This window comes from Frigidibacter sp. MR17.24, assembly GCF_037095655.1.
In the GTDB taxonomy this organism is placed as follows: domain Bacteria; phylum Pseudomonadota; class Alphaproteobacteria; order Rhodobacterales; family Rhodobacteraceae; genus Frigidibacter.
On the sequence record NZ_JBAWKE010000005.1, the window covers coordinates 12,137 to 125,934 of the forward strand.

Annotated in this window: 97 protein-coding genes (1 of these 97 cut by a window edge); 57 read left to right on the plus strand and 40 right to left on the minus strand. The window is 72.3% G+C overall.

What is annotated here, in order from left to right:
• Positions 1-58: 58 nt before the first annotated feature.
• The 3 genes from V8J39_RS15920 to dctP are packed head-to-tail and all read right to left on the minus strand — an operon-like array spanning position 59 to position 2,901.
• Positions 59-1,381: a TRAP transporter large permease gene (locus tag V8J39_RS15920; protein WP_336461928.1), complete on the minus strand. Its 1,323-nt coding sequence runs from the start codon at positions 1,379-1,381 to the stop codon at positions 59-61.
• A gap of 6 nt (positions 1,382-1,387) precedes the next feature.
• Entirely contained in the window at positions 1,388-1,927 is a 540-nt protein-coding gene (locus V8J39_RS15925; RefSeq protein ID WP_336461929.1) for a TRAP transporter small permease, read from the minus strand.
• Complete coding sequence (gene dctP, locus V8J39_RS15930; RefSeq protein WP_336461930.1) at positions 1,924-2,901, minus strand: TRAP transporter substrate-binding protein DctP; 978 nt, start codon at positions 2,899-2,901, stop codon at positions 1,924-1,926. Before dctP ends, V8J39_RS15925 begins: the two co-directional genes overlap by 4 nt.
• A 172-nt stretch (positions 2,902-3,073) precedes the next feature.
• Here dctP and V8J39_RS15935 point away from each other — a divergent pair, with 172 nt between their 5' ends.
• The 8 genes from V8J39_RS15935 (at position 3,074) to V8J39_RS15970 (ending at position 10,382) form a co-directional block, all read left to right on the plus strand.
• Entirely contained in the window at positions 3,074-4,330 is a 1,257-nt protein-coding gene (locus V8J39_RS15935) for an acetyl-CoA hydrolase/transferase family protein (protein WP_336461931.1), read from the plus strand.
• 191 nt (positions 4,331-4,521) lie between these two features.
• Positions 4,522-5,709 carry a M20 metallopeptidase family protein gene (locus tag V8J39_RS15940; RefSeq protein ID WP_336461932.1) on the plus strand — a complete coding sequence of 396 codons (1,188 nt, stop codon included), beginning with the start codon at positions 4,522-4,524 and terminating at the stop codon, positions 5,707-5,709.
• Between the two features lie 43 nt (positions 5,710-5,752).
• Positions 5,753-6,604, plus strand: coding sequence for a transporter substrate-binding domain-containing protein (locus tag V8J39_RS15945; protein ID WP_336461933.1), 852 nt, complete (start codon positions 5,753-5,755; stop codon positions 6,602-6,604).
• 4 nt (positions 6,605-6,608) lie between these two features.
• Positions 6,609-7,331, plus strand: coding sequence for an ABC transporter permease (locus V8J39_RS15950; RefSeq protein WP_336461934.1), 723 nt, complete (start codon positions 6,609-6,611; stop codon positions 7,329-7,331).
• 3 nt (positions 7,332-7,334) lie between these two features.
• Entirely contained in the window at positions 7,335-8,024 is a 690-nt protein-coding gene (locus V8J39_RS15955) for an ABC transporter permease (protein WP_336461935.1), read from the plus strand.
• On the plus strand, positions 8,021-8,797 hold the full coding sequence (locus tag V8J39_RS15960) for an ABC transporter ATP-binding protein (protein WP_336461936.1): 777 nt from the start codon (positions 8,021-8,023) through the stop codon (positions 8,795-8,797). The genes V8J39_RS15955 and V8J39_RS15960 overlap by 4 nt, the downstream gene beginning before the upstream one ends.
• Before the next feature lie 8 nt (positions 8,798-8,805).
• A complete protein-coding gene (locus V8J39_RS15965) occupies positions 8,806-9,477 on the plus strand; it encodes a GntR family transcriptional regulator (RefSeq protein ID WP_336461937.1) in 672 nt (223 codons plus the stop codon).
• Positions 9,474-10,382: a homocysteine S-methyltransferase family protein gene (locus tag V8J39_RS15970; RefSeq protein ID WP_336461938.1), complete on the plus strand. Its 909-nt coding sequence runs from the start codon at positions 9,474-9,476 to the stop codon at positions 10,380-10,382. The genes V8J39_RS15965 and V8J39_RS15970 overlap by 4 nt, the downstream gene beginning before the upstream one ends.
• Here the strand turns inward: V8J39_RS15970 and V8J39_RS15975 are convergent.
• The gene (locus V8J39_RS15975) at positions 10,364-11,587 is read right to left on the minus strand and encodes a trans-sulfuration enzyme family protein (protein WP_336461939.1); all 1,224 of its coding nucleotides are present in this window, start codon (positions 11,585-11,587) and stop codon (positions 10,364-10,366) included. The two genes, V8J39_RS15970 and V8J39_RS15975, sit on opposite strands and share 19 nt — an antisense overlap.
• A gap of 128 nt (positions 11,588-11,715) precedes the next feature.
• Positions 11,716-12,177, minus strand: coding sequence for an Lrp/AsnC family transcriptional regulator (locus tag V8J39_RS15980; RefSeq protein WP_336461940.1), 462 nt, complete (start codon positions 12,175-12,177; stop codon positions 11,716-11,718).
• Between the two features lie 222 nt (positions 12,178-12,399).
• Here V8J39_RS15980 and V8J39_RS15985 point away from each other — a divergent pair, with 222 nt between their 5' ends.
• The 6 genes from V8J39_RS15985 to V8J39_RS16010 are packed head-to-tail and all read left to right on the plus strand — an operon-like array spanning position 12,400 to position 18,231.
• A complete protein-coding gene (locus V8J39_RS15985; RefSeq protein WP_336461941.1) occupies positions 12,400-13,383 on the plus strand; it encodes an ABC transporter substrate-binding protein in 984 nt (327 codons plus the stop codon).
• Complete coding sequence (locus V8J39_RS15990) at positions 13,380-15,086, plus strand: ABC transporter permease (RefSeq protein WP_336461942.1); 1,707 nt, start codon at positions 13,380-13,382, stop codon at positions 15,084-15,086. The genes V8J39_RS15985 and V8J39_RS15990 overlap by 4 nt, the downstream gene beginning before the upstream one ends.
• Positions 15,074-16,156 (plus strand): ABC transporter ATP-binding protein, encoded by a 1,083-nt coding sequence (locus V8J39_RS15995; RefSeq protein ID WP_336461943.1) that lies wholly within the window; start codon positions 15,074-15,076, stop codon positions 16,154-16,156. The genes V8J39_RS15990 and V8J39_RS15995 overlap by 13 nt, the downstream gene beginning before the upstream one ends.
• Entirely contained in the window at positions 16,149-17,231 is a 1,083-nt protein-coding gene (locus V8J39_RS16000) for an MBL fold metallo-hydrolase (RefSeq protein WP_336461944.1), read from the plus strand. The genes V8J39_RS15995 and V8J39_RS16000 overlap by 8 nt, the downstream gene beginning before the upstream one ends.
• Positions 17,228-17,797, plus strand: a complete 570-nt coding sequence (locus tag V8J39_RS16005) for a histidine phosphatase family protein (protein ID WP_336461945.1) — start codon at positions 17,228-17,230, stop codon at positions 17,795-17,797. Before V8J39_RS16000 ends, V8J39_RS16005 begins: the two co-directional genes overlap by 4 nt.
• Complete coding sequence (locus tag V8J39_RS16010) at positions 17,785-18,231, plus strand: phosphatase domain-containing protein (protein ID WP_336461946.1); 447 nt, start codon at positions 17,785-17,787, stop codon at positions 18,229-18,231. Before V8J39_RS16005 ends, V8J39_RS16010 begins: the two co-directional genes overlap by 13 nt.
• A gap of 141 nt (positions 18,232-18,372) precedes the next feature.
• On the opposite strand, the gene V8J39_RS16015 is transcribed toward V8J39_RS16010, so the two are convergent.
• The 5 genes from V8J39_RS16015 to V8J39_RS16035 form a co-directional block, all read right to left on the minus strand.
• Positions 18,373-19,296 carry a dihydrodipicolinate synthase family protein gene (locus V8J39_RS16015; RefSeq protein ID WP_336461947.1) on the minus strand — a complete coding sequence of 308 codons (924 nt, stop codon included), beginning with the start codon at positions 19,294-19,296 and terminating at the stop codon, positions 18,373-18,375.
• A 114-nt stretch (positions 19,297-19,410) separates the two neighbouring features.
• Complete coding sequence (locus tag V8J39_RS16020; protein WP_336461948.1) at positions 19,411-21,042, minus strand: ABC transporter ATP-binding protein; 1,632 nt, start codon at positions 21,040-21,042, stop codon at positions 19,411-19,413.
• The gene (locus V8J39_RS16025) at positions 21,039-21,980 is read right to left on the minus strand and encodes an ABC transporter permease (protein ID WP_336461949.1); all 942 of its coding nucleotides are present in this window, start codon (positions 21,978-21,980) and stop codon (positions 21,039-21,041) included. Before V8J39_RS16025 ends, V8J39_RS16020 begins: the two co-directional genes overlap by 4 nt.
• A 1-nt stretch (position 21,981) precedes the next feature.
• Complete coding sequence (locus tag V8J39_RS16030) at positions 21,982-22,905, minus strand: ABC transporter permease (protein ID WP_336461950.1); 924 nt, start codon at positions 22,903-22,905, stop codon at positions 21,982-21,984.
• A gap of 88 nt (positions 22,906-22,993) precedes the next feature.
• On the minus strand, positions 22,994-24,502 hold the full coding sequence (locus tag V8J39_RS16035) for an ABC transporter substrate-binding protein (RefSeq protein WP_336461951.1): 1,509 nt from the start codon (positions 24,500-24,502) through the stop codon (positions 22,994-22,996).
• A gap of 174 nt (positions 24,503-24,676) precedes the next feature.
• On the opposite strand from V8J39_RS16035, the gene V8J39_RS16040 reads away from it, so the two are divergent.
• Complete coding sequence (locus V8J39_RS16040; protein WP_336461952.1) at positions 24,677-25,387, plus strand: GntR family transcriptional regulator; 711 nt, start codon at positions 24,677-24,679, stop codon at positions 25,385-25,387.
• A gap of 10 nt (positions 25,388-25,397) precedes the next feature.
• On the opposite strand, the gene V8J39_RS16045 is transcribed toward V8J39_RS16040, so the two are convergent.
• The 7 genes from V8J39_RS16045 to V8J39_RS16075 form a co-directional block, all read right to left on the minus strand.
• A complete protein-coding gene (locus V8J39_RS16045) occupies positions 25,398-26,345 on the minus strand; it encodes a glycosyltransferase family 2 protein (RefSeq protein ID WP_336461953.1) in 948 nt (315 codons plus the stop codon).
• A 10-nt stretch (positions 26,346-26,355) separates the two neighbouring features.
• Entirely contained in the window at positions 26,356-27,570 is a 1,215-nt protein-coding gene (locus V8J39_RS16050) for a hypothetical protein (RefSeq protein WP_336461954.1), read from the minus strand.
• A gap of 106 nt (positions 27,571-27,676) precedes the next feature.
• Positions 27,677-29,518, minus strand: a complete 1,842-nt coding sequence (locus V8J39_RS16055; RefSeq protein ID WP_336461955.1) for an ABC transporter ATP-binding protein — start codon at positions 29,516-29,518, stop codon at positions 27,677-27,679.
• 279 nt (positions 29,519-29,797) lie between these two features.
• On the minus strand, positions 29,798-31,321 hold the full coding sequence (locus V8J39_RS16060) for an AMP-binding protein (protein WP_336461956.1): 1,524 nt from the start codon (positions 31,319-31,321) through the stop codon (positions 29,798-29,800).
• 40 nt (positions 31,322-31,361) lie between these two features.
• A complete protein-coding gene (locus V8J39_RS16065) occupies positions 31,362-32,828 on the minus strand; it encodes a malonyl-CoA decarboxylase (protein ID WP_442902605.1) in 1,467 nt (488 codons plus the stop codon).
• A 149-nt stretch (positions 32,829-32,977) separates the two neighbouring features.
• Positions 32,978-34,072: a ParB/RepB/Spo0J family partition protein gene (locus V8J39_RS16070; RefSeq protein WP_336461957.1), complete on the minus strand. Its 1,095-nt coding sequence runs from the start codon at positions 34,070-34,072 to the stop codon at positions 32,978-32,980.
• Entirely contained in the window at positions 34,072-35,499 is a 1,428-nt protein-coding gene (locus V8J39_RS16075; protein WP_336461958.1) for an AAA family ATPase, read from the minus strand. Before V8J39_RS16075 ends, V8J39_RS16070 begins: the two co-directional genes overlap by 1 nt.
• Positions 35,500-36,057: 558 nt before the next feature.
• Here V8J39_RS16075 and V8J39_RS16080 point away from each other — a divergent pair.
• Positions 36,058-37,227, plus strand: a complete 1,170-nt coding sequence (locus tag V8J39_RS16080; RefSeq protein WP_336461959.1) for a replication initiation protein — start codon at positions 36,058-36,060, stop codon at positions 37,225-37,227.
• A gap of 57 nt (positions 37,228-37,284) precedes the next feature.
• On the opposite strand, the gene V8J39_RS16085 is transcribed toward V8J39_RS16080, so the two are convergent.
• Positions 37,285-37,710, minus strand: coding sequence for a GlcG/HbpS family heme-binding protein (locus V8J39_RS16085; RefSeq protein WP_336461960.1), 426 nt, complete (start codon positions 37,708-37,710; stop codon positions 37,285-37,287).
• Between the two features lie 336 nt (positions 37,711-38,046).
• Here V8J39_RS16085 and V8J39_RS16090 point away from each other — a divergent pair, with 336 nt between their 5' ends.
• The 12 genes from V8J39_RS16090 to V8J39_RS16145 all read left to right on the plus strand — a co-directional run bounded on the left by V8J39_RS16090 (position 38,047) and on the right by V8J39_RS16145 (position 54,010).
• Positions 38,047-39,006, plus strand: a complete 960-nt coding sequence (locus V8J39_RS16090; RefSeq protein ID WP_336461961.1) for a sulfurtransferase — start codon at positions 38,047-38,049, stop codon at positions 39,004-39,006.
• Complete coding sequence (locus V8J39_RS16095; RefSeq protein ID WP_336461962.1) at positions 39,006-40,133, plus strand: YeeE/YedE family protein; 1,128 nt, start codon at positions 39,006-39,008, stop codon at positions 40,131-40,133. The genes V8J39_RS16090 and V8J39_RS16095 overlap by 1 nt, the downstream gene beginning before the upstream one ends.
• A complete protein-coding gene (locus tag V8J39_RS16100; RefSeq protein WP_336461963.1) occupies positions 40,130-40,294 on the plus strand; it encodes a hypothetical protein in 165 nt (54 codons plus the stop codon). The genes V8J39_RS16095 and V8J39_RS16100 overlap by 4 nt, the downstream gene beginning before the upstream one ends.
• Positions 40,295-40,447: 153 nt before the next feature.
• Entirely contained in the window at positions 40,448-41,434 is a 987-nt protein-coding gene (locus tag V8J39_RS16105) for a LacI family DNA-binding transcriptional regulator (RefSeq protein WP_336461964.1), read from the plus strand.
• On the plus strand, positions 41,431-42,453 hold the full coding sequence (locus V8J39_RS16110; RefSeq protein ID WP_336461965.1) for a polyamine ABC transporter substrate-binding protein: 1,023 nt from the start codon (positions 41,431-41,433) through the stop codon (positions 42,451-42,453). The genes V8J39_RS16105 and V8J39_RS16110 overlap by 4 nt, the downstream gene beginning before the upstream one ends.
• Positions 42,454-42,503: 50 nt before the next feature.
• Positions 42,504-43,343: an ABC transporter permease gene (locus tag V8J39_RS16115; RefSeq protein WP_336461966.1), complete on the plus strand. Its 840-nt coding sequence runs from the start codon at positions 42,504-42,506 to the stop codon at positions 43,341-43,343.
• Positions 43,343-44,116 (plus strand): ABC transporter permease, encoded by a 774-nt coding sequence (locus V8J39_RS16120; RefSeq protein ID WP_336461967.1) that lies wholly within the window; start codon positions 43,343-43,345, stop codon positions 44,114-44,116. The genes V8J39_RS16115 and V8J39_RS16120 overlap by 1 nt, the downstream gene beginning before the upstream one ends.
• The gene (locus V8J39_RS16125) at positions 44,109-45,116 is read left to right on the plus strand and encodes an ABC transporter ATP-binding protein (RefSeq protein WP_336461968.1); all 1,008 of its coding nucleotides are present in this window, start codon (positions 44,109-44,111) and stop codon (positions 45,114-45,116) included. Before V8J39_RS16120 ends, V8J39_RS16125 begins: the two co-directional genes overlap by 8 nt.
• A complete protein-coding gene (locus V8J39_RS16130) occupies positions 45,109-46,032 on the plus strand; it encodes a nucleoside hydrolase (RefSeq protein ID WP_336461969.1) in 924 nt (307 codons plus the stop codon). The genes V8J39_RS16125 and V8J39_RS16130 overlap by 8 nt, the downstream gene beginning before the upstream one ends.
• Positions 46,033-46,037: 5 nt before the next feature.
• A complete protein-coding gene (locus tag V8J39_RS16135) occupies positions 46,038-47,816 on the plus strand; it encodes an adenine deaminase (RefSeq protein WP_336461970.1) in 1,779 nt (592 codons plus the stop codon).
• Between the two features lie 71 nt (positions 47,817-47,887).
• Positions 47,888-48,853 carry an alpha/beta hydrolase gene (locus V8J39_RS16140; RefSeq protein WP_336461971.1) on the plus strand — a complete coding sequence of 322 codons (966 nt, stop codon included), beginning with the start codon at positions 47,888-47,890 and terminating at the stop codon, positions 48,851-48,853.
• A gap of 336 nt (positions 48,854-49,189) precedes the next feature.
• Positions 49,190-54,010: a hypothetical protein gene (locus V8J39_RS16145; protein ID WP_336461972.1), complete on the plus strand. Its 4,821-nt coding sequence runs from the start codon at positions 49,190-49,192 to the stop codon at positions 54,008-54,010.
• 66 nt (positions 54,011-54,076) lie between these two features.
• Here the strand turns inward: V8J39_RS16145 and V8J39_RS16150 are convergent, their stop codons facing one another.
• From V8J39_RS16150 to V8J39_RS16180, 7 genes are all read right to left on the minus strand, one after another.
• A complete protein-coding gene (locus tag V8J39_RS16150) occupies positions 54,077-55,708 on the minus strand; it encodes an ABC transporter ATP-binding protein (protein WP_336461973.1) in 1,632 nt (543 codons plus the stop codon).
• Positions 55,705-56,520: an ABC transporter permease gene (locus tag V8J39_RS16155; protein ID WP_336461974.1), complete on the minus strand. Its 816-nt coding sequence runs from the start codon at positions 56,518-56,520 to the stop codon at positions 55,705-55,707. The genes V8J39_RS16150 and V8J39_RS16155 overlap by 4 nt, the downstream gene beginning before the upstream one ends.
• Positions 56,517-57,473, minus strand: coding sequence for an ABC transporter permease (locus V8J39_RS16160; protein WP_336462160.1), 957 nt, complete (start codon positions 57,471-57,473; stop codon positions 56,517-56,519). Before V8J39_RS16160 ends, V8J39_RS16155 begins: the two co-directional genes overlap by 4 nt.
• A 16-nt stretch (positions 57,474-57,489) precedes the next feature.
• A complete protein-coding gene (locus tag V8J39_RS16165; RefSeq protein WP_336461975.1) occupies positions 57,490-59,079 on the minus strand; it encodes an ABC transporter substrate-binding protein in 1,590 nt (529 codons plus the stop codon).
• A gap of 111 nt (positions 59,080-59,190) precedes the next feature.
• Complete coding sequence (locus tag V8J39_RS16170; RefSeq protein ID WP_336461976.1) at positions 59,191-61,206, minus strand: CocE/NonD family hydrolase; 2,016 nt, start codon at positions 61,204-61,206, stop codon at positions 59,191-59,193.
• 9 nt (positions 61,207-61,215) lie between these two features.
• Positions 61,216-62,721: a carnitine 3-dehydrogenase gene (locus V8J39_RS16175; protein ID WP_336461977.1), complete on the minus strand. Its 1,506-nt coding sequence runs from the start codon at positions 62,719-62,721 to the stop codon at positions 61,216-61,218.
• A complete protein-coding gene (locus tag V8J39_RS16180) occupies positions 62,718-63,641 on the minus strand; it encodes a 3-keto-5-aminohexanoate cleavage protein (RefSeq protein ID WP_336461978.1) in 924 nt (307 codons plus the stop codon). The genes V8J39_RS16175 and V8J39_RS16180 overlap by 4 nt, the downstream gene beginning before the upstream one ends.
• A 70-nt stretch (positions 63,642-63,711) precedes the next feature.
• On the opposite strand from V8J39_RS16180, the gene V8J39_RS16185 reads away from it, so the two are divergent.
• Positions 63,712-64,770, plus strand: a complete 1,059-nt coding sequence (locus V8J39_RS16185; protein ID WP_336461979.1) for a GlxA family transcriptional regulator — start codon at positions 63,712-63,714, stop codon at positions 64,768-64,770.
• Between the two features lie 115 nt (positions 64,771-64,885).
• On the plus strand, positions 64,886-66,466 hold the full coding sequence (locus V8J39_RS16190; protein WP_336461980.1) for a sodium:solute symporter: 1,581 nt from the start codon (positions 64,886-64,888) through the stop codon (positions 66,464-66,466).
• Positions 66,467-66,481: 15 nt separating this feature from the next.
• On the opposite strand, the gene V8J39_RS16195 is transcribed toward V8J39_RS16190, so the two are convergent.
• The gene (locus tag V8J39_RS16195) at positions 66,482-67,438 is read right to left on the minus strand and encodes an NAD-dependent epimerase/dehydratase family protein (RefSeq protein WP_336461981.1); all 957 of its coding nucleotides are present in this window, start codon (positions 67,436-67,438) and stop codon (positions 66,482-66,484) included.
• Between the two features lie 235 nt (positions 67,439-67,673).
• Here V8J39_RS16195 and V8J39_RS16200 point away from each other — a divergent pair, with 235 nt between their 5' ends.
• The gene (locus tag V8J39_RS16200) at positions 67,674-69,020 is read left to right on the plus strand and encodes a nucleotide sugar dehydrogenase (protein ID WP_336461982.1); all 1,347 of its coding nucleotides are present in this window, start codon (positions 67,674-67,676) and stop codon (positions 69,018-69,020) included.
• A 3-nt stretch (positions 69,021-69,023) separates the two neighbouring features.
• Here the strand turns inward: V8J39_RS16200 and V8J39_RS16205 are convergent, their stop codons facing one another.
• Positions 69,024-69,419: a VOC family protein gene (locus V8J39_RS16205; RefSeq protein ID WP_336461983.1), complete on the minus strand. Its 396-nt coding sequence runs from the start codon at positions 69,417-69,419 to the stop codon at positions 69,024-69,026.
• 68 nt (positions 69,420-69,487) lie between these two features.
• Positions 69,488-70,444: a dihydrodipicolinate synthase family protein gene (locus V8J39_RS16210; RefSeq protein ID WP_336461984.1), complete on the minus strand. Its 957-nt coding sequence runs from the start codon at positions 70,442-70,444 to the stop codon at positions 69,488-69,490.
• 255 nt (positions 70,445-70,699) lie between these two features.
• Here V8J39_RS16210 and V8J39_RS16215 point away from each other — a divergent pair, with 255 nt between their 5' ends.
• The 6 genes from V8J39_RS16215 to V8J39_RS16240 all read left to right on the plus strand — a co-directional run bounded on the left by V8J39_RS16215 (position 70,700) and on the right by V8J39_RS16240 (position 79,131).
• Positions 70,700-72,205, plus strand: a complete 1,506-nt coding sequence (locus tag V8J39_RS16215) for an FAD-dependent oxidoreductase (protein WP_336461985.1) — start codon at positions 70,700-70,702, stop codon at positions 72,203-72,205.
• Between the two features lie 105 nt (positions 72,206-72,310).
• On the plus strand, positions 72,311-73,915 hold the full coding sequence (locus V8J39_RS16220) for an FAD/NAD(P)-dependent oxidoreductase (protein WP_336461986.1): 1,605 nt from the start codon (positions 72,311-72,313) through the stop codon (positions 73,913-73,915).
• Positions 73,902-75,080, plus strand: coding sequence for an NAD(P)/FAD-dependent oxidoreductase (locus tag V8J39_RS16225; protein ID WP_336461987.1), 1,179 nt, complete (start codon positions 73,902-73,904; stop codon positions 75,078-75,080). The genes V8J39_RS16220 and V8J39_RS16225 overlap by 14 nt, the downstream gene beginning before the upstream one ends.
• Positions 75,081-75,552: 472 nt before the next feature.
• The gene (locus tag V8J39_RS16230) at positions 75,553-76,650 is read left to right on the plus strand and encodes a helix-turn-helix transcriptional regulator (protein WP_336461988.1); all 1,098 of its coding nucleotides are present in this window, start codon (positions 75,553-75,555) and stop codon (positions 76,648-76,650) included.
• A gap of 211 nt (positions 76,651-76,861) precedes the next feature.
• Positions 76,862-77,971, plus strand: coding sequence for an NADH:flavin oxidoreductase/NADH oxidase (locus V8J39_RS16235; protein ID WP_336461989.1), 1,110 nt, complete (start codon positions 76,862-76,864; stop codon positions 77,969-77,971).
• A gap of 113 nt (positions 77,972-78,084) precedes the next feature.
• A complete protein-coding gene (locus V8J39_RS16240) occupies positions 78,085-79,131 on the plus strand; it encodes a tartrate dehydrogenase (protein ID WP_336461990.1) in 1,047 nt (348 codons plus the stop codon).
• A gap of 26 nt (positions 79,132-79,157) precedes the next feature.
• Here the strand turns inward: V8J39_RS16240 and V8J39_RS16245 are convergent, their stop codons facing one another.
• A complete protein-coding gene (locus tag V8J39_RS16245) occupies positions 79,158-80,789 on the minus strand; it encodes an ATP-binding cassette domain-containing protein (RefSeq protein WP_336461991.1) in 1,632 nt (543 codons plus the stop codon).
• Positions 80,786-82,336, minus strand: a complete 1,551-nt coding sequence (locus V8J39_RS16250) for a hypothetical protein (RefSeq protein ID WP_336461992.1) — start codon at positions 82,334-82,336, stop codon at positions 80,786-80,788. Before V8J39_RS16250 ends, V8J39_RS16245 begins: the two co-directional genes overlap by 4 nt.
• Positions 82,337-82,423: 87 nt before the next feature.
• On the opposite strand from V8J39_RS16250, the gene V8J39_RS16255 reads away from it, so the two are divergent.
• The 4 genes from V8J39_RS16255 to V8J39_RS16270 all read left to right on the plus strand — a co-directional run bounded on the left by V8J39_RS16255 (position 82,424) and on the right by V8J39_RS16270 (position 86,348).
• Positions 82,424-83,998: a cytochrome ubiquinol oxidase subunit I gene (locus V8J39_RS16255; RefSeq protein ID WP_336461993.1), complete on the plus strand. Its 1,575-nt coding sequence runs from the start codon at positions 82,424-82,426 to the stop codon at positions 83,996-83,998.
• A 15-nt stretch (positions 83,999-84,013) separates the two neighbouring features.
• Positions 84,014-85,165, plus strand: coding sequence for a cytochrome d ubiquinol oxidase subunit II (gene cydB, locus V8J39_RS16260; protein ID WP_336461994.1), 1,152 nt, complete (start codon positions 84,014-84,016; stop codon positions 85,163-85,165).
• Between the two features lie 26 nt (positions 85,166-85,191).
• Complete coding sequence (gene cydX, locus V8J39_RS16265; RefSeq protein WP_336461995.1) at positions 85,192-85,323, plus strand: cytochrome bd-I oxidase subunit CydX; 132 nt, start codon at positions 85,192-85,194, stop codon at positions 85,321-85,323.
• 200 nt (positions 85,324-85,523) lie between these two features.
• Positions 85,524-86,348, plus strand: coding sequence for a RibD family protein (locus V8J39_RS16270; protein ID WP_336461996.1), 825 nt, complete (start codon positions 85,524-85,526; stop codon positions 86,346-86,348).
• A 17-nt stretch (positions 86,349-86,365) separates the two neighbouring features.
• On the opposite strand, the gene V8J39_RS16275 is transcribed toward V8J39_RS16270, so the two are convergent.
• From V8J39_RS16275 to V8J39_RS16290, 4 genes are read right to left on the minus strand one after another with little or no spacing between them, the layout of a single operon-like run.
• Positions 86,366-87,190, minus strand: coding sequence for a methyltransferase domain-containing protein (locus tag V8J39_RS16275; protein ID WP_336461997.1), 825 nt, complete (start codon positions 87,188-87,190; stop codon positions 86,366-86,368).
• Entirely contained in the window at positions 87,187-88,260 is a 1,074-nt protein-coding gene (locus tag V8J39_RS16280) for a glycosyltransferase family 4 protein (protein WP_336461998.1), read from the minus strand. Before V8J39_RS16280 ends, V8J39_RS16275 begins: the two co-directional genes overlap by 4 nt.
• Complete coding sequence (locus tag V8J39_RS16285) at positions 88,257-88,655, minus strand: 6-pyruvoyl trahydropterin synthase family protein (protein WP_336461999.1); 399 nt, start codon at positions 88,653-88,655, stop codon at positions 88,257-88,259. Before V8J39_RS16285 ends, V8J39_RS16280 begins: the two co-directional genes overlap by 4 nt.
• Before the next feature lie 53 nt (positions 88,656-88,708).
• Positions 88,709-89,683, minus strand: a complete 975-nt coding sequence (locus V8J39_RS16290; protein ID WP_336462000.1) for a zinc-dependent alcohol dehydrogenase — start codon at positions 89,681-89,683, stop codon at positions 88,709-88,711.
• A gap of 281 nt (positions 89,684-89,964) precedes the next feature.
• Between V8J39_RS16290 and ribA the strand changes: the two genes are divergently transcribed.
• Genes ribA through V8J39_RS16305 form a run of 3 tightly spaced genes read left to right on the plus strand, consistent with a single transcriptional unit; the run spans position 89,965 to position 92,669 of the window.
• The gene (gene ribA, locus V8J39_RS16295) at positions 89,965-91,119 is read left to right on the plus strand and encodes a GTP cyclohydrolase II RibA (RefSeq protein ID WP_336462001.1); all 1,155 of its coding nucleotides are present in this window, start codon (positions 89,965-89,967) and stop codon (positions 91,117-91,119) included.
• Position 91,120: 1 nt separating this feature from the next.
• Positions 91,121-91,927: a CDP-alcohol phosphatidyltransferase family protein gene (locus V8J39_RS16300; RefSeq protein WP_336462002.1), complete on the plus strand. Its 807-nt coding sequence runs from the start codon at positions 91,121-91,123 to the stop codon at positions 91,925-91,927.
• Positions 91,920-92,669: an FkbM family methyltransferase gene (locus tag V8J39_RS16305; RefSeq protein ID WP_336462003.1), complete on the plus strand. Its 750-nt coding sequence runs from the start codon at positions 91,920-91,922 to the stop codon at positions 92,667-92,669. The genes V8J39_RS16300 and V8J39_RS16305 overlap by 8 nt, the downstream gene beginning before the upstream one ends.
• Before the next feature lie 41 nt (positions 92,670-92,710).
• On the opposite strand, the gene V8J39_RS16310 is transcribed toward V8J39_RS16305, so the two are convergent.
• Together V8J39_RS16310 and V8J39_RS16315 are read right to left on the minus strand one after the other, a co-directional pair.
• On the minus strand, positions 92,711-94,405 hold the full coding sequence (locus V8J39_RS16310; protein ID WP_336462004.1) for a sulfatase: 1,695 nt from the start codon (positions 94,403-94,405) through the stop codon (positions 92,711-92,713).
• Positions 94,406-94,567: 162 nt separating this feature from the next.
• Positions 94,568-95,242 (minus strand): FCD domain-containing protein, encoded by a 675-nt coding sequence (locus tag V8J39_RS16315; RefSeq protein WP_336462005.1) that lies wholly within the window; start codon positions 95,240-95,242, stop codon positions 94,568-94,570.
• A 156-nt stretch (positions 95,243-95,398) separates the two neighbouring features.
• On the opposite strand from V8J39_RS16315, the gene V8J39_RS16320 reads away from it, so the two are divergent.
• The 6 genes from V8J39_RS16320 to V8J39_RS16345 are packed head-to-tail and all read left to right on the plus strand — an operon-like array spanning position 95,399 to position 101,784.
• Positions 95,399-96,886 carry an ABC transporter substrate-binding protein gene (locus V8J39_RS16320; RefSeq protein WP_336462006.1) on the plus strand — a complete coding sequence of 496 codons (1,488 nt, stop codon included), beginning with the start codon at positions 95,399-95,401 and terminating at the stop codon, positions 96,884-96,886.
• Positions 96,887-96,890: 4 nt separating this feature from the next.
• Positions 96,891-97,730: an ABC transporter permease gene (locus V8J39_RS16325; protein WP_336462007.1), complete on the plus strand. Its 840-nt coding sequence runs from the start codon at positions 96,891-96,893 to the stop codon at positions 97,728-97,730.
• Positions 97,730-98,650, plus strand: coding sequence for an ABC transporter permease (locus V8J39_RS16330; protein WP_336462008.1), 921 nt, complete (start codon positions 97,730-97,732; stop codon positions 98,648-98,650). Before V8J39_RS16325 ends, V8J39_RS16330 begins: the two co-directional genes overlap by 1 nt.
• Complete coding sequence (locus V8J39_RS16335) at positions 98,647-99,975, plus strand: M20 family metallopeptidase (RefSeq protein ID WP_336462009.1); 1,329 nt, start codon at positions 98,647-98,649, stop codon at positions 99,973-99,975. Before V8J39_RS16330 ends, V8J39_RS16335 begins: the two co-directional genes overlap by 4 nt.
• Positions 99,972-100,937 (plus strand): hypothetical protein, encoded by a 966-nt coding sequence (locus V8J39_RS16340; RefSeq protein ID WP_336462010.1) that lies wholly within the window; start codon positions 99,972-99,974, stop codon positions 100,935-100,937. Before V8J39_RS16335 ends, V8J39_RS16340 begins: the two co-directional genes overlap by 4 nt.
• 25 nt (positions 100,938-100,962) lie before the next feature.
• Entirely contained in the window at positions 100,963-101,784 is an 822-nt protein-coding gene (locus tag V8J39_RS16345) for a sulfurtransferase (RefSeq protein ID WP_336462011.1), read from the plus strand.
• A gap of 4 nt (positions 101,785-101,788) precedes the next feature.
• Here V8J39_RS16345 and V8J39_RS16350 read toward each other — a convergent pair whose 3' ends face one another.
• Together V8J39_RS16350 and V8J39_RS16355 are read right to left on the minus strand one after the other, a co-directional pair.
• Complete coding sequence (locus tag V8J39_RS16350; RefSeq protein ID WP_336462012.1) at positions 101,789-102,499, minus strand: SDR family NAD(P)-dependent oxidoreductase; 711 nt, start codon at positions 102,497-102,499, stop codon at positions 101,789-101,791.
• The gene (locus V8J39_RS16355; RefSeq protein WP_336462013.1) at positions 102,496-104,358 is read right to left on the minus strand and encodes an ABC transporter ATP-binding protein; all 1,863 of its coding nucleotides are present in this window, start codon (positions 104,356-104,358) and stop codon (positions 102,496-102,498) included. The genes V8J39_RS16350 and V8J39_RS16355 overlap by 4 nt, the downstream gene beginning before the upstream one ends.
• A gap of 188 nt (positions 104,359-104,546) precedes the next feature.
• Between V8J39_RS16355 and V8J39_RS16360 the strand changes: the two genes are divergently transcribed.
• Positions 104,547-105,545, plus strand: coding sequence for a 1-aminocyclopropane-1-carboxylate deaminase/D-cysteine desulfhydrase (locus V8J39_RS16360; protein WP_336462014.1), 999 nt, complete (start codon positions 104,547-104,549; stop codon positions 105,543-105,545).
• A 21-nt stretch (positions 105,546-105,566) separates the two neighbouring features.
• Here the strand turns inward: V8J39_RS16360 and V8J39_RS16365 are convergent, their stop codons facing one another.
• On the minus strand, positions 105,567-106,235 hold the full coding sequence (locus tag V8J39_RS16365) for a flavin reductase family protein (RefSeq protein ID WP_336462015.1): 669 nt from the start codon (positions 106,233-106,235) through the stop codon (positions 105,567-105,569).
• 29 nt (positions 106,236-106,264) lie between these two features.
• The gene (locus tag V8J39_RS16370; protein ID WP_336462016.1) at positions 106,265-106,954 is read right to left on the minus strand and encodes a GntR family transcriptional regulator; all 690 of its coding nucleotides are present in this window, start codon (positions 106,952-106,954) and stop codon (positions 106,265-106,267) included.
• A 254-nt stretch (positions 106,955-107,208) separates the two neighbouring features.
• Between V8J39_RS16370 and V8J39_RS16375 the strand changes: the two genes are divergently transcribed.
• The 6 genes from V8J39_RS16375 to V8J39_RS16400 form a co-directional block, all read left to right on the plus strand.
• The gene (locus V8J39_RS16375) at positions 107,209-108,762 is read left to right on the plus strand and encodes an ABC transporter substrate-binding protein (RefSeq protein ID WP_336462017.1); all 1,554 of its coding nucleotides are present in this window, start codon (positions 107,209-107,211) and stop codon (positions 108,760-108,762) included.
• A 72-nt stretch (positions 108,763-108,834) separates the two neighbouring features.
• Entirely contained in the window at positions 108,835-109,800 is a 966-nt protein-coding gene (locus tag V8J39_RS16380; RefSeq protein ID WP_336462018.1) for an ABC transporter permease, read from the plus strand.
• 10 nt (positions 109,801-109,810) lie between these two features.
• Entirely contained in the window at positions 109,811-110,767 is a 957-nt protein-coding gene (locus V8J39_RS16385) for an ABC transporter permease (protein WP_336462019.1), read from the plus strand.
• Between the two features lie 10 nt (positions 110,768-110,777).
• Positions 110,778-111,968: an amidohydrolase family protein gene (locus V8J39_RS16390; protein ID WP_336462020.1), complete on the plus strand. Its 1,191-nt coding sequence runs from the start codon at positions 110,778-110,780 to the stop codon at positions 111,966-111,968.
• Positions 111,965-113,452, plus strand: a complete 1,488-nt coding sequence (locus V8J39_RS16395; protein ID WP_336462021.1) for a chlorohydrolase family protein — start codon at positions 111,965-111,967, stop codon at positions 113,450-113,452. Before V8J39_RS16390 ends, V8J39_RS16395 begins: the two co-directional genes overlap by 4 nt.
• On the plus strand, positions 113,449-113,798 hold the 5' portion of the coding sequence (locus V8J39_RS16400; protein ID WP_336462022.1) for an ABC transporter ATP-binding protein. The gene runs 634 nt beyond the window's last position; 350 of the gene's 984 nt are visible here — the first part of the coding sequence; it begins with the start codon at positions 113,449-113,451; its stop codon lies beyond the right edge, outside the window. Before V8J39_RS16395 ends, V8J39_RS16400 begins: the two co-directional genes overlap by 4 nt.

The following is a 113,798-nucleotide window of genomic DNA, read 5'->3' on the forward strand; positions in this document are numbered from 1 at the left end:
CGGGCCCGGCGGTGACCCTGCCCGGGGTCCGGGCAGGGTCGGTCGCGGCCGGGAGGGCTCAGAGCATCCCGGGCAGCCAGGTGACCAGCGGCGGCACCAGGGCGAAAAGCGTCATCGCGGCAAGGAAGATCACCACGACCGGATAGCTCGCGCGGAAGACCTGCGCGGTCGAGAGGTTCGGCGCCGCGGCCGACAGCGCGAACAGCGTGTAGCCGAAGGGCGGCGTCACCCCGCCCACGGTCAGGTTCACAAGGAAGATCGTCCAGAACCAGATCGGGTCATAGCCCAGCGCATGGACCAGCGGATCGTAAAGCGGCACCGCCATCAGCAGGAAGGCGATCTGGTCGATGAACATGCACAGGATCAGCGGCAGCGCCATCAGCACCACGAACATCGTCATCGGCGGCAGGCCAAGGTCGGTCGCCCAGCCCACCAGCGCCTGCGAGGCACCGGTGAAGGCGACCAGCTGGCTGAACAGCGTCGACGAGGCGACGATGACCATGATCATCACGCTCAGCCGCGTGGCCGAGGTCAGCGCCTGCAGCAGCATCCCCAAGCTCGCGCGGCGATAGAGCATCGCGACCAGCGTCGCGCCGATCACCCCCGTCGCGGCGGATTCGCCCGGCGTCGCGATCCCCAGCATGATCATCCCCATCACCATGAAGATGATGAACATGAACGGCACCATCCGGATCACCGCGCCCAGCGCGCTGCCGCGCGCCGCGGCCCCGCCCGAGGTGGTGTCGTCGGGCGGGGTGTCGGGCGGGGCGAGCGTGGGATCGCGCATCACCGACAGGATCACGTAGGTCCCGGTCATCAGCGACACGATGATCCCCGGCACGATCCCCGCGATCAGCAGCCCCGAGATCGAGACATCGGCGAGCGAGCCGATGATGATCGCCAGAAGCGAGGGCGGGATGATCGGTGCCAGCGAGGCGCCGGCCAGGATCACCGTGGCCGACATCTTCGGCGAATAGCCGCGCGCGGCCATGTTCGGCATCGCCGAGCGGCCGAGCATCGCCGAGACCGCGACCGCCGCCCCCGACAGCGCCCCGAAGATCGTCGCGATGACGATGACCACGGCGTAAAGCCGCCCGCGCACCCGCCCGACCAGCCGGTCGACCGAGTCGAACAGCACGTCGACACTGCCCGAGCGGAACAGGATCTCGCCCATCAGGATGAACAGCGGGATCGTCGCATAGCTGCCGTTGCTGGTGCTGTCGGCGACGCTGTTGATGAACAGCCCGAAGCCGCGCTCGCCGATCAGCAGGCCGGTGGCGGTGAGGTTGATGATCAGGAACGCCACGAAGACGTTGATGCCGGTCAGCATCAGCGCGAGCAGCGCGCCGAAGAAGGTCAGAAGGACAAGGAACCACTCCATTCCGGCTCAGGCCTCCACCCGCTTCGGCGCGGCCTGCGGCTTGGCCTGCGGCAGCCGCCGCGGCGCCAGGCCCTGGGCCAGGAACACCAGCCCCGCCACCGCGAAGCCCGCCGCCACCGCACCGGTGATCCAGACCCGCGGGATGCGCCAGGTCCCCTGCGTGAAGGTGTTGCGCGCGACCTGCGTCATCGCGACGTCGATCGCGAAATAGACCACCGCGGCGCAGGCCGCCGCGCTCACCAGAAGCAGCGCGCGCCGGTACCAGTGCCCCGAGGGCACCGCGTCGAGCACCAGCGTGATCGAGACATGTTCCCGCGACCGCGTGACCTCGGGCAGGCCCAGCATGATCAGATAGGCCAGCAGGTAGCGCACGCTGTCCGAGACCCACATCGTCGGCGCGCCGAAGACATAGCGCATCGTGATCTCGACAAGGGTGATCGCCAGGATCACCACCAGCGCCGCCGCGGCGATCCAGAAGGCGATCCTGACCAGCAGGTCGGCAAGCGCGCCGACCTGCCGCATCCGGGGCGGGGGGGCCTGTCTCACTGCAGCAGTCCCGCCTTCTCGCCCTGGTCGTGCATCTTGTCGGCATAGTCGCCGCCGGTGATGTGCGCCGTGGCCCAGGCCCCTTCGGAGAACAGCGTCTCCAGCCGCTCGGCATCCGCCGCCGGCATCTCGCTCAGCTCCATCCCGTGCTCGAGCAGGAATGTCTCCTCCTCGGCGGCCAGCTTGTCGAAGCGGGGGATCGACTCGGACTCGATCGCCAGCGCGGCCTCGTGGATCGTCGACTGCTCGGTCTCGGTCAGGCTGTCCCAGGTGTCGAGGTTCATGAACACGAACAGCCCGACGGTGCCGAACTTCGGCCGCGACAGGTATTTCGCCACCTCGTACCACTTGGCGTCGGCGATGCCGGTCAGCGTGGTGCCGGCGCCGTCGATCACGCCGGTCTGCAGCGAGGAATAGATGTCGGTCATCGGCAGGATCACCGGTGCGCCGCCGACCCCCTCGATCACCGGGTTGTAGGTCTGGGTGCCGCGGATCTTGCGCCCGGCCAGCGCCGGCGCGTCGCCGATCGGCTGCTTGAGGATGAAGTTGAACGCAACCGACCCCACCGGCGCCACGGCGATCAGCTTCAGCCCAAGGGTCTGGTAATACTCGTCGAGCGTGTCGAGCACCCCGGACGAGCGGCGCAGCGCGGGATCCGCGCGCATCGCCTCGACCGCAAGCCCGAGCGAGGCCGCGCCGATGTGATAGGCGGGATGGGTGAACAGCAGGTCGAACACCCCGGCCTGCACCGGCTCCAGCTGTTCGAAGGCCGGCACCACCTCGGGGCCCGACAGCCCGATCCTGATCTCGCCGCCCGACAGCTCGCTGATCTTGTCGATCAGCGGCTGCGCCACGTTGATCGTGTAGGACTGGTTCGACGACCAGCTCGACAGCATCCGCAGATCGGTTGCGGCGGCCGGGATGGCGAAAAGCGCGACGGCGGCCGCCGAGGCGGCAAGCATCTTCAGGTTCATGATATCCTCCCTCTGCATTCGCACCCGGTCTCCACCTCCGGGGCTAAAGTCCGCTATGCGAACTATTGTCCATTAATTCGGATTGTAGTAGCTCCTGTCAAGTCCCTGCTGCGCGGCGGGGCGACGTGGCGCGCCGGGGCAGGCCCGGCCGCGGCCAAGTGGGAGGAGCGCCATGACATTTCCCGATCCCGTCGCCATCCCGGCCGGGCTGCGGCTGACGGACTGGATCCGCCCGGGCGATTCCGTCGTCTGGGGACAGGCGGCGGCCGAGCCCGAGGCGCTGACCTCCGCGCTCGTGGCGCAGCGGCACGCGGTCGGGCCGGTGACGGCGACGATCGGGCTCAGCCTGACCGCGACGACCGACCCCGCCCATGCCGACCGGCTGCGCTTCCGGTCCTATTGCGCCAGCGGCACCAACCGGCGGCTGGCGCAGGCCGGCGCGCTCGAGATCCTGCCGGTGCCCTATTCCACCCTGTCGCGGATCCTCGCGCCGGTCGACGTGCTGATGCTGCACCTGCCGCCGCCGCGGCCGGACGGGCTGCACAACCTCGGCCTGGTGAACGAATGGCTCGCCCCGCTGATCGACAGCGCGCGCGTCGTGCTGGCCGAGGTCAACGACCGGATGCCCGACGTGCCCGGCGACATCGCGGTCCGGCCCGAGCGGCTGGCGGCGGTGGTGCGCAGCGCGCGGCCGCTGCGCAGCCTCGACAGCGCGCCGCCCTCCGACATCGACCGCCGGATCGCCGCGCATGTCTGCGGCCTGATCGAGGACGGCTCGGTGCTGCAGATCGGGCTGGGCCAGCTGCCCGATGCGATCCTTGGCGGGCTGCGCGACCGGCGCGACCTGGGCGTGCACTCGGGCCTGATCAGCGACGGCATCGCCGCCCTGACCGAGGCCGGGGTGATCACCAACGCCCGCAAGACCCGCGACCGCGGCGTCACCGTGACCGGGTGGCTTCTGGGCGGCGAACGGCTCTGGCGCTTCGCCCACCGCAACCCCGGCCTCAGGCTGTGCCCGACCAGCTACACCCACGATCCCGCGGTGCTGTCCGGGCACGACCGGCTGGTGGCGATCAACTCGGCGATCGAGGTCGACCTGACCGGGCAGATCAATGCCGAGGTCGCCGACGGCGCCTATATCGGCGCGGTCGGCGGCGCGGCGGAATTCCTGCGCGGGGCGCATGGCTCGCGCGGCGGGCTGCCGATCGTCGCGCTCGCCTCGACGGTGCGCCGGACCGGCGCCTCGCGCATCGTCGCGCGGCTTTCGGGCCCGGTCAGCACGCCGCGCAGCGAGGCCGGCATCATCGTGACCGAACACGGCATCGCCGACCTGCGCGGCTGCACCCTGGCCGAACGGCGGCGGCGGATGATCGACATCGCCGACCCCGCCCAGCGCGCGGCGCTCGACGCCGCGCCCCCCCTGCCCTGACGCCCGCCCGGGTCGCCTTGACGCATCGTCCCCCGGCGACGACGGGTGCAGAACGTCCGCCGGCAGGCGCCGGGCGGCACGGCCCGGCGCGCCGGATCGATTGTCGATCATCGGACATTGACTCGGGATGACATTTCGGTGACGCATGGCCGCGCTCCGGCTCAGGGCCGGGGTCCCACGAGATGCTGCCCATGACCGACCTTGCGAATGCCCCCGACCGCCAGATCGAGACGCTCACGCGCGCCGCCGAGCCGCGGCTGATCGAGATCCGTCGCGACATCCACGCCCATCCCGAAACCGGCTTCGACACCGTCCGCACCGCCGGCATCGTCGCGCGCGAACTCGCGGCGCTCGGCCTGACCGCGAAGACCGGGGTCGGCCGCACCGGGGTCGTGGCCGAGATCCGCGGCGGCCGGCCGGGACCCTGCCTGATCCTGCGCGCCGACATGGACGCGCTGCCGATCCAGGAAGAGACCGGCCTGCCCTTCGCCTCGACCGTGCCCGGCAGGATGCACGCCTGCGGCCACGACCTGCACACCTCGGCGCTGCTGGGCGCGGCCGGGGCGCTGGCGCAGATGGCGCCGCAGCTTGCGGGGACCGTCCGGCTGGTGTTCCAGCCCGCCGAGGAAACGCTGGAAAGCGGCGCCGCCGCCATGGTCGCCGAGGGCGCGGCCGACGGCGCCGACATGGCGATCGCCTTCCACAACCGGCCCGAACATCCCGCCGGGATGCTCTCGCTCAACCGCGGCGCCAGCACCGCGTCGAGCGACGAATTCATGGTCACCGTCCACGGCAGGTCGGGCCACGCGGCACGGCCCCATGCCGCGATCGACCCGATCGTCGCGGCCGCCCACATCATCACCCAGCTGCAGACCGTGATCTCGCGCGAGGTGGACCCCTCGCTGTCGGCGGTGCTGACCGTCGGCCACATCGCGGGCGGCGCCACCCAGAACATCATCCCCGACACCTGCATGTTCGAGGGAACGGTGCGCTGCCGCTCGCCCGAGACGCGCGACCTGGCCGAGGCCGCGTTCCGGCGCATCTGCGAGGGCGCGGCGCTTGCGCTGAACGTCCGGGCCGAGGTCGAATACATCCGCGGCGCGCCGCCCCTGATGAACGACGACGCGATGATCGACCGCACCGCCGAGGCGCTGGCCCTGCAGTTCGGCACGCCCGTGCATGTCGAGCAGGGCAAAAGCTTCGGCGCCGAGGATTTCTCGTATTTCTCCGAGCGGATGCCCTCGGTCCAGCTCTTCGTCGGATCGGGCCAGCCGGGCCGGGACGACCGCGTCCACAATTCCGACTACCAGCCCGACGAAGCCTGCATCGCGCAAAGCGCCATCGCGCTCACGCGCATGGCCGTCGAATTCCTGTCCTGATCCCAACGCCTCCCCCAACGCCCCAAACGCCGAAGGAACGACCATGACCCTCACCCGCAGCACCGTCCTGCGCGCAGGCCTCGCCGCCGCCGCCATCCTCGCTTTCGGCGGGCCGGTCCTGGCCGAGGGCAAGACCTACGTCTTCGCCACCGAAGCCGCCTATCCGCCCTTCAACATGAGCAAGCCCGACGGCACGATCTACGGCTTCGAGGTCGACCTGCTGGCCGAAGCCGCCAAGCGCGCGGGCATCGAATACGACCTGATCTCACAGGCCTGGGACGGGATGATCCAGGGCCTGGTCGACGGCAAGTACGACGGCGTGATCGACGCGGTGACCGTCACCGAAAAGCGCCTGCAGGTCGTCGACTTCTCGCTGCCCTACACCACCGGCGGCTCGACCTTCGCCGTGCTGAAGGACGCGGGGATCGAGATCCCGGGCGCGGACAGCCTCGTCGTCCTCGACGACGAGACGGCGGCCGAGGCCTCGATCGCGGCCGTGGCCGAGGCGCTGAAGGGCAAGACCGTCGGCGTGCAGGTCTCGACCATCCAGGCCGACTTCCTCGAGAAGTACCTCGCGCCGCGCGGCGTCACCATCCGCACCTATCCCAACGGCCCCGACGTCTACCAGGACCTGATGAACGGCCGGCTGGACGCGACGATGGCCGCGATCACCAACATCTCGGCCTTCCTCGAGAAGAACGGCGACGAGGCGACCACCGCGGGCCCGAACTTCACGGGCGGCGTGATGGGCCGCGGCGCCGCGATCGCGGTGCAGAAGGGCGATGCCGAGCTGGCCGAAAAGCTCGGCGCCGCGCTGAAGTCGATGTCCGAGGACGGCACGCTCGAGGCGCTGTCGATGAAGTACTTCAAGATGAACGTGACGCCGAAGCTCTGACCTCATGGGAGAGATCGGGCTTCTCGGCTTCGGACCCGACGGCTGGGGTCTCGTCCTCGCGAAGGCGGGGCTGATGACGCTCGCCGTCTCGGTCGCGGCCTTCCTGTGCGGGCTCGTGCTCGGCACGCTGGTCGCCTGGGCGCGCATCGGCGGCAACGCCGTGCTGCGCGCCTTGGCCGAGGCCTATACCGTCACGCTGCGCGGCGTGCCCGACATCCTCGTGATCTACCTGTTCTACTTCGGCGGCCGCCAGGTGGTGGCCGCCGTCGGCACCGCGCTGGGCTTCGCGGGGCCCTTCGACATCTCGGGCTTCGCCGCCGGGATGCTGGCGATCGGCCTGATCTCGGCCGCGGGCCAGTCCGAGGTGCTGCGCGGCGCCTACCAGGCGGTGCCGAAGGGCACGATCGAGGCCGGCCGCGTCTGCGGCATGGGGCGGTTCACGCTCTTTCGCCGGGTGATCGCGCCGCAGGCCATGGTCACGGCGCTGCCGGGCATGGGCAACCAGTGGCAGTCGGTGATCAAGGAATCCGCGCTCGTCTCGGTCACCGGGCTGGTCGAGACCATGCGCCAGGTCTCGGTCGCGGCCGGCACCACGCAGGAGCACTTCCTGTTCTACGCCGCCGGCGCCGGGATCTACCTGGTCATCACCACGCTGTCGGACCAGCTTTTCCGCCTGGCCGAACGGCGCAGCCTGCGCGGGCATCCGGGCACGGGCACGGGGGCCTGACCGATGGACGTGACCTTCCTTGCCGGCATGTTCCAGAGCCTGCTCAAGGGCCTGCCGCTCACGCTCAACCTGTGGCTACTGTCGCTCGCGGGCGGCGGCTGCCTTGCGCTCCTGCTCAACCTGATGCGCCAGAGCCGCGTCGGCAATGCCGTGGCCGGGGCCTATGTCTTCGTGTTCCGCGGCACGCCGCTGCTGATCCAGATCTTCATGATCTACTACGGCCTCGCCGGCTTCGGCGTGATCCGCCACAGCATCCTGTGGCCGTTCCTGCGCGAACCCTACTGGTGCGGCCTGCTGGCGCTGGTGCTGAACGACGCCGCCTACACCTCGGAAATCCTGCGCGGCGGCCTGCGCGCGGTCCCCAGGGGCACGGTCGAGGCCGGGCGCGTCTCGGGCATGGGCCGGATCGCGATCCTGCGCCGCATCACCCTGCCGCTGGCCATCCGCCAGGCCCTGCCCGCGTATTCGAACGAGATCATCTCGATGCTCAAGGCCACGGCCCTGGTCTCGACCATCACCCTGATGGACATCACCGGCATCGCCCGCGCCGCCATCTCGGAAACCTGGCGCGCGGTCGAGATCCTGCTGTGCGCCGCGGTGATCTACCTCGCGCTTTCGATCATCGTCACCCGGCTCTGCGGGTGGCTGGAACGGCGCCTCTCGCCCTGGCACTTCGGAAGGACGACCCCGTGACCACGCAGACCCCGGCCCTCGCCGTCACCGGCTTGCGCAAGAGCTTCGGCGCGAACGAGGTCCTGCGCGGCATCGACCTGTCGGCGCGGGACGGCGACGTCATCTCGATGATCGGCGCCTCGGGCTCGGGCAAGAGCACGCTGCTGCGCTGCATCCCGATGCTGGAAATCCCCGACGCCGGCACCGTCGGCGTCGGCGCCGACAGCCTGTCGCCGAAGGGCGGCCGCCTGACGAGAGGAGAGGAGGCGATCGCGCGACGGATGCGCGGGCACCTCGGCTTCGTGTTCCAGAACTTCAACCTCTGGCCGCACCGCACCGTCCTCGAGAACGTGATCGAGGCGCCGCTGTTCGTGCAGGGCCGCCCGCGGTCCGAGGCCCGGGACGAGGCGATGGCCCTTCTCGAGAAGGTTGGGCTTGCCGAAAAGCGCGACGCCTGGCCCGCGCATCTCTCGGGCGGGCAGCAGCAGCGCGTGGCGATCGCGCGGGCCCTCGCGCAGCATCCGCGCGCGATCCTCTTCGACGAACCGACCTCGGCGCTCGACCCCGAGCTGGTGGGCGAGGTGCTGAAGGTGATCCGCGGCCTGGCCGAGGAAGGCCGCACCATGCTGATCGTCACCCACGAGATGGGCTTCGCGCGCGAGGTGTCGTCGCGCGTGGTGTTCCTGCACCAAGGCCGGATCGAAGAGGACGGCACCCCCGCCGAGGTCTTCGGCGCCCCGAGATCCGAGCGCGCCCGCGCCTTCCTGTCCAGCCATTTCGACCGCAACCGCTGAGGATCCAGATGCGCCAGCCGATCGCGAAGAAAAGCCTTCAGGATCAGGCGACCGACTGGCTGCGCGAAGCGGTCGTGCGCGGCGATTTCGCCCCCGGCGCGACGCTGACCGAACTTGCGCTGACCGATCTGATCGGCACCGGGCGCGGCACCGTCCGCTCGGCGCTCTTCGCGCTCGAGGCGCAGGAGCTGGTGACGCGCACGCCCTATTCGAACTGGCGCGTGGCGGTGCTCGACGCGCAGGCGATCTGGGAGATCTACACCCTGCGCGGCGCCTACGAGGGGCTGGCCGCGCGCATCCTCGCCGAACGGCGGGCCGAGCTGGGCACCGATCTGATCACCGCCGCCTTCGAGCGGCTGACCGCGGCCGAGGGCGGCGACACCGACGCGCGGGTCGCGGCCGATCTCGGCTTCCACGCCAGCTTCGTCGCCCAGACCCGCCACCAGCACCTGATCCGCCGCCACGGGCTGCTCGCCGACAAGATGGAGTGGCTCTATCGCTGGTCGGAATCGCACTGGCCCTGCCGCAACCCGCTGACCGACGAACACCGCCCGCTGCTGGCCGCGCTGACCGAAGGCTCGGCCGACCAGGCCGAGGCCGCCGTGCGCGCCCATATCGACTATTCCATCACCCAGGACGTCGCGGGCTTCCACAGCCTCGCGGCGGGAGACGACAGATGAGCACGATCACCCTTCTGGACGGCGGCATGGGCCGCGAACTCGAACGCAGCGGCGCGCCGTTCCGCCAGCCCGAATGGTCGGCGCTCGCGCTGATCGAGGCGCCCGAGACCGTGGCCCGGGTCCATGCCGGCTATGTCGCGGCGGGGGCGCAGGTGATCACCACCAATTCCTACGCGCTCGTGCCCTTCCACATCGGCGAGGACCGGTTCCGCGCCGACGGCGCGCGGCTCGCCGATCTTGCCGGCCGCATGGCGCGGCAAGGCGCGGCGGGGCATCCGGGGGTGCGCGTCGCGGGCTCGCTGCCGCCGGTCTTCGGCTCGTACCAGCCCGGGCTGTTCCGCGCCGACCTCGCGGCGGACTACCTTGGCGTGCTGGTCGGCGGGCTTGCGCCGCATGTCGATCTCTGGCTGGCCGAAACCCAGAGCAGCCTCGCCGAGGCCCGCGCCGCGGCGGCGGCGACGGCCGCGACCGGCAAGCCGCTCTGGATCTCATTCACCCTGCGCGACGACGTCGATCCCGAAGACATGCCCGCGCCGCAGCTGCGCTCGGGCGAACCCGTGGCCGAGGCCGCGCGCCTGGCGGTGGCGCTCGGGGCCGGGGCGATGCTCTTCAACTGCTCGCGCCCCGAGGTGATGGGCGCCGCGCTCGATGCCGCCCGCGCCGCGGCGCCGGGGCTCGCGCTCGGGGTCTATGCCAATGCCTTCGACACCTCGCAGGACGAGGACGGCGCCGCGAACGAGACCGTCTCGACGATCCGCGCCGATCTCGACCCGCCGCAGTACTGCGGCTGGGCCGGGGGCTGGGCGGCGAGGGGCGCCACGATCATCGGCGGCTGCTGCGGCATCGGCACCGAGCACATCCACCACCTGGCGCAGCACCTCGGGGATCAGGCCGACAGCGCCTGATCCAGATCCGCGATCAGGTCGGCGGCATCCTCCAGCCCCACCGACAGGCGGAACACGCCCGCGCCCGCGAACCGGCGATAGTCCGCGAGCGCGGCACCCTCCAGCCGGTAGGTGCCGCCGATCATCCCGTCGGTGTCCAGCAGCGTGACGATGCTGCGCTGGTGGCCCAGCGAGAAGGCGTAATGCGCGATCCTCAGCCGCGCCGCCAGCCGGCGCGCCATCGCCTGCGGATCGGCGGTGCGGAAGGCGATCATGCCGCCGGGCAGGTCCATCTGCCGCTGCGCCAGCGCGTGCTGGGGATGCGAGGCGAGGCCGGGATAGATCACCCGCTCGACCGCCGGATGCGCCTCGAGGAAGGCGGCAATGCGCCCGGCGCTGTCGCTGATCTGGCGCAGGCGCGCAAACAGCGTGTCGATCCCGCGCAGGATCAGCCAGGCGTTCGAGGCCGAAAGCGACGCCCCCAGATAGACCCCCGCCCGCCCCCGGATCCGCGCCGTCAGCGCCTTCGACCCCAGCACGATCCCGCCCAGCGCATCGCCGTGGCCGTTGATGAACTTGGTCAGCGAATGCACCACCAGGTCGACGCCCAGCGTCAGCGGCCGCGTCGCCACCGGCGTCGCCAGCGTGCTGTCGACGCTGACCAGCGCGCCATGGGCATGGGCGACGCGCGCGACCTGCGCCAGATCGGTCAGCCGCAGGATCGGGTTGCAGGGGCTTTCGCAATGCACCAGCCGGGTGTTGGGCCGCAGCGCCGCCGCAAGCGCCCCGGGCACCGACAGGTTCACCGGCGTCACCTCGATCCCGAAGTCCGGAAGCAGCCCGCGGGCCAGTTCCGCGGCGCCCGCATAGGTCACGTCGCTGACGATCAGGTGATCGCCGGCCTTCAGCAGGGCCAGAAGCATCCCCGAAATCGCGGCCATGCCGCTGGCGAAGGCCACCGCCTCCTCGGCGCGCTCCAGCGCCGCCATGCGCTGTTCCAGCGCCCGCACCGTCGGGTTCGACCAGCGGGCGTAGGTGAAGGGCTCGTCGGCGATGTCGCCAAGCCCGGCCGCGGAAAAGGCGCCCTCTCCCGGCGTGACCATCGTGTTCACCGACATGGCCAGATCGGGCTGGATCGTGCGGGTGTCGGGCGGGATGGACAGCCCGGCATCAAGGGCAAGCGTCGCGGGGCGGGCGTGGTCGGGCAGGGTGACGGGTCGGCGCATGGCGGCAGGCTCCTCGGGCGTGGCGGCTGCCCGCCTGATCGCACGTCCCGCGCGCCGCCTGGCCGCGAAAGCGGGTCCCCGGCCGCGGTCCGCCCGCATCCGCGCCCCCGCCCGCGCCGCACGGCGGCTCAGCCCCCGTCGATCGGCACCGCGGTCGCGACCTTGACCGCCTGCAGCACGACATTCGTCGTGATCCGCCGCACCAGCGGGTTGTCCCGCATCAGCCGCGCCGTCACCGCGTCATAGTCCTCGACGTCGCGGGCAAGGATCACCGCCACCAGATCGACGCCGCCGGTGACATAGTAAAGCTGCTGCACCTGGTCGGTCGCCTCGGCCCACTGCCGCAGCCGCTGCAGCGCGCCGTAATTGTCCCGGTCGATCTCCAGCCCGGCGATGAAGCTCATGCAGGGGCCGACCGCGCCCGGGTCGAGCAGCGCCACCTCGGCGCGGATCACCCCGGTCTCGCGCAGGCCGCGCAGCCGCCGCTGCACCGCCGAGGTCGACAGCCCGACCTGCCCGGCGATGGCCTCGGCCTTGAGCGTGCAGTCGCGCTGCACCAGCGCCAGGATCTTGCGGTCGAACGCGTCCAAGAGACCTCCGGAACCCCCATGCCCCGTCCTGCGGCCGCGGCTCGGCCCCACCCTATCCCGCAGATCACCGTCGCGCGCCAGTGCCCCCGGCAAACGCGCCCGCACTGACACGGAAACATCCGCAAACCGTCATTCCGGTGTTACCCCACCGATCTATGCGGGCCGCAAGTCGCCGGAGCCCTTCCGCGCGTCCGCCCGCAACATCTTCCCGATGGAGACAGCATGTCCCGCGTTCTTCTCGCCGCCGCCCTTCTCGCCGCGGCCCCGACGCTCGCCCCCGGCCTCGCCGCGGCCGAGACCCTGACGCTCTACACCTCGCAGCCCAACGAGGATGCGCAGAAGACCGTCGACGCCTTCATGGCCGCCCACCCGGGGATCGAGGTCGACTGGGTCCGCGACGGCACCACCAAGCTGATGGCCCGGCTCGAGGCCGAGATCGCCGCCGGCGCCGCCGCGCCCGACCTGCTGCTGATCTCGGACACGGTGACGATGGAGGGGCTGGTGCAGCAGGGCCGGCTCGCCGCCTATGTATCGCCCGAGGATGCCGCCTACGACGCCGCGCTCTACAGCCCCGAGGGGTATTACCACTCGACCAAGCTGATCACGACCGGCATCGCCTACAACACCGGCGCGGCCGAGGTTCCGACCTCGTGGGCCGATCTGGCGAAACCCGCGATGAAGGGCCTCGTGGCGATGCCCTCGCCGCTCTATTCGGGGGCCGCGCTGATCCACCTCGCGACACTCACCGGCACGCCCGCGCTGGGCTGGGACTATTACGCCGCCCTCGCCGGCAACGACACGCTGGCCGACGGCGGCAACGGCGGCGTGTTCAAGGCGGTGGCCTCGGGCGAGAAGCCCTATGGCGTGCTGGTCGACTACATGGCGCTGCGCGCCAAGGCCGAAGGCTCGCCCATCGACTTCGTCTTCCCCGACGAGGGCGTCTCCTACGTGACCGAGCCGGTGGCGATCGTCGCGGGGACCAGGCACATGGACGCGGCGAAAAGCTTCGTCGACTTCGTGCTGAGCCAGCCGGGCCAGGAACTGGTCGCCGACATGGGCTACATCCCCGCCCGCGACGGCGTCGCCAGCCCCGAGGGCTTCCCGGCCCGCGACGCGGTCAAGCTGATGCCCTTCGACGCGGCCAAAGCGCTGGCGGACAGCGAGGCGAACAAGGCCGAATTCGCGAAGGTCTTCAAGGTTCAATGAGCCTTCGCCCCCTGACGGCGGATGGCAGCCGGTCGCTCGACCGGCTGCTGCCGCTGCTGCTGCTGCCCGTCGCGCTGATCTCGCTCGGCCCGGTCGCGCGGCTGATGCTGGAAGGCATCGGCTTCGGCCGCGGCCTGACGACGGCGCATCTGACCGCGGTGCTCGCCCGCCCCTCCACGCTCGAGGCGCTGTCGCATTCGCTGATCACCGCCGGCGGCGGCACGCTGATCTCGATCGCGATCGGGGCCAGCTTCGCCTTCCTCGTGGCGCTGACCGACGTGCGCGCGAAGGCGGCGCTGGTCTTCTGCCTGATGGTGCCGATGATGATCCCGCCGCAGATCACCGCGCTCGCCTGGATGCAGGTCACGGGGCCGTCGTCGGTGATGCTCAAGCTTGTCGGTCTCGCGCCGCCGCTCGGCACGCCGCAGCCGCTGCACTCGCCGGGCGGGATCATCCTGCTTCTGGGCATCCAGCATGCCTCGATCGTGTTCCTGACGCTGCGCGCCGGCCTGCGCATGATCCCCGCCGACCTGGTCGAGGCCGCGCGGATGTCGGGCGCGGGCCCGGTCCGGGTCTGGGCGCAGGTGGTCCTGCCGCTGTCGCTGCCGGCGCTGATCGCCGGCGGCTCGATGGCCTTCGTCACCGCGCTCGGCAATTTCGGCATCCCGGCAATGCTGGGCATCCCCGCCCGCTACGCCACCCTGCCCACGCTGATCTACCAGCGCCTCGTCGGCATGGGGCCCGGCGTCCTGCCCGAGGTCGCGGTGCTGTCGCTGGTCATCGGCGCGGTGGCGATCCTGGGCGTTCTTGCCGGGCGCCTGGTGCTGTCGCGCGGCGGCCACGGGCTGTCGGGCCTGTCCTCGGCGCCGCTCGCGCTGTCGCTCTGCCGCTGGCGGCCCGCGGTCGAGATCGCGCTCTGGGCCTTCATCGCCGCGATCCTCGCGCTGCCGCTGCTGGCGCTGCTCGCGACCTCGCTGATCCCGGCCTACGGCGTGCCGCTGAGCGTCGACACCGCCACGCTCAAGGCCTGGCACCAGGCGCTTTTCGTCCAGCCGGTCACCCGGCGCGCCTATGTCAACTCGCTCTTCCTCGCCACCGCGGCGGCGGCGGTGCTGATGGCGGTCTGCCTGCCGCTCGCCTGGCTGACCAGCCGCAGACCGACCCGCGCCACCCGGATCCTCGACGCGCTGGTCGACCTGCCCTACGCGCTGCCCGGCGTCGTGCTCTCGATCGCCTGCATCCTGGCGTTCATGCGCCTGCCCTTCACCGGGCTCAGCCTCTACGGCACGATCTGGATCATCCTGCTGGCCTATCTCGCGCGGTTCCTCGTCGTGATGCTGCGCCCGATCCAGTCGAGCCTCGCCCAGCTCGATCCCTCGATGGAAGAGGCCGCGGCCTCGGTCGGGGCCTCGCTCGGACGGCGGCTGCGCACCATCGTGCTGCCCCTCGCGGCCCCCTCGGCCGCGGCCGGCGCGATCCTCGTGTTCCTCACGGCGGTGAACGAGCTCACGGTCTCGGCGCTTCTGTGGGCCTCGGGGACCGAGACGCTGGGAGTCGTGATCTTCAACCTCGAGGACAGCGGCGAGACGGTCATGGCCTCGGCCCTGGCGATGTCGATCGTCTGCCTGATCGTGGCCCTGATGGCGGCGGTGCAGGCCGGCGCGCGCCACCTCCCGAAAGGAGTGATCCCATGGCAGAGCTGAGCTTTGCATCCCTCTCCAAGCGCTTCGACGGCGCCCCCGCCCCCGCGCTCGACGCGATCTCGGCCAGCGTCGCCTCGGGCGAATTCGTGGCGCTTCTCGGCCCCTCGGGCTGCGGCAAGACCACGCTTCTGCGCCTGATCGCCGGGTTCGAACGCCCGACCGCCGGCAGCCTGACCCTTGGCGGCCGCGTCATGGCCGACGCCACCCGCTTCGTGCCGCCCGAGGCGCGCGAGATCGGCATCGTCTTCCAGTCCTACGCGCTCTGGCCGCACATGACGGTGGCGGGCAACGTGGCCTACCCGCTCGAGGTGCGCCGCCTGCCCCGCGCCGAACGCGCGGCGCGCGTGGCCGAGGCGCTCGAACTGACCGGGCTCACGCCCTATGCCGACCGGATGCCGGCGCAGCTGTCGGGCGGCCAGCGCCAGCGCGTCGCGCTCGCGCGCTGCCTGGTGTTCGAGCCGCGCGCGATGCTGCTGGACGAGCCGCTGGCGAACCTCGACCTCGCGCTGCGGGCCTCGATGCAGGACGTCTTCCGCATGTTCCACCGCCGCACCGGCGCAACGATGGTCTACGTCACCCACGACCAGGGCGAGGCGCTGGCCCTTGCCGACCGGATCGCGGTGATGGACGCGGGCCGCATCCGCCAGTTCGCCGCGCCCGAAACGCTCTACCGCGAACCGGCGGACTGCTTCGTCGCGGGCTTCGTCGGCGACGGCGGCGTCGTGTCGCTTCGCCTCGGCGCGCCCTCGGGCCCGGGCCGGCGGCAGGCGACCCTGCTGGGGCAGGAGGTGACGGTGCGCAGCGACAGCGCGACGCCGACCCATGCCTGCATCCGCCCCGAGGACATCACCCTGTCCGACACCGCGCCCCTGCGCGGCCGGGTGCTGGGCTGCGCCTATCTCGGCGGCCGCTTCCGCCTGACGATCGAGGCCGCGGGCGAGACGCTCGTCGCCTTCTCGGCCCGCCGCGCCCGGCCGGGCGAGGTGCTGGGCCTGCGCATCGCCGAGCCTTGGGCGTTTCACGACCGCGAGGGCACCGTGCTGATGGACAGGGCCCGCGCCCATGCGTGACACGACCACCACCGCACCCTGGATCGAGGTCCAGTCCGGCCTCGGCGAGAAGGGCCCCGCCTGCCTCCGGCTCTGGACCGGGTCCGAGACCTGGGTGCTCGACGCCGGCGTCGGGCCCGAGGCGACCTCGCCCTTCGTGCCGGCCTGGCTCGACGGCGCCGACCGGGTGCTGATCACCCACGACCACGTCGACCATATCGGCGGGGCGGCGCATGCGATCGCGGCGGGGCTGCCGATCCATTGCACCGCCGCCACCGCCCGCGCGCTGCCGCCCGGCGCCGACCTGCACCTGCTGCCCGAACGCGGCGAGACGGTGATCGCGGGGGTGCGCGTGACCACCGGGCGCAACGGCCACGCGCTGGGCGGCTGCTGGCTGCACCTGGGGCTGGGCGACGGGCTCTTCTATTCGGGCGACTGGTCCGAGGAATCCACCTGGTACGCCTTCGACCCGCCGCCCCCGGCCGCGACCGCGCTGATCGACGCCTCCTACCATCTCGACGACACGCCGCAGGCGGCGCGGCGCGCCGCGCTCGACGCCGCGCTGGCCGCGCTTGCGGGCCACCAGCTCCTGTTCCCGGTGCCGCCCTCGGGCCGCGCGGGGGAACTGGCGCTGCACCTCCTCGCCCATGGCACCGTCACCCTCGACGCGCCCTGCCGGGCCGCGATCGCGCAGGCGCTCGACAGCGGCAGCCTCGTGCCGGGGGCCGCGCGCCTGCGCCCGCTCCTCGACCGGCCCTTCGACCCCGCCGCGCGGTTCCTCGTCTGCGACACGCCCAATGCCGACGGCGGCATGGCCTGGCGGCTGGTGCAGGACTGGCGCGACCGCGGCCGGCTCGGGCAGGACGCCTTCGTCGTCTTCACCGGGCACATGACCGCCCATGCCCGGGCGATCGCGGCCCGCGGCGGGCGCTTTCTGCGCTGGAACGTGCACCCCCCGCTCAGGGACCAGGTCGGCCTGCTGCGCCGCCTCGGCGCGCGCCGCGCGGCGCCGCTGTTCTGCAGCCAGCCCGAGGACTACCTGCTCGAGACCGCCTTCCCCGCCGAGGTCATCCTCAACGACCGGTGCCGGCTGTGACCGGCGCCCTGCGCCCCCGCGCGTTCGTCGTCATCCGCCACGGCCAGACCGACGCCAACCGCGACGGCCTCATCGCCGGCCGGACCGAGGCGATGCTGACCGAAGCCGGTCGCGCGGCGGCGGCGCGGCTCGCGCTCCGGCGCTGGCCCGCGCGGATCGCGCTGTTCGCCAGCCCGCAGGCGCGGGCGCTCGACACCGCGGACCTCGCCTTTCCGGGCCGGGCCCGCCGGGTCCTGCCGGACCTGCGCGAACGCGACTGGGGCCGGCTCGAAGGCCGCCCCCTGGCCGAGATCACCCCGCGCGAGGCGACGCCACCGGAGGGCGAGCCCTGGGCCGACATGGTCGGCCGCATCGCCCGGGCGCTGCGGCTGGCGCAGGACGCCGCGGGCCCGGCGCTGCCGGTGCTGGTGGCGCATTCGGGCGTCATCCGCGCGGTGCGGGCGCTGACGGCAGGCGATCACACCGGCCCCTCGGCCCCCAACACCACCCCCCTGCTCTTCGCGCCCGGCCCCCGCGGCTGGTCCGAGACGACCCTGACGGAACGGAACGCCCCATGGACTGCGTGATCTTCGACATCGACGGCACCCTCGCCGAATTCGACGCCCCCCGGCTGGGGCACCTCGTGCATGGCGAGGACAAGCAGTGGGACGCGTTCCACGACGAGATGAGCCGCGCCGCGACGATCGAGCCGGTCGCGCGGCTGCTTGCCAGGCTGCGCGCGCAGGGCGAGCGGATCGTGCTGTGCTCGGGCCGGCCCGAAGGCTGGCGGCACCGGACCGAGGCCTGGCTCGCCGCCGCCGGGATCGAGACCGACGCGATCTACCTGCGCCGCGCCGACGAGGACCGCGCCCCCGACCCCGAGGTCAAGCGCACCGCGCTGGCGCGGATCCGGGCCGACGGCTACCGGCCCTGGCTGGTGGTCGACGACCGCAGCTCGGTCGTGGCCTTCTGGCGCGCGGCGGGGCTGACCTGCCTGCAATGCGCGCCCGGCGATTTCTGAAAACACGATTTCCGACCCACGCGCCCGCCCTCCCCCGCCCCGGGGCTCGGCTCCGGGCGTCCGGCGACCGGTCGGGCTCGGCCGCGCCGGGTCACGGCGCGGCCGGGGGACGGCGGGACCGGGTGCGGGCCCGCCGGACTGTCAGCCCGCCAGCGCGTCGGCGCGCAGCAGGCCCTCGCGCTGCAGCAGCCCCTGCAGGGTCGCCGCCTGCCGCTCGGTCAGCGGCCAGGCCGACGGCGGCCGCGTCGGGCCGCAGTCCAGCCCCATCATCGCCAGCGCCGTCTTCACGCCGGTGACGTTGGTGCCGTTCATCTCCTCGGCGCGGACCTCCTCGAAGGCGGCCATCCGGGCGATCAGCCGCCCGGCCCCGGTATAGTCGCCCGCGTCCAGCGCCCGGTGGATCGCCACCGAATGCTCGGGCCACAGGTTGATCAGCCCCGAGGTGAAGCCGCGCGCGCCCACGGCGTACAGCGGCGGCGCCCAGGTCTCGGCCAGCCCGCCGACCCAGACGATGCCCGGGTCGCAGGCCGCCATCGCCTCGGACAGCTTCATCGGGTTCGGCGTCGCCCACTTGACGCCGACCACGCCCTCGATCGCGCAGATGTCGGCGATCGCCTTCGTTCCGATCGCGTCGTTGCGCAGGTACAGCACCAGCGGCAGCCCCTCGCCCGCCTCCGCCACCCGGCGGATGTAATCGACGACGCCGCGCGGCGCGACGAAGGGATCGGGCGGCTGGTGGATCATCAGCGCGCTCGCCCCGGCCCGGGCCGAGGCCCGCGCCAGCCGGCAGGCATCCTTGATCCCGCGCCCGACCCCGCCCAGCAGCGGCACGCGCCCGTCGATCAGCTCGGCCGTGGCCGCGACCATGCGCTCGGCCTCGTCGGTGGTCAGCGCGTAGAACTCGCCGGTGTTGCCGTTCGACACCAGGATGTGGACCCCGGCGTCGATCGCGCGGTCCACGATCGGGCGCAGGCGCGCGGGCTCGGGCGCGTCGGCCGCGTCGAACGGGGTCACGAGAATGCCGGAGATGCCGCTCAGCGCGGTCTGCAGGCGTGCGTCAGCCATGTCTGAAACCTTTCGGTGCAAGTGGAGGGGAGAGGTGGCCGGGCCAGATCGGGCCGGCCCGGTGGAAGCGGGCCCGACGGAGGCGGGTCGCGGGCGAAAGGGGCGGGCCGGCGGTCACTCGGCGGCCCATTTCGGCCGCGGCGCGGCCTCGAGAAGCTGGCGGGTGTAGGCCTCGCGCGGGGTGGCGAACAGCGCGGCGGTCTCCTGCCACTCGACCACCCGGCCGCGGTTCATCACCAGGATCTCGTCGGCGAAGTTGCGCACGATCGGCAGGTCGTGGGTGATGAAGACATAGGACAGGCCCAGCCGGTCGCGCAGGTCGGACAGAAGCTCGATCACCTGCATCTGGATCGACACGTCCAGCGCCGAGACCGCCTCGTCGCAGACGATCACCTCGGGCTCGCAGGCCAGCGCGCGGGCGATGGCGATGCGCTGGCGCTGCCCGCCCGAGAACTGGTGCGGGAACCGCGCGGCATGGCCACGCTGCAGCCCCACCATCTCCAGCAGCTCGCCCACCCGCTCGGCCCAGCGCGGCCGGGGCAGGATCTCGGGGTGGATGATCCACGGCTCCGAGATGATCTGGAACACGCTCATCCGCGGGTTCATCGAGCTGTAGGGGTCCTGGAACACCATCTGCACCCGGCGCCGGAACCGCAACAGCTCGGCCCGGTCCAGCGTCAGCACGTCGCGCCCGTCGAAGATCACCTCGCCCGAGGTGGCGCCGGTCAGCCGCAGAAGCATCCGCGCGACCGTCGACTTGCCCGAGCCGCTCTCGCCGACGATGCCCAGCGTGCGCCCCTGCCCGAGCGTGAAGCTGACCCCGTCGACGGCGCGCAGCATCCCCGGGGTCGGCGCCTGCCCCGGCACCAGCCCGTAGATCTTCGTCAGCGCGCGCACCTCCAGCACCGGCGGGCGGGCGCCGGCGGGCGCGCCCTCGCGCGTCAGCCCGTGCGGCAGCGCCGACATCAGCCGGCGGGTATAGGGATGCTCGGGCCGCTCGAAGACCGCGCGGGCGGGGCCGGCCTCGACGACGCGGCCCGCGGTCATGACCACGATGCGGTCGGCCATCCCGGCCGCGACCTCGAGGTCATGGGTGATCATGATGATCGCCAGCCCCTCCTCGCGCTGCAGCGACCTCAGCAGCTCCAGCACCTGCGCCTGCACCGTCGCGTCCAGCGCCGTCGTCGGCTCGTCCGCGATCAGCACCTTCGGCCCCAGCGCGATCGCCATGCCGATCATGATCCGCTGCCGCTGCCCGCCCGAGAACTGGTGCGGATAGTCGTCGATCCGCGCCGCCGCATCGGCGATGCCGACCCGCGTCAGGATCTCGACCGCGCGCCGCCGCGCCTCGGCCCGGCCGCAGCGGCGGTGGTAGGTCAGGATCTCGCACAGCTGCCAGCCGACGGTGAAGACCGGGTTCAGGTGCGACAGCGGATCCTGGAAGATCATCGCGATCTGCGAGCCGTTGACCTCCAGCCGCTCGGCCTCGGTCAGATCGGTGATGTCGCGCCCGCCGAAGAGGATGCGCCCCGACACGATCTCGCCCGGCGGCATGTCGATCAGCCCCATGATCGCCGAGGCACTGACCGACTTGCCCGAGCCGCTCTCGCCCAGGATCACCAGCGTCTCGCCGGGGCGCACCTCGAAGCTCACGTCCTCGACCGCGCGCTGCGCGCCGGTGGCGTTGTGGAAATCGACGGTCAGCCCCTCGACCGTGATGATGGGCGTGGTGTCCGCGGCCGTCATCTGCCTGCCCCCCTGCGCTTGGCCCTGTATCCCTTGGCGGCCAGCTCCAGCCGCCAGTGCTGGTGCGGATCGGAATAGGTGCGCCACCAGCTGGCCAGCATGTTCAGCGACAGCGTCGTCATCAGGATCGCGAGCCCCGGCCAGAAGGCGACCCACCAGGCCGTGGCCAGATAGCCCCGCCCCGTCGCCACCATCGATCCCCAGGTGAACTCGGGCGCCTGCACCCCGAGCCCCAGGAAGGACAGCGAGGATTCCGCCAGCACCACCGTCGCGAAGTCGATCGCCCCGATCGTCAGCAGCGTCGGCAGCACCACCGGCGCGATGTGGCGCACCACCAGCCGCCGGTCGCTCGCGCCCAGCGCGGTGGCGGCGGTGACGAACATCCGCTCGCGCACCTCCAGCACCTCGGCCCGGGTCGTGCGCAGGTAGACCGGGATCCGCGTGATCGCCAGCACCAGCACCAGGTTCAGGATCGACGGCCCGAGGCTGTAGAGAACGATCAGCGCCAGCAAGAGCGACGGAAAGCTCATCACGATGTCGGTCAGCCGCAGGATCACGGTGCTGACCCAGCCGCGGGCATAGCCCGCCACCAGCCCCAGCGCCCCGCCCAGGGCCATCGAGCACAGCACCGCGACCGCCGCGATGCCCAGCGTGCTGCGCGCCGCCACCACCAGCCGCGCCAGCATCGAGCGGCCAAGCGTGTCGGCCCCCAGCACGAAGGCCCAGCCCTGTTCCAGGCTGAAGGGCGCCATGTTGCGGGCGCGGAAGTTCGGCTTCTCGGCCAGCCCGCCGATCAGCATCGGGCCGAAGACCGCCATGAGCAGCACGAGGATCAGGAAGCAGACCGACGCGGTCGCCAGCCCGTCGGCGAACAGCAGCCTGTAGGTGCGGACCCTGCGCGGCTTCGGCGCGGCCCCAAGGTCGATGGCATCGGTCATGTCAGGTGGCCTCGTGCCGGATCCGCGGATCGAGCGCCGCGTAGATCAGGTCGATCAGGATGTTGAGCAGGAAGATCGCGACGGCTGTGACCAGCACGGTCGACTGGATCAGCGCGAAGTCGCGCTTCATGATCGCGTCGATCATCGTCTTGCCGATGCCCGGCCAGCCGAAGATCGTCTCGATCACCACGGCGCCGTTGACCAGCCCCGCGGTCAGGTCGCCCGCCACGGTGACCACCGGCAGCAGCGCGTTGCGCAGCCCGTGCACGAACAGCACCCGCCGCCCGCCGATCCCCGAAGCCCGCGCGGTCTTGACATAGGCCGCGCTCAGCACCCCCAGCATCTGGCCGCGCACCACCTGCGTCAGCAGGCCGAAGGGGCGCAGCATCAGCACCCCGATCGGCATGATCCAGTGCAGCAGCGACCCGGTGCCCGAGGTCGGCAGCATCCCCAGCGACACCGAGAACACCAGGATCGCGGTGATCGCGACCCAGAAATCCGGCGCGCTGGCGCAGGCCAGCGAAAAGGTCGTGGCCGTGCGGTCGAAGGCGGTGCCCGGCCGCGCTGCGGTCAGCGCGCCGATCACCACCGCCGCCGCCAGCGCCAGGCTCATCGCGATCGCGGCCAGTTTCAGCGTCTGCGGAAACGCCTCGAGCGCGACCTCCATCGCCGGCCGGTTGCGGCTGAGCGCGGTGCCGAAATCCAGCCGCACCACGTCGGCCAGATAGGCGCCGAACTGCACGACCAGCGGCCGGTCGAAACCGTTCAGCTCGTTGAACGCGGTGCGCTGCGCCTCGGTGGAATCAAGCGGCAGGTACAGATAGGCCGGGTCGCCCGTCAGCCGGGCGAGGAAGAACACCAGCACCAGCAGGCCGACCACGGCAAGCAGGCTCTGGAACGTGCGGCGCGAGATGTAGCTGAACACGCGGGTCACCTCCCTTGGGGGCGGGCCGTCGCGACGACCCATGCGGACGCGGGGTCCGGCGCCGCGGCGGGCGGCGCCGGACGGGCGGTCACGGCTTGAACTTGATGCCCGAGATGCGGATCTCGCCGTTCGTGGTCAGGTCCGGAACCCAGTCCAGCCGCGGGTTGACCCGCGAGTAGCCGATCATGTGGTACATCGGCACGTCGGCGATGATCTCGTCGTGCACCATCCGCGCCGCCTCGGCAAAGCCCTGCTCGCGCGCGGCGCCGGTCCGGGTCATCGCGTCCAGGATGATCTTGTCCAGCTCGGGGTTGGCGACGGTCGAATACTGCCCGTTCGAGGTGTACATCACCGGGATCGTGAAGCCCGCGTCGCCGGTGTTGTTGTCGTGCTGCTGCTGGAACAGGGTCGGTCCGCGGTCGCCCGGGAACGGCTTGTCCAGATAGCGCACCCAGTCCGCGGCCTCGAGGTTGCGGATCTCGATCGTCAGCCCGATCTCGGACCACAGCGCCTGCATCGCCTCGAGCGACTCGCCCGAATTCGGGAAGAAGCCGTTGCGCCCGATCAGCACGATCGGCGTGTCGACCGGCACGCCGTCGGCGCGGGCCTCCTCGATCAGCTGCGCCGCGCGCTCGGGGTCATAGCTCCAGGGCTTGATGTCGGCATTGTGGCCCAGCACGCCCGGCACCACCATCTGCGACGCCCGCAGCACGTCCTCGCCGAACAGCGCCTCGCCCATCCCGTCCCAGTCGATCGCGATGTTGAGCGCCTCGCGCACCCGCACGTCGTCAAGCGGCGGGTACTGCATGTCGATGCGCATCCGCGTCGTCTCGGAATTCAGATAGGCGAAGTCGGTCTCGGGATCGGTGGCGTCCTGCACCGCGATGTTGGGCGTCAGGTCGGCCTCGCCCGACTGCACCATCGCCGCGCGCACCGCGCTCTCGCTGCGCCAGACGAAGGTCGCGGTCTCGACCGCCGGCGTCTCGCCCCAGTAGTCGGGATTGCGCGCCAGCACGATCTTCTCGTTGGTCATCTCGGCCAGCGTGTAGGGGCCGGTGCCGATCGGGTCGTTGGTCACCGCGTCGAACGGCACCGCCGGCGCCACGATCTGCACCGTGCTCATCAGCGTCGGCATGATCGGATTCGGGATCGACGACACCACCTGCAGCACGTTCGGCTCGACCGCGGTCGGGGTCAGCGTGACATCCCCGAACTTCGAGCGGCTGTCGCAGGTCAGGTTCGGGTTCATCAGCCGCTTGATCGAGGTGGCGACCGCCTCGGCATCCATCGGCGTCCCGTCCGAGAACGCGACGCCGTCGCGCAGGGTGAAGCGCCAGGTCTTGTCGTCGACCTGCTCCCAGGCGGTGGCCAGGTGCGGCTCGACCTGGCCGGTCGCCGGGTCGACGATGGTCAGGGTCTCGGTCAGGTTCATGTTCACCACCCGGCCGATGTTGTTGCGGATCGACTGGCAGGGCTCCAGCCCCGAGGGCTGCTCGGGCAGCACGACGGTGACGTCCTCGGCGCGGGCGGCCCCGGCCAGCAGGGCAAGCCCCGCGACCCCGGCCATCAGCATCCTGGCGGTTCGGAATGTCTTCACGGCGGATCCTCCTCCTGATCCTGCGCCATCCCTCCCCGGATGGCCTTGGCAGTCCACCAGCGCCGCGGACCGTGACGGCCGCGCCTCCCGCACCCCGTCGATTCCGCTTTTGCCGGCGGCTGGTATCTGATATATCAATCGTGATATTTCAGTTAGGTCAACCCGAGTCTTCGCATGGATGCCGAGAATTTCTCCCTGACCCTCGACGACGGCGCACCGTCGCTCGACCGCCTGACGGTGATGTCGCTGCGCGACCAGGTGCACCAGGCGCTGCGCGCGGCGATCCTCAAGGGGCGCTTCCGCACCCTTCAGCGCCTGAACGAGCGCCAGCTGGCCGAGATGCTCGGGGTCAGCACCACCCCGGTGAAAGAGGCGCTGCGCCAGCTCGAGGCCGACGGCCTGGTCGAGGTGCACGCCCGGCGCGGGGTCACGGTGCTGTTCGACCGCCCTTGGGCCGAAGAGATGGTGCTGGCGCGCGCCGCGCTCGAATCGATGATCGCCCGCGTTGCGGCGCAGCGGATCACGCCCGAGGCGGCGCAGGCGCTGCGGACGCTGATCGAGGAGATGCGCGAGACCACCCGCGACGGCTCGGCCGAGGATCTGGTGCGGCTGAACGCGCGCTTTCACGGCCGCATCCACGACATCGCCGACGGCCGCTACCTGCGCCGGCTGATCGAGCGGCAGCGGGTCTATGACGCCGAGACCCGCAAGGTCATCCACGCCAACCCGCGCGAGCGCGAGCGCGCCTTCGCCGAACACGCGCGCGTCGGCCTCGCGATCATCGACGGCGACGTCGCCACCGCCGAGGCCGCGATGCGCGACCACGTGGTCCGGTCCGGCGAGATCTACCTTGATCAGGTCTTCGGCCGACCGGCGGAAGACTGACCGGCCCGGCTCAGGGCGTGTCGCTGTCCTGCCCGAGGATCCAGCCGCGGGCGGCGAACAGGGTCTGGGTTTCCTCCCGGATCGCGGCCAGCACCGGGTGGCTGCGGCTGTTCTCGACCGCGGCGCGGACGCGGCGGGCTCCATGCAGCCGGTCGACCGCCGCCCTGCCCTCGGCGATCAGCTTGGCGCGCGCCGCGGGCGTGTAGCTTTTCGTCTTGTCGTGGTAGACGAAGCAGTCCAGCGCCACGGTGCACAGATAGCCCGCGTCCTGGGCGCGGAAGTTGAAATCGACCTCCTCGCCATAGCCGCGCGGGAAATTGACCTCGTCGAGCAGCCCGACGTCGCGCAGCACCTCGGCCCGGATCGCCAGGCAGAAGCCGTTGACCTGCTCCAGCAGCGGCGGCGCGTGGCGCCGCGCCAGCGCCTCGCAGCAGGCCTGGATCTCGGCAAGGGTCGCGTCGTCGCTCGGCACCCGGCTCATCGGCGGCGAGCCGTCGTCGCCGAAGCCCGGGATCGACTGCCAGCCGCCGGCATTCGACAGCGGCCCGACGATGCCGATCCGCGGGTGGCGCGCGAAGGCCGCCGCCAGCCGGTCGAGCCAGCCGGGCAGCACCACCGTGTCGCTGTTGAGCAGCACCACCATCCCGGCCCGGCACAGCCGCAGCCCGGCATTCGCCGCCCGGGTGAAGCCCGAACCGCAGTCGTGGCGCACCAGGACCACGCGGTCGGGCGCGGCGGCCGCGGCGGCGGCGCAGATCCCGCGGGTCTCGTCGGCCGAGCCGTCGTCGATCACGATCAGCCGGTCGCCCGGCGCCAGCGTGCGCACCGCCGCGGCCAGGCACCGGCGCACGTCCTCGGGGCTGTTGTGCACGCACACGACGATGTCGGCGCTCAGCCGGCCCGGACCCTCACCGGGTCCCTGCCCCGGGTCTGTCCCGGGCACCGGATGGCCGCGCATCACCTCCACCTCAGCGCTCCCAGTAGTCGATGCGCGGGGGCGCGGACAGCATCGCCGCCCCGCCCGCCGCCGGCAGCACCCGCGGCTCGAGCGCGGGCTCGGCCGCCAGCACGATCGGCAGCGACAGCCGGTCCGAGGCCGCGCCGTTGGCGATCGTGCGCCACCACAGGCTGCACATCCGCCGCACCGCCGCCGAGGCCGGCCGCAGCGCCAGCACGTCGGTGTCGAACAGCCCGCCGGCGGTGAAGGCCGGGTGCGAGGCGAAGCTGGCAAGATAGGCGCGCATCACCCGCGGCGGCTCGCTGCGCTCGAACACGCAGGTCACGGCCTCCTCGCGCAGGCTGCGGCGGGCGGGATGGCGGCGCAGCACCAGCTCGTGCCCCCCTGCCCCGTCCAGCAGCGCCTGCGGCCCGCCCGCGGGCAGCAGCCCCTCGGCGGTCCAGACCACCCAGTCGAAGCCCGGAAAGAAGATCGGCAGGTGGGTCTTGTAATAGGCCAGCCGCCGGCGCGGATCGACATGGTAGAAGCTGGCCGTCACCGGCTGCCACGGGGCCGGAACCTCGTCGGGGCGGTCGGTGATCAGGAAGAAGGCCGCCGCGCCGTCCCATCCCGCCGGCAACGGCGCCATCCGCGCCGCGGCGCCGAAGCTGGCGGCCACGACCGCGACCGGCCCGGCGACCGTGCCCGCGATCGACAGGTCCGCGATCGGGTCCGCCACCGGGTCCGCGCCGCCCGCCGGCGCGGCCAGCGGCGCGACCAGCGGCCCGATCGGCAGGCCGAGCGCGCGGAACAGCTCGATCGCCCAGTCCGTCAGGCCCGGGTCCGTGCGGCCATCGGCGTGCCGCACCGCATAGCCGCGCCCGGGCGCAAGGCCGGCCTCGAGCCCGACGGTCAGGAAGTGGCGCAGTGCCGCCGAGCGGCCGCGCAGGCCGTGCATGCCCGCGTACCAGTCCGCGTCGAGCAGGTCGCAGGCCAGCGCCACCACCCGCATCCGCCGCGCCAGCGACGGCCCGCAGCGCGGCTTCAGCAGCCGGGCGTCGCGCAGGTGCGCCAGGCGGAACAGCGGCCCGATGGCGATGTCGCGCGGCGGCGTGCGCGCCCAGATCACCCCGTGCTCGATCTCGCGCCGCAGCTCGCGCGGGCCGGTGACGATGCGCAGGGCGTGCCGGGGCGGAAACCCGCGCGCAAGCGCGGTGCGCCGGACAATCGACCTCCAGATCCCCATGGTACCATTCCCGCTACGACGGCCGCCGCCGTTCATACTTTGGGCGAGGAGTATCACCGTGGCGCGGAAGGCTCCATCACCTTCTTCGCCCCGGCGCGCGCGACGGTCAGTCGTTGCCGATCAGCCGGACCGCCTCGCCCGCGTCCTGCAGCACCGCATGCGGGCCGTCCTGCACCTCGGGCGAGGTCGGGCCGCCGAACTGCTGCAGATAAAGATCGCGGAACGGTCCCGGCGCGTCGATCAGCTCGGCCGGCGGGCCGTCCTGGATCACCCGGCCCGCTTCGAGCACGTAGATCCGGTCGGCCTGCATCACCGTCGACAGCCGGTGCGCGATGATCACCGTGGTGACGTCGCGCGTGATCTCGGCCAGCGCCTCCTTGATCAGCCGCTCCGACGTGGCATCGAGCGCGCTCGTCGCCTCGTCCAGCAGCAGGATCGGCGCGCCCTTCAGCACCGCCCGCGCGATCGACAGCCGCTGGCGCTGGCCGCCCGACAGGAACAGCCCGTTCTCGCCCACCGGCGTCTGATAGCCCTGCGGCATCTCGGTGATGAAGTCGTGGGCATGGGCGACCCGCGCCGCCGCGATCACCTCGTCATCCGTGGCCTCGGGCCGCGACGAGCGGATGTTCTCCATGATCGTGTTCGAGAACAGGAAGGTCTCCTGCCCGACATAGGAGATCACGCCGCGCAGGCTCGACAGGGTCGCGTCGCGGATGTCGGTGCCGTCGATGCGGATCGCGCCCTCGGTCACGTCGTAGAACCGCATCAGCAGGTTCATGATCGTCGACTTGCCGCCACCCGAGGCGCCGACCAGCGCGATCGTCTCGCCCGCCGGGATCGTCAGGTTCAGCCCGCGCAGCGTCGGCGTGCCCTCCTTGTAGTGGAAGCCCACCTGGTCGAGCCTGACCTCGCCGCGGTCGACCCGGATCGGCCGCGCGCCCTCGCGGTCGGTCATCGTGACCGGCATGTCCAGCAGCGTGAACAGCATCCTGAGCCCGACCATCGAGGATTCGATCGTCACCCGCATCCGGCTGAGCCGCTTCGCGGGTTCGTAGGCCATGATCAGCGCGGTGACGAAGCTCATCAGCTGCCCCGGCGAGGCGGTGGCCCCGCCCAGAAGCTTCATCCCCGAGATCACCACCACCGCCGAGATCACGAGGCCGGTCACCACCTCCATCATCGGCATGGTCAGCGCCTCGAGCCGCGCGATCGCGTTCGACCGCGTCTCGACGCCCTTGACCGCGCTGTCCATCCGCGCCTCGAGCCGGTCCTCGAGGTTGAAGATCTTGATCACGCGGATCCCCAGCGACGTCTCCTGGATCACCTTGATGATCTCGGCCAGCGAGGCGAGTTCCTTCGACATGATCTCGCGCACCTGCAGCAGCACCATGCGCAGGCCGTAGAAGATCGCCGGCACCATGATCAGCGAGAACAGCGACAGCTGCGGCTGCTGGTAGAACATCACGCACAGCAGGCCCACCAGCGTGATCAGGTCGCGGGCGAAGCCGGTGACGATGACGTTGATGATGTTGCGCGCGGCATCCGCCCCCTGGGTGATCCGCGTCAGCAGGTCCGAGGTCTCGTGCGCATTGTAGAACGAGATCCCCTGCGACAGCAGCTTGCGGTAGAGCCGCATCTGCTGGGTCGCGACGATGCGGTTGCCCGCCCGCGCCAGCGTGGTCATCTGCACGTACATCGACACGCCCTTGACCACGAAGACGCCGAACACCAGCCCGCCGACGCCGAGCACGTAGGCATCCGAGGCGCCGGTCATGGCGTTGACGATCATCTCCATCGAGAAGGCGGTCATCGCCGAGGAGAAGCCGACGACGAACATCGCGATCGCGGCGGGGATGTAGAGGTGCAGCAGCCCCCCGACCCCGTCCTTGAGCAGGCGCCACAGGAGCGAGGTGTCGAGCGTCTGTCGCATTTTGGTCTTGGCAGCCATCGGCGAGGGTCTTCCATCGGGCGCAAGGAACGCGTTCCCCTATCCGACGGGCGCGCGCTTGGCAATCTTCGCCACCCGCCGCGGCCGGACGCGACCCGGCGTGGTCGGGCGTGGCCACGGGGGGGCTGCGCCGGAAGATGGGGGCGCGGCGGCGGGAACGCAACCGCGGGCGGCGGGTGGGTGGCGTGCGGGTGGGGGCGGCGGACCGGGGCGCTGCCCCGGACCCCGGGATATTTGGGCCAATGCGAAAGCGGCCGCAGGGGCGCCTCGGGGCCGCCTTCAGGCCTTCGCGGGGACGAAGAGGTGCGCGAGGTCGCGCCGCAGCAGGGCCTTCTGCACCTTGCCCATCGTGTTGCGCGGCAGCTCGGGGAGGATGGCGATGTGCTTGGGCTGCTTGAATTTCGCCAGGCTCACCGCGAGCGCGGCCGCCAGCGCCGCCGGGTCGGGCCGCGCGCCCGGGGCGGGCACGACCACCGCCACCACCGCCTCGCCGAAATCGGGATGCGGCACGCCGACGACCGCGCTTTCCAGCACGCCGGGCTGCTCGTCGAGCAGAAGCTCGATCTCCTTGGGGTAGACGTTGAAGCCGCCGGTGATCACCAGGTCCTTCTGCCGCCCGACGATGGTGACGTAGCCCTCGGCATCCTCGGTGCCGATGTCGCCGGTCAGGAAGAAGCCGTCGGGGCGCAGCTCCTCGGCGGTCTTCTCGGGCATCTGCCAGTAGCCGGCGAAGACGTTGGGGCCGCGCACCTCGATCATGCCGGGTTCGCCGCGCGGCACCGGGGCGCCGGTGGCCGGATCGGTGATCTTCAGCTCGACCCCCGGCAGCGCCGGGCCGACCGTGCCCGCGCGCCGCTCGCCGTCATAGGGATTCGAGGTCGTCATGTTGGTCTCGGTCATGCCGTAGCGCTCGAGGATGCGGTGGCCGGTGCGGTCCTCGAACCGGACATGCGTCTCGGCCAGAAGCGGCGCGGATCCGCTGGTGAAGAGCCGCATGTGCGCGGTCAGCGCCCGGTCGAAGCGCGGCTCGTCCAGAAGCCGGGTGTAGAAGGTCGGCACCCCCATCATCGCCGTGGCCCCCGGCAGCAGGTCGATCACCTGCCCCGCCTTGAAGCCGGGCAGGAAGATCATCGCGCCCCCCGACAGCAGCGAGACGTTGGTGGCGACGAAAAGACCGTGGGTGTGGAAGATCGGCAGCGCGTGCAGCAGCACGTCCGCGGCGGTGAAGCGCCAGGCCCGGACCAGCACCTGGGCGTTCGACAGCAGGTTCGACTGCGTCAGCATCGCCCCCTTCGACCGCCCCGTGGTGCCCGAGGTGTAGAGGATCGCGGCCAGGTCGGCGGGGCCGCGCGGGGTGGCGGCGGTGCGGGGCGCGGCGGTGCCGGCGGCCGTGGCGAGCGTGCCCTGCCCTGCCCCGTCGAGCGTCTCGAACCGCGCGCCGAAGCGCGCGGCGATCGGGGCGAGCGCCGCCGCCTTCGCCGGGTCGCCGACCATGAGCGCGGCGCCGGCATTCTCGACGAAATACGCCACCTCGTCGGCGGTGTAGGCGGTGTTGAGCGGCAGGAACACCACCCCCGTCGTCAGCGCCGCGAGGTAGAGGGCGAGCGCGGCCGGGCTCTTGTCGGCCTGCACCGCCATCCGGTCGCCGGGGCGCAGCCCAAGGTCGTCGAGCGCGCCGGCGAAGGCCATCGTGGCCGCGTGCAGGGCCGCGCCGGTCAGGGTCGCGCCCCCGGCATCGGTCAGCACCGGCGCGGCGCGGTCGGCGAGCGGGGCCACGAGGGCGTCGTGCAGCGGGTTGGTCATGGTCCTGGTCTCTCTCTCCCTGGTCTTGCGGCGCGGCCTGTCAGCCGGCCCTCTTGCCGGCGGCCGCGGCGTCCGCCGGGGCGGACGTCGCGACGTCCGTCGCCGTGGCCTTCCCGGCGGCCTTTCCGGTCGTCTTCCCGGCGGCCGTGTCGGCGGCCGTATCGGGGGCCGGCTGCCCCGTCCTCTGGGCCTTGCGGGCGCCCCTGCGGCCCTCGGCCAGCAGTGCCTGCACCGGCTTCGAGGCGGCGATGGTCTTGGCGGTGACGAAGCGCTCGTTGTTGCGCTCGACCTGCGCGAGGTCGTAGAGGTAGTTCACCATCGCGCCGCAGGACTGGCGCAGGCCGTTCGCGCTGGTGTCGGCGCCGGCATGGATGTCGTGCAGCGCCGCGCCGTTGCCAAGGTGGAACCGCGCCACCGGGTCGGCGGGCAGATCGCCCCGGCCCTTCGCGGTCAGAAGGTATTCGGCCGCCAGTCGGCGCAGGGACTGGGCCTGAGACTGCATATGGGCCTGCGTCCCGGGCGCGGCGGCGCCACCGGCGGCGCTGTCGAGCAGCGCCTGCGCCTCGGGGCGGTCGGGCGCGACCTGCGCGAGCCAGCGCGCGAGGCCGGGCACCGGCGAGAGGGTGACGAAGGTCCCGAGCCCGGGCAGGTCGCGGCGCAGCTCCTCGACCACCTGCTTGATCAGCGAATTGCCGAAGGAGATGCCGCGCAGCCCCTCCTGGCAGTTCGAGATCGAGTAGAAGACCGCGGTGTCGCACTCGGCCTCGGCCAGGGGGGCCCGCGCCTCGGCCAGCAGCGCCTGGACCGAGTTCGGGATGCCGCGGGTCAGCGCGACCTCGACGAAGATCAGCGGCTCTTCGGGCATCGCCGGGTGGAAGAAGGCAAAGCACCGCCGGTCGGCCGGGCGCAGGCGGCGCTGCAGGTCGTCCCAGCTGTGGATCGCGTGCACCGCCTCGTACTGGATGATCTTTTCCAGGATGTTGGCGGGGGTGCGCCAGTCGATGGGGCGCAGCACGAGGAAGCCGCGATTGAACCAGCTGACGAACAAGCTTTTGAAATCGTTGTCGATCTTTTCAAGTTCCGGCGCGTCCGGCATCAGGCGCAGCAGATCGAGCCGCATGCCCACCAGCTCTTCGGTGGCGCCGGGGGCCTGGTTGAGGCGGCGCAGCAGTTCCTGCCGGGGCGGCTCGGCGGCGCGGCACATCTCGGCCAGCGCCTTGGGGTCGCCGCTGTCGCGATAGCGCGCGGCGGCCGCCGTCACCGCCGCGACATCGGGATCGAGCGCGGCGCCGAGATGGGCGAAGAAGGCCAGCCGCTCCTGCGGGGCCATGGCGCGGTAATGCGAGAGGATGTCGCGGGCGATCTTCATGCCCGAGACCTCGCCCTGCGGGGAGAGGAGCTGGGCGCAGAGATCCTCGACCGGGGTGCGGCTGGGGAGCGCGGCGCGGGCGGGGCGGCGCTCGAACAGCGTGCCCATCAGGTCGGCGAAATAGGCGATGCGGCTCATGTCGTCTCCTCTGGCGGGGAGGGAGGGAGGCAGCTTGCGGCGGGATCGAGGCTAGCACGGATGAGCGCCGCGAGTCAGGTCCGACGCGGCGATCGCCGCCCCCGGGTTTCGCCGCGAAACCGGGGGGCGGGTCATGCAGGGGGGGCGGGTCAGGCGGGGCCGAGCAGGTGTTCGAGCTGGCGCATCGCGGCCTCGACCAGGTCGGCGCTGACCCGGTCGCCGTCGAGGCGGATGAACCAGCCGCGGGCGTCGTGGCCCGAGGTGAGGGTGAAGCCGGTGGGCAGGCTGCGGCTGCGGGTCTTCGCGGCCGTGCGTGCCGGCGCCTTCGGCCGCCCGCCGCGGGCGGGGTCACGCTCGGCCGGGGCGAGGCTTTCGAGCACCTCGTCGAGGGCGGCGAGTTCCTCGGCCGGGGTCTCGAGCATCGACTCGGCCAGCGCCTCGCGCAGGCGGGGGCCGTGGCCCTCGCGCAGGGCGGTCGCGAGCCGGAGCCCGTCCTTTTCGCGCAGCGCGTCGGGGAAGGCGAGCATGTCGCCCAGTTCCTCGAAGATCACCGCGAAGGACCGGATCTTGGAGCGCTTGGCCTTCGAGGCGACCGAGAACAGCGCGTCGACCGCGGCCTCGACATTGTGGAACGCGCCCTGATGGGCGGCGAGCACGGCGATGCGGCCGCGTTCGTACTGGCTGAGGTTCGAGCGGACCTCGTTCTCCTCGACCATCGCCGCGAAGGTGCCGCCCATCGCCTCGGGTTCGCGCACCAGCGCGCGGATCCGGTCGTAGCGCGGATTGCGCGACAGGGTGCGCAGGGTGTGGAAGGCGCGCAGGCGACGATAGCCCGACAGCAGGCCATAGCGCGGCCCGCCGGCGGGATCGGCGAATTCGAAGACCTCGACCGGCAGCCGCAGCCCGTGTTCCGAGATCGAGATCTGCAGCTCGGTCATCTCGGCCTCGTCGAGCGCCATGCGGTCGCGCACGATCGCGTCGGCGTCGATCTCCTCGAGCGCGATCTCGACCATGACCAGCCCGGCGGTCTCGGCCGCGCGCAGCCGCTCGGCATCGCTGCGGTCGCGCGCGATCTCGGCCCGGGCCTCGGCCGAGCGGGCGTCATGGGCCTGGGCGCTGTCGGCCGCGACCTGGGCGATCGGCGCGGCGAGCGGATTGCGCGCGACGGTTTCGCGGCGAAACTCGTCTTCCAGCCGCGCGAGGTCGTCGGCGCTGGGGGCTTCGAGGCGGGGACGCTTGGCCATCATTCAGTCCTTTCGCCGGGGGGGATGCTGGCAGGCCCGGTGGCGGCCGGGGCGGGGCCGTCGGCCTCGGCCAGCTTCATGTCGCGCCACCAGGTCCCGAGGATCACTTCCTTCACCTCGGCCCAGGTGCGGTCGAAGGTCTCGCGCCCGCGGACATAGGTGTCGCGGTTGAAGTTGCGGTAATCGGTCTCGTAGATGCCCGAGACCTGCTCGCCGGCCTGGCCGACCATCGCGGTCACCTCCTGGCGGAAGGTGGTCATGAAGTCGCCGAAATAGGCCTGGACCACATTGGCGAGGTCGGTCTGCTGCGCCGGGTCGAAGCGGGTGATCAGCGCGCGCACCGCGTCCCACTGGAAGCCGATCTCGGGCAGGCCGGCGTCGCGCCGGGCCCGGTTCTCGCCTTCCTCGATCGAGGCGAAGGTCGAGTAGATCATGTCGAAGAACCGCCCCGTCGAGTCGAATTCGAGGAACGAGGCCCCGAGCGGCACCAGCAGGATGTCGGCCGCGGCCAGCGCGTTGATCGTGAGATAGCCGAGCGCCGGCGGCGTATCGAGCAGCACGATGTCGTAGTCATCGAGGATCCCCGCCTCTGAAAGCGCGTTGCCGAGACTGTCCCAGAGCGCCCAGCTGCGCATCTGCATCCGCCAGACCGGGACCTGGAATTCGGCCCAGTACAGGTTCAGCTGCGCGCCGATCAGGTCGATGTTCGGCCAGTGGGTCTTCTGGATCAGGTTTCGCGGCGAAACCTGAAGCGCCTCGGTTAATGTTTCGTCAAGCGGCAGCTCGGCCTGGCCGGCGGCGGCGCGCACGGCATTCTCGCGCGTCAGGTGCAGGGCGAAGTCGCGCGCAAGCATCGGGAAAGCGGTCTGCCATTCGTCGGCGACGCGCCCGCCCATGATCGAGGTCATCGATCCCTGGCTGTCGAGGTCGATCACCAGCACCCGGTAGCCGTCGAGCGCGGCCGACATCGCGAGATGCGCGCAGGTCGAGGTCTTGCCGACCCCGCCCTTGAAGTTCGCCACCGCCACGACCTTCGCCGGCAGCCCCTCGGGGCGCCAGGCCTTGTATTCGCGCCAGCCCGCGCCCTCGGTCGCGAAATGGTCGCGCAGCTGCAGCACCTCTTCGAGGGTGAACCACTTCGCCCCGCCTTCGCCCGAGCCCTGCGGCAGGTCGGGATTGGCCTTCAGCACCCGGCGCAGATGCGCGGGCGCGATCGGGATCAGGTATTTGGTGACCTCCCAGGTCGAGAACTTGCGCAGCCGCTTCTGGCCGTCCGGGGCATAGCCGCGGCGGGCGAGATCGTCGCGGCCGCGGGTGGCGAAGGCGGCGGCCTTGGCGAATCGCTGGGTGTCGATAGGCTGGCCCAGCGTCGTCGCGGCCTCGGCCGGGTCGATGCCGAAATAGGGGGGGAGGTCGGGCTTGCTCATCCTCGGTCCTGCCTCTGCTCGCGCTGTCCCTGTGGGGCATGTGCGCGGTTTCTTCTGATATGCGGGCATTCTTCGCACATCCCCGGGCCGAAAGGAATCACGGAAGGCGGAAGCCCCTGAAAATCGAGGTTTTGCAGCGAAACCGGCCGCAACGGTTTCGTCTTGTTTCTGGATCTATGGAATCTTTGGCACGGGATGATCGCGGGATTCCAAGGGTTTGCGGCCAGAAAGGTTCCCGTTTGCAGGACATCGGGCACCCGGGAGCGGGTCCAGGGGTACCCGATTCCGGGATCTGCGGTGCCGATTCGCGGTTCCCGGGCCGGTTTGGGCCGCAAAAGACCCTTTCTGCGAGTCGCGCATAGGGCAAGGGCGGGGGCAGGGCAGGGGTCCATCCTGCAAACGGGTGCCTTTCGCCGCACGGTCGCGCCGGGCGATCCCGTAAACGGGTGCCTGTGAAGGTGCCAGTCGGGGCGTTGTCGGCGGGTACCCGACGCGGTAGACTGCCCGAAACGAGACCCGCGGCGGCAGCGGGCCATGGACCGGGGCAGAGGGGCAGGCATGGACGAGGACATCCCGCGCGAGCGGCTGACGGGCGCGCTGCGCCGGGGCGCGGTGAAGAAGCACGTGGCGGCGATCCATGTCTCGGGCAAGCTGACGCTGCTGCAGCGGCGGCTGTCGAACGTGCTGCTGCTCAATGCTTATGACACGCTGGTCAGCCAGGCGGTGCACCGGATCGACGCGCGCACGCTGTGCCTGATGATCGGCTACAACTCGAACGACATGGAGACGCTGAAACAGTCTCTGCGCGGGCTGGCAGAGACTGTGGCCGAGTGGGACATGCTCGACGAGCAGGGGCGCCAGGAATGGGGGGTGTCGAGCCTTCTGAGCTACGCCAAGCTGAAGGGCGGGGTCTGCGAATACGCCTATTCCCCGGCGCTGGCCGAGAAGCTGCACGACCCCAAGGTCTTCGCGCTGATCAACCTCAACATCCAGCGCCGCTTCACCTCGGGTCACGCGCTGGCGCTTTACGAGAACTGCTATCGCTTCGTGCGCACCGGATCGACCGGCTGGTGGCCGCTCGACACCTTCCGGCGGCTGATGGGCGTCAACGACAGTGCCTATTACGAGGTGTTCAAGCACCTGAACGCCAAGATCATCAAGCCCGCGGTCGAAGAGGTGAACCGCTCGTCGAACATCATCGTCACGCCCGAGACCCGGAAGATGGGCCGCAGCGTCACCGACATCCGCTTCCTGATCGCCGAGAACCCGCAGCTGTCGATCCTGGACCTCGACGACGGCGAGGGGGTGCGCAAGTCCGACATCTATGCGCGGCTGGTGCGGCTTGGCGCCTCGGACCGGCTGGCGCGGCAGTGGATCGCCGAGCATGGCGAGGCGCAACTGGCCAGCCGGCTCGACTATGTCGATGCGCAGGAGGGGGTGCGCAACCCGGTGCGCTATCTCTCGGCCGCGCTCCGGTCCGGTTTCGGCGCGAAACCCGCCGCCGGGCCCGAGGCGCCGCTGTCGGAGCGCGCGGGGCGGCTGAAGCGGATCCAGGAGCTGGTGGCCGCGCGCAGCCCGACCCAGCGCGATGCCGACCGGCGCATGGTGCTGAGCCGGCTGGCCGGGGCCGAGCGCGACGATTTCGAGCGCCACGGCTGGATGAGCGCCCTGAACGCCGAGGCGATCCAGGCGTTCTGGGAAGAGATGCATCCCGGCGCCTTCGACTGAGCGGCGCCGGGAAACAGGGTCTGTTTCAGGGGTTCAGGGTCTTTTCCGGCGGCCCGATCACTCGAAGGTCTGGGCGCCGATGGCCCGCAGGCCGGCATTGGCGCAGTCGACATCCTGCGCCCCGGTGCCCGAACCGACGCCGACCGCGCCCACCAGCTGGCCGTCGATGATGATCGGCAGGCCGCCGGGCAGGTTCGTCACCCGCGTGCCGGTGGCGAGCGCCATCTTCACCTCGGTCTCGGCCGCGATCCGGCCGGTGGGCTGGCGCTGCGAGGCCGCGGTTTCGGCCTTGGCGGTGGCCGACAGGATCGACAGGTTCTTGGCCCCGTCCATCCGCAGGAACGCGAGCATCATCCCGCCGGCATCGACGACGGCGATGTTCTGGCCGACGCCGATCTCGCGCGCGCGGGCCTCGGCCGCGGCGAGCAGGGTCTTCGCCCCCTCGGCGGTGAGTTTCAGGCTGGGTTCGGTATAGGCGGGCATGGCCGGCACTCCCTCTTTCGGTCGGGGTCAGACCAGCACGCGGGCCGACCCGGCGCAAGCGCATCGGCGCGATCGGTGCAGGAGCAACAAAAGGACGCCGTCCCCGCGCGGGCCGCGGCCGGGCGGCGATCGTTTGCCCGCGCCGGGGCGGGCGGGGGCGGGCGTCCGGCGGCGCGGCCCGGGGCCGAACGCGCGTTTCGGGCCACGGGGCGGGGCCGCGGGCGCGGCGCCTTGCCTTCGGCGCGGCGGCGCCGACATAGGGGGCAACCGCGTCGCGGGCCGGGCCGACCGATGGCCGGCCAAGGCCCCCCTGACGCCGACCGAGAAGGACCTGCCATGACCCCCCGCTTCGCCACCACCACCGCCGTCTCTGCCGCCGCGCTTCTGGCCGCGCTTCTGGGGGCCGCCGGCCCCGCCGCCGCGCTGGGGGGCGCCCCGCTGACCACCCCGGCCGAGCTGGAGGCGGCGCTGCAGGGCGACGGCGCGCCCGCGGTGCTTGATATCCGCGGGGCGGCCTATGGCACCGGCCATGTCGAGGGGGCGCTGGATGCGCCCTATGGCCTGTTCCGCGGCCCGGCCGACAACCCGGGCCAGATCGTGCCCGAGGACGAGCTGGAGGCGCGGCTGCAAGCGCTGGGCCTGACGCTCGACCAGCCGGTGGTCGTGATGGGGCAGGGCAACGACGACAGCGATTTCGGCGCGGCCGCGCGGGTGTACTGGACGCTCAAGAGCGCGGGCTTTCGCGACATCTCGATCCTGAACGGCGGCGCTACCGCCTGGGTCAACGCGGGTCTCGCGCTGAGCGAGACCCCGGCCAAGCCCGCGCCGTCGGACATCGACATCTCGTGGAACGACACCTGGACCGCGCAAACCGACGAGGTGAATGCCGTGGTCGCGGGCGAAACGACTGCGCGGCTTGTCGATGCAAGGCCGACCGCCTTCTACGAGGGCAAGCAGGCCCATGCCGCCGCCGCCCGGCCCGGCACGCTGCCGGGCGCGATCTCGGTGCCGCATTCGGGCTTCTTCCGCCCCGGCGCCACCGCGATCGCCCCGGTCGACGACGTCGCCGCGCTGAAGGCCCGGCTGGGGATCACCGAGGGCGAAGAGGTCGTGTCGTTCTGCAACACCGGCCACTGGGCGGCGACCGACTGGTTCGCGATGTCCGAGCTGGCCGGGATCCCGAACGTGAAGCTCTATCCCGGCTCGATGGTCGAATATTCGCAGACCGGCGCCGAGATGGAGAACGTGCCGGGCCTGGTCGACAACCTGCTCAACCAGTTCCGCGGGGGCAACTGATGACCGCGGCGACGCTGGCCCCGGCCGGGGGGGCACGGATCGGCACCCGGGGGCTGCTGGTCGCGGCGGGCCTTGCCGCGGTCGCGGCGGTGACGCTGTTCGTCGGCGCGCGCTTTGGCATGCTGCTGGCGGTGGGCCTGGGTTTCGGCATCGTGCTCGAGGGGTTGCGCTTCGGCTTCGCGGGGCCGTGGCGGGCGATGATCCTGCGCCGCGAGCCGGCGGGGATGCTGGCGCAGATCCTGGCGATCGCGCTGGTCGCGATCGTGTCTATTCCGCTGATTTCGAGCCATCCGGGCGAGATCGGCGGCGCGCAGGCGCCGATCGGCTGGGCGATGCTGGGCGGGGCCTTCGTCTTCGGCGCGGCGATGCAGGTGGTGCTGGGCTGCGGGTCGGGCACGCTGGTCAATGCCGGCAGCGGCAACCCGGTCAGCCTGCTGGCGCTGCCGTTCTTCGCCATCGGCAGCTTCGCGGGGGCCTATCACCTGATCTGGTGGACCGACCTCGGCGCGCTGCCGATCCTGACGCTGACCGGGGGGGCGGGGCTGGCGGTGACGCTGGCCGGGCTGGCCGGGCTGGCGGGGATCGTGCTGTGGCGCGCGGCGCCCGGCACGCGGGCGGTGCCGCGGCGCCTGCTGCTGGCGGCGGTGCTGCTGGCGGCGCTGGCGGTGGCGAACCTGGCGATCGCGGGCCAGCCCTGGGGCGTGGTCTACGGGCTGGGGATCTGGGCCGCCAAGGGCTTCGTCGCGCTCGGAGGCGATCTGTCGGGCTCGGCCTTCTTCACGGCGCCGGGGTCGGTGGCGCGGGTCAACGGCTCGATCCTCACCGATTACAGCTCGCTCACCGACATCGGGCTGATCGCGGGCGCCTTCGGCGTCGCGGCCTGGCGCCGGGGGGCGCTGGCCGCGCCGCTGCCGCGCTATCCGGCCCGGGCCTGGATCGCGACGGTGGTGGCGGGGCTGGCGCTTGGCTATTCCTCGCGGCTGGCCTTCGGCTGCAACGTCGGGGCCTTCTTCTCGGGGATCGCCACCGGCAGCCTGCACGGCTGGGCCTGGTTCGTGATGGCCTTCGCCGGCGCCTATCTGGGCATCTGGCTGCGGCCGCGACTGGGGCTGGAGGCACGGACATGACCCGCAGGCTGACGGCAGGGATCGCGATCGCGGCGCTCGCGGTGCTGGTGGGGCTGGACCTGGCGGCGAGCCCGCCGAACCCGTGGCAGGCGCCGCCCGCCTTCGCGCTGGGATCGGGGCAGGCGGCGAGCGGCGGCTTCTGCGGCGCGCTGCCAGGCTGAGATCGCCCAAAATGCAGGCAAAAGGCCGGGCATCTGCCCGGCCTTTCGTCGTTCGCGATCCGTGGCAGGGCAGGGGCCGCAGGGGGCTTGACGGGGCCGGCGAATGGTTTCACGAGAAAGCAAGATTGATTTCACGTGAAACCACAGGGCCAGATGATGGATCGTCCCGCCTCGATGCAGCAGATCGCCGACGCGCTGGGTGTCAGCCGGGTAACGGTGGCCAATGCGCTGTCGGGGCGGGGGCGTGTCTCGGCGGCGATGGCGGCGCGGGTGCGCGAGATGGCCGAGGCGCTGAACTTCGTGCCCTCGCATGCCGGGCGGACGCTGCGCACCGGGCGGTCGACCATCGTCGGCCTCGTGGTGCCCGATTTCACCATGCCGCTGTTCGCGGGCTTCGTGCAGGCCTTCGAACGGGCGGCGAAGGCGCGGGGGCTGGCGCTGCTGATCGGCGATTCGATGGGATCGGGCGAGATGCAGGCCGAGCAGCTGCGCGACTTCGCCGGGCGCGGCGCGGATGCGCTGATCGTGATCCCGCTGCGCGGGGCGCCGATCGACCCGGCCAGCCTGCCGGTGCCGGTCGCGGTCGTCGACAGCGCGGCCAACCCGCTCAACACCGCTTCGGCCGATCACCGCGAGGGCGGGCGCATCGTCGCGCGCCACCTGGTCGCGCTGGGCCATCGCCATGTCGAGATCGTGCTGTCGCGCCAGCAGTCGAACGTGTCCGACGAGCGCGGCGCGGGCATGCGCGAGGTCTTCGCCGCCGCCGGCGTGACGCTGCGCGAGGTGGCGGTGGGCCCGGATCTGGACGCGGTGCGCGCCCATGCCGACGGCTGGCGCGCCGAGGGCGTCACCGCGATCTGCGCCGCCTATGACGCGATCGGCGTCGGCATGATCGCGGGGCTGACCGCCCGCGGCATCCGGGTGCCGCAGGATGTCTCGGTCACCGGCTTCGACGACATCGTCTGGGGCCGCATCGTCGCGCCCCCGCTCACCACCCTGCGCCAGGACCTGCCCGCCATCGCCGAGCACGCGCTCGACGTGGTCACCGGCCGGGCGCGGGGCCAGAGACTTGCCGCGGTCACGCTTGTCGTGCGCGGATCGACCTGCCCCCCCTCATCCCCCGCAAAGGATCTGCCATGACCCGCCTTCCGCTTGCCGCGAGCCTGATCGCCCTTGCCGCCGCCTCCCCGGCGCTGGCGCAGGACAAGACGCTGACGATCTCGGTCTACGGGATCGCGCAGGATGCCTACAAGGAGGCGCTCTATGCCCCGTTCGAGGCGAAATGCGGCTGCACGCTGGTCGTCGAGACCGGCAACAGCAGCGAGCGTCTCGCCAAGCTGGAGGCCAATGCCGCGGCGCCGGTGGTGGATGTGATCGCCTTCTCGGACGCCAATGCGCTCGAGGCCGCGAACAAGGGCCTGCTGGCGCCGATCGACCCGGCGGCGGTGCCGAACATGGCGGGCATCTACGACTTCGCCAAGGACCCGATCGGCGGCCACATGGCGGTGGGCTACACCTTCTACGGCACCTCGATCGTATACCGGTCGGACGAGGTGACGATCGAGAGCTGGCTCGATCTCTTCAAGCCCGAGCTTGCGGGCTATGTCGCGCTGCCCAACATCACCACGACGCAGGGTCCGATCACGCTTTACATGCTGGAGAAAGCGCTGGGCAAGGATGACCCGGGCTTTGCCGATGCGCTGGATCTGGTGGCCGCGCACAAGGGCGACATCGTCACCTTCTACGAGCGCGGCTCGCAGATCCCGCAGCTGCTGCAGCAGGAAGAGATCCTGGCCGCGGTCGTCGGCCGGTTCGGCTGGGCCAACATCGCCAAGCTGGGGATGCCGGTGGCCTGGGCCACCCCGAAAGAGGGCCAGACCGGCGGCATGAACGTGCTGGCGATGACCAAGGGCGCCAAGGACCCGGCGCTGGCGCAGCAGTTCATCGACTACTGGCTGTCGGCCGAGGTGCAGCAGACCCTGGCCGAGGGGCTGGTCGACAGCCCGGTCAACACCGCCGTCGAGGTGTCGGACGAGGTCGCCGAGGGGCTGACCTATGGCCCCGAGACCGCGGCCGCGATCCACTTCCTGCCCGCCGCCGACCAGATCGCGCATCGCGACGCCTGGCTGGAAGGCTGGAACGCCAAGGTCGCCCAGTAAGCTGAACGGGGCGGCGCCGCCCGCGCGCGCGCCGCCCGATCGGAGACACCATGTTCCAGAACCGCCGCATCGGTCTTTGGCTTCTTGCCCCCGCCGCGATCTTCATCGCGCTCGGCTTCATCCTGCCGGTGGCGATCCTGCTGTCGGGGGCGTTCCGGGCCGAGGACGGCTGGACGCTGGGCCATTACCTGGAGTTCTTCGCCCAGCCGCTGAACCGCGAGGTGTTCTGGCGCACCTTCCGGCTGGGGCTGATCGTCACCGCGGTCGCCGCCGTCGTCGGCTATGGCGTGGCGCTGGCCGTGGTCGAGGCGGGGCCGAAGTCGAAGGGGCGGCTGGTCGCGCTGCTGGTGCTGCCGCTGATGATCTCGCCGGTGGCGCGGACCTATGCCTGGCTGGTGATCCTGGGGCGGACCGGGTTCCTGAACGTGTTCCTGACCGCGAGCGGGCTGGTCGACAGCCCGCTGCGGCTGCTGTTCACCGAGACGGCGGTGTTCATCGGGCTGATCCAGCTGTTCTTCCCGCTGATGGTGCTGCCGCTGATCTCGTCGCTGGAGAACCTGCCGCGCGACGTGATCCCGGCGGCGCGGGTGCTGGGGGCAAGCTGGCCCGCGGTGTTCTTCAAGGTGATCCTGCCGCTGACGCGCGAGGGGCTGGTCGTGGGCGGGACGCTGGTCTTCGTGGGCTCGCTGACCGCCTATGTGACGCCGGCGATCCTTGGCGGCTCGAAGGTGCTGATGCTGGAGACGCTGCTGTACCAGCGGGTGTCGGTCGCCAACGACTTCGCCGCGGCGGCGGTGATCGCGGTGATCCTGATCGTGATGTCGGTGGTGACGAGCGTGGCGCTGAAGCGCCTGGCCTCGGTGCGCCGCGTGAAACGCGAGGTGGCATGATGCGCGGGCTTGGTCACCTGCTTCTGGCGGCGGTGCTGGTCTTCCTGATCGGTCCCTTCGTGATCATCTGCGTCGCGGGCCTGTCGGGCGGCGAGACGCTGGCCTTCCCGCCCGAGGGGCTGTCGCTGCGCTGGGTGGCGAAGGTGTTCACGGTCGAGAGCTTCCGCGCGGCCTTCTGGCTGTCGATCGCGCTTGCCTTCGGTTCGACCGCGGTGGCGCTGGCTCTGGGCATCCCGGCGGCCTATGCGCTCGAGCGCTACGACCCGCCGGGGGCGGAGGTGGTGCGCGCCATCGTCACCGCGCCGATCGTGGTGCCGGGGATCATCGTGGGCCTGGCGCTGCTGCGCCATCTGGTGATCCCGCTGGGCATCCCGGTGCCGCTGGCGCTGATGATCGGGCACACGGCGCTGCTGGTGCCCTATGCGGTCCGCGTCGTGTCGGGCAGCCTCGTGAACCTGCGCCCCGACATCGAGGAGGCGGCGGTGATGCTGGGCGCGAGCCGGCTGCAGGCCTTCGCCAAGGTGGTGCTGCCCAACATCCGCGCAGGCATCATGGCCGCCTTCATCATCGGGTTCATCACCTCGTTCAACCAGGTGCCGGTGTCGCTGTTCCTGACCGGGCCGGGGATCACCACCCTGCCGATCGACATGATGTTCTACATGGAATTCAACTACGACCCCTCGGTCGCCGCGTTGTCGGGCCTGCTGGCGCTGATGTCGCTGGGCGTCGTGATGGTGGCCGAGAAACTGCTGGGGCTGTCGCGCTATGTCTGACTTCCTGACCCTCGAGAGGCTCACGCTGGGCTATGGCGCGACCATCGCGGTCGACAGCCTGGACTTCGCGATGAAGCCCGGCGAACTGGTGGCGCTGCTCGGCCCCTCGGGCTGCGGCAAGACCACGACGATGCGCGCCATCGCCGGGCTGATGACGCCGGTCTCGGGGCGGATCGAGCTGGACGGGCGCGACATCACCCGGGTGCCGGCCAACAGGCGCGGCATCGGGCTGGTGTTCCAGTCCTATGCGCTGTTCCCGCACCTGACGGTGTTCGAGAACGTGGCCTTCGGCCTGCGGCTGGCCCGGGTGCCCGCCGCGCAGGTCAGGACGCGGGTCGAGGCGGCGCTGGCCTCGGTCGGGCTGTCGCACCTGGCCGACCGCCAGCCGAAGGCGCTGTCGGGCGGGCAGCAGCAGCGGGTGGCGCTGGCACGCTCGATCGTGGTCGAGCCGAAGCTTCTGCTGCTGGACGAGCCGCTGTCGAACCTCGATGCGCGGCTCAGGCTGGAAATGCGCTCGGAGCTGGCGCGGCTGCAGCGCGAGCTGGGGATCGCGATGATCTACGTCACCCACGACCAGGCCGAGGCGCTGGCGCTGGCCGACCGGATCATCGTGATGCGCGAGGGCCGGATCGAGCAGGCGGGCACGCCCGAGGAGATCTACGAGCGGCCGGTCTCCGGTTTCGTCGCGAATTTCATCGGCTTCGAGAACTGCTTTGCGCTGCGCGACGGCAAGCTGAAGGGCCTGGCCGCGCCGGGGTTCGACACCGGCACCGCGACCGGGCTTGCCTGGCGGCCGAACGCGGTGCGGCTGGGCCGGGGCGCGCATCGCGGCACCGTCGCGGGGGCGAGCTATCTGGGGCAGGTGGTCGAATACCTGCTGGCGACCCCCTTGGGCGACGTGAAGGCCGAGGTGCCGGCCGCGGCGCCGCGCCACGCGATCGGGGCCGAGATCGCCTTCGACCTGCCGCAGGATGGCGCGGTGGTGCTGCACCGTGACTGAGGATCTTGCCGCGCCGGTCTGGATCGACACCGACATGGGCTTTGACGACCTGGCCGCGATCCTGCTGGTCCTTGCGCACCGCCCGGTCGCGGGGCTGTCGCTGGTGGCGGGCAACTGCCTGCTGGCGCAGGTGGGCGCGAATGCCTGCGCGGCGGCCGCGGTCTTCGGCTGGGAGATGCCGATCCTCGAGGGCGCCGCGCAGCCGCTTGCCGGGCCGCTGGTCACCGCGGATTACGTGCTGGGCGATGACGGCATGCCGGGGCAGGGGCGCAAGCTGCCGCCGACCGACCGGCGTCCCGCGCCGGGGGCGGTGGCGGCGCTGGCGGCTTTCCTCGACGCCGGGGGGCGCGACGTGCTGGCGCTGGGACCGCTGACCAACATCGCCCATCTGGTCGCGGCGCGGCCCGATCTGGCCGGGATGCGGCTGGTGTGGATGGGCGGCTCGGCCGGGCGGGGCAACCACAGCGCCGCGGCGGAGTTCAACGCCGCCGTCGACCCCGAGGCCGTGGCCGCGGTGATCGCGGCGGGCGTGCGGATCGAGATGGTCGACCTGCTGGCCTGCCGGCAGGTGACGGCGACGCTGGCCGAGCTTGCGCCGCTGCGGGCCGAGCCCGGAGAGCGCGCGGCGCTGCTGGCCGATCTGTACGAAGGCTACCTGCGCATCGCGGATGACGGGGCGCGGCCGATGGCGCTTTACGACCCGGTGGCGGCGGCGGCGCTGGTGCTGCCCGGGTCGGTGGCCTGCGACCCCGCGCGGCTGGACATGGAAACGCGCGGCGAGCACACGCGCGGAATGACCGTGGTGGAATGGCGCGCGGCCAGGGCCGCGCCGAATGCCCTCGTCTCGACCCGCGCCGACGGGGCGCGGATCCGCGAGGCCCTGATGCAGGCGCTGATCGGCGCCGCCCGAGGATGACGACGATGACGCAAGAACCCCACGACCTCGACGATGCCGGCCTGCGCGACCGCGCCGTCGCCGCCGCCACCGGCCGCGCGCCCTTCGACCTGCTGCTGGCCGGCGGCCGCGTCGTCGATGTCGCCACGTCCGAGATCCGTGCCGCGGACGTGGGCATCGTGGGCGGGCTGATCGCCTCGGTCCATGCGCCGGGCACGCGCGCCGATGCGGGCCGGGTGATCGCGCTAGAGGGCGCGCTGGTCGCGCCGGGGCTGATCGACATGCACATGCACATCGAAAGCTCGATGACCACGCCGCGCCGCTATGCCGAGGTGGTGGTGCCGCAGGGCACGACCACCGTGGTCTGGGACCCGCACGAGGTCGGCAATGTCGCGGGGCTGGACGGGGTGGACTGGGCCGCGCGCGCCTCTGGCGGGTTGCCGCTGCGGGTGCTGGTGCTGGCGCCGTCCTGCGTGCCCTCGGCCCCGGGGATCGAGGTCGCGGGGGCCGAGTTCGGGCCGGACGAGATGGCGCGGATGCTGGGCTGGGACCGCATCACCGGCGTGGCCGAGGTGATGGACATGCGCGGCGTGCTGAGCCGTTCGCCGAAGATGCGCGGGATCGTCGACGCGGGGCTTGCCTCGGGCAAGCTGGTCTGCGGCCATGGCCGCGGGCTCGAGGGGGCCGACCTGCAGGGCTTCGTCGCGGCGGGCATCGGATCGGACCACGAGATCACCAGCGGCGAGGACCTGCTGGAGAAGCTGCGCGCGGGCCTGACGGTCGAGCTGCGCGGGTCGCACGACTATGTGCTGCCGGGTGCGGTGGCGGCGCTGGCGGGGCTGCCGCATCTGCCGCAGACGCTGACGCTGTGCACCGACGACGTCTTCCCCGACGATCTGGTGACGGTGGGCGGGCTGATCGACGTGATCCGGCGGCTGGTGCGCTATGGCATGCCCGCGGTCGACGCGCTGCGCGCCGCGACGCTGAACGCGGCGATGCGGCTGGGACGGCGCGATCTGGGGCTGGTCGCGCCGGGGCGGCGCGCGGATCTGGTGGTGCTGGGCGATCTCGACCGGCTGGAGGTGCTGCGGGTCTTCGCCGGCGGCGCCGAGGTCGCGCGCGATGGCGCGCTGACCGGCGGCGTGCCGGGGGCCGAGGTGGCCGATTTCGCCGACACCGTGAAGCTCGCGCCGCTGGCGCCGGCCGATTTCGTGCTGCGCGCCCCCGAGGGCACCGGCGACCGGGTCGAGATCAACACCGTGTTCCGCCCGCGCTTCACCGAGTGGCGGCGGCTTGAGGTGGCGGTGGTCGACGGCGTGCTGGACCTGCCCGACGACAAGCTGGTGATGGCGGTGATCCACCGCCACGGCCGGCGCACGGCGGTGCCCTCGCTGGGGGTGCTGGACGACTGGGGCAGCTGGCGCGGCGCGATCGCGACCACGATCGCGCATGACAGCCACAACCTGTGCGTCTTCGGCCGCGATCCCGTCGACATGGCGGCGGCGGCCAATGCGCTGATCGCCTGCGGCGGCGGCATGGCGGTCGCGCGCGGCGGCGCGGTGATCGCGCTGCTGCCGCTGCCGGTCTGCGGCCTGCTGTCGGACGCCCCGGCGACCGAGACCGCGCTTGCGCTCGCCACGCTGCGCGCCGCCGCGGCCGAAGTCGCCGACTGGGCGCCGCCGCTGCGCACCTTCAAGGCGCTGACCGGGGCGAGCCTCGCGTGCAACCCCGGGCCGCGGGTCACCGACCTCGGGCTTGGCGATGGCGCCACGGGCGAGTTGCGGGGGCTTTTCGAGGCGCGCTAGGGTCGCGGCGAACGGGCGCCTCGCCGGGGGTTTGGCCCAGGGTTCGGGCGGGCGCCCGGCGGGGAGGATCCATGACCTATCGCGACCATCTGGACGACGAGATCCGCGCCTTCATCGCGGCGACGGCGGCGCATTACACCGAGGCGCTGGCGCCCGACGACATCGAGGGCCAGCGCCGGGTCTACGACGCGATGGCGCGCGCCTTCCACCATGGCTATCCCGACGGGGTCGCGGCGCTTGACGGCACGATCGCCGGCGTGCCGGTGCGCCGTTACGGGCCCGGGGCGGGGGCCGCGTTCGGGGCGGGGGGGCCGGTGGTCCTGTACCTGCACGGCGGCGGCTTCGTGCTGGGCGGGCTCGACAGCCACGACGACGTCTGCGCCGAGATCGCGGCGGCGACCGGGCTCGAGGTGATCGCGGCCGACTACCGGCTGGCGCCCGAGCACGTGCATCCCGCGCAGGTCGACGACGCGCTGGCGGTGGCGCGGGCGCTGGCGGCCGAGGGCCCGATCCTGCTGTGCGGCGACAGCGCGGGCGGCACGCTCGCGGCGGCGGTCGCGGCCGAGATCCGCGCCTCGGTCGCGGGGGTGGTGCTGATCTACCCGTCGCTGGGGCTGCACGCGCCGCCCTATCCGCCGGACTCGAGCCTCGTGCGGCAGGCCCGGGCGCCGATGCTGACCACCGCCGACATGGAGGCGTACGCCCGGCTGCGCTTCGGCGGCGATCCGGTGCCCGACCCGCGGGCCTTCCCGCTTCTGGGCGACGATTTCGCCGGGATGCCGCCGGTGCTGGCGCTGGCGGCGGAATGCGACCCGCTCGCCGACGACGTCCCGGCCTATGTCGCGCGGCTGCGCGCGGCGGGGGTCGAGGCCGAGGGCGCGGTCGAGCCGGGGCTGGTGCATGGCCACCTGCGCGCGCGCCACCGCTCGGCGAAGGCGGCGGCAAGCTTCGCGCGGGTCTGCGCGGCGCTGGCGGAGTTCGCGGCGCGCCCCGCCCGCGGCGGCGGCGGCGCGACCGGGGCTGCCGAAACGGCTTGACCTGCCGGGCAGAGCGGGCAGGCTGGGAGGCGCGACGGCCCCGCGGGGCCGGCAGGATCGAGACATCGGCGCCGTCCGGGCGGGTCTTCCGGCCGGCGGCACATGTGGAGAGCGGATCGCGATGTGTGTCGGGGGCAGGGTGTGTTGGCCTTCTTCGGGGGCGGGGCCGCGGGGCGGCGCCCGGCCCGCCGTCTTGCCATCGACAGACGCCCGGCATGCGACCGGGGTGACGCCCGGCGCGCGTGCGGTCGCGCGATCCTGAAGGGACGTGGTTTTAGGGCACGTGGCTTTCGGCGCCGTCCCGGGATCGGGCGGCGCGCGGGACGGGGGGCGAGTATGGTGACGATGCGCAAGGGGCTGCTGCTGGCGGCCGCGGTCCTTCTGGCGCCGGCCCTGCCGGCGGCTGCACAGCAGGCGGCGGCACAGCAGGGGGCCGGCCAGACGGCTGGGCGGCAGATGATCGACCGCTACCGCGCGGTGATCGTGCCCGAGGACCGGCGCGATGCCGCGGGCGGCGTGCTGACCGCGCCGGGCGAGATCCTCGCGCGTGAGCGCGCGAACTACCACCTCTCGGGGCTGCGACAGCCCGGCGACACCCCGGACCGGCTGTTCGCCGCGGCACCGATGCGCGCGCGGCTGGCAGAGCTTGTCGCCGGCGCGGGCCTGTCGCCCGAGCTGGAGGCGGCGATCCGGGGCGACGGCACCGTGACCGTCCTTGTCGAGGTCGCCGGCCGCGACGGGCAGCCCGATGCGCTGGCCGTTCACGCCGTGCCCGTGCGGGAAAGCGTACCGGAAGGCGTGTCGGAAGGCGTACCGGAGGGTGTGGCGGAGGATGTGCCGGGGGGGCAGGTGGCGGGCGCTGCGGCCTGGCGGTTCGTCGCGGGCCCCGAGGGCTGGCACGGGCGCGCGCTGGCCCCGGTCGAGGGCGGGGGCACGCTGGGCCTGGCCTGCACGCGGCCGCCGGCGGTCGCGGGCGGGGCGCCGCCGGCGCCGATGCTGCCGCCCCAGCCCGGGATGCTGACGCTGGTCGTGGCGCCGGCGCTGCTCGGGCAGGACCCTGCCGCGCCCTGGCCCGACCCGCGGATCGAGGTCGCGGTCGACGGGGTCGTTCTGGGCAGCTCGGGCGCGGGTGTCGTGCCGCCCGAGGGTCTGCTCGCCGCCAACCTGCCCGCCGGCCATGCCATCGTCGCCGCGATCCGCAGCGGCGGCCGGCTGAGCCTGCGCGCGCCGGGCCTCGGGCGGGCGGTATCGGTGCCGCTCTCGGGAAGCGAGGCCGCGGTCGCCGCGCTGGTCGCGTTCTGCGCGACGCCGGCCGGCCCCGCCGCTTCGGTTCAGGTGGCGCAGAGTCCGGTCGGAAGGGGCGCGGCGGCCCCGCCCGTCCTGCCAGCTCCCGTCCTGCCGCCTCCTGTCCTGTCGGGCCCGGTCCTGTCGGGTGAGGCGGCGATCGAGACCGCCTTCGGCCTCTGGGTACTGGGCCAGCGCCCGGCGCTGGCGGAGATGGCGTATGTCGAGCAGGCCATGGCGCAGCTGTCCCCCGACGTGCTGCCGCCCGGCCTGCCGGCCCTGCCCGCCGCGGCCGGGTCAGAGGGGCGCGCGGCCTGGGCCCGGTCGCTGGCGGCGCGGGCTGCGGCGCTGGTGCCGCCGTCGCGGATCCTGCTGGACCTGAACGCGACGGTGACGCGCGCCGGCCCGCGGGAGCCGTTCAGGCTGCATCTGGGGGGCGGGGCGCGCGCGAACGAGGGGCTGGTGGCGACGGTCCCCGCGGCGGTGCGCACGATCCGGCTGTCGGGGGCGCTGCCGGTCGGGGCCGTGCTGCTGACCGAGACCGATCCGCTGCCGCTGCGGCTGCCCGCGGCGCTTGCCGCCGGGCCGGTGCCGGGGCCCGCCGCGGACCCGCTGTCCTCCGGGATGGAGATGTTCCCGGGCGACCGGATGGTGCTGCGCCTGCTGATCGACGTGCCGGCGCGCCCCGAGATCCTGCTGCCGCAGCAGCCCCGGTCCGGCGTCGACGGCGAGGATGCCGCCCGCGCCGGGATGCGCGTCGTCTCGGCGCTGCTGGTGCGCCAGCCGCGCACCGGCGCGCGCCAGGCGCCGGCCCCCGAGACGGTGGTGCACCGCTGGGACCGGCCGGCGCCGGGCACCGCGCCGCCGCCGGTGGATTTCGCCGCGCGCAACGGGCTGTTGCGGCAGGACGGGCGGCTGGTGCACCTGACCGCGTCGGCACGGGCGATGCCGCAGGCCGGCTTCGCCTATCCCGGCACGTTCGAGGACCGGCCCGCGACCTTCGGCATGGAGATGCGCTATGGCGCGCTTCTGGCGCGGGGGCCGGAGCGGGCGCTGTCGGGGGGCGCGGCGTTGCGGCTGGCGGCCGAGGCGCTGACGCCGCTGGAACGCGACCGGGTGCTGCCGGTCGGCTTCGCCGAGGGCAGGCCTGACCGGCTGTCGGGGGCCGACAAGATCCGCTGGGACATGGCGCTGGCGGCCGGGGCCGAGCCGGTGGGGCGGCTGGTGCGGCAGATGGTGCCGGAGATGCCGCTGGCGCTGCGCGCGGTCGGGCTTGCGCAGCTGCGCGACTATAGCAGAACGCTGGGCGGCTTCCCGGTCGAGCTGGACATGGAGGCGCTGACGCTGGCCGGGATCGGCACGGGCCCGGGCATGGGCATGGGCGCGGGTCCGGCGGCCGAGCAGCTGCGCACCCGCAAACTGGATTTCCTGCCGATGCCGCCCGAGACGGCGCTTGCCTTCCTGCAGCGGGTCGAGACCGGGACCGGGCGCGGCACGGTCTGGGCGCTGCTCGACTATCGCATCGACGCGCCCACGGGCGCGCTGGCGCGCGCGACGCCGATCACCGAGGACGAGCTGGACAAGGTGGTGCTGCCCGTGACGCTCGAGCGGCTGCGGCTGGCCTTCGACCCGCGCGGCGCCGAGCCGATCGCCGAGATCGCCTGGGAGGCGCCGGCGGGGCCGGTGGCAGGTGCGCTGCCCGAGGCGCTGTTCGAGACCACCGGCGCCTCGCTGACCGCGGCCTTCGGGCAGGTCCCGGGCGGGGCCGAGGTGCTGGAGCGGCTGCTGGCGGTCATGACCTCGGGCATCGTCGCCTCGCAGCGCGCGGGCGCCGCCGCGCGCGAGGCCGCGGCGCTGCAGGCGCTGGCGCGCGAGGACTACATCGTCGGGCTGGGGCTGCGCCTTGGCCCCTACGAGCCGCGGTTCGGGGCCTTCCCGGTGCGCTCGGTCAATTTCATCCCGGTCGCGCACGACCGCGACCCCGAGGCCGACGGGCCCGATCGCCGGCGCCTCGACCCGCCGGAGCTGGTCGCCGCGGATCCGGGCGACTTCCAGTGGCTGCCGGTCGAGCCCGACCAGGTCGACGCGGTGCATCTGCTCATGCGCCACGAAGAGCTGCGGGTGCTGGCGCGGGTCGCGCCGGTCGCCGCGGCGGGCACGGCGCTGGCGGTGTCGCGCCCGAGCGAGCTGTGGCTCGGGCCGCGCGACGATCACCGCGGCGGCATCGCCGGCGTCACGCTGCACCTGGCGATGGCGCCGGCGCCGCAGGTCGCGGCGGCGGCGGGACCCGGGGCTGCGGCGGCGCCGGTGGTGCGCCCCGAGCGGCTGTTCCTTGATCCCGAGACCGCAGACCTGCTGGTGCTGGCCGCGGCGCCGCAGGTCTTCGACCGGCGCGCCTTCGCGCGGATGCTGCTGGAACGGCTCGCGCGCGAGCGCGCGGCGGCGCAGGCGGGCGTCGAGGCGCCCTGGGGCCGGTTCTTCGACGATCCCGACCTGCCGCTGACCGCGGCGGCCGAGGCGGCGCTGCTGGAGCCCTTCGCCGACTGGAGCCGGCGGCGGGCGGCGGCGCTTGGCGACCGGCTGGTGCTGGCGGGGGTCTTCGACGGCGGCCGGCATCCCGCGACCGGCTGTGCCGGGGCGGTTGCGGTCGGGCCGCCGGGCCAGCCCGCGCCGCGCGCCGGCTTCGCGCTCTGGGAGCGTCGCGCCGAGGCGCTGGGAGAGACGGCGCCGGCGGCCGAGGATGCCGGGCCGCTGCGGACGCAGGGCACCGTGCCGCTGCCGGGACGGGGGCGGGTGCTGGGGCTGGTCGGGCGGACCTCGGTCGCGGACACGGGGATGCAGGCCTGCGGCTGGGGCCCGGCGACGCGCGAATTCGCCGGCGCGGTCGGGCGGATCGCGCCCGGGGACGCGCCCTATGCCGACATCGCCGTGGTGCTGCCCGAGATGCCGACGGTGCCGGGGATCGAGGGGCGGCACATCTCGGCGGTCGACATCCGGGTGCGGGTCGCGGGCACGGCCTTCGCGCCGGTGGCGCCGGGGGCGAGCGACGGTGCGGGCTTTGCCGGGGTGTTGGTGCTGACCGCCGAGGTCGAGGGGCTGGACGTCCGCGCCAAGGACGACGGCGCGATCGCCGCGTCATGGGGGCCCGCGGACTGGCAGGCGGCGCGGGCGCAGGCGCCGCAGGTGCTCGACATCCTCGGGCTGCGGCTGGGCATGACGCTGGACGAGGTTGCCGCCGCGGTCGGCGCGCGGATGCCCGGTGCCGTGCGCGCGCGGTCCGAGCGCGACGAGCACAGCGCCGGGCGGGTCTTCGGCCGGGCCGAGGCCTTCATCGCCGCGGACGGCACCGAGACCATCGTCGCCGTGACCCAGCCCACCGACCGGGGCGAGGAGGTGGTGGCGCTGATGCGCCACCTGCAGATGCCGGCGGGCAGCGCGACCGAGGAGGATCTGGCGGCGACGCTGGTGGCCAAGTACGGCGAGGGCGCGCAGGTGGAGAACGGCGGAAGCCTGCGGTTCTGGGGCCTGCCCAGCCGCGAGCTGGACGGTTATGGCAGCTGCGGGCGGCGGGGCTTTCCCCGCGGCGAGCCGCCGGAGTTCAAGCCGCTCGACGGCGCCGAGATCCCCGCCGGCGGCCCGATCGGCCGCGGCGGGCATTACGGCGATTACGGCTGGCCCTCGCCCGAGGGGCCGCAGCCGTTCCTCGAGGCCGCGCTGCCGCATTGCGGGCCGGTCGCGGCGGCGATGGTGCTGGTCTGGGACCGGATCGAGATCGTCACATGGATCTTCGACCTGCCGCGGGCGCTGGAGGCGCAGGCGCGCCGGCTGCCCGACGCGGCGCCCGAGGGCCGGGCGCTGAAGATCGATCTTTAGCCCCGGCCGCCGCGCGGGCGGCAGGGGCAAGTGGCAGGATCGGGTGCCGCTGGCAGGGGAGGGGGGCTATTCGCCGCCGGCGGCCATGCGGCGGCTGGCGGTGACCTCTTCCAGCCAGCCCTGCTTCATCTCGGGCACCGAGGACAGCAGCAGGTCGGTATAGGCGTCGAAGGGCGGCGACAGCACCTCGGCCTTCGGGCCCGAGCGCACGACGCGGCCGCGGTGCATCACCATGATCCGGTCGGCGATCGCGCGCACCGTCGCGATGTCGTGGGTGATGAACAGGTAGGCCACGCCCTCTTCGCGCTGCAGGTCCAGCAGCAGCTTGAGGATGCCGTCGGCCACGAGCGGGTCGAGCGCCGAGGTGACCTCGTCGCAGATGATCATCTTCGGCTTCGCCGCGAGGGCGCGCGCGATGCAGACCCGCTGTTTCTGGCCGCCCGACAGCTCTGCCGGGAAGCGGTCGGCGAATTTCGGGCCCAGCTCGATCTCGTCGAGCAGCGCGTCGACCCGGGCCTTCTTCTCGGCGCCCTTCAGGCCGAAGTAGAATTCCAGCGGCCGGCCGATGATCGTGGCCACGGTCTGGCGCGGGTTCATCGCCGTGTCGGCCATCTGGTAGATCATCTGCAGTTCGCGCAGATCCTCGCGCGAGCGGCCCGCCATCGTCGGCGACAGGTCGCGGCCGGCGAAGGTGATGCGGCCCTGCAGCGGCGGCAGGAGGCCGGTGATCACGCGCGCCAGCGTCGACTTGCCCGAGCCCGACTCGCCCACCACCGCCAGGGTCTGGCCCTGCGGCAGCACCGCCGAGACATCCGACAGCACCTGCGGCCCCGAGCGGCCGTAGCGCGCCGAGACCGCATCGATCGTCAGCACCGGCGCCGCGCCGTCGGGCTTGGGCGGATGCTCGATCTGGCGGACCGAGACGAGGTCGCGGGTATAGGTCTCGCGCGGGGCGGTGATGATCTGGCCGGTGTCGCCCAGCTCGACCATCTTGCCGTGGCGCAGCACCATGATCTCGTCGGCGATCTGCGCCACCACCGCGAGGTCGTGGGTGATGTAGAGCGCGGCCACGCCCTCGTCGCGGATCGCGGCCTTGATCGCGGCCAGCACGTCGATCTGGGTGGTGACGTCGAGCGCGGTGGTCGGTTCGTCGAAGATCACCAGTTCCGGCTTCGGGCACAGCGCCATCGCCGTCATCACCCGCTGCAGCTGCCCGCCCGAGACCTGGTGCGGGAAGCGTTCGCCGATCGTCTCGGGCGAGGGCAGCGAGAGCTTGCGGAACAGCTCGACCGCGCGGGCGCGGGCCTCGGCCCGGGGCGTGCCGGCGGCGAGCGTCGTCTCGATCACCTGGTCGATCAGCTTCTTGGCCGGGTTGAACGAGGCCGCGGCGGACTGCGCGACATAGGTGACGGTCTTGCCGCGCAGCCGGCGCAGCGCGCCGGGCGACAGGGCCAGGATGTCCTGGCCGTTCAGCACCACCTGCCCGCCGGTGATCCGCACCCCGCCGCGGCCATAGGCCAGCGTCGAGAGGCCGATCGTCGACTTGCCCGCGCCCGACTCGCCGATCAGGCCCATGACGCGGCCCTTCGGCAGCTTCAGCGTCACGCCCTCGACCAGGGTCACGTCGCGGGGCTTCTCGCCGGGCGGATAGGATGTCGCCTCGATCTTCAGGTCGCGGATTTCGAGAAGGTCGGTCATCCGCGGCCCCCCTTGAGGCTGGTGGTGCGATTGAGGATCCAGTCGGCCACGAGGTTGACCGAGATCGCGAGCGTCGCGATCGCCACGGCGGGCAGCAGCGCGGCCGGCACGCCGTAGACGATGCCGTCCTTGTTCTCCTTCACGATGCCGCCCCAGTCGGCGAGCGGCGGCTGCACGCCGAGCCCGAGGAACGACAGCGTCGAGATGAAGAGCACCATGAAGATGAAGCGCAGCCCCGCCTCGGCCACCAGCGGCGAGAGGGCGTTGGGCAGGATCTCGCGGAAGATGACCCAGACCAGGCCCTCGCCGCGCAGGCGCGCGGCCTCGACATAGTCCATCACCGCGATGTCGACGGCGACGGCGCGCGCGAGGCGGAAGACGCGGGTCGATTCGATCAGGCCCATGACCGCGATCAGCACCGGCAGGGTGACCGGCATCACCGACAGGATCACCAGCGCGAGGATCAGGGCCGGGATCGACATGAACAGGTCGACGAGCCGCGACAGCACCTGGTCGACCCAGCCGCCCGAGACGGCGGCGACGAAGCCCAGAAGCGCGCCGGTGACGAAGGCAACGATGGTGGCGGCGGTGGCGACGAAGATCGTCACCTGCCCGCCGTAGATCATCCGCGACAGCAGGTCGCGACCGATGGAATCGGTGCCGAGCCAGTGCGCGCTCGACATCGGCTCCCACACGCCGCCGGCGACCTCGGCCATGCCGTAGGGCGCGATGACGCTCGCGAAGATGGCGGCCAGGAAATAGGCCGCGGTGAGGATCAGGCCGATCAGGGCCGACAGGGGGATGCGGCTCATCTGGGGTGCCTCAGGCGCGGGTTGGCGAGGATCGCGACGAGATCGGCCAGCATGTTCAGCCCGATGTAGACGGCGGCGAACACCAGCCCGCAGGCCTGCACCACCGGCACGTCGCGCTTGGCGACGTGGTCGACCAGGTACTGGCCCATGCCGGGATAGACGAAGACCACCTCGACCACGACGACGCCGACGACCAGATAGGCCATGTTCAGCATCACCACGTTGACCACCGGGGCGATGGCGTTGGGCAGCGCGTGGCGGGCGATGATGGTGAAGGGGCGCAGGCCCTTCAGCTCGGCCGTCTCGACATAGGGCGACTGCATGACGTTCAGGATCGCGGCCCGGGTCATGCGCATCATGTGGCCCAGCACCACGAGCACGAGGACGAGGACCGGCAGGCCGATGGCGTGCAGCTTCTCGAGGACGCCCATCGAGTCGTAGACGGTCGAGACCGAGGGGAAGATCCGGTGCTGCACCGCGAGGAAGAACATCGCGAGGTAGCCCAGCAGGAATTCGGGCACCGAGACGGTCGAGAGCGTCACGGCGGAGATGAGCTTGTCGGGCCAGCGGCCGCGGTAGCGCACCGAGACCAGCCCGAGGATCAGCGCCAGCGGCACCGAGATCACCGCGGCCGTGCCGGCGAGGAAGAGCGTGTTGCCAAGCCGCTGCGACATGGCGGTGGCGATGTCCTGGCCGTTGGTCAGCGCGGTGCCGAGATCACCGTGCAGCGCGCCGGTGAGCCAGGCGAGGTAGCGGGTGGCGGCGGGCTGGTCGAGCCCCAGCTCGGCGCGCAGGTTGGCGAGCGACTGCGGCGTCGCGGACTGGCCGAGGATCGACTGGGCGACATCGCCGGGCAGGATCTGGGTGCCGGCGAAGATCAGGATCGAGGCCGCGAACAGCAGGATCAGGCCCAGCGCGATGCGCTGGGCCAGCAGTCTGGCGACGGGATGGATGCTCAAGGGCGGCGCCTCACGCGAACCAGCACTTGTGCGGGGCGTAGCCGTTCATGAAGTCCTGGTTCGGGTCCTCGATCCAGCCCGCCACGTCGTTCGAGTTCGCCGAGATGAAGTCGTTGAACATCGGCAGGATCAGGCCGCCGTCGTCGCGCACGAGCATCGCCATGCGCGAATACATCTCCTTGCGCTTGGCCTCGTCCAGCTCGCCGCGGGCCTTGCCCAGCAGGTCGTCGAACTCGGCGTTCTTGAAGCGGGTGTCGTTCCAGTCGGCGGTCGACAGGTAGGCGGTCGAGTACATCTGGTCCTGCACCGGGCGCCCGCCCCAGTACGAGGCGCAGAACGGCTTCACGTTCCAGACGTCCGACCAGTAGCCGTCGCCCGGCTCGCGCTGGATCTGCAGCGGGATGCCGGCGGCCTGGGCCGACTGCTGGAACAGCGCCGCCGCGTCCATCGCGCCGGCGAAGGCCACGTCCGAGCAGGACATCAGGATCGGCGAGCCGTCGTGGCCCGATTTCTTGTAAAGCGCCGCGGCCTGTTCGGGATCGTATTCGCGCTGCGGGATCGAGGCGTCGAACAGCGGGTAGGCGGCGTTGATCGGGAAGTCGTTGCCGACCGAGCCGTAGCCCATCAGGATCTTGTCGACCATCTCCTGGCGGTTGACCGCAAGCTTCAGCGCCATGCGCAGGTCGGGATTGTCGAAGGGCGCGGTGTCGCAGTGCATGATGAACACGTAGTGCCCGCGGCCCGAGACGTTGGTCACCGTCAGGTTCGGCGCGCGCGACATCAGCCCCGCGACCTTCGGGTCGATGCGGTTGATCAGGTGCACCTGGCCCGACTGCAGCGCCGAGGTGCGGGCGGTGTTGTCGTTGATCACCAGGATCTCGACCGAGTCGAAATGGCCCAGCTTGTCGTCCCAGTAGTCGGGGAATTTCTCGAAGACGGCGCGCACGCCGGGTTCGTGCGACACGACCTTGTAGGCGCCGGTGCCGACGCCGGCGGCGGGTGCTTCGACCCCGCCCTTGGGCTGGATCAGCAGGTGGTAGTCGGCCATCAGGTAGGGCAGGTCGGCATTCGCCGCCTCAAGCTCGATCACGACGTTGTCGCCGTCGACCTTGATCGACGAGATGCCGGTCATCAGGCCCAGCGCGCCCGACTGCGACGACTCGTCGGAATGGCGCTTGAGCGTCGCGACCACGTCGTCGGGCGTCAGGGCCGAGCCGTCGTGGAAGGTCACGCCCTTGCGGATCGCGAAGCTCCAGGTCTTGGCGTCGGGGGTCGAGGAGACGTCGGTCGCCAGCCGCATGTCGAGCTTGCCGTCGGGCGTCAGCTCGACCAGCGGCTCGCCGAACATCCGCAGCAGCTGGAACGTCACCTGGTTCGCCGCCAGCGCCGGGTCGAGGCTGTCGGTCGAGCCGCCGCCCTGCATGCCGATCTTCAGCGTGCCGCCCTTCTTGGGCGTGCCCTGCGCGCGCACGCCCGAGGCCAGCAGGCTGTTCGCCGCCGTGGCCGACAGGCCAAGCGCCGCGGCGCGGCCCATGAAGGCGCGGCGGTTCATCCGGCCGGCGACGGTGCGGGCAAGGATCCAGTCGAGTTCGTTGGACATGGGCAGTCTCCCTGGGTGTCTGTCCGGGACGGCTTGGGCCCGGATCTTGATTGATGCGTCAATTAATCGCGGTTTGCGCCCGCACGGCAAGCGTTCCGTGCGGGGCGGGGCTCAGAGGTGGTCGCGCGGCACCGATTCTGCGACGTCGCGGGCATAGATCAGCGTCTCGTTCTCCCAGGCCTCGATCCGGCCGGTGAGGTGGAAGGTGGTCGCGTCCGATGTCAGGGCGGTGAACGCCTCGGTCCGCAGGCTGAGGCCGTCGCGTTCGATCTCCTGGGTCCAGTGGGTGCGGCCCCGGGCGGAGAGCGGATCGTCGGGGTGGATGTCCCACCATTCGCGCAGCACCGAGCCCGCGATCAGCCCGTGGTTGGGGTCGCGCGCCTTGCCGAAATCGTCCTCGATCACCAGCGAGACGATGCCCGTGCGCTGGTCGATCTCGGTGCGGCGGGTGTGGGCCTCGGCGCGGATCTCCTCGAGCGCGAGGGGCGGCGCCGCCTCGGCCGGCGGGAAGCTCACCTCGTCGGCCTCGCCCGAGGGGCGGACGGGCAGGATCAGCGCGCCGTCGGTCAGCGTGACGCGGGCCGGCGCGGGCGAGGGCCAGATCATCGGCCAATAGCTGGTCGAGACCGAGACCCGCAGCCGGTGGCCGTCGGGCAGGCGGTAGGCGATGTGGTCGAGCGGGATCTCGATCTCGATCTCCTCGCCCGGGGTCAGCGGTTCGGGCGCCTCGCGCGAGCCGCGCTGGCACAGGTTGGCGACGCCCCAGGTGACGCGGGTGGCGGCGCCGTCGGGCAGCAGGTGGTTGAGCCGCACCGCCAGATGCGCGACCGGCGTGTCCGAGCGCAGCCGCAGCCGCACCACCGGCGCGCCGACGATGTCGGTCTGCGCCAGCGCGGCGCTGTCGAAGGTGACCGACAGGGCGTCGTCGCGGCGCTGGTCGCCCGGCATCTCGGGGCCGAGGAAGATCGCGCAGTATTCGCCCGCGTCCATGCCGCAATGCTCGGGGCTCGCGACCAGCGCCTCGAACCGGGCGGGGGCGGCGCCGAGCGTGCCGTGGCCCTGCGGGCTGCGGCCGAGGGGCAGGGTGGTCGCGGTCACGTTGGGGCCGGGCCAGGCGGTTTCGGCGATCCAGCGGCCGGGGCGGTGGGTGTACCAGGTCGAGGGCGCGGCGCCGTCCAGCAGGTACATCGCATAGGCCGGGCGCGCCGGGTCGGGCAGGCCCTTGAGATGCGTGTCCCAGAAGCCCTTCGCCTCCTGCAGGAAGCCGATGCGCGGCTCGGGATAGGCGAAATGGGGATATTTGTGCATCCAGGGGCCGTTGATGCCGCGCACCGGTCCGCGAATGTTCTCGACCAGTTGCGGCACCGCGTTCTTGTAGCTGTCGCCCCAGCCACCGACCGCCATCACCGCGGCCTTGATCGCCGAATAGTCCTCGCAGACCGAGCCGTGTTTCCAATAGCCGTCGCGGGTCTGGTGATCGAACCAGGTCTTCGCCAGGAACGGCTCGTTCTCCAGCCGGTCGAGCCAGACCGCGCGCCAGTCGTCGGGCCGGATCGCCGGGTCGGGCGCGCGCGACGAGAAGGACCACATCGTCGCCGCCCAGCCGAGGTTCTCGGTGAGCATGCAGCCGCCCTTGTAGTGGATGTCGTCGGCATAGCGGTCGACGGTCGAGCACAGCGTGACGATGGCCTTGAGCGCCGGCGGCGCCAGCGCCGCGACCTGCAAAGAATTGAACCCGCCCCAGCTGATCCCCATCATGCCGACGCCGCCGTCCGACCAGTCCTGCGCGGCGATCCAGTCGATGACCTCGACCGCGTCGGACTGTTCCAGCGCGGTGTATTCGTCGGCCATCAGCCCGTCGCTGTCGCCGTTGCCGCGCATATCGACGCGCAGGCAGGCATAGCCGTGACCCGCGAACCACGGGTGGGTCAGCTGGTCGCGCACCGCCGTCCCGTCGCGGCGGCGGTAGGGCAGGTATTCGAGGATCGTCGGCACCTTCGCCGCCGCCTCCCGGCCCGCCCCCTCCGGCAGCCAGAGCCGCGCCGCGAGGCGGGTCCCGTCCTTGAGCGGGATCCACAGGTGCGGCGTCTCGGTGACCTTGTGGGGCAGGTCGGTCGTGATCCTCATGGCGGTCCTTCAGGCAAGGGCGGGTTTGCGTTGGCCGACATGACGCCCGACCGCTTCGGGACGCGCAAGCGCCCCGTGCGCGGCCGTGATCGGGGCAAGCCGCGCCAGCACTCCGGGCGCGGCGGGGCAGGTGCGGCCCTCGGCCATCGCCACGTGCAGCAGCATCTGCTCGATCGTCGCCACCTCGGCGCCGTCGCGGTCGCGGGTGAGGGTGATCCAGACATGCAGGCGCTTGTCGTCGCTGGCCAGCACCTGCACGGCGCCGGTCAGCCCCTCGCCCGCCTTCGCCTCGTCGAGGTGGCGGATGTGGCTTTCGGCCGTGTAGTAGCTGTGCCCGCCTGCGACATAGTCGAGGCCGGCACCGATATGGGCAAGGAAGGCGTCGATCGTCTGCGAGCCCGCGAACAGATAGCGGCTCTCGGTCATGTGACCGTTGTAGTCGATCCAGCTGGGAAGGACCACCATCCGGGCGGCGATCATCGGGCCTGACCCTGCGGCATCCGGGGCGGCATCCGGGACGGCGGCCGGCGTCGGCGGCGCGGCGGTGCGGGCCCCGGCCAGGCGGCGGTCGTGGTCGTTGAAGACCTTGCCCGCCCCCCAGTCGCGGTCCTTGAGCGCGCGCAGGAAGGCCACGAGGTTGCCGTCGCGGATCCGCTCCAGTTCGCGGATCGAGTGGTGGCCGGACTGGGCGTCGGACTGCCCGGCGATCAGGTCGACCAGCCTGTCGTCGAAGGGCGGCACGTCCATCAGCTTGGTCCAGGGCCAGGCCAGCGCCGGGCCGAACTGGGCCATGAAGTGCTTCATCCCCGCCTCGCCGCCGGCGATGCGATAGGTCTCGAACAGGCCCATCTGCGCCCAGCGCAGGCCGAAGGACATGCGGATGACCTCGTCGATCTCCTCGGTCGTGGCGATGCCGTCATGCACCAGCCACAGCGCCTCGCGCCACAGCGCCTCGAGCAGGCGGTCGCCGATATGGGCGTCGATCTCCTTGCGGATGTGCAGGGGGAACATGCCGATGCCGCGCAGGGTCTCCTGCACCTGCGCGATGAAGGCGGGCGGCGAGGCGGGCGAGGGCACGATCTCGGCCAGGGGCAGCAGGTAGACCGGGTTGAACGGGTGCGCGACGAAGATCGTCGCCGGGTTCAGCGCGCCCTGCTGCAGTTCCGAGGGCTTGAACCCCGAGGTCGACGAGCCGATCGGCGCGGTCGGGTTGGCCGTCTGGATCTCGGCCAGCACCCGGTGCTTGAGGTCGAGCCGTTCCGAGACCGACTCCTGGATGTAGTCGGCGCCGGTCACCGCCTCGGCGAGGGTGGCGGCGAAGGAGAGGCGGCCCTCGGCCGGCAGGCCTTCGTCGGACAGAAGCGGCAGCGCGGCGCGGGCGTTCGACAGCACCGCCGCGATCTTGCGCTCGGCCTCGGGGTCGGGGTCGAAGACCGCGACGTCCCAGCCGTTGAGAAGGAAGCGCGCGGCCCAGCCGCCGCCGATGACGCCGCCGCCGACGATCGCGGCCTTCATGCCGACACCGTGGCGGGCGCGCGTTTCGTCAGGCCGAGCCGGGCGCGGACCTCGTCGGGGCCGATGACGCGGCTGCCGAGGGTCTCGATGATCGTCACCGCCCGTTCCACGAGCTGCGCGTTGGTGGCAAGCTGGCCCTTGCCGAGCCAGAGGTTGTCCTCGAGGCCGACGCGCACGTTGCCGCCTGCCAGCACCGAGGCCGCGACGAAGGGCATCTGGTGGCGACCGAGCGAGAAGGCCGACCAGCACCAGTCCGCCGGCACGTTGTTGACCATCGCCATGAAGGTGTTGAGATCGTCGGGCGCGCCCCACGGCACGCCCATGCACAGCTGCACCAGCGCCGGGCTGTCCAGCGTGCCCTCTTCGACCAGCTGCTTGGCGAACCACAGGTGGCCGGTGTCGAAGGCCTCGATCTCGGGCTTCACGCCCAGCTTCGTCATCATGCCGCCCATCGCCCGCAGCATGCCCGGCGTGTTGGTCATGACATAGTCGGCCTCGGCGAAGTTCATCGTGCCGCAGTCGAGGGTGCAGATCTCGGGCAGGCAGTCGGCGATATGGGCCATCCGGTTCGTGGCGCCGCCCATGTCGGTGCCCTGCGCCTTGAGCGGCAGCGGGTTCTCGACATCGCCGAAGACCATGTCGCCGCCCATGCCGGCGGTCAGGTTCAGCACCACGTCGGTGGCGCTGTCGCGGATGCGCTCGGTCACTTCGCGGAACATCGCCGGATCGCGCGAGGGGGCGCCGGTCTCGGGGTCGCGGACGTGGCAGTGCACGATCGCGGCCCCGGCCTTGGCGGCGGCGATGGCGCTTTCGGCGATCTCGCGCGGCGAGCGCGGGACATGCGGGCTGCGGTCCTGGGTCCCGCCCGAGCCGGTGACGGCACAGGTGATGAAGACCTCGCGATTCGGGGTGAGCGGCATCGGAAACTCCTTTGTTGCGGCCGAAGCTAAACCTCTTGCGGGCCCGTGTTTGACGTATCACGCTGCGGATATGACCGATCACGCCAAGCGCACCGCGATTTTCCCGGCGATCACCGCCGCCACCGCCTCTGGTGCCGTTCCTGCCGCCAGCGGCCCGGCCGTCTTCGCCCCGGCCTCGGGTCCGCTCGAGATCGCGGTGCTGGTGATGCCGCAGGCCTCGCTGCTGACGCTGGGGTCGGTGATCGACCCGCTGCGGGCGGCGAACCGGCACCTGGGGGCGCGGGCGTTCCGCTGGCGCATCGTCTCGGCGACCGGCGCGGCGGTGCCGCTGACCTGCGGCATCGACCTGCCGGCCGAGGCGGGGCTGGCGGGGCTGGCGCCGGTGCCGGACCTGCTGATGGTGCTGGCGGGCTATGGCGCGCGCGAGCAGGCGACGGCGGGCGTGGCGCGCAGCCTGCGCCGGGCCGCGCGGGGCGTGCGGATGATCGGGGCGATCGACAGCGGCGGCTGGCTGCTGGCGGCGGCGGGGCTGCTGGGGGGCGCGCGGGTGACCACGCACTGGGAGGATCTCGAGGATTTCGCCGCTGCCCATCCCGATACCGAGGTGGTGCCCGACCGCCATGTTGTCGCCGGCCGGGTGGCAAGCGCGGGCGGCGCGGGGCCGGCACAGGACCTGATGCTGGAGCTGATCGCGGCGCGCTATGGCGTGACGCTGGCGATGCAGGTGGCGGGCACCTTCATCACCTCGCGCCGCGCGGGCGCCGAAAGCCAGCTGACCGCGATCGCCGCCGGCCGGCCCGAGGGCGGCGATCCGCGCGTCACCGCCGCGATCGCGCGGATGGAGACGCGGCTCGACGCGCCCGAGAGCGCGGGCGAGACCGCCGCCGCGGTCGGGCTGTCGCTGCGCCGGCTGCAAAGCCTGTTTCGCGACCAGATCGGCGTCGGCCCTGCCGAATACGGCGCCGAGCTGCGGCTGCAGGCGGCGCGGCGGCTGGTGACCGACAGCCGTCACCCGCTGGCCGAGGTGGCGCTGCGCACCGGTTTCGGCTCGCTCTCCGCCTTCAGCCGGGCGTTTCGCGCCCGTTTCGGGCTGCCGCCGGGGCGGCTGCGGCGCCAGCCGCGGGGCTAGGATCACGGGAAATTGCAGGAATTACTGGACCTTCGCGCGATCTGCCACAGGTTGCGCAGTGACGCCGGTGTCCAGCGCGCCGGCCCATGCGATGCCCGGCGCAGGAGGAACCCGCTTGGAACAGGTCCAGTCCCAGATCACCGCGCTCGATATCGGCGTGATCGTTGCCTATCTCGCGGTGACCATCGCGATCGGCCTGTGGGTGGCGCGGCGCACTTCGACCGGGGACGACCTGTTCCTGGCGGGACGCAGCCTGGGCTGGGGGGCGATCGGCTTCTCGCTCTTCGCCTCGAACATCTCGACGACGACGATGATCGGGCTCACGGGGTCGGCCTATTCCACCGGGATCTCGTCCTCGGCCTTCGAATGGATGTCGGGGATCCCGCTCCTGCTGCTGGCCTTCGTCTTCGCGCCGCTGTTCCTGAAGGCGCGGGTGACGACGACGCCGGAATGGCTGGAGCTGCGCTATTCCCGCCGGGTGCGGCTGTATTTCTCGGGGCTGACGATCTTCTTCACCATCTTCGTCGACACCGCGGGCGGGCTGTACGCCGGGGGCGTGGTGATGACGACCTTCTTCCCCGGCATCCCGCTGTGGGTGGCCTGCGTCGCGATCGGGCTGTTTGCCGGGGCCTACACCGCCTCGGGCGGGCTGGCGGCGGTGGTCTATACCGATGTGCTGCAGGCGATCGTGCTGATCGTGGGATGCGGGATCACGGCGGTGCTGATGTTCGCGGCGCTCGGCTTCTCGTGGGCCGAGGTCACGCAGGCGCTGCCGGCCGATCACCTGAGCATGGTGCGCCCGGCCGATGACGCGGGGCTGCCCTGGCCGGGGCTGTTCACCGGGGTCTGGCTTCTGGGCTTCTGGTACTGGGTGACGAACCAGTACGTCGTGCAGCGGGTGCTGGGCGCGCGGTCGCTGGCCGACGCGCAGCGCGGCGCGCTTCTGGGCGGGGCGCTCAAGATCCTGCCGCTGTTCATCATGGTGCTGCCGGGCGCGATGGCGGTGCCGCTTCTGCCCGACGTGCCCGAACCCGACATGGTGTTCCCGGTGATGATCACCACGATCCTGCCTGCGGGGCTGACCGGCCTCGTGCTGGCGGGGCTGGTCGCGGCGATCATGTCGACGGTGGACAGCACGCTGAACTCGGCCTCGACGCTGGTGGTGCACGACTTCGTCGCCACGGCCGAGCGCCGGCCGACGCCGACCCAGACGCGCCGCTACGGCACGCTGTGCACGCTGGGCTTCATGGTCATCGCCGTCGCCTGGGCGCCGCTGATCCAGTTCGCGGGCGGGATCTGGGCCTATCTGCAGCAGGCGTTCTCGATCATCGTGCCGCCGATCGTGGCGATCTTCGTCATGGGCGCGCTGTCGCGCGGCGTGTCCGAGCGCGCGGCCTTCCGCACGCTGATCGTCATGCATCTTGCGGGGCTGGTGCTGTTCGGCCTGTCGCAGGCCGGGATCTGGCCGCTGCACTTCACCGTCACCGTCGCGGTGATGACCCTGGCCTCGTTCGCGCTGCTGTGGGGGCTCAGCCGGGTGTCGCCGCCGGCGGCGCGGCCCGAGGACCGGCTGATCTGGCGCCCCGCGACCGCCTTCGCCCATGTCGAGGATCACGGCGCGGTCTGGATGGACGTGCGGGTCTGGGGCGCGGCGCTGGCGGTGGCGATGCTGGCGATCCTGATCGCCTTCTGGTGAGCGGTCGCCGCGCGCTCAGCGCATCTGCGCGACGGTGTCGGCGATGATCTCGGCCAGCGGCCGGCACGGGCGGAAGCCGGTCGCGGCCTGCAGCTTCGCAAGGTCGGGCAGGCGGCGGTCCATGTCCTCGAACCCGGCGGGGTGGACGTCGCCGTAGGGCAGCGTCTCGATCGTCGAGGCCGAGCCGGTGGCGGCGATCACCGCCTCGGCCAGCGCCCGGATCGAGATCTCGGCATCTGTGCCGATGTTGAACACCTCGCCCGCGGTGCCGGGCGCGGCCATCAGCCGCCAGACCGCCTCGACCACGTCCGAGACATGGGCAAAGCAGCGCGTCTGCGCCCCCGAGCCGTGCACCTGCAGCGGCCGCCCCGCCAGCGCGGCGGCGACGAAGCTGGGCAGGACCATGCCGTAGCGCCCGCTCTGGCGCGGGCCGGTGGTGTTGAAGAAGCGCAGCACCGTCACCGGCAGGCCCGCGTCGCGCGCATGGCCGAGCGCCAGGAATTCGTCCAGCGCCTTGGCGCAGGCATAGGACCAGCGCAGGTTGCGCGTCGGGCCGATCGTGAGGTCGTCATCCTCGTGGAACGGGAACTTGGTGGCCTTGCCGTAGACCTCGGACGACGAGGCGATGAAGGTGCGCACCCGGTTCGGGATCGCGGCGCGCAGCACCGTCTCGGTCCCGGCGACATTGGTCAGGATCGAGCGCGCGGGCTCGCGCATGATCAGCCCCACCCCGACCGCGGCGGCGAGATGCACGATCATCCCCGCCCCGGCCGCCAGCCGGGTGACGAGCGGCGCGTCCAGCACGCTGCCCTCGACCAGCCGGAACCGGGGGTGGCCGTCGATCGCGGCGAGGTTGTCGCGGCTGCCGGTCGACAGGTCGTCGACCGCGGTGACGGCATGGCCCTCGGCCACCAGCCGCTCGCACAGGTGCGAGCCGATGAAGCCCGCGCCGCCGGTCACCAGCACTTCCATCTCGCCTCTCCGGGGCAGGGGGCCCGGCGACGGTCTAGCGCAGGTCCGCCCGGGCATGCAAAGCGTGATCGTCCGGCCCGGCGCGGCCTTTGCCCCCGGCGCCGGACATTGTATGGTCCGCCCGCGCCGCCGCGCCCGGCAGGGCCACGGCACAGACAAGGGAAGGGTCCGCGCCCCGCATGACCGACGATCGCCGCCTCCGCCGTCCCCGCCGCCCGCAGCGAGGCGACGCCCGATGACGACCGCCTTCTCGCTGGTGTCGGGCCTGCGCGACCGCCTGCAATCGCGCGAGGCGCGGGTGATGACGATCGGCCTGGGCTATGTCGGGCTGCCGCTGGCGCTGACGGTGCACGAGACCGGCTTCCCGGTCACCGGCTTCGACCTTGATGCCGAACGCGTGGCGCGGATCAACGCGGGCGAGCGGGTGATCTCGTATTTCCCCGAGACGCGCATCGCCAGCGCCGTGGCCACCGGCCGCTTCGCCGCCACCGCCGACCCGGCCCGCCTGGCTGAGGCGGACGTGGTGCTGATCTGCGTGCCGACGCCGCTGACCCCCGCGCGCGAGCCCGACCTGTCCTACCTGCGCCGCGCGGCCGAGACGCTGGCGCGCCACCTGCGCCACGGCCAGCTCGTGGTGCTGGAAAGCACGGTCTGGCCCGGCGCGACCGCGACCGTGCTGCGCCCGATCCTCGAGGCGGGGGGGCTGCGCGCGGGCACCGACTTCTTCCTGGCCTTCTCGCCCGAGCGCGAGGACCCGGGCAACGCGACCTTCACCACCCGCACCATCCCCAAGGTCGTCGGCGCCGACGATCCGCAGTCGCTGCAGCTGGTGCACATGTTCTACGACCGCGTGGTCGAACGCACGGTGCCCGTGGGCTCGATCGCCGCGGCCGAGGCGGTGAAGCTGGTCGAGAACAGCTTCCGCACCGTGAACATCGCCCTGGTGAACGAGATGAAGGGCGCGCTCGAGGCGATGGGCGTCGACGTCTGGGAGGTGATCGCGGCCGCCGCCACCAAGCCCTTCGGCTACATGCCGTTCTGGCCCGGCCCCGGCATCGGCGGCGACTGCATCCCGGTCTCGCCGGCCTACCTGTCGTGGCGGGCGGGCGATGTCGGCGCGCAGGTGCCGCTGGTCGACCTTGCGCGTCATACCAACGACGCGGCGCCGGCGGCGCTGGCCGCGCGGATCCTGTCGGACATCGCGCAGGCGGGGCGGCCCGCGGCGGGGGCGCGCATCCTGGTCTGCGGCATCTCGTACAAGCGCGATGTCGAGGACACCCGCGAAAGCCCGGCGCTGGGGCTGATGCGCGCGCTCGAGGCCGGCGGCGCCGTGGCCGCCTTCCACGACCCGTTCTTCCCGGTGCTGCCGGTGACCCGCGATCATCCCGACCTTGCCGGGCGCGTCTCGGTTCCGGTGACGCCCGAGGCGGTGTCGGGCTTCGACGCGGTGGTGGTCACGACCGATCACACCGGGGTCGACTACGCGGTGCTGGCGCGTCACGCGCGGATCCTGTTCGACACCCGCAACGTGATCGCGCGGCTCGGCCTCGTGCCGGCGGCGCGCGACCTGCGCAAGGTCTGACCGCTAGAGGTACCGCCCCCCGCGCTGCAGCACCTCGATCTGGTAGCCGTCCGGGTCGGCGATGAAGAAGAACCGGGCGATGACCTCGCCGCCCGGCGCGAAGTCCACGAGCTTGCGCGGCGACAGCCCCGCGGCGGTCAGCCGGGCGTGCAGCGCATCGACATCCGCGACCGAGAAGGCGACGTGGCCATAGCCGTCGCCGATGTCGTAGGGCGCGGTGCGGCCCTTGTTCACCGTCAGCTCCAGCTCGGTCGCGGTTTCGGCGTTCGACAGGTAGACGAGGGTGAAGTCGTCGAACTCCAGCCGCTCGGCCACGGTCAGGCCGAAGCAGGTCTCGTAGAAGGCGAGCGAGCGGGCCTCGTCCAGCACCCTCAGCATCGAGTGGATGTATTTCGCCATCGGCGGCGGTCCTTTCCGGTGATCGGGCCCGGTCATCGGGCCCGGCTGGCCTGTCTGCGGGGCGCGGGTCACGCCATGGCGTCGCGCGGGGCCAGGCGGGCGCGGGCGTCGCGCCGCCCGAGCCGCCCGAGCAGGAAGTCGATCTCGGCCCGGCCGCGGTCGGTCAGCGCCGATCCCGGCTTGCGCTGGATGTCGCAGGCGATCGCGCCGCGCCGCATCAGCAGGTACTTGCGCACGGCAAGGCCGATGCCGGCCTGCTGTTCCATGCGGATCATCGGCAGGTGCGCGTCGAAAAGGTCGTGCGCCGCCTCGCGCTCGCCCGCGCGGTGCAGCGCGTCGAGCTCGACCAGCATGTCGGGGAAGGCATAGCCCGTCATCGCCCCGTCCGACCCCCGCCCGGGTTCCAGATCGAGGAACAGCCCGCCGTTCGCGGTCAGGATCGAGAACGGCTTCATCTTGCCCTCGCCCTGCAGCGCCCGGATCGCCGAAAGCTTTTCCAGCTGCGGCCAGTCCTCGGCCTTGAGCATCACGCACGAGGCATGCTCGGCCATGATCCGGCCGATCATCGGCACCGACAGCACCACCGACAGCGTCAGCGGATAGTCCTGCAGCGCCCAGGGCGTGTCGGGGCCGATCGCCTCGACCGCGGTGCGGAAATGCGCGGCGATCTGCTCGTCCGACCGCAGGCCGGCGTGGCCAGCGACCATCACCCCGGCGGCGCCGAGGTCCATCGACTGCTTCGCCAGCCGCCCCATCGCGGCGAAGCTGGGGTTCGACACCCCGACCACCACCGGCACCGGGGCGCGGGCGATGACCCGGCGCGCGATCTCCAGCGCCTCGTCGGGGTCGAGCTTGCCCGCCTCGCCCAGGATGCCAAGGATCGTGATCCCGGTTGCCCCGGCCTCGACGTAGAAGTCGGTCAGCCGGTCGAGGCTGTCCCAGTCGACCGAGAGGTCGGGACGGAACGGGGTGGCGGCGATCGGGTAGATGCCCTTGGTGTCGGGGCCGAAGCCGGTCTTGGTCATGTGGTTCTCCCTGCGCGGGGCGCGTGCGGGCGGCCCCGAGCGCCACCATGGCGCGGCGCGACGGGAATGAACAGCCGGGCGCCGCACACGCGGCTTTGAGGCCGGGCGCCGGAACCGCGCGGGGCGGCCGCGCGTCATTCCCCCGACAACCACGAACCCGACACCCACGAACCGCTCATCAGGACGGGCGCGACGCCCCGCCGCCCGGCATCCGGCGCGGCACGGGCGGCGGCGCGCCGGTCGAAGGAGGCTTTGATGTCCGACCGCAACACACAAGACACGCCCGATTTCGCCGCCGGCATCGCCGCCGACCGGCTGCGGCCCGGGCAGCCGCTGCTGGGCCGCGTCGGCGAGGACGAGGTCGTGCTGGTCCGCCACGAGGGCGGGATCGCCGCGCTGTCGGCCAAGTGCACCCACCTCGGGGCGACGCTGGACAAGGGGCTGGTGACCGAGGGGCAGATCCGCTGCCCCTGGCACCATGCCCGCTTCTCGCTGGCCGACGGCACCGCGGTCGGCGGTCCGGCGGTGGCGCCGCTGTCGTGCTATCCGGTGTCCGAAGCCGGCGGTCGGGTGACGGTGGGGCCGAAGCCCGACCGGCCCGGCACGCCCGGCCGGTCCGGCCCGGCAGAGCGCATCGTGATCGTGGGCACCGGTGCGGCCGGCCACGCGCTGGCGGCGGCGCTGGGGCGCGCGGGCCGCGGCCGCGGGGTGACGCTGATCGGGGCCGAGGATGTCGCGCCCTATGACCGCACCTTCTGTTCCAAGCAGTACCTGCAGGGCGCGAAGTCGCGCGACGAGACGCTGCTGCCGCGCGACGGCCTGCGCGAGGTGACGCTGATGACCGGCACCGAGGTGACCGGGATCGACCGCGCCGCGCGGCAGGTGGTGACGGCGCAGGGCGACCGGATCGATTACGACCGGCTGGTGCTGGCGACCGGCGCCGCGCCGAAGGTGCCCGATTTCCCCGGCGCCCGGCGCGGCCACGTGCTGCGCAGCCTTGCCGATGCCGATGCGCTGATCGAGGCTGCGGGCCGGGCGCGGGCGGCCGTGGTGCTGGGCGCAAGCTTCATCGGGCTCGAGGCGGCGGCGGCGCTGAAGGCGCGCGGGCTCGAGGTCACGGTGGTCGCCGACGACCCGGTGCCGCTTGCCCGGATCCTCGGGACCGAGGCGGGCCGCTTCGTGCAGGGCCTGCACGAGGAGAACGGCGTGCGCTTCCGGCTTGGCACCTCGGTCGAAAGCTTCGACGGGCGCAGCGTGCGCACGGCCGAGGGCGCGCAGCTGGCCGCGGATCTTCTGGTGCTGGGCACGGGCGTCGCGCCGCGGGTCGCGCTGGCCGAGGCGGCGGGCCTCGACCTGGCCGAGGGCGGCGTGGCCGTCGATGCGACGCTCGCCACCTCGGACCCGGCGATCTGGGCGATCGGCGACATCGCGGCGCATCCCGACCCGGCCACGGGCCGGCTGCGCCGGATCGAGCACTGGGTCCATGCCGAGCGGCAGGGCGAGCATCTGGCGCAGGACTTCCTCGCGGGCCGCGCGACGGCCTTCGCGGCCGCGCCCTTCTTCTGGTCGGGCCATTTCGGCACCCAGCTGCGCTATGTCGGGCACGCCAGGCCCGAGACGGTCGAGATCGACGGCTCGCTGGCCGAGGGCGATTTCGCGATCCGCTACCGCGACGGCGGCGGCAGCGCGCTGCTGACCTGCGGTCGCGACCGCCTGTCGCTGGAGGAAGAGCACCGCCGCGAGCCCGTCGCGGCGGAATGATCCGCAGCGCCTGTCCCTTGGGCGACATCGGGTGTCGCGAACCGGCGCGGCACCCGGGGTTTCGGCGCAGAGCATCGGGGCCGACCCAGACCGGAGGCCCCGACCATGACCCAGGACCCGCGCTCGGTGGCCGGCAAGCGGCTGACGCTTGACGGCCACGCCCAGCTTCTGGTGATCGGCGCCGGCCCCGCGGGGCGGGCGGCGGCGCTCGAGGCGGCGGCGCAGGGGCTGTCGGTCGTGCTGGTCGACGAAAATCCGGTTGCGGCCGACACGATGGCCGCCGACGTGCCGCTGCACTTCGGCAGCCGCATCGGCGCCGCGGCCCGGAACCGCGCCGCGATGACCGAGGCGATGCTGCGCGCGCTGCCCGAGCTGGAACAGGTGATCGACGCCGGGGTCGACCTGCGCATCGGCACCGCCTGCTGGGGCCTCTATCTCAACGGCACGAACATGGGCTGGATGCCGGGACCGGTCGCGGGCCTTGCGACGGCGGGCGAAGGCACGGCACTTCTGGGCTTCGACCAGGCCATCGTCGCCACCGGCCGGCGCGACATGGGCCTGGCCTTCCCGGGCTGGGACGCGCCGGGGGTGATGGGGGCCGCGGCGGCGCAGCGGCTGGCGGGGCTTTACGATGCGCTCGACGGGCGGCGGGCGGTGGTGATGGGATCGACCGCCGAGGCGCTCTTGGCCGCGATCGAGCTGCAGGGGCGCGGCATCGCGGTCGCGGCGGTGATCGAGCAGGCCGCGGCGCCGGTCGGCCCGCCCGACCTGCTCGCCGCGCTGCACGCGGCCGGCATTCCCCTGATCTGCGACGAGGTCGTCACCGGGGTCGAGACCGGCCCCACCGGGGTGACGGCGGCGCGGACGCGCACAGGCGTCATCCCCTGCGATCTGGTCATCCAGGGCATCGGCGCGGTGCCGATGGTGGACCTGCTGGCGGCGGCGGGCTGCCGGATCGCGTTCTCGGCCGCGCGCGGCGGCTTCGTGCCGGTGCTGGGCGCGGGGGCCGCGACCTCGCATCCCGCGATCCGGGCGGCGGGGGACTGCGCCGGGATCTGGCCGGGCAAGAGCCGCGATGCCGCCGTCGCCGCGGCCGAAGGCCGCGCGGCGGCGCTGGCGGCCGCGACCGGAGCCGAGACTGGAGCCGGGGCCGGGGCCCAAACCGGGGCGTCGGCGCTGCCGGACCCGGACGCGCCCGCCTATGACATCGATGCCTACCGCAAGGGCTGGGTGCGCCGCAGCGTGGTCGATGCGGCCCTGCCCGCCGTCGTCTGCCAGTGCGAGGAGGTCACCGCGCGCGAGATCCTCGAACTGCGCCCGCCGCGCTACCTGGGCTGGCAGGCGGCGGACAACCGGCCGCGGACGCTCGACGCGCTTCTGGGCGCGGGTCCGCCCGACCCCGACCAGGTCAAGCGGCTGACGCGCGCGGGCATGGGCGCCTGCCAGGGCCGGCGCTGCCGCGAGCAGGTGCAGGCGCTGCTGGCGCTGCAGGCGGCGGTGCCGCTGCCTGCGGTGCCGCTGGCGGGCTACCGCGCGCCGGTGCGGCCGCTGACCCTGGCCGAGGCCTGCCCGCGCGACGAGGATCCGGCCTTCGCGCAGCACTGGGATTCGTGGTTCGGCATGCCCCGGCAATGGGTGCCGTTCTGGGATGTCGAGCCCGACTACACCGTCGCCGGCCTTGCGCAGGAGAAGCCCCATGTCACCGAGTGAGGTCCGGCAGGACGACAGCCCGCGCGGCGCCGCGGTCGTGGTCGTGGGCGGCGGGGTCACCGGGCTGAGCGCCGCGTGGTGGCTGGCGCGGGCCGGCGTCGATGTGCTGGTGCTCGAGGCCGGGCGCGTGGGCGGCGAGGCGTCGGGGCGCAATGGCGGCGGCTGCTCGCACCACCACTCGCCGCTCTTTGCCGAGGAACAGCGTCTCTGGCCGCTGATGGACGAGATGCTGGGCTATCCGACCGAATTCGCGCCGAACCGGATCCGGATCGCGCTGACCCCGCAGCAGCTGGAGCTTTACGGCCGGGCGGTGGTGAACGCGCGCCGGCAGGGCTTCGAGGTCGACGAGCTGGATGCGCGCGAGGTGCGAGCGCTGGTGCCGCTGGCGGGCGACACCGCCTTCGCCGGGCACTACTACCGCTTCGGCGGCCATGCCAACCCGCACCGGACCGTGCAGGCCTATGCCTGGGCGATGCAGGACCTGGGCGGGCGCCTGCGGCAGGACACGGCCGTCACCGGCTTTCGCACCGCGGGCGGGCGCGTGACCGGGGTCGAGACCGCGGCGGGCACCTTCGGCTGCGACCAGCTGGTGCTGGCGGCGGGGCCGCAGACCGCGCGGCTGGCGGCGCTGCTGGGGATCGACGTGCCGATGCGCGTCGCGCGGGCCGAGATGATCGTGACCGAGCCGGTGCCGCTGATGCCGCTGGGCGGCGTCGACGGCAACGGGCTTTACGGGCGCCAGACCCTGCGCGGCAACCTCGCCTATGGCGGCGGCCCGCATGAATGGGTGGCGCCCGAGACGCTGCCGGGCCGCGCGCGGCCCGCGTCGCCGTTGATGATGATGATCGCCCGGCGGCTGGCCGAGCTGCTGCCGAAGGCGGGGCATGTCCGGGTGATCCGCAGCTGGGCCGGGCTGATCGAGAACACGCCCGACGGCCGCCCGGTCATCGACCGGCCCGGCGGCTGCGACAACCTGGTGCTGGCGACGCTGTCGGGCGTGGGCTTCGGGCTGTCGCCGGCCTCGGGGCGCGCGGTGCAGCAGCTGGTCACGGACGGCGCCTGCGGCTTCGCCGACCTGTCCAGCCTGCGGCTGGCGCGGTTCCGCCGGCTCGAACCCGACTGGGCGGCTTTGCAGGGGTGGCAGGCGATGACGATGGCCGTGTGACGGCGCCCGCCGTGATCTTGTCCGGATGTGCATGACCAGGGCGCCATCTAGCGGGTCCCGGTCGGCGTCGGGCCGTGCCTTGGGCTGTACCTCGGGCCGGCGGGCGTGGCGCAGGTGCGCCACCCCGGCGTGGCCTTCGGCGGCTTCGATGGCCCCGATCCGGGCACTTGGCTTGCGATCGCGGGCCGGCATCGACAAGCGCCGGCCGCAGGTGATGTGCGTCCTAGACACGCTGCCGGGGGGCTCCCGCGTCACGGGTCATGACCGAAATTGGTCATGACCGGCCGGGCGGAATCACGCAAATCTGCCATGGCGCACCGGTACGTGGGCTCGTATCGAGTGGCCTTTTTGCAAGGGGCGGCACCGCACTGCTGCTTTTCGCCCCGTCCGGTGCGCGTCCCTCTTGCCGTGGCGGCAGGTTATGGGGTCTGATCTGCTGCAATCTTGAGACAAGGTCCCGCGCCCGTTCTTCATGAGTGCAGAGCTGATCAGCCTCGTCCAGGCCGCCGCTCTTCAGCCCAAGGGCTGGGAGGGGGTCATCGGTGCGATCGAAGGTGCCGGCGGCGGCGCGTCGGGCTTTGCCTTCGTGATGGACCGCGGCGAGCCGACCGCCGCCTTCACCGGCAGCTTCGATCCCCGGTACGTGCAGCTTTACCACGAGATGCACCACCTCAATCCCTGGGCCGCGCGCTTCGGCGCGCTGACCGACAACCGCGCGGTCTCGGCGCGGGCGGTCGCCTCTGACGAGGTGGTGACGCGCAGCGAGTTCTACGTCGACTGGGTGCTGCCGCAGAACGACCTGCTGGGCGGGGTCGCGATGAAGATCGGCGGGCGGGGCCAGGCGCAGATGATCCTTGGCGTGAACATACGCCGCGGCCTGCGCGACCGCTTTGAACCGCAGCTGGTGGGGGTGCTCGACCGGATCGGCCCGCACCTGCGCCACGCGCTCGAGATCAACGAGGCGCTGGCGGAACGCTCGGCGCGGCTGATCCGCGCCGAGAGCGGGCAGCGCTCGCACAGCTGGATCATCGGGCTGGACCGGTCCGCGCGGGTCACCTGGGTCGACCCCGACCTGGCGCCCGCGGTGCAGCGGCTGTTCGGGATCGACCGCATGGGCCGGATCATCTTCCACGACCCCTGCCTGTCCGACTGGTTCGCGCATCGCGCGGTGCCGGTGCTGGGGGCGCGGGCGGGCGAGCCCGCGGCGCCGCTGGAATTCCGGCTGCGCGTGCAGGCGATGGTGCTGGTGCTGCGGCTGGTGCCGGTGGCGGCGCATGACATGCCGATGGTTCCCTACCGGCCGGGCACCTTCGGCGACCCCGGCATGGCGCTGATCATCTCGCAGGTGATGGACGTGCCCGAGGCGCGGCTGGGGCGGGGGCTCGGCCTCACGCGGGCCGAGGCCGAGGTGTCGCTGGCGCTTGCCGGCGGCGCCACCCCGGCCGAGATCGCCCGGCAGCGCGGCGCCAGCCTGCACACGGTGCGCAACCAGCTGAAGATCGCGATGTCGAAGGCCGGGGTCGGGCGGGCGGTCGACCTCGTGGCGCTGGTGATCCGGCTGACCGAGTGACCGCGCCCGACGGCGCGGATCGCCGCCGCGGCGCCGCGCGGGCCGGTTTCGTGCGGTCCGCACCGGCCCTTTCCCGTCTTGGCTGCTCCCGTCTTGCATGTTCCGGTCTTGCGTGTTCCGGCCCGCCTTGCTCTCTGGGGCGCGCAGACCCACGGGCCTGGCGCCCGGTCGCGGGTGCCGCCTTCCCAGACGTCAGAAGCAAGGACATCAGATGAGCACTCCCAAGCTGTTCGAACCGCTCGAAGTCGGCGGGCTCGCGCTCGACAACCGCATCGTCATCGCGCCGATGTGCATGTATTCGGCCGAGGACGGCTGCATGACCGACTGGCACGCGGTGCATCTGGGCCAGCTTGCGCTGTCGGGGGCCGGCATCCTGACCATCGAGGCGACCGCCGTCACACCCGAGGGCCGGATCAGCCATGCCGACGTCGGCCTTTACGACGACAGGACCGAGGCCGCGATGGCGCGGGTGCTGGCGCAGGTGCGCGCGGTCTCGGCGATGCCGGTCGCGATCCAGCTCGGCCATGCCGGGCGCAAGGCCTCGACCCACCGGCCGTGGGAAAGCGGCGCGCAGCTGGCCGCCGACGACCCCCGCGGCTGGCAGACCGAGGCGCCCTCGGCCCTGGCCTTCGCCCAGACCGACCGCGCGCCGGTCGCGCTGACGCCCGCGGACCTCGACCGCCTGTGCGATGCCTTCGCCGAGGCCGCGCGCCGCTCGGCCCGGCTGGGGCTCGACGCGATCCAGATCCATGCCGCGCACGGCTACCTGCTGCACCAGTTCCTCTCGCCGCTGAGCAACACCCGCACCGATGGCTGGGGCGGCGACCTGGCCGGGCGGATGCGCTTCCCGCTCGCCGTGTTCGAGGCGGTGAAGGCCGCGGTTCCGGCGTCGATGCCGGTTACGGTGCGGCTGTCGGGGACGGACTGGGTCGAGGGCGGCTGGGATCTCGAGGGCACGATCGCCTTCTCGAAGGCGCTGGCCGAGCGTGGCTGCGACGCGATCCATGTCTCGAGCGGCGGGCTGCACCCGGCGCAGCAGATCCCGGTGGGCCCCGGCTATCAGGTGCCGCTGGCGCGGGCGGTCAAGCAGGCGCTGCCGGACATGCCGGTCGTGGCCGTCGGGCTGATCACCGATTACGACCACGCCGAGTCGATCGTGGCCACCGGCGATGCCGACATGGTCGCGATCGCGCGCGGCGCGCTCTACGATCCGCGCTGGCCATGGCACGCGGCGGCGCATCTTGGCGCGACGGTGAAGGCCGCGCCGCAATACCTGCGCTGCCAGCCCCGCCAGTACCGCGAGCTGTTCACCAAGGCCTGACCCCGCCCGCCCGCCCGGCGATGCGCCGGCGCGGGCCCGGACATGCACGCGCCGCCGCGCGCCCCCCGGGCGGGCGGCGGCACCATGCCGACGACCACGGACAGGAGACCGTCATGAACACCCATCGCATCGCGCTCATTCCCGGTGACGGCATCGGCGTCGACGTCACCGCGGCCACGATGCAGGTGCTGGCCGCCGCCGCGGCCCGCTTCGGCTTCGCGCTGGCGACCGAGACCTTCCCCTGGTCGTGCCAGACCTACCTCGACACCGGCGCGATGATGCCCGCCGACGGGATCGCGCGGCTGCGCGGCTTCGACGCGATCTATCTCGGCGCCGTCGGCTGGCCCGAGACCGTGCCCGACGCGGTGTCGCTGCACGGGCTGCTGCTGCCGCTCCGCAAGGCCTTCGACCAATACGCCAACATCCGCCCGCACCGGCTGCTGAAGGGGGTCGAGGGCCCGCTGCGGACCGAGGGCTTCGACATCCTGTGCATCCGCGAGAACACCGAGGGCGAGTATTCCGGCGCCGGTGGCCGGGTGCACCAGGGCCGCGACAACGAGGTCGCGACCGAGACCGCGATCTTTACCCGCAAGGGCGTCGAGCGCATCCTGCGCTTCGCCTTCGACCAGGCCCGGGCCCGGCGCGGGCACCTGACCTCGGTCACCAAGTCGAACGCGCAGAAATACTCGATGGTGTTCTGGGACGAGATCACGCGCGAGGTGGCGGCCGACTATCCCGACGTGACCGTCAGCCACATGCACATCGACGCGATGGCCGCCAAGATGGTGATGGCGCCGCAGGACCTGGACGTGGTCGTCGCCTCGAACCTGTTCGGCGACATCCTCACCGACCTTGGCGCCGCGATCCAGGGGGGGCTCGGTTTCGCGGCCTCGGCCAACATCTGCCCCGACCGCTCGGCTCCCTCGATGTTCGAGCCGGTGCACGGCTCGGCCCCGGACATCGCCGGCCGCAACATCGCCAACCCGATCGCGGCGATCTGGTCGGGGGCGATGATGCTCGACCACCTGGGCGAAACCGCCGCCGCCGCCGCGGTCCTGGCCGCGGTCGAGACCGCGACGGGGCGCGGCATCGGCTGCCGCCCCGGCGCGCACGGCACCGGCGAGATCACCGCCGCCGTGCTGGCCGCGCTGGAGGCCTGAGCCGGCGGCGGCCCGGGCCGCGGCCCTCAGGCGGGCGGCGACAGGTCGAGGCGGCGCTGCGGCTGCACGTCGAGCGGCTGGTGCGAGGCGATGACCACGTGCCGGTCCGCGAGCCGCGCGAGCAGCCGCGCCACGATCCGCGCCCCCTGCGCGCGGTCGAGATGTTCGAGCGGTTCGTCAAGCGCGACGACCGGGCAGCCGCCCAGCCAGACCCGGGCAAGGTTCAGCCGCTGCGCCTCGCCGAGCGACAGCATCTCTTGCGAGATCCAGCCGTCGAGCCCGCCTGCCGCCTCGACCCGCGGGCGCATCTCGACCGCGTCGATCGCCTCCCACAGCTGCGCGTCGGCGAGGCCCGGCGCGAAGAGGTTCGCGCGCAGGCTGTCGGCCAGGATCGCGGCGTCGTGCAGGCAAAGCTGCACCAGCGCCCGCCGGGCCGGCGCGCCGAGGCGGCTGCCGCCAAGCGCCAGCGCCTCGTCGCCGGTCCAGCCGGCCAGCTGCTTCAGCAGGCTGGTCTTGCCGCTGCCGCTCGCCCCGGTCAGCACCAGCGGCCGCCCCCGCTCCAGCACGATCGCCACCGGCGCCGGCGCGAGGCTGCGGCCATCGGGCGCCCGCGCGGCGACGTGGGTCTCCAGCCGGTCGGGCAGGGCGGGCGCCGGAGCGTCAGGCGCTCCGGGGGCCCCGGAGACCCCGGAGACCTTGTCCCCGGGCCCCCCGGTCCATTGTGCGAGCGCCGCCGTCGCGATCCGGCGCCGGCCCGCGGCCAGCGCCTGCCGCGCGGCGCCCAGCAGCGTCTCGGCGAAGGCGAGCCAGGCGAAGGCCAGGAAGACCGGCGCCAGCAGGTCCCCGGACCGCGCGCCGCCGGCCCAGGCGACGGCCAGCACCGTCGCCCCGGCAAGCGGCCCGGCAAGCGAGAGGCCCGCCTCGATCCGGGCCTGCGCGACACGCAGCGCCAGCAGTCGGGCATCGGCCCGCGCCATCGCCGCGGCCGCGGGGCCGAGCGCGTCGGTCCAGCGCCCCTCGGCGCGCAGGGCGACGACGGCGGCATGGGCGGCGCCAAGGCCGGCGGCGCCGTCGCGCAGCGCCGCGCGGCGCGCGGCGAGCGCCGCCTCGGCCCCGCGCGCGAAGCGGGTCAGCGCGGCGACGATCGCCACGGTCGCCGCCGCGATCGGCAACAGCGCCAGCGGCACCACCACCAGCGTCGCGAGCCCGAGGCCCGCGGCCCCGGCCAGCAGCGTCAGCCGCGGCAGCCCGACGCGCAGCGGCGCGAAGTCGAGATCGTCGACATCGTCGAGGAAGTCGGTCAGCCGGCCCTGGTCGCCCAGCTGCCAGCCGGCGGCACGGGTCGCCGGCGCCGCCGCCATCGCGCGAAACAGCGCGGCGCGGCGCAGGATCTGGCCCGAAAGCGCCGCGCGATGCCCCGCGAGCCGCTCGCCATAGCGCGCGGCGGTGCGCCCGATCGCGAACAGGCGCACCAGCGCGCCGGGGGTGTGGAAGTCGAAGACCAGCGCCGTGCCGCCAAGCCCCGCCAGTGCCACGGCCGACAGGAACCAGCCCGACAGCCCGCCCAGCAGCAGGGCGCAGGCAAGCCCGGCAAGGGCGAGGGCGACGGCCGGGCGCCACGCGCGGCCGCGCAGGCGGTCGGGATCGGTCGGGGTCATGCGGCCTCTCCGGTCGCAGGGGGGCAGGCGATGCGCCGGTCGGCCAGTGCCGCGAGCGCCGGGTCGTGGGTGGCCACGATCACCAGCCGGTCGCGGGCCAGCCCGGCCAGCGCCGTGCGCGCCGCCGCGGCGGTGGCGGGGTCGAGCTTCGCGGTCGGCTCGTCGGCCAGCACCGTGCGCCCCGACAGCAGCGCCCGGGCCAGCGCGATGCGCAGCCGCTGCCCGCCCGAGAGGTTGCCGCCCCCCGCCGCCACCGGCGCCGCGAGCCCGCCGGGCAGCAGCGCGGGATCGAGAAGGCCAAGGGGGCCCGCCACCGTCGCCAGCCGCGCCGGATCGCCCGGCGGCGCGGGCCAGTTCAGCGCCGCGGCAAGCGTGCCTGCGGGCAGGTGGATCTCGGTCGAGACCCAGGCCGGCGCGGGCTCCATCCGGGCGGCCAGCGCGCGCAGCAGCGTGGTCTTGCCGCTGCCGCTGGGACCGGTCACCGCGACGAGGCCGCGGTTCGGAAGGTCTGCGGGCAGGGCTGCGGGCAGGTCTGCGGGAAGGTTTGCGGAGGGTGCTGCACCGCCCGGCGTCGCAAGGATGTCGCGCAGCGCGGCCAGCGCGGCATCCCCCTCGGCCTTGGCGTGGTACTGTTCGGCGAAGCGGCGGAACGGCGCGTAGTATTCGGGCGCCAGCATCAGCAGCGTCAGCGACTGCCACAGCGCGAGGTCGCTGAAGCCCGGGATCCGCGCCAGCCCCAGGTGGCCCAGCCCCAGGAACACCGCCAGCAGCGCGATCGAGAGCGATGCGAAGAAGTCGATGATCCCCGCGTTCAGGAACGCCAGCCGCAGCACCCGCATCGTGCGGTCGGCATAGTCGCCCATCCGCCTTTCCAGCACCGCCTCCTCGCGCGCGAGGCCGTGGTTCCCGAGGATCGTCGGCAGCACCCGGACGCGGTCGGCGAACTGGCCGGCAAGGTGGCCGAAGGCGGCCTCCTGCGCGTCGGCGGCGCTGCGGATCGTGCCGCCGACCAGCACGAAGAACAGGATCATCACCGGCGTCAGCCCCAGCACCGCGAGCGCGGCCGGCCAGGAGACGACGGCGATCGCCGCGGCGGCGAGCATCGGGCCGACCGCCATCATCGCCCGCGCCGTCCGGTGGCCCACGGCAAGCGCCGCGACCGCCTCGGGGTGGCGCTGCGCCGCCGCCACCAGCCGCCCGCCCGGGATCGCCTGCACCGCGCGCGGCGCCATTTCGGCAAGGCCCGCGCCGAAGACCGCGCGCAGCCTGGCCGCAAGCGCGCTCTCGGCCCGCGCCTGCGACAGGTCGGCACGCCACCCCGCGGCCGCCGTCGCCGCCAGCGCCGCGAGCGCGAGGGCGAGCGGCCCCGCCGGAACGGCGCCCGCGGTCACCATCCGCCCGACGCAGACGGCCGCCGTGGCCAGGAAGGCGAGCCGCGCCAGCACGCGCAGCACCGTCAGCCCGAGCAGGCGCCGGTGCGCGCCCGCGATCGCCCGGTCGAAGGCATCGGGCGGTGCGGCGGCGGCCGCGGCGGCGCGGCGCCTCATCGCGGGCCACCGTCGCGGATATTGACGCATGTCAAGTACACCAGATCCCGAGGGGGATAGAGGCTGGGGGCAGAAAGGACCCTCCCCATGGCAGATTCACTCCTCGTCGACCTGTCGCGGCTGCAATTCGCACTCACCGCGCTCTACCACTTCCTGTTCGTGCCATTAACCCTCGGCCTGTCGATCATGATCGCGATGATGGAGACGGTCTACGTGATGACCCGTCGCTGCATCTGGCGCGAGATGACCAAGTTCTGGGGCGTGCTGTTCGGCATCAACTTCGCCCTCGGCGTCGCGACCGGCATCACGATGGAATTCCAGTTCGGCATGAACTGGGCATTCTATTCCCACTATGTCGGCGACGTCTTCGGCGCGCCGCTCGCCATCGAGGGGCTGATGGCCTTCTTCCTCGAGGCGACCTTCGTGGGCCTGTTCTTCTTCGGCTGGGACCGGCTCTCGGCGCGCGCGCACCTGGTCTGCACCTGGCTGATGGCGCTTGGCACCAACTTCTCGGCGCTGTGGATCCTGATCGCCAACGGCTGGATGCAGAACCCGGTCGGCGCGGCCTTCAATCCCGACACGATGCGGATGGAGGTCACCGACTTCATGGCGGTGCTGTTCAACCCGGTCGCGCAGGCCAAGTTCGTGCACACCGTCTCGGCCGGCTATGTCTGCGGCGCGGTCTTCGTGCTGGGCGTCTCGGGCTGGTACCTGCTGAAGGGCCGGCATGTCGATCTGGCCAGGCGCAGCTTCGTCATCGCCGCCGCCTTCGGCGTCGCCGCGTCGCTGTCGGTGATCGTGCTCGGCGACGAGAGCGGCTATGCCCTGACCGACCACCAGAAGATGAAGCTCGCCTCGATCGAGGCGATGTGGGAGACGGAAGCCGCCCCCGCGTCCTTCACCGCGATCGGCCTGCCCGACCAGGCCGCGCGCGAGACGCGGTTCGCCCTGCACATCCCCTACCTGATGGGCCTGATCGGCACCCGGTCGCTGGACACCGAGATCCCGGGGATCGAGGACCTGGTCGCCCTGGCCGAGACGCGCATCCGCGACGGCATCGGCGCCTATGACGCGCTCGAGCGGCTGAAGGCCGACCGCGGCGACGCGGCCGCGCGCGCCGCCTTCATGGCGACGCGCCAGGACCTTGGCTACGCGCTCCTGCTCAAGCCCGTGGTCGAGGATCCGCGCACCGCCACCGCGGCGCAGATCGAGGCCGCCGCCTGGAGCACGGTGCCGAGCGTGCCGACGCTGTTCTTCGGCTTCCGGCTGATGGTGGCCTGCGGCTTCGCGCTGCTCGCGGTCTTCGCGCTGTCGCTGTGGCACACGATGCGCGAGCAGGAGGCACCGCGCTGGCTGTTCCGGCTTGCCGTGCTCGCGATCCCGCTTCCCTGGATCGCGGCCGAGCTTGGCTGGATCGTGGCCGAGTTCGGTCGCCAGCCCTGGATCATCGAGGGCGTGCTGCCGACGGCGCTCGCCACATCCGAGCTGGGGGCGTGGAACCTGATGCTGACCATCGCGGGCTTCACGGGGCTTTACGGCGTGCTCGCCGTGATCGAGCTGCGGCTGATGCTGGCCGCGATCCGCAAGGGCCCGGCCGCCGCCGAGGTGATCGAGGGGCTGCGCCCCGTCGCGCCGGGCAGCCGCCCCCATCCCGCCGAATGATCCGAGGACATGGACATGATCGACTTCCTGTTCGACTACGCGACCCTTCGGGTCATCTGGTGGGCGCTGCTGGGCGTGCTTCTGGTGGGCTTTGCCGTCACCGACGGCTTCGACCTCGGCGTCGGTGCGCTTCTGCCCTTCGTCGCCCGCAACGACCTTGAGCGGCGCATCGCCATCAACACCGTCGGCCCGGTCTGGGAGGGCAACCAGGTCTGGTTCGTCCTGGGCGGTGGCGCGATCTTCGCGGCCTGGCCCGCGCTTTACGCGCTGTCATTCTCGGGCTTCTACCTCGCGATGTTCCTCGTGCTCGCGGCGCTGATCCTGCGGCCGGTGGGGTTCAAGTACCGCTCGAAGCGGCCTGACCCGGCCTGGCGGGAGCGCTGGGACTGGGCGCTCTTCACCGGTGGCGCGGTGCCGGCGCTGGTCTTCGGCGTCGCGGTCGGCAACGCGCTGCGCGGCGTGCCCTTCCACTTCACCACCGACCTGCGCCCGATCTACGAGGGCACGCTGTTCGGGCTGCTGAACCCTGTCGCTCTGTATTGCGGGCTGGTGTCGCTGGCGATGCTGGTGATGCACGGCGCGGCCTGGCTTTCGTTCAAGGCCGAAGGGCCGGTTGCCACCCGCGCCCGCGCCTTCGGCACGATGGCGGCGCTGGCGACGGCGGCGCTGTTCGCCGGCGGCGGGTTCCTGGCCTGGTCGGGGCTTCTCGGCGGGTACCGGGTGACCAGCGCGGTCAGTTTCGGCGGCCCGTCGAACCCGCTGCTGAAGACCGTGGTGGCCGAGCCCGGCGCCTGGCTCGCGAACTATGCCGCGCATCCCTGGCTCTGGGTCGTGCCGGGCCTGGGCATCGCGGGGGCCCTGCTGGCCGCGGCCGGCTTCCGCACCCGGGCCGAGGGGCTGACCTTCCTGTGCTCGAAGCTTGCGGTGGCGATGATCGTGACCACGGCCGGCGTGTCGCTGTTCCCGTTCCTGCTGCCCTCGAGCACGCATCCCGAGATGTCGCTGACGGTGTTCGACGCCTCGTCCAGCCGGTCGACCCTGCGCAACATGCTGATCGCCACCGTGATCTTCATGCCGCTGATCCTTGGCTACACCGCCTGGGTCTACCGGGTGCTGTGGGGCAAGGTCGGCGCCAAGGACATCACCGGCGGCGGCCACGCCTACTGACGCGAACCCCGGAAAGGAGACAACTCATGTGGTATTTCGCCTGGATCCTCGGGCTGGGCCTCGCGGCCGCGGTCGGCATCCTCAACGCGCTTTGGTACGAGCTGCGCACCGTGCGCGACGAGCCGGTGCACCGGGGCCCGGATCTGCCAACGCCCTGAGCTGACACGGCGCTGAGCTGACACGGCGCTGATCTGATCAGGCGCTGGTCTGAGCAGACGCCGGCCAGACAATGCCTTGGCCGCTCGGCCAGCCGATCCGACGGCCTCCGGCACTGCCGGGGGCCGTTTCGCCCTGTGTTCGTTGAAGTGCCGCCGCGTCATGCTAGCTTTCGCGGATGGGCCGGCGATGGGAGCGCGCGATGCGGCAGATGGTGATGTCCGAGACGCTGTGGTCCGCGCTCCTGCGCTATCGCGAGACCGGGACGCTGCCGGCGGCGCGGCTTCGGGCCGAGGCCGGCTGGCAGCTTTACGCGCCACTGGTCGCGCACGGGGCCGAGCGGGTCGCCGTGGCGCAGGTCGGGCAGTCGCTGGACGGGCGGGTGGCGACGCCTGCGGGCGATGCGCGCGACATCTCGGGGGCGGACGGTATCGGCCACCTGCACCGGATGCGCGCGATGTGCGACGCCGTGATCGTCGGTGTCGGCACGGTGATCGCCGACGACCCCAGCCTGTCGGTGCGCGCGGTGCCGGGCCGCAGCCCGGTGCGGGTGGTGGTCGACTGCAACGCGACCATGCCCGCCGGGGCGCAGATGCTGCGCGACGACGGCACGCCGGTGCTGCTGATCCGGGCCGCGGATGCGCCCGCCTCGCATGCCCGCGGCACGGACGAGATCCGCCTGCCACGCGGGCCCGCGGGCCTGTGCCCGGCGGCGATCCTGTCGGCGCTGGCCGCGCGGGGCCTGACGTCTGTGCTGGTCGAGGGCGGCGCGCGCACCATCGCGCGGTTCCTCGAGGCACGGCTGCTGCAGCACCTGCATGTCGCGGTGGCGCCGCTGATCATCGGCTCCGGGCCGACGGGCCTCAGCCTTGCGCCGGTCGAGCGGCTGGCGCAGGCGCACCGGCCCGAGATCTCGACCTACGATCTGGGCAGCGACATGCTGTTCGACTGCCGGCTGGCCGAGGCGACGCCGGCCGCCGCCGCGACCCGGCGCACGCGGTCGGACGAGCACCGGCCAGAGGCGTGATCGCGGCGTGAGGGCGCTCAGCCCCGCAGCGCGAGCACGTCGGTATGGCCGATGACGGCGCGGCAGCCGGTGCGGGCCACCGCCGCCCGGCGCATGTCCAGCCAGTCATCGAGCGCCCCGTCCTCCAGCCGCCCGGTCTCGCGCGCGGCCCGGGCGATCCCCGCAAGCAGCTCCAGCTGCAGCGGCGCCTGGTCGGGCCCGAGGCGCCACGGGCTGTCGGCCCGCGTGACACGGAAGCCTGCCGCCTCGGCCGCCTGCGCCAGTCCCGCGCCGGACTCCGCGCCCATCGCCGGGCCGAAGCCCTTGTCGCCGCGCTGGTGATGGTTGAAGGCCGCCGTCACCTCGGCGTCCAGCGGGTGCGGCAGCGACCAGTCCATCCGTCCGTCGTAGTTCAGCGCCGCATACAGCGCGGGCGCGCCGGCCGCCGCCAGCCGCGCCATCATCGCGGCGACGAAGGGCTGCGAGCACAGGTCGAACAGCGCCGAGGCGGTGACGACAGTCGCGGGCCCGGTGACAAGCATGTCGAGGTCGCTGAGATCGAGCCGCTCGACCACCACCTCGGCGGTCAGCGGCATCCGCGCGGCGGCGGCGGCCAGAAGCCGCGGGTCGTGATCGGCCAGCCGCCAGCGGGTTGTCTCCGGCAACCCGGGCGCAAGCGCGCGGAAGGTCGACCCGGTGCCGCAGCCCAGGTCGAGGATCTCGGCCCCGGGGCAGGCGGCGACCGCCTGCTGGAACTGCGCCCGCAGGCCCGGATCGCGCGCCGCGAGATCGGCGGGTTCGCGCAGGGCCAGCCAGTCGGCGTGGAATTCGGCGGCGGGGGCGGGCGCGTCGTCAAGGCTCATGCCGGTCTCCTCATCCGGTGGGGGGCGGTGGTCTCGATCGCGGCGGCCACGCGCGCGGCCGTGTCGTGCCAGCGCGGCAGCCGGGCGCCGGCCCGGGCCGCTGCGGCCGCGCAGCGCAGGCGCTGCGCCCGCTGCCCGACCAGCGCGGCCAGCGCCTCGGCCAGCGCGGCGGGATCGTCGGGGGGCACCAGCGCCCCGGCTTCCTCCGGCACCACCTCGGGCACCGCGCCCGTCGCGCAGGCGACGATCGGCAGGCCCTGCGACAGCGCCTCGGCGAAGACCATGCCATAGCCCTCGTGGCGGCTGGCGAGGGCGAAGACCTGCGCCGCGGCCATCTCGGCCCGGGTGTCGGGCACCGTGCCGACAAGCCGGACGCGGTCCTGAAGGCCATGCGCCGCGATCTGCGCGGCCAAGGCCTGCGCCGTCGCGGGTTCGAGCGACGTCGAGCCGACGATGCGCGCCTGCCAGTCCAGCGCCGCGATCCGGGCCAGCGCCGCGATCAGGACGTCGTGGCCCTTGCGCCGGATCAGCGTTCCGACCGACAGGATCAGCGGCGGCTCGGCGCCCGCGTCGGCGGCGGGCGCCGGGTCGGTGCCGGGCAGGGCGACGGTGATCGACGCGGGCGCGATGCCGAAGCCCGCCGACAGGTCGCGGCCGGTCCGGGACGAGGTCACGACGATCGCCCGGGCAGCCGCCAGCGCGCGGCTCTCGCTGCACCGCAGCGCGGCCTCGGTCCCGGGCGGCAGCCCGCCCTCGAGCGCCAGCGGATGGTGCACGAGCGCGAGGATGGCCAGGCGCCCGGCCTCGCGCGTGGCCCAGTCGTCGAGGACGCCGAAGGCGAGGCCGTCGATCATCACCCGCGTGCCTGCGGGCAGGGCCGACAGCAGCGCCTCGGCCCGCGCGCGCACCTCGGGCGCGGGCAGCGGAAAGCCGGGGCCGAGCGGCAGCAGGTCGACCGTCCAGCCCAGCGCGCGCAGGCCCGCGACCAGCCGGCGGTCATAGGCATAGCCGCCCGTCGGCAGCGTCAGGTCGCCGGGATAGGCGAAGACGAGATGGCGGGGCGCGGTCACAGCGCGCCTTCGTACCAGCCGCGCGCGTCGTGGGATTCGTGCAGCGTCACCTTGATCCGCCGGATCCGGTCGCTGCCCGGACCGAAGCCGCCCGCGGCGACCTTCGCCTTCAGCACGCCGAACAGGTGATGGGCGAGGAATTCGGTGGTGGTGACCTTGCCCGCGAAGATCTCGACCTCGTCGAGATTGCGATAGTTCAGCGGCGCCAGCGCCTCGGCCAGCGCGCCGCGCGCCAGTCCGATGTCGACCGCGAGACCGTCGTCGTCGAGATCCTCCGTCATGAAGGCTGCGTCGACGACGAAGGTGGCGCCATGCATCCCCTGCGCGGGGCCGAAGACCGGGCGGGGCAGCGAGTGGGCGATCATCATGTGGTCACGGACTTCGACGGCGAACATGCGGATTCCTTCCGGGCGGGTCATGGCAGGTCAGGGCCGCGCCGGCCCGCACGTCAGTAGCGGACGCGGTGGCACAGCGTGGCGGGGTCATCGAGGATACGGGCGTAATCCGCGGGCAGATCATCGAAATCGCTCTCGCCCGAGATCAGCGCATCCAAGCGGTCGTCGGCCAGCAGCGCCAGCGCCTTGGTCAGGCGGCGGCGAAAGTCCCAGCGGGGCGCGCGGGCGGGCGGGATGCGGCCGACCTGCGAGCTGACGATCTGCAGCCGCCCGGCGTGGAAGGCGCCGCCCAGCGGCAGCGTCACGCTGCGCGCGCCGTACCAGCTGGCCTCGACGATCCGCGCCTCGGGCCCGGCGCCGGCGATCAGCGCCGCCAGCGCCTCGCCCGAGGCCGAGGCGTTGATGGCGACATCGGCATTCCCGGGCGCCGCGCCCGCCAGCGCGAACCCCGCGCCGAGCGCTGCGGCGAGCGTGGCGCGGCCCGGCGCGATGTCGGTCAGCGTGACCTCCGTGCCCGGGATTCGCGCGGCGAGATGCGCGACCAGCGCGCCGACCACGCCGGCGCCGGCGACGGTCACCCGGTCGCCGGGCGCGATCCCGGCGTCCCAGGTGATGTTCAGCGCCGTCTCCATGTTCGCGGCCAGCACGGCGCGGGCCGGCGGCAGCCCGGCCGGCAGCGGGATCACCGCGTCGGGGGGCAGGGCGGTGCGGTCCTGGTGCGGATGCAGGCAGAAGACGGTTTCGCCCTGCAGCGGCCCGGGGCTTTCGACCTGCGCGACCAGCGCGTAGCCGTATTTGACCGGGTATGGCAGCCGGCCGCCCTGGTTCGGCCCGGCCATGCCCGCGTGCTCCTCGGGCGGGACACGGTCGTTGAAGACGAGCGACTCGGTGCCGCGGCTGATCCCCGACCACAGCGCCCGCAGATGCAGGCTGTTCGCGGCGGGGCGCAGCGGCTCGGTGCGCAGCGCGACGCGGCGCGGCGCGGTGATCCACAGGGCGCGGGCCTCGGTCGGGCGGGATGGGGTCACGGGCAACCTCGGCGTTCGATGCGGCGGGGCAGATAGCCCGGGCTGACGTTGCGGCAAGGGTGGGGGCGCTACTTTGCGCGTGCTGCGCCATCACATTGCGTTGCAAGGACTTTCCCGGCGAATTCCGCACTGTCGAAGTGAACCGCCGCCGGACCTGCCGCGTAGCAGCCTGCATCTCATCCCCGCCGGGGAGAGTGGATCGCCCACAGATCCGCCCTCGTCGCGCGCCGACTGGCGCCAGGGTTCCGGGGAGCTACTTCGTCTGTTTGAGGAGCGCCGACATGACGGTACACGACCTGTTTCATCGCCCCGATGCCGATCGCGGCGCCGCGCTTGCCGGGATGTTCCTGACGCCGGCCACGCGGTGCGAACGCGCCGTGTCCGAACTGCGCCACGGCCGCCCGGTGATCCTGCACGACGATGCCGGGACGCTGGCGGTGATGGCGCTTGACGCGGCGTCGCCGCGCCAGCTGGCGCAGATGGCGGCCGCCTCGGCCGGCCGGCACTGGCTGTTCCTGACCGCAGAGCGGATGCGCCGGCTCGGCGCCCGGGCCGAGGGCGGCGCGGCGGTGCCGATGGCGGGGCGCGACTTCGACGCGGCAAGCCGGCTGGCCTATCTGCCGGGCGAGAGCCTGCCCGCGGACTGGCGCCCGGCGCCGGCGGCCGCCACCGCCGCGGCCGAGCTTGCGAACCTTGGCCTGCTGCTGCCGGCGATGGTCTGCACCGAGCTGCCGCGCGGGCCCGCCGCCTTCGCCGGCTGTCTCGAGATCGACGGCGCCGACCTTGCGGCGATGGCGGCCGAGCGGCAGCGCTTCGAGATCGTGGTGCGCACCCCGGTGCCGCTGCGCGACCTGGGGATGTGCGACTTCGTGGTGTTCCGGGGCGGCGTGTCGCAGAAGGACCAGGTGGCGATCGTCGTCGGCACGCCCGACCTGTCCGGGCCGGTGCCGGTGCGCATCCATTCCTCGTGCCTGACCGGCGACCTGTCGGGGTCGCTGAAATGCGATTGCGGCGACCAGCTGCGCGGCGGGCTGAAGGCGCTGGCCGCGGCCGGGGGCGGCGTGCTGCTGTACCTCGACCAGGAGGGGCGCGGCACCGGGATCGGCGCCAAGATGCGCGCCTATGGCTATCAGCACGCGGGCCACGACACGATCGACGCGGATGCCGAGCTGGGCTTTGGTCCCGATCACCGGCGCTACGAGGCGGCGGTGGCGATGCTGAGGCTGCTGGGGATCGCGACGGTCGATCTGCACACAAACAACCCCACCAAGATCGCCGCGCTGGCCGGGTCGGGGCTGACGGTGGCGGGGCGCACGGCGGTGACCGGGCGGATCACGGCCGAGAATGCCGAGTACCTGCGCACCAAGTCGGCGCGGGCAGGCCACATGCTCGACTGCCTGCCCGGGCTGTCGTCGGCCTTCGTCGCGGGGCGCTGAGATGGCGCTTCTGTCCACCGATCCGGGGCTGGTGCCGCCCCGCGGCGCGCGCGGCGCGGCGGTGCCGGGCGCGCTGGCCGCGCTGGCGCTGACCGGCGTGCTGACGATCGGCGCGAGCCTGTGGGTGATGCGGCTGACGGGGGCAGAGCCCCGGCTGGCCTGGACCGCGGCGATCCTGTTCGCCGGCGCCGCGGCGATCATCCTGCGCGGCCTGCCGCAGCACCCGTTCCACCGCTTCGGACCCGCCAACGCCGTGACCGTGCTGCGCGCGGGCATGACCGCCTTCGCCGGCGCGATGGTTCTGGCCTCGGGGCAGTTCGTCCCGGGCGCGGGCGGGGCCGAGGTCTGGGCGGTGCTGGGCCTGGCCGGTGCGGCGCTGGCGCTCGACGGCGTCGACGGCTGGCTCGCGCGGCGCTCGGGGCTGGCGTCGGACTACGGCGCGCGCTTCGACATGGAGGTCGATGCCGCGCTGATCCTGCTGCTGTCGCTTGCCGCCTGGCAGCTGGACAAGGCGGGGCCCTGGGTCGTGGCGATCGGCGCGATGCGCTATGCCTTCGTCGGCGCGCAATGGGTGGTCCCGCGGCTTGGCGCGCGGCTGCCGCCGTCGCTGCGGCGCAAGATCGTCTGCGTGGCGCAGATCGCGGGGCTGTGCCTGGTGGCGCTGCCGCCGGTGCCGCCCGCGCTGTCCGCGCCGCTTGCCGCGCTGACGCTCGCCGCGCTGGCCTGGTCTTTCGCCGTCGACATCCGCTGGCTGATGGTCCGGCCGGTCGCCTTCCTCGCCCCGCCGGACGTGTCGCGCGATGGCTGATCTTGCCGCCACCCTTGGGCTTGCCCGGTCGCTGGTCATCTACTACGGCCAGCCTTGGCGCCGTCGCGCGCTGCGCCGGTTCTATGCCGGGATCGTGCGCCCCGGCGATCTGGTGTTCGACATCGGCGCCCATGTCGGCAGCCGCAGCCGCACGCTGGCCGCCCTGGGCGCGCAGGTCGTCGCGGTCGAGCCGCAGCCCCGCTGCGCCGAGGTCATCGCCCGCACGCTCGAGGGTCCGCGCGTGCGCCTCGTGCGCAAGGCCGTCGGCCGCGCCCCCGGCGAGATCACGCTGCATGTCTCGCGCCGCCACCCGACCGTCACCACCACCCGCGGCGAGTGGATCGCCGAGGTCGGCGCGACCGAGGGCTTTCGCGGCGTGCGCTGGGATCAGGAGATCACGGTGCCGATGACCACGCTCGACGCGCTGATCGCCGCGCATGGCCGGCCGGGCTTTTGCAAGATCGACGTCGAGGGCGCCGAGGCCGAGATCCTCGCCGGGCTGTCGCAGCCCCTGCCCTGGATCGCGTTCGAGGTGCTGCCGGCGGCGCGCGGCGTGGCGCGGGCCTGTGTCGACCGGCTGGAGGAGCTGGGGCGCTATCGCTTCAACCTTGTGCGCGGCGAAAGCCACCGCTTCGACGCCGGCGACTGGGTCGATGCCGGGACGATGCGCCGGCAGATCGCCGCCCTGACCGAGGCCGACGGCTCGGGCGATGTCTACGCCCGGCTCGACCCGCAGCGGTAGCCCGGCGCGCAGGACCCGGCCAGGAACGTCGCGGCGCTGTCCTAGGGCAGCGCCGCCTGTCGTTGCGGTGCCGGAAGGCCCGCCGACAGGCCCCTGATCAGCCGGTCGCGCAACGTCTCGAGCCCGGCCCCGGCGGCCGTGGCGTCGGGCACGAGGCCGGTGGCCCAGTCGCCCGCCACGTCATCGACCAGGTCGGCGGGGCCGATGACGTGGACCGGCACGTCGCGGCTGTCCATCTGCGACACGAAGCCCGCGGGCTGGTGATCGCCCAGCACGACGATCAGCGGCGCCCGGCCGCCCTTGGCCGCGCCCTGCCGTGCCGCGAAGTCGCCCACCGCGGTCAGGGAATAGGCGATGGTGTCGCGGTAATGCGCGCGCACGTCGTCCGGGTCGGACCAGACGCTTTCCGGGGTCTCGTCCGGCCAGTCGGCGCCGTCGAAGATCCGCCCGTCGCCGACGTCGGCCCAGTCGCGCATCCGCGCGACCGGCGTCCAGGGCGCGTGCGACGAGATCAGCGCCGACTGCAGCACCGTCTGCGGGTGACCGGGCGCAGCGAGCCGACGCTCGATCACCGACAGCGTGTACTGGTCGGGCATGGTGATCCAGTTGAACGGCCGGCCCCGGTAGCCCATGTCGTCGGCCGCGAGGATCTGCCCGAAGCCAAGCGCCGTGCCCTCGGGCCAGGCGTAGCTGATCGCCGGCATCACCGCCGTGGTGGCAAGCCCGGCCGCGCCGGCCAGGCTCCAGATCGTTTCGCGGCCCGACCGCAGCAGCGCGCCATAGCGGGTCTGGTCGCCGATCCGCAGGCCCGAGGCGACGGTGCCATGGGCCAGCCAGCTTTGCCCGCCCTCGATCGGCGAGCGCAGGTAGCCCGAGCGCATCGACAGCCCGGCCGCGCCGATCTCGGCCTCGGCGTGCCGCAGCACCGGCAGGTGGCTGTCGCGGTAGAACGCGGTGTCGAAGCTGGTGCGGCCATAGCTTTCGACGAACAGCACGATCAGGTCGCGCCCCTGCAGCCGGTCGAACAGCGGCACGCCATCGCGCGCGGCCTCGGCCACCGGGTCGAGCCGCGTGGCGGCGCGGAACTCGGCCAGGTCGCCGGCGGTGCGGTGCCAGCTTTCGACCTCCTCGAGTGCGAGGCGCGCGGTGAAGGCGGCGCCGGGCGGGTCGGGGCGCCAGCCCGCGCGGACATGGCCGATGTCGACCACCATGACCGCAAGCGCGATCCCCGCCACCAACCCGACGACCGGCCGCAGCCGGCGCGGCAGGCGGCGGGCGCGCCACTGCGCCATCGCCCAGCCGCTTGCAGCGGTGGCCGCCACCACCGCCAGCAGCGCCACGGCGATGGCGCCGGCCGCGGCCGGGGTGCCGACGTTGCCGCTGAGCAGCGTCCACCCCGCGGCGACCAGCGGCAGGTCGACCAGCAGGTTGAACGGCCTGTTGAAAGCCGTGAACGTGGCCAGATCGGCCAGCTTCAGCACCATTCCGCAGCCAAGAACAAGCGCCAAGACCAGGGGCAGCAGGCCGGCGATGCGCCCGCGGCCGGGCAGGACCAGCATCACGGACAGGATCGCGGGCAGCTCGAGCGGCACCAGCTTCAGCGCCGCCCAGGTCATCGCGTCGGGATGGTTGGGCAGGATCAGCACGAGGTCGAGCAGCAGCGCCGCGAGGGCCAGCCGCACGACACCCGGCTGGCCGCGGCCGCGGGTGAAAAGATCGTCGGGGCCTGGGGTCATGGCATCCTCGCGGCTGTCCGGGGCAGTGCCTTGGTTACGGGCCATGTGGGACGGCGGATGACATTGTCCAGTCGCGGGGGGGGCGCGCCGGGCGCGCAGGTGCGGCCGGCCAGCCGATCGGCCCGCGCGCCGGGGGGGCGGCGGGGGCCGGGCCGGCCGGGGTCAGCCGGCGCGGCGTTGCAGCAGGGCCTGCGTCACCCGTTCCGCGCCGTCGTCGATCGCCCGGCAGATCGCGATCCCGGCGGCCTGCGGGTCGCGTGCCCGCAGCGCCGCGATCAGCGCCTGGTAGTTCACGTGCTCGGTCCGGCTCGCGCCCGGATCGGGGAACAGATAGTTGAACCCGGGCCCGGCCCGCAGCCACAGCGTCTCGATCGTCTGCAGCAGGATCGGCATGTCTGCGGCGGCATAGAGGTTGAAGCGCAGCAGCTTGTTCTCGGCCAGCGCCTCGTGCGCGTCGCGGTGCTTGGCCTCGATATAGGCCTGCACCTGCGCCTCCAGCGCGTCGATCTCGGCCGGCGTCATCTTCAGTGCCGCCGTCTCTGCCGCGAGGGATTCGACCCGTTTGCGGATCTGGCACAGCTCGGCAAAGCTCTCGGCCGTCGTGATCGGCACCCGGAACGAGCTGGCCGGTTCCGCCGTCAGCACGCCCGAGGCCGCGAAGCGCACCAGCGCCTCGCGCACAGGGGTGATGCTGATGCCGAGCGAATCCGCCATCTCCTTGGTGACCAGCCGGGTCCCGGGTTCCAGCCGGCCCTCGATCAGCGCATTGCGCAGCTGGCCTTCGACATGCGCGGTCAGACTTTGCCGGGGCGCCGCACTGAATCCCTTTTCTTTCAACTGGTTCTCCTGCGTAGCTGCCAGCGCCGCGCGGGGTGTCAGCAATCTTGCGGCCTTAGAATATATCATATATCTTACCGAACATCCTTACGGAAGATCCAAACAAGAGCCCCGGCAGCGGTGGCCATCCCCCCTCCAACAAAGGTTCCTCTCGACATGAAGCACCTCCCGGTATTCGCTCTTGCCGTCGCGCTGGCCATCCCGGCCACGGCGAGCTTCGCACAGGATGACACGCTCGTCATCGCCCGCGGCGCCTCGACCAATGCACTCGACCCCGGGTTCCTGCGCGAAGCCGCGACCATCGTCGACAACATCTTCGACACGCTGGTCATGCGCGACGCCGACATGACCCTGGTGCCGGGGCTTGCCACCGACTGGACGGCGGTCGACGACACGACCTGGGAGTTCAAGCTGCGCGAGGGGGTCAAATTCCATGACGGCGAGGCCTTCGACGCCGCCGCGGTGAAGTTCAGCATCGATCGCGTCCTCGACCCGGCGAACAAGGCGCCGACGGTGTCCTACATCCGCACCATCGCCTCGGTCGAGGTGGTGGATCCGATGACGGTGCGGATCAAGACCAACGGTCCCGACCCGCTGCTGCCGACCCGGATGAGCCGCTACCCGACCTACATCGTGCCGCCGAAATACATCGAGGAGCACGGGGCCGAGTATTTCGCCAGCCACCCGGTCGGCACCGGCGCCTACCGGTTCGTCGACTTCGTCCCCGACGAGCGCGTGACGCTGGAGGCCAGTCCCGACTACTGGCGCGGCGTGCCGGAAGTGAAGACGGTGATCTGGCGTCCGATCCCCGACGCGACGGCGCGGATCACCGCGCTGATCACCGGTGAGGTCGGCCTGATCGAGGACGTGCCGGTCGACATGGTGCCGCTGGTCGAGCAGTCGTCCGACGCCAAGCTGGTGCAGGTGAAGAACGGCGGGCTGACGATCTATCTTGGCCTGCGGATGGACAAGGCGCCGCTCGACAATCCCAAGGTGCGCCAAGCGCTGGACCACGCGATCGACCGCAAGTCGATCACCGAGAACCTGCTGGGCGGGCTGGCCACGCCGAAGGGCACGCAGGTCGGCGCGGCCGATTTCGGCTATCTCGACGTGCCGGTCCCGGCCTACGACCCCGAGCTGTCGAAGAAGCTTCTGGCCGAGGCCGGCTTCCCCGACGGCTTCGAGATCACGATGCAGTCCTCGTTCCGCTACATGAAGAACGCCGAGGTCGCCCAGACCATCGCGCAGGAGTTCGAGGACATCGGCCTGAAGGTGAACCAGCAGACCATGGAATGGTCGGTCTACACCCAGACCGTGCCGTTCGAGGGGCCGATCTACATGCTTGGCTGGGGCTCGACCCAGACGCTGGATGCCGATGCCGCGGTCTATGCCATCATGAAGACCGGCGAGCCCTATTCGGGCGCCTCGATCCCCGAGCTGGACAAGCTGCTTGACGAAAGCCGCGCCACGGTCGATCCCGGTGCGCGCGAGACGGTACTGCACCAGATCCAGGAGCTGGCGGCCGAGCAGGTGCCGCTGATCACCCTCTACCAGGAGGACAAGCTGATGGCGAAGGCGCCGAACGTCGAATTCGAGGGCCGCGCCGATGCGCGGATCCCGGTCTTCGACATCAAGCTGGACTGACCCGGTGACCGGAGCCTTGCGCATCAGGGGCAACGAGGATGCGGCGCTGGCGATCTTCCTGCTGGCGGTCGCCGTCGCCTTCTGCATCCTCGTGCCGCTCGCCTGGCCGCTCGACGCGCTGCGCGGCGACATCTCCGCGACGTTCAAGCCTCCGATGACCACGGTGGGCGGGCACCTGCACCCGCTCGGGACCGATCAGCTCGGGCGGGATCTCCTCGCCCGGCTGGGGCTGGGAACGCTGATGTCCTTCGGCATCGTGCTGGTCTCGGCCGCGATTTCGGTCGTGCTCGGGACCGCGCTCGGCATGGTCGCGGGCTATTACGGCGGCTGGGTCGACGCGGTGATCATGCGGCTGGTCGACATCCAGCTGGCGGTGCCGTTCATCCTGCTGATCCTGCTGCTCGTCTCGGTGCTTGGCCCGTCGATGCTGAACCTGGTGATCGTGCTTGGCCTGACCGGCTGGGCGATCTTCGCCCGGGTCGCGCGCGGCCGCACGCTCGAGGTGCGGGAACTGGAATACATCGACGCCTCGCGCGCGATCGGGCTGTCGGACGCGGCGATCATCTTCCGCCACGTGCTGCCCAACATCATCGGGCCGCAGACGGTGCTGCTGACGCTGGACCTGCCGCGGCTGATCATCCTTGAAGCCTCGGTGGGCTTTCTCGGCCTTGGCGTGCAGCCGCCGATGCCGACGCTGGGCAACCTGATCGGCGAGGGCCGCTCGGTGATCCTGATCGCGAACTGGCTGGTGCTGTACCCGGGCCTGATGATCGGCGCGCTGGTCATCGGCTGCAACCTGCTGGGCGACTGGCTGGTGCGCCGCGCTGAATCGAAGGTGTCGTGATGAAGGGCCTGCGCTTCCTTCTGTCCCGTGCGGTGCAGGGGCTGATCGTCATGCTCGGCGTCTCGGCGCTGGTGTTCTTCGCGCTGTTCCTGACCGGCGACCCGGCGGTGCTGATGATGGCACCGGATTCGACCGCCGAGGAGATCGCGGCGTTCCGCGAGGCCATGGGCTTCAACGACCCGATCATCGTGCAGTACGGCCGGTTCCTGTCCGAGGCGCTGCAGGGCGATCTTGGCACCTCGCTGCGCTACAGCCGCCCGGCGGTCGACCTGCTGACCGAGCGGCTGGGCGCGACCGCGCTTCTGGCGCTGAGCGCGCTTCTGTGGTCCTCGCTGCTGGGCTTCGTGCTGGGCGCGGTCGCCGCGGTGCGCAAGAACAGCCCGATCGACTTCGCGATCCGGGTGATCTCGCTGCTGGGGCAGGCGGTGCCGGTGTTCTGGCTGGCGCTGATGCTGATCATCCTGTTCTCGCTGAACCTGCGCTGGCTGCCGTCGAGCGGCTATGGCTCGCTGTCGCATCTGGTGATGCCCTCGCTCGCGCTCGGGGCCTATTACCTGTCGGCGATCACCCGGCTGGTGCGGGCCTCGCTGATCGAGACGCTGGGCGAGAACTACGTGCGCACCGCCCGTGCCAAGGGGCTGACGGAATGGCGCATCGTCGTGCGCCACGCGCTGAGGAACGCGATGATCCCGGTGATCACGCTGCAGGGGATGTACCTCGCCTCGCTGCTGGGCGGGGCGCTGGTGACCGAGATCATCTTCGCCTGGCCCGGGATCGGCCGGCTGGCGGTCGAGGCGATCCAGAACCGCGACTTCCCGGTGGTGCAGGCCGTGGTGCTGTTCGCGGCGCTGGTCTTCGTGGTGGCGAACTTCCTTGTCGATGTCGCCTACACCTGGCTGAACCCGCGGATCCGGCTGTGACCGACGCGCGCCTGGACGAGGCGCTGGCGCTGACCCGGGCCTGGTGCGCGATCCCCTCGCATGCCGGCGACCCGGCCGCGCAGGCGCGGATGGTCGACCTGCTGCTGGACTGGCTGGTGCGCGCGCTGGGGGCGACGATCGTCACCCGCGGCACCGGGCCTGCGCCGGTCATCCATGCCCGCATCGACCGCGGCGCCCGCGACAGCGTGATCCTCTACAACATGTACGACGTGATGCCGGCGAGCCGCGAGGGCTGGCGCGTCGATCCCTGGGAGGGCGGCCTGTCCGAGATGGCGGGCATCGGCCCGGTCTTCGTCGCGCGCGGGGCCGAGAACAACAAGGGCCCGCTCGCCGGGATGTTGGTCGCCCTGCGCGACCTTGTCGCGCGTGACGCGTTGGGCGTGAATGTCGAGATCCTGCTGGACGGCGAGGAAGAGATCGGCTCGCCCGCGATGCGCACCTATCTGGCGGCGCCCGACTGCCCGCTGCCGCACTGCACGGGCGGGCTGTTTCCCAGCCTGTGCGAATACGGCGGCGGGCCGCCAAGGCTCTATCTCGGGTTTTCGGGCATCGCCAAGGGCCGGATCAGCGTCGCGGGCGGCGACTGGGGGGGGCCGGCGACGGCGATCCACTCCTCGAACGCGCCCTGGATCGCCAACCCGGCGCGGGTGCTGGTCGATGCGCTCGCGGGCTTCGGCGCGCCGTTGACCGGGGCGCTGGGGCAGATCGCGCTGGATGACGAGGCGCGCGGGCTGGTCGCGCGGCTGGCCCGGGGCTTCGATCCCGAGGCTGAGCTGCGGTTTCGCACCACCGCCCGCTATGCCGTGGATGGCGACGCCGAGGCGCTGCTGACCCGGGTGCTGAGCACGGCCTCGCTGACGATCTCGTCGCTTGCCACCGCGCCGCAGGGCGACACCGGGGTGATCCCGCCGCGGGCCGAGGCGCTGTTCGACCTGCGCACGCCGCCGGGCCTGTCGGCCGAGACCTATCTTGCGGCGCTGCGCGACCGCCTCGCCGCCGATCCCGGCCTTGCGGGCGTCACGGTCGAGGCGGGCGAGAGCGCGCCGGGGGTCCGCTTCGGCGCCGCAAGCGCCGGCGCCCGGGCCCTGACGGCGGCCTACGGCGCGACGTCGCGCGCGCCGCAGGTCTGGCCCTGGGCCGTCGGCTCGGCCCCCGGCCATGCCTTCGCCCGCCATGCCGACAGCTTCCTGATCGGCGGCGCCGGGCGCGGCGGCAATGCCCATGGCATCGACGAATTCCTGGTCGTCGAGGGCTTCGGGCGGTTCATCGCCTCGGTCTCGGCCTGGCTGACGGAGATGGCATGACCGAGCTTTACCTCACCCCGGCGGATCTGGTCGCCGCCGGTGCGCTGGACTGGGACGCGGCGCTGGCCGACATCCGCGACACGCTCGCGCTGTTGCGCTCGGGCGCGGCCGAGATGGCGGCCGAAAACGTGCTGCCGCTCGGGGCCGACCCGCGCGCCAAGGCCTATGGGCTTCCGGCCCGGGTCGGCGGGCGGTTCGGCGCCTCGGGCCTGAAATGGACGCTGCACCGGACCGAGGCGCCGGCGGGCGGCGAGGCGATCACCTCGCGCACCGTGCTCAACGACCTTGCGACCGGGGCGCCGCTGGGGCTGGTGGACAGCGCGATGCTGACCCGGGTGCGCACCGCCGCCCTGTCCGGCGCGGTGCTGCGCGCGCTCAGGCCCGGTCTGCAGAGCCTTGCGATCCTCGGGGCCGGCGCACAGGCGCGGATGCACCTGCGCATGGCGCTGGCACTGTTGCCGGAGCTGCGCGCGCTGCATCTGTGGGACCGATCGGGCAACACGCCGGTCGGGGACGCGCTGCCCCCCGGCCTTGCGCTGCATCGCCACGACAGCGCCGAGGCCGCGAGCCTGGCCGCCGGCGCCACGCTTGCCTGCACCTCGGCGCCCGAGCCGATCCTGGGCCCCGGGGCGATGGTGCCGGGCGCGCTGATCCTGCAGATCGGCTTCCACGAGGTCGCCTTCGACGCGATCGACCGGGCCGACGCGGTGACCTGCGATCTCTGGGGCCCCTATGCGCGCACCTCGGCCAAAAGCCTGTTCCAGATGCACCGCGCCGGGCGCTTCGACGAGGGCCGGCTTGCCGCCGACGCGCCGGCGATCCTGCTGGACGGCTGGCGCCCGGCCAGGGACGCCTCGGTCTATTTCTCGAGCTTCGGGCTCAATGTCTTCGACATCGCCTTTGCCGCGCGGCTGCTGCGCCGCGCCGATGCGCTGGGCCTGGGTCAGCGCCTTGCCCCCTGATCCATCCGCGCCGAAAGGACCTGCCATGACCGTGACGATCTCTGCGACCGACCTTCTGGCCCGGAGCGGCGAGCCGGGCCTTGTCCTGGTCGACACCCGCACCCGCGCCGAGTGGCGGCGCGAAAGCCTGCCGGGTGCGATCTTCGTCAACGTCTACGACTACTTCGTGCCCGAAAGCACCGATGCGGGATACGAGGGCATGGCCGCCGGCGCCGCCCGCGCCTTCGCCGAGGCCGGGCTCGACCGCGCCGCGACCATCGTCTGGTTCGAGGAGGAGACGGGGATGCGCTCGCCCCGCGGGCTGTGGTTCCAGGAGCTGCTGGGCCTGGGCGGCGGTCTGATCCTCGACGGCGGCATCGCGGCCTGGCGGGCGGCGGGCGGAGCGATGGCGCCGGGGCAGGGGGCGGCGGTCGAGATCACCCATGCCGACGGCCCGGCCCCCGCGGGCTGGCGGGCCGACCTGGCCGCGACCCGCGCGGCGATGCTGCACCCGGCGCCGGGCATGCAGATCCTGGACGTGCGCCGCCCGACCGAGTTCGACGGCAGCTTCCGCCACGACTGCTGCGCCCGTGGCGGCCGGGTGCCGGGCGCGACCCTGATGTTCTACGAGGACATGATCGAGGCCGGGCGCTATCGCCCGGCGGCCGAGATCCGGGACCGCGCGCTGGCCCTCGGGCTTGACCCGTCGCGGCCCGTCGCGACCTATTGCCACCGCGGCGCGCGCGCGGCCACCGCCCTTTACGGCCTGCGGCAGGCCGGGTTCGCCGACGTGCGGATCTTCGTCGGGTCCTGGCACGAATGGGCGGCCGAGACCGACCTGCCGATCGAGACCGGACCCGCGGCCTGACCGGTCAGAAGCAGTCCTCGACATCCCAGTGCACCGGGATCTCGGCGATGCTGGCCGAGGGCGGCAGCTCCAGCACCAGCCGGGTGATGCGGGCGATGTCCTCGGGCCGGGTCTTGTCGGCGCCGTCGGTCCCCGAGGCGGTGCGGCCCATCTCGGTCGAAACGAAGCTCGGGCAGATCGCGGTCGCGCGCACGCCGCTCTCGCGGCCTGCCTGGCGCAGGGCGTGCGACAGGCCGACGACCGCGAATTTCGACATCGCGTAAAGCCCCGCGCCCGCCGATTTCACCCGCTTGCCCGAGAGCGAGGCGATGGTCACCACGCGGCCCGGCCCCTCGTCCCCGCCCGCCAGCGCGGGCCAGGCGGCCTGCGCCAGCCGCATCGGCGACTTCACGTTGATGTCGAAGACGCGGTCGAATTCCGCGCCGCTCGCCTGCAGCGCCGAAACCTGCGACAGCACGCCCGCATTCAGCACCAGCCCGTCGAGCCGCCCGAAAGTCGCGGCCGTCGTGGCGGCCCAGGCGGTCTCGGTCGCGGGGTCGGTCGCGTCGAACGGGCAGACCAGCACCCGCTCGCCCGCCGGCAGCGGGCTTTGCCCCGGGTCGCGCATCCCGAGGCTGAGCGCCCAGCCCGCGTCGTGCAGGTCCCGCGCGATCGCGGCACCGATGCCGCGGCTCGCGCCCGAGATCATCGCCACCGGTCGGTCGATCCCGGTCATGCCACGGCCTCCATGCCCATCATCCGCATCTCCTCGGCCCATTCCGGCCCGGGCACCTGCACCCGGTGGCCGGGCGAGACCTCGTGCCACGCGCGGTGCGGCGGCTGGTAGCCGAGCGGCCGCACCGGGCTTTTCAGCTCGCGCACGTCGAGGCCCCGGCGCAGCCCGCGGCGCGACGGATCGGGCACCGGCACCGCCGACAGCAGGCGCCGGGTGTAGGGATGCCGGGCGTTCTCGAAGATCGCGGCACGCGGCCCGATCTCGACGATCTCGCCCAGGTACATCACCGCGACGCGGTGGCTCATCCGTTCGACCACCGCCATGTCGTGGCTGATGAACAGGTAGGACAGGCCCATCTCCTCCTGCAGGTCCAGCATCAGGTTGATCACCTGCGCCTTGATCGACACGTCGAGCGCCGAGACGGCCTCGTCGGCGACGATCAGCGCGGGCGTCATGCCCAGCGCGCGGGCGATGCACAGGCGCTGACGCTGGCCGCCCGAGAATTCCTGCGGGAAACGGCGCGCCATCTCGGGTGCGAGGCCGACCTTCACCAGCAGGTCGGCGACCCTGGCCTCGGCCTCGGGGCGGGTGGCCAGGCCATGCGCCAGCATCGGCTCGGCGATCGCCTCGCCGATCCGGCAGCGCGGATCGAGGCTGGCGAACGGGTCCTGGAAGATCATCTGCATCCGCCGGCGATGGGGCCGCATCGCCCGGCGCGACAGGCCGTGCAGCTCGGTCCCCTCGAGCCGGATCGAGCCCGACTCGGAGGCCGTCAGCCCCAGGATCGACCGCCCGGCCGAGGATTTGCCGCAGCCCGACTCGCCCACCAGTGCCAGCGTCTCGCCGGGCCGGATGTCGAAGTCGATGCCCTCGACCGCGTGCACGCGCCCGCCGCCGCGTCCCAGAAGCCCGCTGCCGGACACCGGGTAGCGGGTGGTGAGCCCCCGCACCGACAGCAGCGGCGCCGCCTCGGGGTCGACCGTGGTGGCGACCGGCCGCGCCGGCACCGCGGCGCCGGTCTCGGGCGAGACCAGCGGGAAGCGCGCCGGCACGGCGCTGCCGGTCATCGAGCCCAGCCGCGGCACCGCCGACAGCAGCGCCCGGGTGTAGGCCTCGCGCGGGGCGGCGAACAGCGCGCCGGTCTCGCCCTGCTCGACCGCGCGGCCGCGGTACATCACGATGGTGCGGTCGGCGACCTCGGCCACCACGCCCATGTCATGGGTGATGAACAGGACCGCCATGCGCTCCTCTTCCTGCAGCACCTTGATCAGCTCGAGGATCTGCGCCTGGATCGTGACGTCGAGCGCCGTCGTCGGCTCGTCGGCGATCAGCAGCTTCGGGCGGCAGGCGAGCGCCATCGCGATCATGAACCGCTGCCGCATCCCGCCCGAGGACTGGTGCGGATATTCCCCCATCCGCTGCCGCGCGGCCGGGATCCGCACCCGTTCCAGCAGGCGCTCGGTCTCGGCCAGCGCCGCGGCATGGCCAAGGCCGCGGTGTGCCACCAGGACCTCGGCGATCTGCTCGCCGATCTTCATCGACGGGTTCAGCGAGGTCATCGGCTCCTGGAAGATCATCGCCATGTCGTTGCCGCGCACGGCGCGCATCTGCGCCTCGGGCAGCGTCAGCAGGTCGCGCCCGTCCAGCCGCACCTGGCCGCGGATGCGGCTGGTCTCGGGGTCGAGAAGCCGCATTGCCGCCAGCGAGGTCACGCTCTTGCCCGATCCGCTCTCGCCCACCAGCGCCAGCGTCTCGCCCGCGGCGATGTCGAAGGCCATGTCGTGGACCACGCTCTTCCAGCCCTCGCGGCCGCGGAACGACACCTCGAGGCCGGAGACGGAGAAGACGGGGTCGGTCATGGGCGGATCTCGTTCAGTCCCGGCGGCGCCCGGCCGGTCCGTTGTGCCGCAGGGGGGCGCGCGGGGGAAGGGGGCCACGGGGGGTTGTCGCGAAAGATATATCATATATCGTGCGCCGACAGACCCGCGGTTGCAAGGGGAATCTCCGGGTTCCGCCCGCCGGTCGATCCAACAGGAAAGGACCGAGCATGATACTCGACGACCTGCCCCGGCTGCGCTTGGGCTTTCTGCCGACCCCGGTCGAAGATCTGACGACGCTGGGGGCCGAGCTGGGGATCTCGCTGTCGGTGAAGCGCGACGACTTCACCGGCTTCGGCGGCGGCGGCAACAAGGTGCGCAAGCTCGAGTTCCTGATGGCCGACGCGGTGGCGCAGGGGGTGAAGGTGGTGATCACCACCGGGGGGCACCAGTCGAACCATGCGCGGATGACGGCAGCCGCGGCGCGCAAGTTCGGGATGAAGCCGATCCTGGTGCTGCGCGGCAACCGCCCGGCGTCCTGGCAGGGCAATCTGCTGCTGGACCACATCCTGGGCGCCGAGGTCGATTTCCTCGATCCCGACGCGTATTTCGAGCAGGTGAACCCGCAGATGCAGAAGCGCGCCGCCGAGGCCGAGGCCCGGGGCGAGAAGGCCTATATCATCCCGCTCGGGGGCGCGAGCGCGCTGGGGGCGATGGGCTATGTCAACGCGATCCGCGAGCTGTCGCAGCAATACGAGGCGATGGGTCGGCCGGCACCCGATTACATCTGCGCCCCGGTCGGCTCTGGCGGGACGCTGGCGGGCATGGTCGTCGGCTGCTCGGTCTGGTGGCCGTCGACGCGGGTCGTCGGGATTGCGGTGACCGGCTCGGCGGTGCCGTTCTCCGAGCGGATCGCGGTCATGGCCAATGACGCGGCGGCGCTGCTGGGGCTCGGGACCCGGTTCGCGGCCGGCGACATCCGCATCGAGACCGACTACATCGGGCCGGGATATTCGATCCCGTCCGAGGCCGGCAATGCCGCGATCCTGCGCGCGGGCCGCAGCGAGGGCGTGCTGCTGGACCCGGTCTATACCGGCAAGGGCATGGCCGGGATCATCGGGCTGGCCGAGCGCGGCGCGATCGAGCCGGGGGCCGACGTGCTGTTCGTGCACTGCGGCGGCACGCCGGCGCTGTTCCCGTTCAACGAGATGCTGACGGCCGGGGCCTGAGGCTGCGCGCGCCGGCCCCGCTCAGCGGCCGGCGCGATACTGCGCCTCGGACATCGTCGGCAGGTCGAAGGTCTCGTTCGAGCGCGCATAGCCGTGCCCGCCCATCCGGCCCAGCGCATCGAGGCCGGCGGGGTCGATGTGAAGCCGTTCGTTGATGATCGACGAGCGGACGTGCATCGCCACCACCTCGCCCAGCACGATGTCGCGCGAGGCCGAGATCGACAGCGTCACGTAGCGCCGGCATTCCAGCGCCACCGGCGCCTCGGCGATGTAGGGGCAGGCGACCGCGTGGCCGGGCAGGGCGGTCAGCCCGGCCTCGGCCAGCTCGTCGATCTCGGGCGGGAACGCCACCGCGGTCACGTTCATCGCGTGCAGGTTGGCGTGGTCGACGATGTTGACCGTGAACTCGCCGGTCGCGCGGATGTTGGCGCCGGTGTCCTTGAAGCGGCGGTCCTCGTGGTTCTCGACCCCCAGCGCCAGGATCGCCGGATCGGCCGAGAGCACGTTGAAGAACGAGAACGGCGCCGCATTGACGCGGCCGCGCTCGTCGATCGTGGTCACCCAGGCGATCGGGCGCGGCACGACCGCGCCGATCAGCAGCTTGTAGCGCTCGCGCGGGGACAGCGCCGCGAAATCGAAGCGGGTGAAGCCGTCGTCCGCGACCGGGGCGGCGTCGAGGGTGTCGGACATGGCGGGCCTCCGGTGGTTCGGTCTGTGCGTCAATCGGTGGGGCTGAGATAGCGCGACAGGATCGCGCCCACGTCGGGCTCCCTGCCGCTGTCGTCGGTGTTGGCGCGGTCCTCGACCGCGTGCAGATGGGCATCCATGATCCGCACCGCGCGGGCGCGGTCCTGCGCCGCCAGCGCCTCGATCAGGCCGATGTGCTCCTCGATCCCGCATTCGGCGGAATGCGGGCGGCCGAAGCGGGCCAGGATCAGCGACGACCGCGACACGATGCGGCTGACGAAGCCCGTCAGCTCGGTCGAGCCGGTGAGTTCCGCGAGCAGGATGTGGAATTCCCCTGCCAGCCGGATCGAGCGCGGCGACGACGCGCGCACCGCGCGTTCCTCCTCGCGCACGTGGCTGCGCAGCGCGTCGATCGCATCCTTCGACATCCGCCGGCACAGACGCTCGATCACTTCGCGCTCCAGGCAGCGGCGCAGCGCGAAGACGTCCTCGGCCTCGGCGAACGAAGGCATGGCGACGGCGGCGCCGCGGTTAGGGCGGATCTCGACCAGCCCGTCACCCTCGAGCCGCACCAGCGCGGCCTTGGCCAGCGTCCGGCTGACGCCGAAGGTCTCGCCGATCGAATCCTCGGGCAGCTTGGTACCGGGCTTCAGCGCCTGCTCGAGGATCGCGCGGCGCAGAGAGGCATAGATCGCATCGCTTCGTGTCGTGGTGGTGGCCATCGGCGCTGTCCGTCCCCGTTTACAGGGTCGGTTCTAGGGCAGATGCAAACCGACGTCAAGATTGTATGCAATTTAAGCTTGAAACGGCGTGCACAATGAGGCATCAAATTCGCACAACTCGTAGCCGACCCGCCCTGACGCATCAAGAATCGCCAATGGGACAACGTAGAATCGGCAGCGAAAGACGGATCATCCGCCATCACGCACGCAATGTCGTCACTGATTGCATGCAAAGACAGGGAAGAAGTGCCAACATGACAACACGCAACCTGCTGCTTGCCACCGCCCTGGTGGCCGCCGGCGCCGGCGCCGCTCAGGCCGAGACCCTGCGCTGGGGCGCGTCGCGCGACATCGGCTCGCTCGACCCCTATTCCTATGGCGACAGCTTCACGCTGGGCGTGCTGAACCACGCCTACGAGGGGCTGGTGCGCTATTCCGGCGCGCTGAAGATCGAGCCGGCGCTGGCGACCTCGTGGGAGATCGTCTCGCCCACCACCTGGCGGTTCCACCTGCGAGAGGGCGTGACCTTCCACGACGGCGCCGCCTTCACCGCCGAAGACGTGCAGGCCTCGCTGCTGCGCGCGACGAACGAGAAATCGCCGCTGAAGGGCAACATCCCGTCCTACAAGGGCTCGCGCGTGATCGACGACCACACGATCGAGATCGACGTGGCCGAGAACTATCCGCTGCTGCTCAATGACCTGACGACGATCTACGTCTTCGACGCGGGCTGGCTGAAGGCCAACAACGCCGAGGCGCCGACCGATGTCGGCTCGGGCGTCGAGGGCTATGCGACCTATCACGAGAACGGCACCGGTCCCTTCAGGGTCGAAAGCCGCACGCCCGAGGCCTCGACGGTCTTCACCCGGTTCGACGGCTGGTGGGACACGCCGCAGCACAACATCGACCGGATCGAGTTCACGCCGATCGCCTCGCCCGCGACCCGGGTCGCGGCGCTGCTGGCGGGCGACATCGACTTCACCGACGCGGCCCCGGTGCAGGACATCCCGCGGCTCGAAGCGGCGCCGAACGTCAAGCTGCTGGAAGGCACCGACCTGCGCACGGTGATGATCGGCTTCTCGCAGCGCGACGCGCTGATCGACGGCAGCCCGAACCTGATGCAGGACGTGCGGGTGCGCCGGGCGATGCAGATGGCGATCGACCTCGACCTGATCCGCGACCGGGTGATGCGCGGCAAGTCGCGCCCCGCGGGCACGCTCGTCGCGCCGCAGATCCCGGGCTATGACGCCGCGCTCGACGAACCGATGAAGGCCGATCCCGAGGGCGCGAAGGCGCTGCTGAAGGAGGCCGGCGCCGAGGACTTCGCCTTCGACTTCAACTGCGCCGACAGCCTCGTGAACGAGGAGCAGATCTGCCAGGGCCTGGCATCGATGTGGAGCCGGATCGGCCTGAAGCCGCGGCTCGACCAGGGTCCGCGCGCCGTGCAGACGCCCAAGCGCTCGGGCGGCAAGGTCGATGTCTACACGCTGGGCTGGGCGACGCTGCCGATGCTCGACGCCTATTCGCTGACCAGCCAGGTGCTGCACACCAAGGGCGGCACCTACGGCATCTTCAACTGGGGCGGCTGGTCGGATGCCGAGTTCGACCGCGTCACCGAGGCCTCGGCGACCGAGCTGGACAACGACAAGCGCCTGGCGCTGTCGGCCGAGGCGCTGAAGATCGCCAAGGAGCACGTGCTGATGATCCCGCTGCACCAGCAGCCGCTGACCTGGGCCACCACCGCCGAGGTCGAGGCGATGCCGCTCTTCGCCGACAACCTGCCGCGGCTGTGGCTGGCGGTGAAGTGACCCCCGGGTGACACCGCCGGGCGGCGCCCCGGCGGTGCCGCCCGCCCCCTCCTTGTGCGAAAGGGCCAAAGGATGCTGGTCTTCCTGATCAAGCGCGTCGGCAACGCGGTGCTGGTGATGCTGGCGGTCGCCTTCCTTGCCTTCATGGTGTTCCGCTTTCTCGGCGACCCGGTCGAGATGATGATGAACGAGAGCGCGACCCAGCTGGAGCGCGACGAGCTGCGCGAGCGGCTGGGCCTGAACGCGAGCTTCGCCGAGCAGTACGCCCTGTTCGTCACCCGCGCGGTGCAGGGCGATTTCGGCATCTCGTGGCGTAATCAGCAGGAGGTGATCGGCCTGATCGGCGAGCGCTTCCCCGCCACGTTCGAACTGGTGCTGATCGCCACGATCATCTCGCTGGTGGTCGGCATTCCCCTTGGCGTGCTGACCGCGATCGGGCGCGGGCGGTGGTGGGCCGAAAGCCTGCAGACCGTGTCGATCGTCGGTGTCTCGCTGCCGTCGTTCATCGTCGGCATCCTGCTGATCCTCGTGTTCTCGGTCAGCCTCGGCTGGCTTCCGGGCTATGGGCGCGGCGAGACGGTGGCCCTGGGCTGGTGGACGACCGGCTTCCTGACCCCGTCGGGCCGGGCGGCGCTGGTGCTGCCGGCGGTGTCGCTGTCGCTGTTCCAGATCACGCTGGTGATGCGGCTGGTGCGGGCCGAGATGCTCGAGATCCTGCGCGCCGACTTCATCAGGTTCGCCCGCGCCCGCGGGGTGCCGGCCCGCGCGCTGCACTTCCGCCACGCGCTGAAGAACTGCCTGATGCCGGTGATCACCATGACCGCGATGCAGGTCGGCAACCTGATCGCCTTCGCGCTGGTGACCGAGACGGTCTTCCAGTGGCCGGGCATGGGCATGCTGTTCATGCAGGCGATCACCTTCGTCGACATCCCCGTCATGGCCGCCTACCTCTGCATCGTCTCCTTCATCTTCGTGGCGCTGAACACGGTCGTCGACCTGGCCTACGCGCTGATCGACCCGCGCCTGCGTGCTGCCTGAGGAGCCCTCCATGACCCTCGCCGACACCCGCCCCGCCGCCGCCCCCCAGACCCGCCGCTCGCGTCTCGCGCGGATGCGCGACAGCGACCTGTGGTACAGCTTCCGCCGCGCGCCGGTCGCGATCCTTGCGGCCCTGCTGCTGGCCGCGCTGGTCCTGACCGCCTTCCTCGCGCCCTGGATCACGCCGCAGAACCCCTACGACCTCGCCGCGCTCGACCTGTGGAACGCCGAGCTGCCGCCGATCTGGGAGCAGGGCGGGCAATGGCCCTTCCTGCTCGGCACCGACCTGCAGGGGCGCGACATGCTCTCGGCGATCCTCTACGGCTCGCGCGCCTCGATCATCATCGGCGTGGCCTCGGTCGCGGTGTCGCTGGCCGTCGGCGCGACGCTGGGGCTGATCGCGGGCTATCACGGCGGCTGGGCCGACAGCCTGCTGATGCGGGCGGGCGACATCCTGCTGTCGATGCCGACCATGCTGATCGCGATCCTCGTGTCCGCCATCGCCCGCAATGCCCTTCCCGCAGACTGGCGCGAGGCCGGCGCCTCGGCCGTGATCGTGCTGGCGATCTCGCTCTCGGCCTGGGTGCAGTACGCCCGCACCGTGCGCGCCCAGGCCATGGTCGAGCGCAAGAAGGAATACGTGCAGGCCGCCCGGCTGATCCGCGTCTCGAGCGCGAAGATCATGCTGCGCCACATCCTGCCCAACTGCACCACGCCGCTTCTGGTCGCCGCCACGCTGAACTTCGGCCTCGGCATCCTGATCGAGGCGACGCTGTCGTTCCTCGGCGTCGGCATGCCGCCGGAACAGCCCTCGCTCGGGACGCTGATCCGGATCGGCAACCAGTACCTGTTCTCGGGCTCGTGGTGGATCGTGCTGTTCCCCGCCGCCCAGCTCTGCCTGCTTGTCGTCGCGATCAACCTGCTGGGCGACTGGCTGCGCGACGCCCTCAATCCGAAACTGCGCTGAAGGACCCGCCATGGACCTGCTGATCAAGACCTGCCGCCCGATGGCGGGCGAGACCGCCGACATCCTGATCCGCGATGGCCGGATCGCGGCGATCGGCCCCGACCTGTCGGCGCCCGGCGTCGCGGTCGAGGACGCGGGCGGGCGCATCGCGATCCCCGGACTTGTCGATGCGCATACCCATGTCGACAAGTCGCTGCTGGGCTGGCCCTGGTATGTCAACGCGGTCGGCCCCCGGCTGATCGACAAGATCGACAACGAACGGGCGGTGAAGAAGGCCTATGGCCTTGATCCGCACGTCCAGTCGATGCGCCAGGTGCTGCAGTCGATGGCCTTCGGCACGACGCTGATCCGCACCCATGTCGATGTCGACACCGACCAGGGCCTGTTGGCGGTCGAGGGGGTGATGCGCACGCGCGAGGCGCTGGCGGGACAGGTCGAGATCGAGATCGTGGCCTTCCCGCAGTCTGGCCAGATGGGCCGGCCCGGCACGGCCGAGCTGCTGGACGAGGCGCTCGCGATGGGGGCCGAGCTGATCGGCGGCATCGACCCCTGCGCGATGGAGAAGGACCCGAAGGGCCATCTCGACTGCATCTTCGGGCTGTCGCAGAAGCACGGGCGGCGCATCGACATCCACCTGCACGAACCCGGAGAGCTTGGCGCCTTCTCGATGGAGATGATCTTCGAGCGCACGCGCGCGCTGGGGATGCAGGGGCGGGTCGCGGTCAGCCATGCCTTCTGCCTGGGCTTCGGCGACTGGCAGCGCACGCAGGGCCTGATTGACACCTGCGCCGAGCTCGACATCCCGATCCTGACCACCGCGCCGGCCTCGCGCGACGTGCCGATGGTCAAGCGGGTGACGGGTGCGGGCGTGCGGATGGGCGCGGGCAACGACGGCTTCCGCGACACCTGGGGGCCCTATGGCGACGGCGACATGCTGGAGCGCGCGATGTTCGTCGGCATGCGCAACAACCTGCGCCGCGACGACGAACTGGCGCTCGCGCTCGACATCTGCACCACCGCCGGCGCGGCGGCGATCGACGTGGCGGGCCACGCGCTGGTGCCCGGCGGGCGCGGCGACGTCGTGCTGGTCGAGGGCGAGACCCTGGCCGAAGCGATCTCGATCCGCGCGCCGCGCAAGCTGGTGGTGGCCGCGGGCCGCGTCACCGCCCGCGACGGCGCGACGCTGACGGCGGTGCCATGATGCGCTGGCAGGACCTTGCCCTCGGGCAGCGTCCGCCGGGCCGCTGGGCGCTGGCCGCGGACTGGATCGTTGCCGACCTGCCCGGCGGCCGGCAGCTTCTGCAGGGCGGCGAGCTGGTGATCGAGCGCGACCGGGTGATCCACGCGGGCGGCCGCTTCCCCGGCGAGGTCTCGGCCCGTTTCGACATGGGCTGCGCGCTGGTCACGCCGGGCTTCGTCGATCTCGACGCGCTTGCCGATCTCGACACCACGGTGCTCGGGCTCGACAACCAGCCGGGCTGGGCCAAGGGGCGGGTCTGGCCGCACGACTACGCCGGGCGCGAGATGTACACGCCCGACGAGCTTGCGTTCCAGAAGCGCTTCGCCTTCGCGCAGCTCCTGCTGAACGGCATCACCTCGGCCCTGCCGATCGCGTCGCTGTTCTACCGCGCCTGGGGCGAGACCGTGCCCGAGTTCGAGGCCGCGGCCGCGGCAGCCGCCGAGATGGGCCTGAGGGTCTGGCTTGGCCCCGCCTACCGCTCGGGCGGGGTGCGGCTGGACGCGTCGGGGGCGATGCAGCCCGTGTTCGACGCGCCGCGCGGCATCCGCGGGTTCGAGGCCGCGGCCGGCTTCGCCGCCCGGATCGACGGCAGCGCGGGGGGGCTGATCTCGGGGATGTTCGCGCCCGACCGGGTCGAGACCTGCACCGAGGCGCTCTTGCGCGCGACCTTCGACGCGGCGCGCGATCTTGATCTTCCGGTCCGGCTGCACATGGCGCAGGGCGAGATGGAGCTGCAGACCATGCGCCGGCTGCACGGCACCACGGCGCCGCTGTGGCTCGACCGGCTGGGGCTTCTGTCCGACCGGCTGATCGCGCCGCATGCCACGGTCGCGACCGCCGAGGACCTGGCCGCCTATGCCGCCAACGGGGTGACGGTGGCGCATTGCCCGCTGGTCTCGGCGCGGCACGGCGCGGCTTTGCGCTCGTTCTCGGACCTCAGGGCGCGCGGCGTCCGCATCGGCATGGGCACCGACACCGCACCCGCCGACATGGTGCTGAACATGGCGACCGGGCTGATGGCGAACCGCATCGTCAGCGGCCGCGGCGATGCCGCGAGCGCGGCCGATTTCCTGGACGCGGCGACGATCGGCGGCGCCGATGCGCTCAAGCGCCCGGATCTGGGGCGGCTCGGGCCCGGCACCAAGGCCGATCTCGCGGTCTTCGACATGGCCGATGCGCACATGGTGCCGCGCATCGACCCGGTGCAGACGCTGCTGCTGGGCGCGACGGGCCGCGTCACCCGCGCGACCGTCGTCGATGGCCGGCTGTCGATGCGCGACGGCGCCGTCGCCGGCATCGACCTGCCCGTCGCGCGCGCACAGGCGCAGGTGCAGTTCGACCGGCTGGTCGCCTGCTATCCCGAACGCACCTTCGGCCATCCGCCGGTCGACCGGATCTTTCCGCCGGCCTATCCCCTCACCCGGTTCCCGGAGCCCTCGCCATGAACGCGCCCACGACCATCGAGCCCGCGCTGTCGGTCCGCGACCTGACCGTCACCTTCGACACCCGCCGCGGCCGGCTCACCGCGCTCGACGCCGTCTCGCTGACGATCCAACCCGGCGAGATCCTGGGCGTGGTCGGGGAAAGCGGCGCCGGCAAGTCGATGACCGGCATGGCGGTGCTGGGGCTGATCGAGCCGCCGGGCAAGGTCGCGGGCGGCGAGATCCGCATCGCCGGCCGGCGCACCGACGCCCTGACCGAACGCGAGATGGCCCGGATCCGCGGCCGGACTGTCGGCGCGATCTTCCAGGACCCGCTGACCTCGCTCAACCCCCTGTTCTCGGTCGGTGC

Bases quoted from the DNA above. Each gene is read 5' to 3' on its own strand.
- V8J39_RS15920 (WP_336461928.1), bottom strand. From the start codon at position 1,381: ATGGAGTGGTTCCTTGTCCTTCTGACCTTCTTCGGCGCGCTGCTCGCG.
- dctP (WP_336461930.1), bottom strand. From the start codon at position 2,901: ATGAACCTGAAGATGCTTGCCGCCTCGGCGGCCGCCGTCGCGCTTTTC.
- V8J39_RS15935 (WP_336461931.1), top strand. From the start codon at position 3,074: ATGACATTTCCCGATCCCGTCGCCATCCCGGCCGGGCTGCGGCTGACG.
- V8J39_RS15940 (WP_336461932.1), top strand. From the start codon at position 4,522: ATGACCGACCTTGCGAATGCCCCCGACCGCCAGATCGAGACGCTCACG.
- V8J39_RS15945 (WP_336461933.1), top strand. From the start codon at position 5,753: ATGACCCTCACCCGCAGCACCGTCCTGCGCGCAGGCCTCGCCGCCGCC.
- V8J39_RS15950 (WP_336461934.1), top strand. From the start codon at position 6,609: ATGGGAGAGATCGGGCTTCTCGGCTTCGGACCCGACGGCTGGGGTCTC.
- V8J39_RS15955 (WP_336461935.1), top strand. From the start codon at position 7,335: ATGGACGTGACCTTCCTTGCCGGCATGTTCCAGAGCCTGCTCAAGGGC.
- V8J39_RS15965 (WP_336461937.1), top strand. From the start codon at position 8,806: ATGCGCCAGCCGATCGCGAAGAAAAGCCTTCAGGATCAGGCGACCGAC.
- V8J39_RS15970 (WP_336461938.1), top strand. From the start codon at position 9,474: ATGAGCACGATCACCCTTCTGGACGGCGGCATGGGCCGCGAACTCGAA.
- V8J39_RS15975 (WP_336461939.1), bottom strand. From the start codon at position 11,587: ATGCGCCGACCCGTCACCCTGCCCGACCACGCCCGCCCCGCGACGCTT.
- V8J39_RS15985 (WP_336461941.1), top strand. From the start codon at position 12,400: ATGTCCCGCGTTCTTCTCGCCGCCGCCCTTCTCGCCGCGGCCCCGACG.
- V8J39_RS15990 (WP_336461942.1), top strand. From the start codon at position 13,380: ATGAGCCTTCGCCCCCTGACGGCGGATGGCAGCCGGTCGCTCGACCGG.
- V8J39_RS15995 (WP_336461943.1), top strand. From the start codon at position 15,074: ATGGCAGAGCTGAGCTTTGCATCCCTCTCCAAGCGCTTCGACGGCGCC.
- V8J39_RS16000 (WP_336461944.1), top strand. From the start codon at position 16,149: ATGCGTGACACGACCACCACCGCACCCTGGATCGAGGTCCAGTCCGGC.
- V8J39_RS16010 (WP_336461946.1), top strand. From the start codon at position 17,785: ATGGACTGCGTGATCTTCGACATCGACGGCACCCTCGCCGAATTCGAC.
- V8J39_RS16015 (WP_336461947.1), bottom strand. From the start codon at position 19,296: ATGGCTGACGCACGCCTGCAGACCGCGCTGAGCGGCATCTCCGGCATT.
- V8J39_RS16020 (WP_336461948.1), bottom strand. From the start codon at position 21,042: ATGACGGCCGCGGACACCACGCCCATCATCACGGTCGAGGGGCTGACC.
- V8J39_RS16025 (WP_336461949.1), bottom strand. From the start codon at position 21,980: ATGACCGATGCCATCGACCTTGGGGCCGCGCCGAAGCCGCGCAGGGTC.
- V8J39_RS16040 (WP_336461952.1), top strand. From the start codon at position 24,677: ATGGATGCCGAGAATTTCTCCCTGACCCTCGACGACGGCGCACCGTCG.
- V8J39_RS16045 (WP_336461953.1), bottom strand. From the start codon at position 26,345: ATGCGCGGCCATCCGGTGCCCGGGACAGACCCGGGGCAGGGACCCGGT.
- V8J39_RS16050 (WP_336461954.1), bottom strand. From the start codon at position 27,570: ATGGGGATCTGGAGGTCGATTGTCCGGCGCACCGCGCTTGCGCGCGGG.
- V8J39_RS16055 (WP_336461955.1), bottom strand. From the start codon at position 29,518: ATGGCTGCCAAGACCAAAATGCGACAGACGCTCGACACCTCGCTCCTG.
- V8J39_RS16060 (WP_336461956.1), bottom strand. From the start codon at position 31,321: ATGACCAACCCGCTGCACGACGCCCTCGTGGCCCCGCTCGCCGACCGC.
- V8J39_RS16065 (WP_442902605.1), bottom strand. From the start codon at position 32,828: ATGAGCCGCATCGCCTATTTCGCCGACCTGATGGGCACGCTGTTCGAG.
- V8J39_RS16070 (WP_336461957.1), bottom strand. From the start codon at position 34,072: ATGGCCAAGCGTCCCCGCCTCGAAGCCCCCAGCGCCGACGACCTCGCG.
- V8J39_RS16075 (WP_336461958.1), bottom strand. From the start codon at position 35,499: ATGAGCAAGCCCGACCTCCCCCCCTATTTCGGCATCGACCCGGCCGAG.
- V8J39_RS16080 (WP_336461959.1), top strand. From the start codon at position 36,058: ATGGACGAGGACATCCCGCGCGAGCGGCTGACGGGCGCGCTGCGCCGG.
- V8J39_RS16085 (WP_336461960.1), bottom strand. From the start codon at position 37,710: ATGCCCGCCTATACCGAACCCAGCCTGAAACTCACCGCCGAGGGGGCG.
- V8J39_RS16090 (WP_336461961.1), top strand. From the start codon at position 38,047: ATGACCCCCCGCTTCGCCACCACCACCGCCGTCTCTGCCGCCGCGCTT.
- V8J39_RS16095 (WP_336461962.1), top strand. From the start codon at position 39,006: ATGACCGCGGCGACGCTGGCCCCGGCCGGGGGGGCACGGATCGGCACC.
- V8J39_RS16100 (WP_336461963.1), top strand. From the start codon at position 40,130: ATGACCCGCAGGCTGACGGCAGGGATCGCGATCGCGGCGCTCGCGGTG.
- V8J39_RS16105 (WP_336461964.1), top strand. From the start codon at position 40,448: ATGATGGATCGTCCCGCCTCGATGCAGCAGATCGCCGACGCGCTGGGT.
- V8J39_RS16110 (WP_336461965.1), top strand. From the start codon at position 41,431: ATGACCCGCCTTCCGCTTGCCGCGAGCCTGATCGCCCTTGCCGCCGCC.
- V8J39_RS16115 (WP_336461966.1), top strand. From the start codon at position 42,504: ATGTTCCAGAACCGCCGCATCGGTCTTTGGCTTCTTGCCCCCGCCGCG.
- V8J39_RS16120 (WP_336461967.1), top strand. From the start codon at position 43,343: ATGCGCGGGCTTGGTCACCTGCTTCTGGCGGCGGTGCTGGTCTTCCTG.
- V8J39_RS16125 (WP_336461968.1), top strand. From the start codon at position 44,109: ATGTCTGACTTCCTGACCCTCGAGAGGCTCACGCTGGGCTATGGCGCG.
- V8J39_RS16135 (WP_336461970.1), top strand. From the start codon at position 46,038: ATGACGCAAGAACCCCACGACCTCGACGATGCCGGCCTGCGCGACCGC.
- V8J39_RS16140 (WP_336461971.1), top strand. From the start codon at position 47,888: ATGACCTATCGCGACCATCTGGACGACGAGATCCGCGCCTTCATCGCG.
- V8J39_RS16145 (WP_336461972.1), top strand. From the start codon at position 49,190: ATGGTGACGATGCGCAAGGGGCTGCTGCTGGCGGCCGCGGTCCTTCTG.
- V8J39_RS16150 (WP_336461973.1), bottom strand. From the start codon at position 55,708: ATGACCGACCTTCTCGAAATCCGCGACCTGAAGATCGAGGCGACATCC.
- V8J39_RS16155 (WP_336461974.1), bottom strand. From the start codon at position 56,520: ATGAGCCGCATCCCCCTGTCGGCCCTGATCGGCCTGATCCTCACCGCG.
- V8J39_RS16165 (WP_336461975.1), bottom strand. From the start codon at position 59,079: ATGTCCAACGAACTCGACTGGATCCTTGCCCGCACCGTCGCCGGCCGG.
- V8J39_RS16170 (WP_336461976.1), bottom strand. From the start codon at position 61,206: ATGAGGATCACGACCGACCTGCCCCACAAGGTCACCGAGACGCCGCAC.
- V8J39_RS16175 (WP_336461977.1), bottom strand. From the start codon at position 62,721: ATGAAGGCCGCGATCGTCGGCGGCGGCGTCATCGGCGGCGGCTGGGCC.
- V8J39_RS16180 (WP_336461978.1), bottom strand. From the start codon at position 63,641: ATGCCGCTCACCCCGAATCGCGAGGTCTTCATCACCTGTGCCGTCACC.
- V8J39_RS16185 (WP_336461979.1), top strand. From the start codon at position 63,712: ATGACCGATCACGCCAAGCGCACCGCGATTTTCCCGGCGATCACCGCC.
- V8J39_RS16195 (WP_336461981.1), bottom strand. From the start codon at position 67,438: ATGGAAGTGCTGGTGACCGGCGGCGCGGGCTTCATCGGCTCGCACCTG.
- V8J39_RS16200 (WP_336461982.1), top strand. From the start codon at position 67,674: ATGACGACCGCCTTCTCGCTGGTGTCGGGCCTGCGCGACCGCCTGCAA.
- V8J39_RS16205 (WP_336461983.1), bottom strand. From the start codon at position 69,419: ATGGCGAAATACATCCACTCGATGCTGAGGGTGCTGGACGAGGCCCGC.
- V8J39_RS16210 (WP_336461984.1), bottom strand. From the start codon at position 70,444: ATGACCAAGACCGGCTTCGGCCCCGACACCAAGGGCATCTACCCGATC.
- V8J39_RS16215 (WP_336461985.1), top strand. From the start codon at position 70,700: ATGTCCGACCGCAACACACAAGACACGCCCGATTTCGCCGCCGGCATC.
- V8J39_RS16220 (WP_336461986.1), top strand. From the start codon at position 72,311: ATGACCCAGGACCCGCGCTCGGTGGCCGGCAAGCGGCTGACGCTTGAC.
- V8J39_RS16225 (WP_336461987.1), top strand. From the start codon at position 73,902: ATGTCACCGAGTGAGGTCCGGCAGGACGACAGCCCGCGCGGCGCCGCG.
- V8J39_RS16230 (WP_336461988.1), top strand. From the start codon at position 75,553: ATGAGTGCAGAGCTGATCAGCCTCGTCCAGGCCGCCGCTCTTCAGCCC.
- V8J39_RS16235 (WP_336461989.1), top strand. From the start codon at position 76,862: ATGAGCACTCCCAAGCTGTTCGAACCGCTCGAAGTCGGCGGGCTCGCG.
- V8J39_RS16240 (WP_336461990.1), top strand. From the start codon at position 78,085: ATGAACACCCATCGCATCGCGCTCATTCCCGGTGACGGCATCGGCGTC.
- V8J39_RS16245 (WP_336461991.1), bottom strand. From the start codon at position 80,789: ATGACCCCGACCGATCCCGACCGCCTGCGCGGCCGCGCGTGGCGCCCG.
- V8J39_RS16250 (WP_336461992.1), bottom strand. From the start codon at position 82,336: ATGAGGCGCCGCGCCGCCGCGGCCGCCGCCGCACCGCCCGATGCCTTC.
- V8J39_RS16255 (WP_336461993.1), top strand. From the start codon at position 82,424: ATGGCAGATTCACTCCTCGTCGACCTGTCGCGGCTGCAATTCGCACTC.
- cydB (WP_336461994.1), top strand. From the start codon at position 84,014: ATGATCGACTTCCTGTTCGACTACGCGACCCTTCGGGTCATCTGGTGG.
- cydX (WP_336461995.1), top strand. From the start codon at position 85,192: ATGTGGTATTTCGCCTGGATCCTCGGGCTGGGCCTCGCGGCCGCGGTC.
- V8J39_RS16270 (WP_336461996.1), top strand. From the start codon at position 85,524: ATGCGGCAGATGGTGATGTCCGAGACGCTGTGGTCCGCGCTCCTGCGC.
- V8J39_RS16275 (WP_336461997.1), bottom strand. From the start codon at position 87,190: ATGAGCCTTGACGACGCGCCCGCCCCCGCCGCCGAATTCCACGCCGAC.
- V8J39_RS16285 (WP_336461999.1), bottom strand. From the start codon at position 88,655: ATGTTCGCCGTCGAAGTCCGTGACCACATGATGATCGCCCACTCGCTG.
- ribA (WP_336462001.1), top strand. From the start codon at position 89,965: ATGACGGTACACGACCTGTTTCATCGCCCCGATGCCGATCGCGGCGCC.
- V8J39_RS16300 (WP_336462002.1), top strand. From the start codon at position 91,121: ATGGCGCTTCTGTCCACCGATCCGGGGCTGGTGCCGCCCCGCGGCGCG.
- V8J39_RS16305 (WP_336462003.1), top strand. From the start codon at position 91,920: ATGGCTGATCTTGCCGCCACCCTTGGGCTTGCCCGGTCGCTGGTCATC.
- V8J39_RS16310 (WP_336462004.1), bottom strand. From the start codon at position 94,405: ATGACCCCAGGCCCCGACGATCTTTTCACCCGCGGCCGCGGCCAGCCG.
- V8J39_RS16320 (WP_336462006.1), top strand. From the start codon at position 95,399: ATGAAGCACCTCCCGGTATTCGCTCTTGCCGTCGCGCTGGCCATCCCG.
- V8J39_RS16330 (WP_336462008.1), top strand. From the start codon at position 97,730: ATGAAGGGCCTGCGCTTCCTTCTGTCCCGTGCGGTGCAGGGGCTGATC.
- V8J39_RS16340 (WP_336462010.1), top strand. From the start codon at position 99,972: ATGACCGAGCTTTACCTCACCCCGGCGGATCTGGTCGCCGCCGGTGCG.
- V8J39_RS16345 (WP_336462011.1), top strand. From the start codon at position 100,963: ATGACCGTGACGATCTCTGCGACCGACCTTCTGGCCCGGAGCGGCGAG.
- V8J39_RS16350 (WP_336462012.1), bottom strand. From the start codon at position 102,499: ATGACCGGGATCGACCGACCGGTGGCGATGATCTCGGGCGCGAGCCGC.
- V8J39_RS16355 (WP_336462013.1), bottom strand. From the start codon at position 104,358: ATGACCGACCCCGTCTTCTCCGTCTCCGGCCTCGAGGTGTCGTTCCGC.
- V8J39_RS16360 (WP_336462014.1), top strand. From the start codon at position 104,547: ATGATACTCGACGACCTGCCCCGGCTGCGCTTGGGCTTTCTGCCGACC.
- V8J39_RS16365 (WP_336462015.1), bottom strand. From the start codon at position 106,235: ATGTCCGACACCCTCGACGCCGCCCCGGTCGCGGACGACGGCTTCACC.
- V8J39_RS16370 (WP_336462016.1), bottom strand. From the start codon at position 106,954: ATGGCCACCACCACGACACGAAGCGATGCGATCTATGCCTCTCTGCGC.
- V8J39_RS16375 (WP_336462017.1), top strand. From the start codon at position 107,209: ATGACAACACGCAACCTGCTGCTTGCCACCGCCCTGGTGGCCGCCGGC.
- V8J39_RS16380 (WP_336462018.1), top strand. From the start codon at position 108,835: ATGCTGGTCTTCCTGATCAAGCGCGTCGGCAACGCGGTGCTGGTGATG.
- V8J39_RS16385 (WP_336462019.1), top strand. From the start codon at position 109,811: ATGACCCTCGCCGACACCCGCCCCGCCGCCGCCCCCCAGACCCGCCGC.
- V8J39_RS16390 (WP_336462020.1), top strand. From the start codon at position 110,778: ATGGACCTGCTGATCAAGACCTGCCGCCCGATGGCGGGCGAGACCGCC.
- V8J39_RS16395 (WP_336462021.1), top strand. From the start codon at position 111,965: ATGATGCGCTGGCAGGACCTTGCCCTCGGGCAGCGTCCGCCGGGCCGC.